General features: G+C 58.9%; 121 protein-coding genes (2 of these 121 only partly in view). 81 read left to right on the forward strand and 40 right to left on the reverse strand.

The genetic code is table 11. From position 1 onward, the window contains the following. The 4 genes from LJX92_RS06045 to LJX92_RS06060 form a co-directional block, all read left to right on the forward strand. Window positions 1-789, forward strand: partial view of a flavohemoglobin expression-modulating QEGLA motif protein gene (locus tag LJX92_RS06045; protein WP_005785511.1) — the 3' portion only. The gene continues 489 nt to the left of window position 1, outside the view; 789 of the gene's 1,278 nt are visible here — the last part of the coding sequence; its start codon lies beyond the left edge, outside the window; it ends in the stop codon at window positions 787-789. 108 nt (window positions 790-897) lie between these two features. Next, complete coding sequence (locus tag LJX92_RS06050; protein WP_032877483.1) at window positions 898-1,803, forward strand: alpha/beta hydrolase; 906 nt, start codon at window positions 898-900, stop codon at window positions 1,801-1,803. Beyond that, window positions 1,800-2,126, forward strand: a complete 327-nt coding sequence (locus LJX92_RS06055) for a hypothetical protein (protein WP_228309417.1) — start codon at window positions 1,800-1,802, stop codon at window positions 2,124-2,126. Before LJX92_RS06050 ends, LJX92_RS06055 begins: the two co-directional genes overlap by 4 nt. A 170-nt stretch (window positions 2,127-2,296) precedes the next feature. Then, complete coding sequence (locus LJX92_RS06060) at window positions 2,297-2,608, forward strand: hypothetical protein (protein ID WP_228309418.1); 312 nt, start codon at window positions 2,297-2,299, stop codon at window positions 2,606-2,608. A 402-nt stretch (window positions 2,609-3,010) separates the two neighbouring features. Here the strand turns inward: LJX92_RS06060 and LJX92_RS06065 are convergent, their stop codons facing one another. From LJX92_RS06065 to LJX92_RS06075, 3 genes are all read right to left on the reverse strand, one after another. After that, window positions 3,011-3,796, reverse strand: coding sequence for an OmpA family protein (locus LJX92_RS06065; protein ID WP_005785517.1), 786 nt, complete (start codon window positions 3,794-3,796; stop codon window positions 3,011-3,013). A gap of 56 nt (window positions 3,797-3,852) precedes the next feature. Then, window positions 3,853-4,278, reverse strand: coding sequence for a DUF4398 domain-containing protein (locus LJX92_RS06070; RefSeq protein WP_005785519.1), 426 nt, complete (start codon window positions 4,276-4,278; stop codon window positions 3,853-3,855). Between the two features lie 283 nt (window positions 4,279-4,561). Then, on the reverse strand, window positions 4,562-4,906 hold the full coding sequence (locus LJX92_RS06075; RefSeq protein ID WP_005785520.1) for a hypothetical protein: 345 nt from the start codon (window positions 4,904-4,906) through the stop codon (window positions 4,562-4,564). A 196-nt stretch (window positions 4,907-5,102) separates the two neighbouring features. Between LJX92_RS06075 and ppc the strand changes: the two genes are divergently transcribed. The 6 genes from ppc (at window position 5,103) to LJX92_RS06105 (ending at window position 11,557) form a co-directional block, all read left to right on the forward strand. Continuing rightward, a complete protein-coding gene (gene ppc / locus LJX92_RS06080; protein WP_228309419.1) occupies window positions 5,103-7,748 on the forward strand; it encodes a phosphoenolpyruvate carboxylase in 2,646 nt (881 codons plus the stop codon). A 280-nt stretch (window positions 7,749-8,028) separates the two neighbouring features. Continuing rightward, window positions 8,029-8,676 (forward strand): adenylate kinase, encoded by a 648-nt coding sequence (gene adk / locus LJX92_RS06085; RefSeq protein ID WP_005785523.1) that lies wholly within the window; start codon window positions 8,029-8,031, stop codon window positions 8,674-8,676. A gap of 91 nt (window positions 8,677-8,767) precedes the next feature. Continuing rightward, complete coding sequence (gene tsaB, locus LJX92_RS06090) at window positions 8,768-9,454, forward strand: tRNA (adenosine(37)-N6)-threonylcarbamoyltransferase complex dimerization subunit type 1 TsaB (RefSeq protein WP_228309420.1); 687 nt, start codon at window positions 8,768-8,770, stop codon at window positions 9,452-9,454. A gap of 160 nt (window positions 9,455-9,614) precedes the next feature. Continuing rightward, a complete protein-coding gene (locus tag LJX92_RS06095) occupies window positions 9,615-9,917 on the forward strand; it encodes a hypothetical protein (RefSeq protein ID WP_032877477.1) in 303 nt (100 codons plus the stop codon). Next, complete coding sequence (locus LJX92_RS06100; protein ID WP_228309421.1) at window positions 9,917-10,777, forward strand: DUF72 domain-containing protein; 861 nt, start codon at window positions 9,917-9,919, stop codon at window positions 10,775-10,777. The genes LJX92_RS06095 and LJX92_RS06100 overlap by 1 nt, the downstream gene beginning before the upstream one ends. Before the next feature lie 81 nt (window positions 10,778-10,858). Next, window positions 10,859-11,557: an extensin family protein gene (locus LJX92_RS06105; protein WP_032877475.1), complete on the forward strand. Its 699-nt coding sequence runs from the start codon at window positions 10,859-10,861 to the stop codon at window positions 11,555-11,557. 3 nt (window positions 11,558-11,560) lie between these two features. Here the strand turns inward: LJX92_RS06105 and LJX92_RS06110 are convergent, their stop codons facing one another. Continuing rightward, window positions 11,561-12,181, reverse strand: coding sequence for a hypothetical protein (locus tag LJX92_RS06110; protein WP_032877474.1), 621 nt, complete (start codon window positions 12,179-12,181; stop codon window positions 11,561-11,563). A gap of 96 nt (window positions 12,182-12,277) precedes the next feature. Here LJX92_RS06110 and LJX92_RS06115 point away from each other — a divergent pair, with 96 nt between their 5' ends. Next, window positions 12,278-13,060: a class I SAM-dependent methyltransferase gene (locus tag LJX92_RS06115; RefSeq protein WP_032877472.1), complete on the forward strand. Its 783-nt coding sequence runs from the start codon at window positions 12,278-12,280 to the stop codon at window positions 13,058-13,060. A 91-nt stretch (window positions 13,061-13,151) separates the two neighbouring features. On the opposite strand, the gene LJX92_RS06120 is transcribed toward LJX92_RS06115, so the two are convergent. Then, entirely contained in the window at window positions 13,152-13,805 is a 654-nt protein-coding gene (locus LJX92_RS06120) for a TetR/AcrR family transcriptional regulator (RefSeq protein WP_078820459.1), read from the reverse strand. 93 nt (window positions 13,806-13,898) lie between these two features. Here LJX92_RS06120 and LJX92_RS06125 point away from each other — a divergent pair, with 93 nt between their 5' ends. Next, complete coding sequence (locus LJX92_RS06125) at window positions 13,899-14,999, forward strand: efflux RND transporter periplasmic adaptor subunit (RefSeq protein WP_032877470.1); 1,101 nt, start codon at window positions 13,899-13,901, stop codon at window positions 14,997-14,999. Window positions 15,000-15,004: 5 nt separating this feature from the next. Then, window positions 15,005-18,070 (forward strand): efflux RND transporter permease subunit, encoded by a 3,066-nt coding sequence (locus LJX92_RS06130; protein ID WP_103733444.1) that lies wholly within the window; start codon window positions 15,005-15,007, stop codon window positions 18,068-18,070. A 567-nt stretch (window positions 18,071-18,637) separates the two neighbouring features. On the opposite strand, the gene LJX92_RS06135 is transcribed toward LJX92_RS06130, so the two are convergent. Genes LJX92_RS06135 through plsB form a run of 3 tightly spaced genes read right to left on the reverse strand, consistent with a single transcriptional unit; the run spans window position 18,638 to window position 22,326 of the window. Continuing rightward, entirely contained in the window at window positions 18,638-19,327 is a 690-nt protein-coding gene (locus LJX92_RS06135; protein ID WP_228309422.1) for a DUF4197 domain-containing protein, read from the reverse strand. A 26-nt stretch (window positions 19,328-19,353) separates the two neighbouring features. After that, entirely contained in the window at window positions 19,354-19,755 is a 402-nt protein-coding gene (locus LJX92_RS06140) for a YbaY family lipoprotein (RefSeq protein ID WP_216090831.1), read from the reverse strand. 51 nt (window positions 19,756-19,806) lie between these two features. Further along, window positions 19,807-22,326 (reverse strand): glycerol-3-phosphate 1-O-acyltransferase PlsB, encoded by a 2,520-nt coding sequence (plsB, locus tag LJX92_RS06145; protein ID WP_032877465.1) that lies wholly within the window; start codon window positions 22,324-22,326, stop codon window positions 19,807-19,809. Window positions 22,327-22,506: 180 nt separating this feature from the next. Here plsB and LJX92_RS06150 point away from each other — a divergent pair, with 180 nt between their 5' ends. Further along, complete coding sequence (locus tag LJX92_RS06150; RefSeq protein ID WP_003219353.1) at window positions 22,507-22,716, forward strand: cold-shock protein; 210 nt, start codon at window positions 22,507-22,509, stop codon at window positions 22,714-22,716. 71 nt (window positions 22,717-22,787) lie between these two features. On the opposite strand, the gene LJX92_RS06155 is transcribed toward LJX92_RS06150, so the two are convergent. The 4 genes from LJX92_RS06155 to LJX92_RS06170 form a co-directional block, all read right to left on the reverse strand. After that, a complete protein-coding gene (locus LJX92_RS06155) occupies window positions 22,788-23,165 on the reverse strand; it encodes a hypothetical protein (protein ID WP_032877463.1) in 378 nt (125 codons plus the stop codon). Window positions 23,166-23,220: 55 nt separating this feature from the next. Beyond that, window positions 23,221-24,030: a putative RNA methyltransferase gene (locus tag LJX92_RS06160; RefSeq protein ID WP_032877462.1), complete on the reverse strand. Its 810-nt coding sequence runs from the start codon at window positions 24,028-24,030 to the stop codon at window positions 23,221-23,223. Further along, on the reverse strand, window positions 24,030-25,181 hold the full coding sequence (dapE, locus tag LJX92_RS06165) for a succinyl-diaminopimelate desuccinylase (RefSeq protein WP_005785553.1): 1,152 nt from the start codon (window positions 25,179-25,181) through the stop codon (window positions 24,030-24,032). Before dapE ends, LJX92_RS06160 begins: the two co-directional genes overlap by 1 nt. Window positions 25,182-25,435: 254 nt before the next feature. After that, a complete protein-coding gene (locus LJX92_RS06170) occupies window positions 25,436-28,027 on the reverse strand; it encodes a glycosyltransferase (RefSeq protein ID WP_228309423.1) in 2,592 nt (863 codons plus the stop codon). Between the two features lie 217 nt (window positions 28,028-28,244). On the opposite strand from LJX92_RS06170, the gene tcdA reads away from it, so the two are divergent. Continuing rightward, a complete protein-coding gene (tcdA, locus tag LJX92_RS06175; RefSeq protein WP_371920232.1) occupies window positions 28,245-29,054 on the forward strand; it encodes a tRNA cyclic N6-threonylcarbamoyladenosine(37) synthase TcdA in 810 nt (269 codons plus the stop codon). Window positions 29,055-29,457: 403 nt separating this feature from the next. Here the strand turns inward: tcdA and LJX92_RS06180 are convergent, their stop codons facing one another. The 4 genes from LJX92_RS06180 to LJX92_RS06195 form a co-directional block, all read right to left on the reverse strand. Beyond that, window positions 29,458-29,871: a SufE family protein gene (locus LJX92_RS06180; protein WP_228309424.1), complete on the reverse strand. Its 414-nt coding sequence runs from the start codon at window positions 29,869-29,871 to the stop codon at window positions 29,458-29,460. Continuing rightward, window positions 29,868-31,073 carry an aminotransferase class V-fold PLP-dependent enzyme gene (locus tag LJX92_RS06185; protein ID WP_228309425.1) on the reverse strand — a complete coding sequence of 402 codons (1,206 nt, stop codon included), beginning with the start codon at window positions 31,071-31,073 and terminating at the stop codon, window positions 29,868-29,870. Before LJX92_RS06185 ends, LJX92_RS06180 begins: the two co-directional genes overlap by 4 nt. A 68-nt stretch (window positions 31,074-31,141) precedes the next feature. Beyond that, window positions 31,142-32,176: a 2,3,4,5-tetrahydropyridine-2,6-dicarboxylate N-succinyltransferase gene (dapD, locus tag LJX92_RS06190; RefSeq protein ID WP_032877456.1), complete on the reverse strand. Its 1,035-nt coding sequence runs from the start codon at window positions 32,174-32,176 to the stop codon at window positions 31,142-31,144. 31 nt (window positions 32,177-32,207) lie between these two features. After that, window positions 32,208-32,570, reverse strand: coding sequence for an ArsC family reductase (locus tag LJX92_RS06195; protein ID WP_228309426.1), 363 nt, complete (start codon window positions 32,568-32,570; stop codon window positions 32,208-32,210). A 232-nt stretch (window positions 32,571-32,802) separates the two neighbouring features. On the opposite strand from LJX92_RS06195, the gene LJX92_RS06200 reads away from it, so the two are divergent. From LJX92_RS06200 to LJX92_RS06210, 3 genes are read left to right on the forward strand one after another with little or no spacing between them, the layout of a single operon-like run. Further along, window positions 32,803-33,954: a hypothetical protein gene (locus LJX92_RS06200; RefSeq protein WP_228309427.1), complete on the forward strand. Its 1,152-nt coding sequence runs from the start codon at window positions 32,803-32,805 to the stop codon at window positions 33,952-33,954. Next, a complete protein-coding gene (locus LJX92_RS06205) occupies window positions 33,951-34,310 on the forward strand; it encodes a hypothetical protein (RefSeq protein WP_228309428.1) in 360 nt (119 codons plus the stop codon). Before LJX92_RS06200 ends, LJX92_RS06205 begins: the two co-directional genes overlap by 4 nt. After that, window positions 34,298-34,915 carry a hypothetical protein gene (locus tag LJX92_RS06210; RefSeq protein ID WP_228309429.1) on the forward strand — a complete coding sequence of 206 codons (618 nt, stop codon included), beginning with the start codon at window positions 34,298-34,300 and terminating at the stop codon, window positions 34,913-34,915. Before LJX92_RS06205 ends, LJX92_RS06210 begins: the two co-directional genes overlap by 13 nt. 22 nt (window positions 34,916-34,937) lie before the next feature. Here LJX92_RS06210 and LJX92_RS06215 read toward each other — a convergent pair whose 3' ends face one another. The 9 genes from LJX92_RS06215 to LJX92_RS06255 form a co-directional block, all read right to left on the reverse strand. Next, on the reverse strand, window positions 34,938-36,041 hold the full coding sequence (locus LJX92_RS06215; protein WP_228309430.1) for a phage integrase Arm DNA-binding domain-containing protein: 1,104 nt from the start codon (window positions 36,039-36,041) through the stop codon (window positions 34,938-34,940). Next, window positions 36,022-36,264 (reverse strand): excisionase, encoded by a 243-nt coding sequence (locus LJX92_RS06220; RefSeq protein ID WP_032877453.1) that lies wholly within the window; start codon window positions 36,262-36,264, stop codon window positions 36,022-36,024. The genes LJX92_RS06215 and LJX92_RS06220 overlap by 20 nt, the downstream gene beginning before the upstream one ends. Beyond that, entirely contained in the window at window positions 36,261-36,488 is a 228-nt protein-coding gene (locus LJX92_RS06225; RefSeq protein ID WP_228309431.1) for a hypothetical protein, read from the reverse strand. The genes LJX92_RS06220 and LJX92_RS06225 overlap by 4 nt, the downstream gene beginning before the upstream one ends. Before the next feature lie 41 nt (window positions 36,489-36,529). After that, window positions 36,530-36,961: a hypothetical protein gene (locus tag LJX92_RS06230; protein ID WP_228309432.1), complete on the reverse strand. Its 432-nt coding sequence runs from the start codon at window positions 36,959-36,961 to the stop codon at window positions 36,530-36,532. A 49-nt stretch (window positions 36,962-37,010) separates the two neighbouring features. Next, window positions 37,011-37,433: a hypothetical protein gene (locus LJX92_RS06235; RefSeq protein ID WP_228309433.1), complete on the reverse strand. Its 423-nt coding sequence runs from the start codon at window positions 37,431-37,433 to the stop codon at window positions 37,011-37,013. A gap of 49 nt (window positions 37,434-37,482) precedes the next feature. Then, the gene (locus LJX92_RS06240) at window positions 37,483-37,671 is read right to left on the reverse strand and encodes a hypothetical protein (protein ID WP_103734517.1); all 189 of its coding nucleotides are present in this window, start codon (window positions 37,669-37,671) and stop codon (window positions 37,483-37,485) included. 50 nt (window positions 37,672-37,721) lie between these two features. After that, the gene (locus tag LJX92_RS06245; protein WP_228309434.1) at window positions 37,722-38,078 is read right to left on the reverse strand and encodes a DUF4406 domain-containing protein; all 357 of its coding nucleotides are present in this window, start codon (window positions 38,076-38,078) and stop codon (window positions 37,722-37,724) included. Further along, entirely contained in the window at window positions 38,075-38,350 is a 276-nt protein-coding gene (locus tag LJX92_RS06250; protein ID WP_050549412.1) for a hypothetical protein, read from the reverse strand. Before LJX92_RS06250 ends, LJX92_RS06245 begins: the two co-directional genes overlap by 4 nt. Before the next feature lie 253 nt (window positions 38,351-38,603). Further along, complete coding sequence (locus tag LJX92_RS06255; RefSeq protein ID WP_228309435.1) at window positions 38,604-40,580, reverse strand: DNA cytosine methyltransferase; 1,977 nt, start codon at window positions 40,578-40,580, stop codon at window positions 38,604-38,606. A 57-nt stretch (window positions 40,581-40,637) separates the two neighbouring features. On the opposite strand from LJX92_RS06255, the gene LJX92_RS06260 reads away from it, so the two are divergent. Beyond that, window positions 40,638-40,934: a hypothetical protein gene (locus LJX92_RS06260; RefSeq protein WP_228309436.1), complete on the forward strand. Its 297-nt coding sequence runs from the start codon at window positions 40,638-40,640 to the stop codon at window positions 40,932-40,934. 49 nt (window positions 40,935-40,983) lie between these two features. Here LJX92_RS06260 and LJX92_RS06265 read toward each other — a convergent pair whose 3' ends face one another. The 8 genes from LJX92_RS06265 to LJX92_RS06300 form a co-directional block, all read right to left on the reverse strand. Beyond that, entirely contained in the window at window positions 40,984-41,799 is an 816-nt protein-coding gene (locus LJX92_RS06265) for a YfdQ family protein (RefSeq protein WP_228309437.1), read from the reverse strand. 44 nt (window positions 41,800-41,843) lie between these two features. Further along, entirely contained in the window at window positions 41,844-42,191 is a 348-nt protein-coding gene (locus tag LJX92_RS06270; RefSeq protein WP_169901831.1) for a hypothetical protein, read from the reverse strand. A gap of 91 nt (window positions 42,192-42,282) precedes the next feature. After that, complete coding sequence (locus LJX92_RS06275) at window positions 42,283-42,597, reverse strand: hypothetical protein (protein ID WP_047711389.1); 315 nt, start codon at window positions 42,595-42,597, stop codon at window positions 42,283-42,285. After that, window positions 42,594-42,956 carry a hypothetical protein gene (locus tag LJX92_RS06280; RefSeq protein ID WP_228309438.1) on the reverse strand — a complete coding sequence of 121 codons (363 nt, stop codon included), beginning with the start codon at window positions 42,954-42,956 and terminating at the stop codon, window positions 42,594-42,596. The genes LJX92_RS06275 and LJX92_RS06280 overlap by 4 nt, the downstream gene beginning before the upstream one ends. Window positions 42,957-43,124: 168 nt before the next feature. Then, complete coding sequence (locus LJX92_RS06285; RefSeq protein ID WP_228309439.1) at window positions 43,125-43,268, reverse strand: hypothetical protein; 144 nt, start codon at window positions 43,266-43,268, stop codon at window positions 43,125-43,127. Between the two features lie 297 nt (window positions 43,269-43,565). After that, window positions 43,566-43,745: a hypothetical protein gene (locus LJX92_RS06290; protein ID WP_200657519.1), complete on the reverse strand. Its 180-nt coding sequence runs from the start codon at window positions 43,743-43,745 to the stop codon at window positions 43,566-43,568. 2 nt (window positions 43,746-43,747) lie between these two features. Continuing rightward, entirely contained in the window at window positions 43,748-44,182 is a 435-nt protein-coding gene (locus LJX92_RS06295; protein WP_153871642.1) for a tellurite resistance TerB family protein, read from the reverse strand. A gap of 69 nt (window positions 44,183-44,251) precedes the next feature. Continuing rightward, window positions 44,252-44,635 carry a LuxR C-terminal-related transcriptional regulator gene (locus LJX92_RS06300; RefSeq protein ID WP_200657518.1) on the reverse strand — a complete coding sequence of 128 codons (384 nt, stop codon included), beginning with the start codon at window positions 44,633-44,635 and terminating at the stop codon, window positions 44,252-44,254. 426 nt (window positions 44,636-45,061) lie between these two features. Between LJX92_RS06300 and LJX92_RS06305 the strand changes: the two genes are divergently transcribed. Further along, a complete protein-coding gene (locus LJX92_RS06305) occupies window positions 45,062-45,379 on the forward strand; it encodes a DUF1654 domain-containing protein (protein ID WP_228309440.1) in 318 nt (105 codons plus the stop codon). Between the two features lie 37 nt (window positions 45,380-45,416). On the opposite strand, the gene LJX92_RS06310 is transcribed toward LJX92_RS06305, so the two are convergent. Continuing rightward, a complete protein-coding gene (locus LJX92_RS06310) occupies window positions 45,417-46,244 on the reverse strand; it encodes a S24 family peptidase (protein ID WP_228309441.1) in 828 nt (275 codons plus the stop codon). A 90-nt stretch (window positions 46,245-46,334) separates the two neighbouring features. Here LJX92_RS06310 and LJX92_RS06315 point away from each other — a divergent pair, with 90 nt between their 5' ends. From LJX92_RS06315 to LJX92_RS06505, 39 genes are all read left to right on the forward strand, one after another. Beyond that, window positions 46,335-46,541, forward strand: coding sequence for a hypothetical protein (locus LJX92_RS06315; RefSeq protein ID WP_032903584.1), 207 nt, complete (start codon window positions 46,335-46,337; stop codon window positions 46,539-46,541). 150 nt (window positions 46,542-46,691) lie between these two features. Beyond that, window positions 46,692-47,435, forward strand: coding sequence for a phage antirepressor KilAC domain-containing protein (locus LJX92_RS06320; protein ID WP_228309442.1), 744 nt, complete (start codon window positions 46,692-46,694; stop codon window positions 47,433-47,435). An 11-nt stretch (window positions 47,436-47,446) separates the two neighbouring features. Beyond that, window positions 47,447-48,223, forward strand: a complete 777-nt coding sequence (locus LJX92_RS06325; protein ID WP_228309896.1) for a helix-turn-helix domain-containing protein — start codon at window positions 47,447-47,449, stop codon at window positions 48,221-48,223. Further along, complete coding sequence (locus LJX92_RS06330) at window positions 48,223-48,984, forward strand: replication protein P (protein WP_228309443.1); 762 nt, start codon at window positions 48,223-48,225, stop codon at window positions 48,982-48,984. Before LJX92_RS06325 ends, LJX92_RS06330 begins: the two co-directional genes overlap by 1 nt. Further along, window positions 48,956-49,252, forward strand: coding sequence for a DUF1364 domain-containing protein (locus LJX92_RS06335; protein WP_228309444.1), 297 nt, complete (start codon window positions 48,956-48,958; stop codon window positions 49,250-49,252). The genes LJX92_RS06330 and LJX92_RS06335 overlap by 29 nt, the downstream gene beginning before the upstream one ends. Continuing rightward, a complete protein-coding gene (locus LJX92_RS06340; protein WP_228309445.1) occupies window positions 49,249-49,665 on the forward strand; it encodes a VRR-NUC domain-containing protein in 417 nt (138 codons plus the stop codon). The genes LJX92_RS06335 and LJX92_RS06340 overlap by 4 nt, the downstream gene beginning before the upstream one ends. Then, entirely contained in the window at window positions 49,662-50,945 is a 1,284-nt protein-coding gene (locus tag LJX92_RS06345) for a tyrosine-type recombinase/integrase (protein ID WP_228309446.1), read from the forward strand. Before LJX92_RS06340 ends, LJX92_RS06345 begins: the two co-directional genes overlap by 4 nt. A 13-nt stretch (window positions 50,946-50,958) precedes the next feature. Next, window positions 50,959-51,246: a hypothetical protein gene (locus tag LJX92_RS06350; RefSeq protein ID WP_228309447.1), complete on the forward strand. Its 288-nt coding sequence runs from the start codon at window positions 50,959-50,961 to the stop codon at window positions 51,244-51,246. Further along, window positions 51,243-51,560, forward strand: coding sequence for a hypothetical protein (locus LJX92_RS06355; RefSeq protein ID WP_228309448.1), 318 nt, complete (start codon window positions 51,243-51,245; stop codon window positions 51,558-51,560). Before LJX92_RS06350 ends, LJX92_RS06355 begins: the two co-directional genes overlap by 4 nt. A 3-nt stretch (window positions 51,561-51,563) precedes the next feature. Continuing rightward, a complete protein-coding gene (locus tag LJX92_RS06360) occupies window positions 51,564-52,127 on the forward strand; it encodes a hypothetical protein (protein WP_228309449.1) in 564 nt (187 codons plus the stop codon). Window positions 52,128-52,245: 118 nt separating this feature from the next. Next, on the forward strand, window positions 52,246-52,617 hold the full coding sequence (locus LJX92_RS06365; protein WP_068966468.1) for a chemotaxis protein: 372 nt from the start codon (window positions 52,246-52,248) through the stop codon (window positions 52,615-52,617). Continuing rightward, the gene (locus tag LJX92_RS06370) at window positions 52,617-52,934 is read left to right on the forward strand and encodes a hypothetical protein (protein WP_228309450.1); all 318 of its coding nucleotides are present in this window, start codon (window positions 52,617-52,619) and stop codon (window positions 52,932-52,934) included. The genes LJX92_RS06365 and LJX92_RS06370 overlap by 1 nt, the downstream gene beginning before the upstream one ends. A 60-nt stretch (window positions 52,935-52,994) precedes the next feature. Beyond that, window positions 52,995-53,351 carry a hypothetical protein gene (locus tag LJX92_RS06375; RefSeq protein WP_228309451.1) on the forward strand — a complete coding sequence of 119 codons (357 nt, stop codon included), beginning with the start codon at window positions 52,995-52,997 and terminating at the stop codon, window positions 53,349-53,351. Next, window positions 53,342-53,716: an HNH endonuclease signature motif containing protein gene (locus tag LJX92_RS06380; RefSeq protein WP_228309452.1), complete on the forward strand. Its 375-nt coding sequence runs from the start codon at window positions 53,342-53,344 to the stop codon at window positions 53,714-53,716. The genes LJX92_RS06375 and LJX92_RS06380 overlap by 10 nt, the downstream gene beginning before the upstream one ends. A gap of 159 nt (window positions 53,717-53,875) precedes the next feature. Beyond that, window positions 53,876-54,361: a phage terminase small subunit P27 family gene (locus LJX92_RS06385; protein WP_032903595.1), complete on the forward strand. Its 486-nt coding sequence runs from the start codon at window positions 53,876-53,878 to the stop codon at window positions 54,359-54,361. Further along, window positions 54,361-56,085: a terminase large subunit gene (locus tag LJX92_RS06390; RefSeq protein WP_228309453.1), complete on the forward strand. Its 1,725-nt coding sequence runs from the start codon at window positions 54,361-54,363 to the stop codon at window positions 56,083-56,085. Before LJX92_RS06385 ends, LJX92_RS06390 begins: the two co-directional genes overlap by 1 nt. After that, window positions 56,085-57,383 (forward strand): phage portal protein, encoded by a 1,299-nt coding sequence (locus LJX92_RS06395; RefSeq protein WP_200600213.1) that lies wholly within the window; start codon window positions 56,085-56,087, stop codon window positions 57,381-57,383. Before LJX92_RS06390 ends, LJX92_RS06395 begins: the two co-directional genes overlap by 1 nt. A 3-nt stretch (window positions 57,384-57,386) precedes the next feature. Continuing rightward, a complete protein-coding gene (locus LJX92_RS06400; RefSeq protein WP_228309454.1) occupies window positions 57,387-58,259 on the forward strand; it encodes a head maturation protease, ClpP-related in 873 nt (290 codons plus the stop codon). 12 nt (window positions 58,260-58,271) lie between these two features. After that, window positions 58,272-59,480, forward strand: a complete 1,209-nt coding sequence (locus LJX92_RS06405) for a phage major capsid protein (RefSeq protein ID WP_200600211.1) — start codon at window positions 58,272-58,274, stop codon at window positions 59,478-59,480. Between the two features lie 41 nt (window positions 59,481-59,521). Further along, window positions 59,522-59,779 carry a hypothetical protein gene (locus LJX92_RS06410; protein ID WP_228309455.1) on the forward strand — a complete coding sequence of 86 codons (258 nt, stop codon included), beginning with the start codon at window positions 59,522-59,524 and terminating at the stop codon, window positions 59,777-59,779. A gap of 2 nt (window positions 59,780-59,781) precedes the next feature. Continuing rightward, entirely contained in the window at window positions 59,782-60,258 is a 477-nt protein-coding gene (locus LJX92_RS06415; protein WP_198834352.1) for a head-tail connector protein, read from the forward strand. Then, entirely contained in the window at window positions 60,258-60,593 is a 336-nt protein-coding gene (locus LJX92_RS06420) for a phage head closure protein (protein ID WP_228309456.1), read from the forward strand. The genes LJX92_RS06415 and LJX92_RS06420 overlap by 1 nt, the downstream gene beginning before the upstream one ends. Then, window positions 60,586-61,077, forward strand: coding sequence for an HK97-gp10 family putative phage morphogenesis protein (locus tag LJX92_RS06425; protein ID WP_228309457.1), 492 nt, complete (start codon window positions 60,586-60,588; stop codon window positions 61,075-61,077). The genes LJX92_RS06420 and LJX92_RS06425 overlap by 8 nt, the downstream gene beginning before the upstream one ends. After that, the gene (gene gp17, locus LJX92_RS06430) at window positions 61,074-61,442 is read left to right on the forward strand and encodes a tail completion protein gp17 (RefSeq protein ID WP_228309458.1); all 369 of its coding nucleotides are present in this window, start codon (window positions 61,074-61,076) and stop codon (window positions 61,440-61,442) included. Before LJX92_RS06425 ends, gp17 begins: the two co-directional genes overlap by 4 nt. Window positions 61,443-61,500: 58 nt before the next feature. Next, window positions 61,501-61,992, forward strand: coding sequence for a phage tail tube protein (locus tag LJX92_RS06435; protein ID WP_034127816.1), 492 nt, complete (start codon window positions 61,501-61,503; stop codon window positions 61,990-61,992). Window positions 61,993-62,001: 9 nt separating this feature from the next. Further along, the gene (locus LJX92_RS06440) at window positions 62,002-62,349 is read left to right on the forward strand and encodes a phage tail assembly chaperone family protein, TAC (protein WP_228309459.1); all 348 of its coding nucleotides are present in this window, start codon (window positions 62,002-62,004) and stop codon (window positions 62,347-62,349) included. Between the two features lie 29 nt (window positions 62,350-62,378). Beyond that, on the forward strand, window positions 62,379-62,633 hold the full coding sequence (locus LJX92_RS06445; RefSeq protein ID WP_160049417.1) for a hypothetical protein: 255 nt from the start codon (window positions 62,379-62,381) through the stop codon (window positions 62,631-62,633). A 25-nt stretch (window positions 62,634-62,658) separates the two neighbouring features. Continuing rightward, entirely contained in the window at window positions 62,659-65,367 is a 2,709-nt protein-coding gene (locus LJX92_RS06450) for a phage tail tape measure protein (RefSeq protein WP_228309460.1), read from the forward strand. 6 nt (window positions 65,368-65,373) lie between these two features. Continuing rightward, window positions 65,374-65,712: a phage tail protein gene (locus tag LJX92_RS06455; RefSeq protein WP_069556774.1), complete on the forward strand. Its 339-nt coding sequence runs from the start codon at window positions 65,374-65,376 to the stop codon at window positions 65,710-65,712. A gap of 9 nt (window positions 65,713-65,721) precedes the next feature. Next, complete coding sequence (locus tag LJX92_RS06460; protein ID WP_228309461.1) at window positions 65,722-66,474, forward strand: phage minor tail protein L; 753 nt, start codon at window positions 65,722-65,724, stop codon at window positions 66,472-66,474. 2 nt (window positions 66,475-66,476) lie between these two features. Beyond that, a complete protein-coding gene (locus LJX92_RS06465) occupies window positions 66,477-67,232 on the forward strand; it encodes a C40 family peptidase (protein ID WP_228309462.1) in 756 nt (251 codons plus the stop codon). A 32-nt stretch (window positions 67,233-67,264) separates the two neighbouring features. Further along, window positions 67,265-67,600 carry a lipoprotein gene (locus LJX92_RS06470; RefSeq protein WP_228309463.1) on the forward strand — a complete coding sequence of 112 codons (336 nt, stop codon included), beginning with the start codon at window positions 67,265-67,267 and terminating at the stop codon, window positions 67,598-67,600. Window positions 67,601-67,656: 56 nt separating this feature from the next. Beyond that, window positions 67,657-68,268 (forward strand): tail assembly protein, encoded by a 612-nt coding sequence (locus tag LJX92_RS06475; RefSeq protein WP_130174725.1) that lies wholly within the window; start codon window positions 67,657-67,659, stop codon window positions 68,266-68,268. 59 nt (window positions 68,269-68,327) lie between these two features. Then, entirely contained in the window at window positions 68,328-72,161 is a 3,834-nt protein-coding gene (locus LJX92_RS06480) for a phage tail protein (RefSeq protein ID WP_228309464.1), read from the forward strand. Window positions 72,162-72,492: 331 nt separating this feature from the next. Further along, complete coding sequence (locus tag LJX92_RS06485) at window positions 72,493-73,140, forward strand: hypothetical protein (protein ID WP_198798648.1); 648 nt, start codon at window positions 72,493-72,495, stop codon at window positions 73,138-73,140. Window positions 73,141-73,168: 28 nt separating this feature from the next. Continuing rightward, window positions 73,169-74,176, forward strand: a complete 1,008-nt coding sequence (locus LJX92_RS06490; RefSeq protein ID WP_228309465.1) for a hypothetical protein — start codon at window positions 73,169-73,171, stop codon at window positions 74,174-74,176. A gap of 43 nt (window positions 74,177-74,219) precedes the next feature. After that, window positions 74,220-74,645: a structural protein gene (locus LJX92_RS06495; protein ID WP_228309466.1), complete on the forward strand. Its 426-nt coding sequence runs from the start codon at window positions 74,220-74,222 to the stop codon at window positions 74,643-74,645. Continuing rightward, a complete protein-coding gene (locus tag LJX92_RS06500; protein WP_228309467.1) occupies window positions 74,642-75,157 on the forward strand; it encodes a lysis system i-spanin subunit Rz in 516 nt (171 codons plus the stop codon). Before LJX92_RS06495 ends, LJX92_RS06500 begins: the two co-directional genes overlap by 4 nt. A 67-nt stretch (window positions 75,158-75,224) precedes the next feature. After that, a complete protein-coding gene (locus tag LJX92_RS06505) occupies window positions 75,225-75,992 on the forward strand; it encodes a DNA adenine methylase (protein WP_228309468.1) in 768 nt (255 codons plus the stop codon). A 19-nt stretch (window positions 75,993-76,011) separates the two neighbouring features. Here LJX92_RS06505 and LJX92_RS06510 read toward each other — a convergent pair whose 3' ends face one another. Both LJX92_RS06510 and LJX92_RS06515 read right to left on the reverse strand, forming a co-directional pair. Further along, complete coding sequence (locus LJX92_RS06510; RefSeq protein WP_228309469.1) at window positions 76,012-76,248, reverse strand: hypothetical protein; 237 nt, start codon at window positions 76,246-76,248, stop codon at window positions 76,012-76,014. A 197-nt stretch (window positions 76,249-76,445) separates the two neighbouring features. Next, entirely contained in the window at window positions 76,446-76,802 is a 357-nt protein-coding gene (locus tag LJX92_RS06515; protein ID WP_228309470.1) for a hypothetical protein, read from the reverse strand. 499 nt (window positions 76,803-77,301) lie between these two features. Here LJX92_RS06515 and LJX92_RS06520 point away from each other — a divergent pair, with 499 nt between their 5' ends. Then, window positions 77,302-78,945, forward strand: a complete 1,644-nt coding sequence (locus LJX92_RS06520; RefSeq protein WP_032877381.1) for a Na+/H+ antiporter — start codon at window positions 77,302-77,304, stop codon at window positions 78,943-78,945. Here the strand turns inward: LJX92_RS06520 and LJX92_RS06525 are convergent. From LJX92_RS06525 to map, 4 genes are all read right to left on the reverse strand, one after another. Further along, window positions 78,938-79,681, reverse strand: coding sequence for a M12 family metallopeptidase (locus tag LJX92_RS06525; RefSeq protein WP_164699506.1), 744 nt, complete (start codon window positions 79,679-79,681; stop codon window positions 78,938-78,940). The genes LJX92_RS06520 and LJX92_RS06525 overlap by 8 nt on opposite strands. A gap of 125 nt (window positions 79,682-79,806) precedes the next feature. Next, window positions 79,807-81,006 carry a succinyldiaminopimelate transaminase gene (gene dapC, locus LJX92_RS06530; protein WP_103733451.1) on the reverse strand — a complete coding sequence of 400 codons (1,200 nt, stop codon included), beginning with the start codon at window positions 81,004-81,006 and terminating at the stop codon, window positions 79,807-79,809. A gap of 143 nt (window positions 81,007-81,149) precedes the next feature. Further along, on the reverse strand, window positions 81,150-83,852 hold the full coding sequence (locus tag LJX92_RS06535) for a [protein-PII] uridylyltransferase (RefSeq protein ID WP_032877378.1): 2,703 nt from the start codon (window positions 83,850-83,852) through the stop codon (window positions 81,150-81,152). A gap of 66 nt (window positions 83,853-83,918) precedes the next feature. Further along, window positions 83,919-84,701: a type I methionyl aminopeptidase gene (gene map / locus LJX92_RS06540; RefSeq protein ID WP_032877377.1), complete on the reverse strand. Its 783-nt coding sequence runs from the start codon at window positions 84,699-84,701 to the stop codon at window positions 83,919-83,921. Between the two features lie 387 nt (window positions 84,702-85,088). Between map and rpsB the strand changes: the two genes are divergently transcribed. The 21 genes from rpsB to eno all read left to right on the forward strand — a co-directional run. Then, window positions 85,089-85,826: a 30S ribosomal protein S2 gene (gene rpsB / locus LJX92_RS06545; RefSeq protein WP_003189158.1), complete on the forward strand. Its 738-nt coding sequence runs from the start codon at window positions 85,089-85,091 to the stop codon at window positions 85,824-85,826. Window positions 85,827-86,017: 191 nt separating this feature from the next. Then, window positions 86,018-86,881: a translation elongation factor Ts gene (tsf, locus tag LJX92_RS06550; RefSeq protein WP_005785711.1), complete on the forward strand. Its 864-nt coding sequence runs from the start codon at window positions 86,018-86,020 to the stop codon at window positions 86,879-86,881. 210 nt (window positions 86,882-87,091) lie between these two features. Then, window positions 87,092-87,835 carry a UMP kinase gene (gene pyrH, locus LJX92_RS06555; RefSeq protein ID WP_003189161.1) on the forward strand — a complete coding sequence of 248 codons (744 nt, stop codon included), beginning with the start codon at window positions 87,092-87,094 and terminating at the stop codon, window positions 87,833-87,835. Then, the gene (gene frr / locus LJX92_RS06560) at window positions 87,832-88,389 is read left to right on the forward strand and encodes a ribosome recycling factor (RefSeq protein ID WP_032877376.1); all 558 of its coding nucleotides are present in this window, start codon (window positions 87,832-87,834) and stop codon (window positions 88,387-88,389) included. Before pyrH ends, frr begins: the two co-directional genes overlap by 4 nt. Before the next feature lie 17 nt (window positions 88,390-88,406). Further along, on the forward strand, window positions 88,407-89,162 hold the full coding sequence (gene uppS / locus LJX92_RS06565; RefSeq protein WP_032877375.1) for a polyprenyl diphosphate synthase: 756 nt from the start codon (window positions 88,407-88,409) through the stop codon (window positions 89,160-89,162). Further along, entirely contained in the window at window positions 89,163-89,969 is an 807-nt protein-coding gene (locus tag LJX92_RS06570) for a phosphatidate cytidylyltransferase (protein ID WP_032877374.1), read from the forward strand. Next, on the forward strand, window positions 89,966-91,156 hold the full coding sequence (gene ispC, locus LJX92_RS06575; RefSeq protein WP_228309897.1) for a 1-deoxy-D-xylulose-5-phosphate reductoisomerase: 1,191 nt from the start codon (window positions 89,966-89,968) through the stop codon (window positions 91,154-91,156). Before LJX92_RS06570 ends, ispC begins: the two co-directional genes overlap by 4 nt. 51 nt (window positions 91,157-91,207) lie before the next feature. Continuing rightward, window positions 91,208-92,560 carry a sigma E protease regulator RseP gene (rseP, locus tag LJX92_RS06580; protein ID WP_103733453.1) on the forward strand — a complete coding sequence of 451 codons (1,353 nt, stop codon included), beginning with the start codon at window positions 91,208-91,210 and terminating at the stop codon, window positions 92,558-92,560. Window positions 92,561-92,634: 74 nt separating this feature from the next. Beyond that, window positions 92,635-95,022 (forward strand): outer membrane protein assembly factor BamA, encoded by a 2,388-nt coding sequence (gene bamA / locus LJX92_RS06585; RefSeq protein WP_032877372.1) that lies wholly within the window; start codon window positions 92,635-92,637, stop codon window positions 95,020-95,022. 45 nt (window positions 95,023-95,067) lie between these two features. Then, the gene (locus LJX92_RS06590) at window positions 95,068-95,571 is read left to right on the forward strand and encodes an OmpH family outer membrane protein (RefSeq protein ID WP_003172279.1); all 504 of its coding nucleotides are present in this window, start codon (window positions 95,068-95,070) and stop codon (window positions 95,569-95,571) included. Window positions 95,572-95,574: 3 nt separating this feature from the next. Further along, complete coding sequence (gene lpxD, locus LJX92_RS06595; RefSeq protein ID WP_005785724.1) at window positions 95,575-96,630, forward strand: UDP-3-O-(3-hydroxymyristoyl)glucosamine N-acyltransferase; 1,056 nt, start codon at window positions 95,575-95,577, stop codon at window positions 96,628-96,630. A 111-nt stretch (window positions 96,631-96,741) separates the two neighbouring features. Next, a complete protein-coding gene (gene fabZ, locus LJX92_RS06600) occupies window positions 96,742-97,182 on the forward strand; it encodes a 3-hydroxyacyl-ACP dehydratase FabZ (RefSeq protein WP_005785726.1) in 441 nt (146 codons plus the stop codon). Beyond that, window positions 97,179-97,955 (forward strand): acyl-ACP--UDP-N-acetylglucosamine O-acyltransferase, encoded by a 777-nt coding sequence (gene lpxA / locus LJX92_RS06605; RefSeq protein WP_228309471.1) that lies wholly within the window; start codon window positions 97,179-97,181, stop codon window positions 97,953-97,955. Before fabZ ends, lpxA begins: the two co-directional genes overlap by 4 nt. A 2-nt stretch (window positions 97,956-97,957) precedes the next feature. Beyond that, window positions 97,958-99,097, forward strand: coding sequence for a lipid-A-disaccharide synthase (gene lpxB / locus LJX92_RS06610; RefSeq protein WP_228309472.1), 1,140 nt, complete (start codon window positions 97,958-97,960; stop codon window positions 99,095-99,097). Continuing rightward, window positions 99,094-99,726 carry a ribonuclease HII gene (rnhB, locus tag LJX92_RS06615; protein WP_032877370.1) on the forward strand — a complete coding sequence of 211 codons (633 nt, stop codon included), beginning with the start codon at window positions 99,094-99,096 and terminating at the stop codon, window positions 99,724-99,726. The genes lpxB and rnhB overlap by 4 nt, the downstream gene beginning before the upstream one ends. A gap of 76 nt (window positions 99,727-99,802) precedes the next feature. Further along, window positions 99,803-103,324, forward strand: a complete 3,522-nt coding sequence (gene dnaE / locus LJX92_RS06620; RefSeq protein ID WP_032877369.1) for a DNA polymerase III subunit alpha — start codon at window positions 99,803-99,805, stop codon at window positions 103,322-103,324. Window positions 103,325-103,452: 128 nt separating this feature from the next. After that, on the forward strand, window positions 103,453-104,400 hold the full coding sequence (locus LJX92_RS06625) for an acetyl-CoA carboxylase carboxyltransferase subunit alpha (protein ID WP_003189182.1): 948 nt from the start codon (window positions 103,453-103,455) through the stop codon (window positions 104,398-104,400). A gap of 163 nt (window positions 104,401-104,563) precedes the next feature. Continuing rightward, complete coding sequence (gene tilS / locus LJX92_RS06630; RefSeq protein WP_103733454.1) at window positions 104,564-105,883, forward strand: tRNA lysidine(34) synthetase TilS; 1,320 nt, start codon at window positions 104,564-104,566, stop codon at window positions 105,881-105,883. 273 nt (window positions 105,884-106,156) lie between these two features. Beyond that, window positions 106,157-107,788, forward strand: a complete 1,632-nt coding sequence (locus LJX92_RS06635) for a CTP synthase (protein ID WP_005785740.1) — start codon at window positions 106,157-106,159, stop codon at window positions 107,786-107,788. Between the two features lie 5 nt (window positions 107,789-107,793). Further along, entirely contained in the window at window positions 107,794-108,639 is an 846-nt protein-coding gene (gene kdsA, locus LJX92_RS06640; RefSeq protein ID WP_003189190.1) for a 3-deoxy-8-phosphooctulonate synthase, read from the forward strand. Between the two features lie 157 nt (window positions 108,640-108,796). Beyond that, window positions 108,797-109,820: the 5' portion of a phosphopyruvate hydratase gene (gene eno / locus LJX92_RS06645; RefSeq protein WP_032877366.1), read on the forward strand. The gene runs 266 nt beyond the window's last position; the window shows 1,024 of its 1,290 coding nt (coding positions 1-1,024); its start codon is at window positions 108,797-108,799; its stop codon lies off the right edge, out of view.

Here is a 109,820-nt window from a genome sequence, read left to right on the forward strand (position 1 = left end):
GCCAAGGATGCGGTGAGCCTGCTGCAAACGCGTCTGAACAAAGTGTTTGGCGAGGCAGAAGAGACCATCCGCGTGTTCGAGTCCGACGGTATCGTCGCGGATGCGGCGGCGGGCGCCGACTATATCAAGATCCGCGCCGACGCGATGTTCAACGACCGCGACGTGCGCGCCCTGGAAGTGCATGAAGGGCTGGTGCATGTGGGCACCACGCTCAATGGCCAGAACCAGCCAATCTGCACGTTCCTGTCCAAGGGTCCGCCGTCGTCCACCGTGACCCAGGAGGGCCTGGCGATCCTGATGGAAATCATCACGTTTGCCTCCTATCCCAGCCGCTTGCGTAAATTGACCAACCGTACCCGCGCCATCCATATGGTGGAGGAGGGCGCCGACTTCCTGCAGGTGTTCGAGTTCTTCCGTGAGCAAGGCTTTGAAATGGCCGAAAGCTATGGCAACGCCAGCCGGGTGTTCCGTGGTTCAGTGCCGACCGGTCTGCCGTTTACCAAGGATTTGTCCTACCTCAAGGGCTTTATCATGGTCTACAACTACATCCAGCTCGCCGTGCGCAAAGGCAAGTTGGAACAAGTGCCGCTGCTGTTCTGTGGCAAGACCACCCTGGAAGACATGCGTACCCTGCGCCAACTGGTAGACGAGGGGCTGGTGGTACCGCCCAAGTACCTGCCGGAGCAGTTTCGCGATATGAACGCGCTGGCGGCGTGGATGTGTTTTTCCAACTTCCTCAACCACTTGAGCCTGGATCGGATCGAGGCGGATTACTCCAATATCCTTTAGGTATTTCATTGAAGCAACCGGGTCACCGTGTGGGAGGGGGCTTGCCCCCTCCCACCATTGGATCTTCACAAGACTTCAGGTTTCAACTCACCTACGAGGTTTCAACGGATGAGAATCCTCGGCATTTTATGCCTGCTACTCACATTGAACGGCTGCAGCTCCTTGCTGTTCTATCCCGAGCCTGGCCTGCCCTTCACGCCGGAAAAAGCCCGCCTGCAATACCGCGACGTCACTATCACCACTGCTGACGGCCTCAAGCTCCACGCCTGGTGGTTGCCGGCTAAACCCGGCGTACCTCTGAAGGGAACGGTGCTGCACCTGCACGGCAACGGCGGTAATCTCGCCTGGCACCTGGGCGGCAGTTGGTGGTTGCCGGAGCAAGGCTATCAAGTGCTGTTGCTCGATTATCGCGGCTATGGGCTTTCGCAAGGCAAACCGTCCTTGCCGGCGATCTATCAGGATATAGACGCAGCATTCAGCTGGCTCGACAAAGCTCCTGAAACCCAGGGGCAACCATTGATTGTGCTCGGCCAAAGCCTGGGCGGCGCGCTGGCGGTGCATTACCTGGCGGCCCATCCGGCGCGTCAACCCCAGCTCAAGGCGCTGATACTGGATGGCGTACCCGCCAGTTATCGTGACGTAGGACAATTCGCCCTGAGCACGTCCTGGTTAACCTGGCCGTTGCAGGTGCCCCTGTCGTGGCTGGTGCCCGACGCCGACAGTGCAATCAATGCCATGCCCCAACTGACCGGTGTGCCAAAACTGTTGTTCCACAGCCTGGATGATCCCATCGTGCCAGTGGCCAATGGCATCCGCCTGTATCAAGTGGCCCCTGCGCCAAGGGTGTTGCAACTGACCCGTGGCGGCCATGTGCAGACGTTTGCCGACAAGACCTGGCAAACCGTCATGCTGCGTTACCTGGACGACCCGCAGCACTTCAACGGCCTGCGCCGGCTGGGCGAGATTCCGAATTATCCAATTCCTAAAGTTGATTCATCAGAGAGCCCGCAATGAGTGAAGAACGCAACATGATCCCGCTGATCCTCACCGGCATCGGCACTATCATCGGTACCGTTGGGTGCTTGTGGTATTACGGCTACCTGCACTTCGCCAAGCCGCAAGACGCGTTGCTGCTCAGCGACTTCACCATGCTCAAAACCGTGCCGGGGGAGGATTACAAAATTTCCCTGACCCCTGCCGCGCAGGTGGCGCAGTGCGTTGACGGCGTGTTGGTGATGTTTGATACCGAGCAAAAAGGCTTGAGCGGCGTGCTGGTGAACAACAAGAAGCAGGCCGTGCGTTGCATGGGGCAGGAAACTCCGCAACTGGAGCAGTGAGTCCTAACACCGCCGTTGTATGAAAACGTCCTTCAAGTCTCCTGATTAGTCAGGCGAGGTCTGTCCGAATCTATATAGCCTGGAACCATCTGTACTCGCTTGCCACAGATCGTGGACTGATCAGCTTGTCTGATCAGTGCATTGTATTAACTAATCTGGAGTACGAGTTTATGGACGGTATCGGCGGTTCACTTTCAGTTGGCGCGGGCTATTCAGTTGGCTCCGAGGCACCCTCGCAGGGCCTGGATCAGCTAATTCAGGACATCCGGGATAAAATTCAAGCCAAGCGCGGCGAAGGTTTGCAGGGTTCGGGCGGGGCCCAGGGGGCTGGAGGCGGGGAGAGCCTTGAAGAACTGCTCGAAAAGCTGAAGAAGTTGTTGGAAGAAAGAGCCGCCCTGGAGGCAAAAGACCCAGGTGGCACATCTGGCCAAGGCCAGATTCAGATGGGCGGCGGCGACAGCCCGGGCTCTATCGCGTTTTAATCCCCTGCCTTTGAAAGCCTGCCAGTGATTTGGGGGGGGCATGAGTGTGGCCGGCCCACGGCGTGCCGGTGCCACCACAGTATCTCCTCAAGAAGTCGCCTGGAACTGAATTGCGTAAACCGCCACAAACGGTGGTGTGAGTTCTTTACAGCGGGGCTGGGACGGTGGTGATAAATATTGATGCGATACGCAATATGCTGGCGATGGTCAGGGCGCATCAGGCGTTAGAACGACAAGATGCGCTGGAGCAGGCGCGTAACAAGTCGGCAGGCAGTTCGGCGCAGGGTTGCAAAGACCCCGGCATGATAAAACCGCCTGATGAAGACACAGATCGCCCAATCAATTTTTCCTAGCCAAAAAAAACCCACCGCGAGGTGGGTTTTTTTATCCGGCAACAATCAATCAGTTAGCAACGGAAGACCGTGGCTTGACTGGCTGGTTGTCGTTGGAGATGGTCACTTCAACGCGACGGTTCATGGCACGGCCCGAAACGCTGCCGTTGTCGGCAACTGGATATTCCTTGCCGTAGCCCTGGGTCACGATGCGCGAAATATCCACGCCTTGTTGAGCCAGTGCACGTTGCACGGAAGCTGCGCGACGCTCCGACAGGCTCTGGTTGTACGAGTCGGAACCCGTGCTGTCGGTGTAGCCTTCAACGATCACTTTACGATCCGGGTTATCGCGCAGGAACTGCGCCAGCTTGGTGATGTTCACCAGGCCGCTGGATTTCAGGTCGGACTTGTTGGTGGCGAACAGTACGTCACCGAAAGTCACCAGGGTGCCGCGATCGGTTTGCTTGGCGTTCAAGCTGTTTTGCAGTTGCTTGATTTGCGCGTCGCGGGCGTCCAGCAGGGCGCGGGCACGTTCGTCGCCGGCATTTTTCAGCTTGGCTTCGGATTCGCGCAGGACGATGGTGTCCTTGGCAACTTCAACACGCTGGTTGGTCAGGTAAGCGAGTTGGTCGACTTTCTTCTCGTCTTCGTTGTCGCGGTATGCCTTGTCAGCCTTGTCCAGCCATTCGCTGGCGTCTTTGGTTTCCAGGGCTGCCAGTTTGGTGGCTTGCGGGTTGGTTTGCAGGGCCGAGAAGTTAGTCCGTGCATTTTCCAGGTTCGCGTTCGGCGGGGTGGAGCAGGCCGCCAAGGCAACGCTCATCGCTAGCAGGGCAGGGATCATCAATTGTTTACGCATAGTCGTGTCGTCCTTTCAATTCGATATCAGGTGCGATGCAATCAAGGGGCAGTGGCTTACTTCTGCATGATTGCAGCTGGGCGCATGCCTTCCTTACGCAGTTCTTCAACAGCCTTCTGGGAATCCTTCACAGCCTGTTGAGCCTTGGCAGCCTGGGCTTTACGCTCGGCGACGCGGGCGTCCCATTCGGCTTGTTCAGCCAGCTGACGAGCTTTCTCGTAGTTCTTGTCGTGCATCGCGATTTCAGCTTCTTTGAGCTTGTCCTGAGCCGACTTCATTTCCACGGCTGCAAACTCGGTACCGCCAGCGCTCACGGCGCTGTTAACGGCCGATTGGGTCACGGCGTACTGCTCGGTTGGAGGGTTGCCGGCGCAGCCTGCCAGAACGAAGCTGGTGCCGATTGCCAGCGCGGCCAATTTGAGCCCGCGCAGGTGGTTAAACGAGGATTTGGCGGTGCTGGTGTTCATCGTCTTCAACTCCATTGGATAACTCCTGAAAAACATCAAAATCCATCGTGGCGTATCGGTTGCGGGCCCGGCGGTAAAGCTCATGAGGCCAGTTCAAACGACCGTTCCACAAGTGATGGCTACTGGCTGTGACCTGAGGCTTTTTTCAAAAGTTCAGCGGATATGGCGAATTGCCTGAAAAAATATCTGACTGAGTGGTCAGTGTTCAAAAGATGGAACTTTCGCAGCGCGAAACGGTACTCCGAGCCTGTAAAAAGCCCGGAATACCTGGGTTGGATTGACGTCAATAAAATGTTGTTCAGTGTTTCTGTTCGTCAGCGCTGGCGGACAAATCATGTAAATAGCGGCGGGACAACGTCAGAAACCTGGGTGTGAGCCCCACGTCTTCATACAGCGGGTCCCCCTCTTCATCGGTGGCAATCACTTGGTCGCCCTTGATATAGGGAAAGCTTTCTTCCAGCTCTTCAAGGGCGGCGCCGATCAGCTCGCCGAGCAGTTCTTCGACGTGGCGCTTGGGGTACATCTCGGCAATGGCGGCCAGCCTTGCGGCAGATTCCACATCCAGATGAATCGCGTACTCAGTCTTGGTCAGGCGACCCTTGGCGGTTTCTTCCCAATGCTGGGCCAGTTCTCGAATTTTCATGGCTACCTCAATAAGCCTGCGTTGGCAGGCGGTGATGAGTGACCAGCCGCCTGCGTGAATAACGCGACGGCTCATGCTTGAGACTAGCTTTAAGCCACAAGGTTTAAAGTCGTTTGCGTTCGGCCTTGTCAGAAACCGACGCCGACGGCACTCTGGAACACCTGCGCGTCCCGGATTTCTGGCTGGAGATTGGCTGATGAGTGATATCGATGCACGCTTGCGTGAGGATGTTCACCTGCTGGGTGAACTGTTGGGCAACACCATTCGAGAGCAGTACGGCGATGACTTTCTCGACAAGATCGAGCAAATCCGCAAAGGCGCCAAGGCTGACCGCCGCGGCGCCGTCTCGGACAAGGCGGCCGGCGACGAACTGAGTGCCAGCTTGAATCAGTTGCAAGAGGACGAGTTGCTGCCTGTTGCCCGGGCCTTTAACCAGTTCCTCAACCTGGCCAACATTGCCGAACAATATCAACTGATTCATCGGCGCGATGAATCGCAACCAGCGCCTTTTGAGTCCCGGGTGTTGCCGGAGTTGCTGGCGCGCCTGAAAAGCGAAGGGCACAGCCATGAATCCCTGGCCCGGCAGTTGGCACGGTTGGAGATCGAACTGGTGCTCACCGCCCACCCCACCGAAGTGGCTCGCCGTACCCTGATCCAGAAATACGATGCCATCGCCGCGCAACTGGCCCTCCAGGACCACCGTGACCTTACCAACGCCGAACGCGAGCAGATCCGCGAACGCTTGCAACGGCTGATCGCCGAAGCCTGGCACACCGAAGAAATTCGCCGCATCCGGCCCACCCCGGTGGACGAAGCCAAGTGGGGCTTTGCGGTGATCGAACATTCGCTGTGGCACGCCATTCCCAATTACCTGCGCAAGGCTGACCAGGCCCTGCACGCTGCTACCGGCTTGCGCCTGCCCCTGGAGGCTGCGCCGATTCGCTTTGCCTCGTGGATGGGCGGCGACCGTGACGGCAACCCCAATGTCACCGCGCCGGTTACCCGCGAGGTGCTGCTGTTGGCGCGCTGGATGGCAGCGGACTTGTACTTGCGCGACATCGATCAGCTGGCCTCCGAGCTGTCGATGCAACAGGCCAGCCCGGCGTTGCAAGCCAAGGTCGGCGACAGCGTCGAACCCTATCGCGCCTTGCTCAAGCAACTGCGCGAACGCCTGCGCGCCACGCGCCAGTGGGCCCACGCTTCGTTGACGGCCAGCACCCCGGCGCCTGCCGAAGTGTTGCAGAACAACCGCGACCTGCTGGACCCGCTGGAGTTGTGCTACCAGTCCCTGCATGAATGCGGTATGGGCGTGATCGCCGATGGGCCGCTGCTCGACTGCTTGCGCCGTGCGGTGACCTTCGGGCTGTTCCTGGTGCGCCTGGATGTGCGTCAGGACTCCAGCCGTCACTCGGCGGCCATGACTGAAATCACTGACTACCTGGGCCTTGGGCGTTATGAGGATTGGGACGAAGACGCACGCATCAGCTTCCTGACCCAGGAACTGGCCAGTCGTCGGCCGTTGCTGCCGGGGTATTTCAAAGCGTCGGCAGACACCGCCGAGGTGCTCAATACCTGCAAGGAAATCGCCGCCGCACCGGCTGCCTCATTGGGCTCGTATGTTATCTCCATGGCGGGTGCCGCCTCGGATGTGCTGGCGGTGCAGTTGCTGTTGAAAGAGTCGGGCGTACAACGACCGATGCGTGTGGTGCCGTTGTTCGAAACGCTGGCTGACCTGGATAACGCCGGGCCGGTGATGGAGCGGCTGCTGCAACTGCCGGGTTACCGCGCGCGCTTGCAGGGCCCGCAGGAAGTGATGATCGGCTACTCCGACTCGGCCAAGGACGCAGGCACTACCGCCGCCGCCTGGGCGCAATACCGGGCGCAGGAGCGTCTGGTCGATATCTGCCGCGAACAGCAGGTGGAACTGCTGTTGTTCCATGGTCGTGGTGGCACCGTTGGTCGTGGCGGCGGCCCGGCCCACGCGGCGATCCTGTCGCAGCCGCCGGGCTCGGTGGCAGGGCGTTTCCGCACCACGGAACAAGGCGAGATGATCCGCTTCAAATTCGGCCTACCGGATATCGCCGAGCAGAACCTCAACCTCTACCTGGCCGCCGTGCTGGAAGCGACACTGCTGCCGCCGCCACCACCGGAGCCTGCCTGGCGTCACTTGATGGACGAATTGGCGGCAGACGGTGTCAGTGCTTACCGCGCCGTGGTGCGGGAAAATCCGCAGTTCGTCGAGTATTTTCGCCAGTCGACGCCGGAGCAGGAGTTGGGCCGTTTGCCCCTGGGCAGTCGCCCGGCCAAGCGTCGCGCAGGCGGGATTGAAAGCTTGCGCGCGATCCCGTGGATCTTCGGCTGGACCCAGACGCGCCTGATGCTGCCTGCCTGGCTCGGCTGGGAGGCGGCATTGAGCAAGGCGCTGGAGCGGGGGGAAGGTGAGTTGCTGGCGCAGATGCGTGAACAGTGGCCGTTTTTCCGCACGCGCATCGACATGCTGGAAATGGTGCTGGCCAAGGCCGATGCCGATATCGCCCGTCTTTATGATGAGCGCCTGGTGCAGCCAGACCTGCTGCCATTGGGTGCGCATTTACGCGACCTATTGTCGCAGGCCTGTAATGTGGTGCTTGGCTTGACCGGCCAGTCGCAGTTGCTGGCCCATAGCCCTGACACCTTGGAGTTCATCCGCCTGCGCAACACCTACCTCGACCCGTTGCACCTGTTGCAGGCCGAGTTGCTGGCGCGGTCCCGTCGGCAAGAGGCGGCGCAAGACAGCCCTCTGGAACAGGCGCTGCTGGTGTCCGTGGCCGGTATTGCCGCCGGTTTGCGCAACACCGGTTGAGGTTTCTTGCGTGTTCTCAACGGCTTGCGGATCAACCACGACGACCGCCCTGAAAAGGGCGGTCGTTGTTTGAGGAGGCGGGTTGCGCTCAGGCACACCCTGTCGCTGACGTATGCCGGGTGCGGGTTTCTCCTACTTTTGGCGGCTTGTATGGTGAGGGCCCGCTGTGTATCTTGATCAGCCTTTGGCCGTTTGATCGGCCTGGACCCATATTTTTACGAGATTGGCCCCACGCGGCGAATCCGAGCGTCATCTCTATAAAAAATTGAGGAGCACATCGATGCGCGTCATTCTGCTGGGAGCTCCCGGGGCCGGTAAAGGTACTCAGGCAAAGTTCATCACTGAAAAATTCGGCATTCCACAAATCTCCACCGGCGACATGCTGCGTGCTGCTGTCAAAGCCGGCACCGAGCTGGGCCTGATCGCCAAGAGCGTGATGGACAGCGGCGGCCTGGTCTCCGATGATCTGATCATCAACCTGGTCAAGGAACGCATCAGCCAGGAAGATTGCAAGAACGGCTTCCTGTTCGACGGTTTCCCTCGCACCATTCCCCAGGCTGAAGCCTTGGTGAAGGCGGGTGTTGAGTTGGATGCGGTGGTTGAAATCGCCGTAGAAGACGAAGAAATCGTCCAGCGTATTGCCGGTCGCCGCGTTCACGAAGGCTCGGGCCGCGTTTACCACATCGTCTACAACCCGCCAAAAGTGGCAGGCAAGGACGATGTCACCGGTGAAGACCTGGTGCAGCGTAAAGACGACACCGAAGAAACCGTGCGTCATCGCCTGTCGGTCTATCACTCCCAGACCAAGCCACTGGTGGACTTCTACCAGAAGTTGTCCGCTGCCCAAGGCAAGCCGAAGTACAGCCATATCCCTGGCGTGGGTTCGGTAGAAGCCATTACCGCCAAGGTGATGCAAGCACTGAGCTGATCCCGCCATCAGCTTTGCGTACAACGGCCCGCTTGCGGGCCGTTGTTGTTTATACTGGCGCACTTTTTTCCCGATTTGGACACCCACACCGATGAGCACCCTGCTGGCCCTGGACACCGCGACTGAAGCTTGCTCCGTTGCCTTGCTGCACGATGGCAAGGTAACGAGCCACTACGAGGTGATCCCGCGCCTGCACGCGCAGAAGTTGCTGCCGATGATCAAGCAGTTGCTCGAAGACGCCGGTATCACCCTGGCTGCCGTGGATGCCATCGCCTTTGGTCGCGGCCCCGGTGCCTTTACTGGTGTGCGTATTGCCATTGGCGTGGTGCAGGGCCTGGCGTTTGCGTTGGAGCGTCCGGTGTTACCGGTGTCCAACCTTGCCGTGCTGGCCCAGCGCGCACTGCGCGAACACGGCGCCATGCAAGTGGCTGCGGCGATTGATGCGCGGATGGATGAAGTCTATTGGGGCTGCTACCGCGAAACTGCCGGTGAAATGCGTCTGGTGGGCGTGGAGGCAGTGCAGCCGCCAGAAGCGGCAGGGTTGCCGGCTGATGCCAGCGGTGAGTGGTTCGGTGCCGGCACCGGCTGGGGTTATGGCGAACGCATCGACGTGCATTTGGTAGGGCAGGACGCTGCGATGTTGCCCCATGCCGAAGATCTGCTGGCGTTGGCACGTTTTGCATTCGAACGCGGTGAGGCGGTCCCGGCGGATCAAGCGGCACCGGTTTACCTGCGCGATAAAGTGGCGCAGACAAAGGCCGAGCGCGGAATTATTTGACGCCAAAAATGTGGGCATTCGGTGGCAAATTTCGCCAATCGTCAGAATTTGCCGCGGTTTTTAAACCTTTTACAAATTATGTGTTCTAGTTATCACCAGAGCATTTGCGCACTACGGAAAGTGCCGCTAAATTGCCATCATTGATACCGAGTCTGCATGTATGCGTATAGACGGCTTCTCCTCACAGTCCTACCCTCTCAAGCGTAAGCCACGCAAGGCGAACGTGACGGTAGACGAGTCCGTGGAGGATTCGCCGGACTTTATTGAAGTCCACGCTGATTCGCCCTCCAGCGCCAAGGGGGCCGGGAGCGCACGTATCAGCGGCGTTCCTGCCCGCCAGCAAGACATGGTCTTCCCCCGCTCCATGAGCAAAAGCGTTGCCACCGCCCTGGCCAGTTACCTGACCACCGCCGGCTTTGTCGAATGGGATATGGAAGTGCTGGGTCTCGACATTCATATCTGATGGGTTTGCCTTATTACATTGGTTGCCCGTCCTGGAGTGAAAACGCCTGGCGCGAGTACCTGTACCCGGTGGAGGCGCGTTCCAGCGATTACCTCGGGCTCTATTCTCAAGTCTTCAATGCGGTTGAAGGCAATACCACGTTTTATGCTCGACCTTCGGCCGCTACCGTGCAGCGCTGGGCCGAGATCATGCCGGCTGATTTTCGCTTCACCGCCAAATTCCCAGGGGATATCAGCCATGCGGGTGACTTGCGTGAGCAATTGCCCGCGGCAGAGAGTTTTGTCAGTTTGATGAGCCCTTTGGGTGAGCGCGTTTCACCGCTGTGGCTGCAGCTCTCAAAAGCGTTTACCCCGCAGCGCCTGGCCGAACTGGCCGGTTTCCTCGATGGCATTGATCGTCCATTGGCCGTGGAGGTCCGGCACGAGCAGTTCTTCGCCAAGGGAGACGCTGAGCGTATGCTCAACCGCCTGTTGCGCGATCGTGGCGTCGAGCGCATCTGCCTCGACCCTCGCGCCCTGTTCAGTTGTACGTCAACCTCGGCGGCAGTGCTGCACGCCCAATCCAAAAAGCCCAAGGTGCCACCGCGCCCGGCGGCGCTGACCCAGTTTCCCCAGGTGCGCTTCATCGGGCATCCGGAGCTGCAGGCCAATGACCCGTTCCTGATCCCGTGGGTGGAAAAGATCGCCAGTTGGATCGAAGAGGGACGCACGCCGTACATATTCCTGCACACCTCGGACAACCGCCTCGCGGCACAACTGGCGTTGCGCTTTCATGCACAGCTGATGGCGCGCCTGCCCGGCCTGCCGCCGCTGCCCACCCTGCATCGAGAGCCCGTTGCGCAGCAACTGGGGTTACTCTAGGGGGCGTTCTCAATTAGTTTCCCCGGCGGGGAAACTAATTGAGAACGCCCCCTAGACATCCGATTTTTCAAGGATTGAGCCGTGGGTTCGATAAAAGTGCTGGGCCTGCTGTTGCTGCTGGCGGGCGCTTTCGCGCTGGGCGTCTGGCGTGGCTGGGTGCCGATGCCGGCTGAGTGGAACCCCTGGGCACCCCTGGATGTGCGCGCCAGTCCCAACCTGCTCACGCGCTACAAGCTCAGCCGTTTGCAGGATGATCCGGCGCTGTGTGACCAAGTCTTGAAAACCTCCGGCCTGCGGGTCAGCCGTCAGGCGGATACCGCTGCCGATGCGGCGTGCCCGTTGCGCAATGTCCTGCGTGTGCAGGGCGCTGAGGTGGCTCTGAGCAGCAGCTTTCTGGCCAGTTGCCCCCTGGCTGTGGCGTTCGCGTTGTTCGAGCGTCACAGCCTGCAACCGGCGGCCCAGGCAGTGTTCGGCCAGGCGGTGAGTCGGGTCGAGCATTTGGGCAGCTTTGCCTGCCGTAATGTTTACAACCGTGCCGACGGGCGCCTGAGCCAACATGCCTCGGCCAATGCCTTGGATATCTCCGGTTTTCGTCTGGCGGACGGGCGCAGCATCAGCGTGTTGAAGGATTGGCCGGGGGAGGGCGACAGTGCGCGTTTCCTGCGCTTGGTGCGCGATGGTGCCTGTGATGATTTCAACGTGGTGCTGAGCCCGGATTACAACGCTGCTCACCGCAACCATTTTCACCTGGATATGGGGCGATGGTGGGTGTGTCGCTGAGGCTTAAGCGGCCAGGCGCAGGTTGTGGGTCACCAGTGGGCGCGCCCAGTAGTAGTCGAAATCCAGCGCCTTCTGTTGCGCCATCAATTCTTCTTCGGGGTATGGCTCGGCAGCCGGTGGCAACAGGTCCAGTTCGAACTCGGCAATCGGCAAGTGCAGTGTGCGTGGCTCGGGGGCCGGGCCGGGCTCTGGTAGTGGTTGGCCGGCGTTCAGCACAATCGGGCGGACCCAACCGCTGTCGAAGTCCTGCTGGCGCTGCTGGGCGACGAGTTCTTCTTCCGGGAAGGGTATCGGCGCCGGTGGCAGCAACTCGGTTTCGAATTCGGCAATCGGCAGGAACAGCGGCTCAGGCGGGGCGATCTCGGTGTCTTTCACGTCACACTCACGCTGGGTGAGGATCTGCGAGAGCATGTCGGCGCCTTCGCCGGGTTCGACCGAAGGGTCGGCAGGTGCAGGCGCCTTGGCGGCCAGTGCCTGCGGCGTTTCACCGAGCTGTTCGGCCAGCGCCCGGGCGAAGAAGTCCTGCCACACATGACTCACCCCGGCCAGCGCTTGAGTATTGCGCAGGCCGTAGTGGTTGTGGGTCGGCAGTACACCGATGGTTAGGGGAAGAATGTCTGACATTTTTCTCGGTCGACGCTCAGCTCTGGCAAAATACCTGACTGCTGTTTTTATCGGCCGCTGTTTGCCGATCCTTAATATTTTTGAGCGTAGCGATTGATGAACGAACAACCAGCGGCCAGCCGCATCCAAGTCGAGGCGTTGGCCGACAGTTTCCAGGCCTGCGCCGAGCAGTGGGCTTCGCTGCTGGGCTTGCCTTTACAGGTGGCGGATGCGGATTTTTCCCTGCAAGTGGGCGAGCAGGGCCTGCAATTGCAGCAGCTTGGGCCCGATGCGCCGGGGCCGGTGCGGGTCGACTTTGTCGAAGGCGGCGCGGCACATCGGCGTTTATATGGCGGTGGCAGTGGGCAAATGATCGCCAAGGCCGTGGGCATCGCCCAAGGCGTACGGCCCAAGGTGCTGGACGCCACGGCCGGGTTGGGCAAGGACGCGTTCGTATTGGCCAGCCTGGGGTGCGAGATGAGCCTGATCGAACGCCAGCCGTTGATCGGTGCCTTGCTCGAAGACGGCCTGGCACGCGCTGCGCAGGATTTTGAAGTGGCACCGATTGTGGCGCGCATGAAGCTGCTCAAGGGCAACTCCATCGATGTGATGCTCAATTGGGAGGGCGAGCCGCCCCAGGTGATCTACCTGGACCCGATGTTTCCACACCGTGAGAAAACCGCCCTGGTGAAGAAGGAAATGCGCCTGTTTCGACCGTTGGTGGGCGATGATCCGGATGCACCGGCCTTGCTCGCTGCCGCCCTGGCTTTGGCCAGCCACCGTGTGGTGGTCAAGCGCCCGCGCAAGGCGCCGTGCATTGACGGGCCCAAGCCGAGTCATGCGTTGGATGGCAAGTCCAGCCGCTACGATATTTATCCCAAGAAAGCGCTCAAGCCATAAGCTGCAAGCAACAGCACTCATATTCGTGATGCTGCGAGATCCAAATGTGGGAGGGGGCTTGCTCCCGATGGTTACGGTCGGTTGCTGCACCCTACGCTGTTGTCGAGACCGGGCTGCGATAGGCCCGCATAAACAACTTCACCACGTCCTGCACATGTTCTTCTGCCTCTTCTGCGCTCAGTTGCCCGCCGCAGCCGTACAACAGGCGAAAGTTCGCGGTGCCCTTGAGCAGGCAAAAGAAGTGCTCCGCCGCTTTGAAGGGGTTGTCGATGTGTAAGGCACCGCTCTGGTCGATCTTGCCGAGCAGGCGCTCCATGCCTTGCAACATGCGCATGGGGCCGGCTTCGAAGAAGATCCGCGAGAGCTTCACGTCCTGATTGCCGGTGGTCATCATCAGGCGATGCAGGTTCACCGACTCCTCGCTGTTGATCAGCCGATGAAAGCCCCGTGCGATGTTCAGCAATACCGTCTCTACGGGCATGCCTGTGGGGAGCTCGAAATACATCACCGGCAATTGCTCTTCACATTTGGCCACTACCGCCGCGGTGAACAACGTCTCTTTATCGGTGAAGTGGCTGTAGACGGTGAGTTTCGAGACGCCCGCCGCAAGCGCGACGGCATCCATGCTGGTGTTCGCGTAGCCATTGCCCAGGAACAGGGATTTCGCGGCTTCGAGGATTGCCTGGCGTTTTGCCATGTCCTTGGGACGCCCGGGGCTGGCGGTGTTCACAGGATTGTCGGACATTTTTACCTTTAATACTGGACTGGCGAGTTTGGTATTAATAACATACCGGCCAGTATAATTATTCCAAGCTCCATTTGCGAAAGGTCCTTCAGCATGCGCAGCGCGTTCCTGCCCCTTGCTTTGCCTGTCAGCCTGGTCTTTTTATTGGCCGCCTGCGGCCATGAAGAAGCGACCCAGGCCACCGTCCGCCCCGCCATGGTGGTGCAGCCGCAGCCCTCGGCACAGGCAATGGACAGCTACCCCGGTGAAGTTCGTGCCCGTTATGAGCCGGACCTGGCCTTTCGCATCGGCGGCAAAGTCAGCAAGCGGCTGGTGGAAGAGGGCGAGCGGGTCAAGGCCAACCAGCCACTGGCTGAACTTGACCCCCAGGATGTGCGCCTGCAACTGGAAGCCAGTCGTGCCCAAGTGGCCGGCGCTGAGGCCAATCTGAACCTGGTGCGCGCTGAGCGCGATCGCTACAAGACCCTGATGGACCGTCAGATGGTCAGCCGCTCGCAGTACGACAACGCCGAAAACCTCTACCGAGCAGGTGAAGCGCGCCTGAAGCAGATCAAGGCCGAGTTCGACGTGTCGAGCAACCAGGCCGGATATGCCGTGCTGCGCGCGCCCCAGGACGGCGTGGTCGCCAAGCGTGCTGTCGAAGTCGGCCAAGTGGTCTCGGCGGGGCAGACCGTGTTCACCCTGGCCACCGATGGTGAGCGCGAAGTGCTGATCAGCCTGCCCGAGCAAGGCTTCGGCCGCTTCAAGGTCGGCCAGCCGGTGTCGGTAGAGTTGTGGAGCCAGCCCGAACAGCGCTTCGCCGGACGCATCCGTGAACTGTCACCCGCAGCCGACCCGAAATCCCGCACCTTCGCCGCCCGTGTAGCCTTCACCGGCGGTAAAGTCCCTGCCGAACTGGGCCAGAGCGCGCGCGTATTCATACAAACCGACGGCGTCATTGCGCTCTCGGTACCGCTGTCTGCCCTCAGCGCAGAGAACGGCGCGTCCTTCGTCTGGCGGGTAAAGCCGGACAACACCCTTGAGCGTACGACGGTGCGCATTGGTGCGTTCGGTGAAAAAAACGTGCCGGTGCTCGAAGGCTTGGCTCCCACCGACTGGGTGGTCGCCGCAGGCGTGCATGTGCTGCATGAGGGCCAGCAAGTGCGCCCTGTGGATCGCTCCAACCGTGTCGTGAATCTGGCGGCCAAGGAGTAATCCCGATGGGTTTCAATCTTTCCGAATGGGCGCTGCGTAATCGCCAGATCGTACTGTTTTTGATGATCCTGCTGGCCGTGGTCGGCACCTTGTCCTACACCAAGCTGGGGCAAAGCGAGGACCCGCCCTTTACCTTCAAGGCCATGGTGATCAAGACCAACTGGCCCGGCGCCACGGCCCAGGAGGTGTCGCGCCAAGTTACCGAACGCATCGAGAAAAAATTGATGGAGACCGGTGAGTACGAGCGCATTGTGTCTTTCTCGCGCCCTGGCGAATCCCAGGTCACTTTCATCGCCCGCGACTCGATGCGTTCGGCGCAAATTCCTGAGTTGTGGTACCAGGTGCGCAAGAAAATCAGCGACATCCGCCAAACCTTGCCACCGGATATCCAGGGGCCATTTTTCAACGACGAGTTCGGCACCACCTTCGGCAATATCTACGCCCTGACCGGCGATGGTTTTGACTATGCGGTGCTCAAGGACTACGCCGACCGCATCCAGATTCAGCTGCAACGGGTGCCGGACGTGGGCAAGGTCGAGTTGCTTGGCCTGCAGGACGAGAAGATCTGGATCGAACTGTCCAACCTCAAGCTTGCCACCCTGGGTTTGCCGTTGGCCGCAGTACAGCAGGCGTTGCAGGAACAAAATGCCGTATCGACCGCCGGCTTTTTTGAAACCCCGAGCGAGCGTGTGCAGTTGCGCGTGTCGGGCAACTTCAAAACCGTGGAGCAGATTCGCGACTTCCCGATTCGAGTGGGCGATCGCACCTTTCGTATCGGAGACGTGGCCGATATCCATCGGGGCTTCAACGACCCACCGGCACCGCGCATGCGTTATATGGGCGCGGACGCCATCGGCCTGGCCGTGGCCATGCGCGACGGTGGGGATATTCTGGTACTGGGCAAAGCTCTTGAGAGTGAATTCGCACGCCTGCAAAAGAACCTTCCTGCGGGCATGGAGCTGCGCAAGGTGTCGGACCAACCGGCAGCGGTGAAGACCAGCGTCGGCGAATTCGTCCAGGTGCTCGCCGAGGCATTGGCCATTGTATTGCTGGTGAGTTTTTTCTCCCTCGGTGTGCGCACCGGCATGGTGGTCGCCCTGGCGATCCCGCTGGTACTGGCGATGACATTTGCCAGCATGTATTACCTGGGCATCGGCCTGCACAAGATTTCCCTTGGCGCTCTGGTGCTGGCCCTGGGTTTGCTGGTGGATGACGCGATCATCGCTGTGGAAATGATGGCGATCAAAATGGAGCAGGGCTACGACCGGCTCAAGGCTGCGAGCTTCGCCTGGACCAGCACAGCATTCCCCATGCTCACCGGTACCTTAATCACGGCGGCGGGCTTTTTGCCGATTGCCACTGCGCAGTCGAGCACCGGTGAATACACTCGCTCGATCTTCCAAGTGGTGACCATTGCCTTATTGGCCTCCTGGGTGGCTGCCGTGGTCTTTGTACCGTATCTCGGGGAAAAGCTGCTGCCGGACCTGGCGAAAATTCACGCGGCCAAGCACGGCACCGACGGCCCGGATCCCTACGGCACGCCTTTCTACCAGCGTGTAAGACGTTTGGTGGAGTGGTGTATACGTCGGCGCAAGACGGTCATCGTGTTGACCCTGCTGTTGTTTATCGGCTCGGTCGCGTTGTTCCGCTTTGTACCGCAGCAGTTCTTCCCTGCTTCCGGGCGCCTGGAACTGATGGTCGACCTGAAACTGGCCGAAGGCGCCTCCCTGAGCAACACCGCCGAGCAGGTCAAGCGTCTGGAGGTATTGCTCAAGGCGCACGCGGGTATCGAAAACTATGTGGCCTACGTGGGCACCGGCTCGCCGCGGTTCTACCTGCCGCTGGACCAGCAACTGCCGGCCGCCAGCTTCGCGCAGTTCGTGGTGTTGGCCAACACCATCGAGGAGCGTGAAAGCCTGCGCACCTGGCTGATTGAAACGCTCAACGAGCAGTTCCCCGAGCTGCGCTCGCGGGTCACTCGCCTGGAGAATGGCCCGCCCGTGGGCTATCCGGTGCAGTTTCGCGTGACCGGCGAACACATCGAAGAGGTCCGCGCCCTGGCCCGCAAAGTGGCGGCCAAGGTGCGCGAAAACACCCACGTGGTTAACGTGCATCTGGACTGGGAAGAGCCGAGCAAAATTGTGTATCTGAATATCGACCAGGACCGGGCGCGCGCCCTTGGCGTGAGTACTGCCAACCTGTCGAAATTCCTGCAGAGTTCCCTGACCGGTTCCAGCGTCAGCCAATACCGGGAGGACAACGAATTGATCGAGATCCTCCTGCGCGGTACCGTCCACGAACGCACCGAGTTGTCGCTGCTGCCGAGCCTTGCCGTACCCACTGACAATGGTAAAAGCGTGGCGCTGTCGCAGATCGCCACCCTCGAATACGGTTTCGAAGAAGGCATCATCTGGCACCGCAACCGCCTGCCGACCGTGACCGTGCGTGCCGATATCTACGGCAAGGAACAACCGGCGACCTTGGTGCAGCAGATCCTGCCGACGCTCACAGGTGTGCGTGCCGAACTGCCGGACGGTTACCTGTTGGAAGTGGGTGGCACCGTCGAAGACTCTGCTCGCGGGCAAAACTCGGTGAAGGCCGGCGTGCCGCTGTTCATCGTGGTGGTGCTGACTTTGCTGATGCTGCAATTGCGCAGTTTCTCACGCACGGCGATGGTTTTTCTGACTGCCCCCCTCGGCCTGATCGGTGTGACCTTGTTCCTGCTGGTATTCCGCCAACCCTTTGGCTTCGTCGCCATGCTCGGCACGATCGCGTTGTCGGGAATGATCATGCGTAACTCGGTCATTCTGGTGGACCAGATCGAGCAGGACATCAAGGCCGGACTGGCGCCGTGGCAGGCGATTATCGAAGCGACCGTGCGACGCTTTCGTCCGATTGTGCTGACGGCCCTGGCGGCGGTGCTGGCGATGATCCCACTGTCGCGCAGCGTGTTTTTCGGGCCCATGGCTGTGGCGATCATGGGCGGGTTGATTGTGGCGACGGCGTTGACGCTGTTGTTTTTGCCGGCGTTGTACGCGGCGTGGTTCAGAGTCAGGAAGGAGGTAGCGTAGCGAGGTGTTTGCTGTTTCCCGTACATGTGTTTTTCCGGGTTTCTCTGCCAGGCCGGTGCCTGGCCATCCCCTGATTCCCACCGGGCAGTATTTACATACCGATGCAAACACGCAGTCGCTCAGATGGAACGCTTGCCCTTGTAACTCCACTCAGGCAATGCCTGACGGACAGGCAGAGGACTTGGCACTGCCATGTGGCGGCCAGGCCTTTTCATTGAGTTCATGGAGTTTTACATGTCGTTCTTTAATGCGATTGCGGCTTTCAAAGGGGCTTTTCTCGAGGCCTTGCTGGGTAATCATGCGCCGCGAAATGATTTCGCGGTTACCCAACCGTATAGACCTCATCATGGCAGTTCAGGTCATTACCACCGCCCGCATTTTAGCTATGCCCAACCCACCAGGTATCACAACCCGTCATACCTGCATCAACAACCGGTCAACGGGTATCAATCACCCAGCAGACCTTTGTATCCGCTGTTTCGTTAAACCCGTGACAGGCTTGACCTGAAACAACTGCGCCAAGGCCCGTTACCAGCGGCCTTGGCGCAGTAGGGTCGTAGTGCGGGGTTACAGCGCTCCAAACACCTTCTTTGCCAAACTGGTGGCAGCCGCCGCCGGATTCTTGCGAATCGTCTCTTCCTGCTGCGCAATCATCTTGAACAAACCATCCACCGCTTGCTCGGTCACGTAGTTTTCGACGTTGGCGCTCTTGGCATCCACGGCGCCGAAGGCCGCGGCCTTGCCGGCCAGGGCGTTGTACTGCTGAGCCACGCCGACCTTGTCGGTAGCGGCCTTGACGATGGGCAGGAACTTGGCGCGGATTTCCTCTCGGCTGCTTTTGTTCAGGTATTGGGTGGCAGAGTCCTGACCACCGCTGAGAATGCCCTTGGCGTCGGTCACGCTCATGTTTTTCACCGCATTGACCAGAATCGGCTGGGCCTGGGTCACGGCGGTTTCAGCCGCTGCGTTCATGCTGGTTTCCAGCTGTGTGACCTGGTCACCCATGCCGAACATTTTCAGCTTGTCGGCGACTTTGCCGAGCTTGCCTGGCAGGCCGATTTTTACTTCCGGGTTGTTGCTGAAACCACCGGGCTTGCCCAGTTGTTTGACGGCAATCTGCGCACCTTGGGTCAAGGCATCCTTCAGGCCGCCGCTGGCGTCGCCCTGGGACAGGCTGCCAAGGTCGAGGGCCATGGCGTTGGCACCGAACAGCAAGCCGGCACACAGGGCGGTGAGGCGAAGAGATTTGCGGAGCATGGGCGCTTCCTTATGACGTGAATTGATCAGTGTGCGACCGCATCAACCCGCAGACGCAGCGGCTGTGGATCCTGGCCATTGAGTTGCACGGCGTGCCGCTCTGTAGTGATGAACAGTAGCTTGCCCTCCAGTTCGATGCGAGCGCTGACCGAGTAAGTATGGCCTGGCTTGACCTGGGCCGGGTCATAGCTCAGGTGAAACGGCAGAGGCACCTGGCCTTTGACCGGGCCTTTCTGTTCGGCGAGGGTCACGGCCGGGGCGTCCATGAGGGACACATCTTGCAGGCTGACGCTCAAGGTGGCAGCAGGCGGCAGGGCAATACGTTGCAGATAGAACACTTCGCCGTCGAGGCTGGCTTTTGGGGTTGGGGTCATTGATTGGCAGGCTCCGAGCAGGGCGGTCAGGCCCAGGAGAATGATCTTTTTCATGGTGCAGCTCCTTTTCAACGGCGCCGGAATCCGCCCGGCGCCTCAGTCAATCTAACGGCTTTGTTCAGGTGTGACCGCTTCTGCTTGCGCCAGCGCTTCGGCTGCGCCATCTACGCGGTGCAAGGCCACCTGGCGGATCGACAGGCGAATATCGGCCGGCAGCACGCGTTTGGCGGCGCCTTCAGCCAGTTCGCCGAGCAGGTCGTGATAGCCCAGCTTGCCGGCTTCATCGCGACGCAGCACATCTTGCTCCAGCAACGTCTGAATAAAATGTCGGAAAAGACTCTTGTCGAAGAATTCCGGGGCGTTGAGACCGTGCAGGATTGATAGGCGCTGGGCCATGATCGTGCACAGGTCTTCCAGTTCTTCGGCGCTGATGCTGTTCTGGCCGCTGTTGAGCAGCAGCGATATCGCCATGTAGAACCGTTGCAGGGTCTGGGCGATGCTCTTGGACAACAGCGTCAACAGCACAAATTGTCGCGAACTCGGCGCCGGGCGCAGGTACACAGCGTTTTCGAAGCGCAGCAGGCCTTGTTCGACAAACGCGTCCAGCCACTGGTCGACCACGGTGTCCAACTCTTCCAGCGACCAGCGGATAAACAGCTCCGATTGCAGGTACGGGTAGAGCGCACGGGTGTAGCGCAGGATCTGTTCGCGGCTCATCCGCGAGCTGCTCTGGAAGAAGCTCGCCAGCAACGCCGGCAGGGCGAAGATATGCAGCACGTTGTTGCGGTAGTAGGTCATCAGGACGGCGTTCTGTTCGTCCAGGTAGACAATCTTGCCCAAGGCGTCGCTTTGTTCCGACAGCAGCTTCATGTCCTTGACGTGCTTGATCAGCGCCAGGCCATCGCCCTCCGGCAAGGTCGTGTGGGGCGAGTAGGGAACGCGACGCAGCAGCGCCAGGTACAGGTCGAGCTGGCGCGCCATGGCTTGTTCATCCAGGGCCAGGCGTGTGGTCGACAGCAGGGCCAGGGCCACCAGGTTCACCGGGTTGATCGCCGCGGCTTCGTTCAAGTGCCGCGCCACCTGCTCGCCAAGGCGGTTGGTGGTTTCGTTGAGCCACGCCGGCTTGTAGTTCGGGCCCAGTTCCTGGGCGCGCCAGTCCGGTTGCTCGGCGTCGAGAAATTCGGCCAGCTTGATCGGCTCACCGAAGTTGACCGCGACTTGGCCGAAGCGCTGCTTGAGGGCGCCGACCACTTTGAAAATATCGAAGATCGACTCTTTCTTCTTGCTCGCGCCACGCAATTCGCCGAGGTAGGTGCGGCCTTCGAGCACGCGTTCATAGCCGATATACACCGGCACGAACACGATCGGCATACGCGAGGAGCGCAGGAAGCTGCGCAGGGTAATCGCCAGCATCCCGGTTTTCGGTTGCAGCATACGCCCCGTGCGCGAGCGGCCGCCTTCGACGAAGTACTCCACCGGGAACCCCTTGGTGAACAGGGTGTGCAGGTATTCATTGAACACCGAGGTGTACAGCGGGTTGCCCTTGAAGGTGCGGCGCATGAAGAACGCACCGCCACGGCGCAGCAGGCTGCCGATCACTGGCATGTTGAGGTTGATACCGGCCGCGATGTGCGGCGGGGTCAGGCCGTTCTTGAACAGCAGGTACGACAGCAGCAGGTAGTCGATGTGGCTGCGGTGGCAAGGCACATAGATCACCTCGTAGCCTTGGGCCACCTTCTGCACGCCTTCGATGTTATTGACCTTGATACCGTCGTAGATCTTGTTCCAGAACCAGCTCAGCACCACTTCCAGAAAACGGATCGCGGTGTAGGTGTAGTCCGAGGCAATCTCGTTGCCGTAGCGCAGCGCCAGGGCCTTGGCTTTTTCCGCAGAGATTTTTTCTCGTTCGGCTTCATCAAAAATGGCCTGGCGCACCAGCGGCATATTCACCAGCCCCTTCACCAGGTTACGGCGGTGAGACAGGTCGGGACCGATCACTGCCGTCTTCAGGTTACGAAAGTGCACGCGCAGGATGCGCTGGGCCATGCGCACGGTGCGTTCGTGACCTTTATTGTGCTCGATCAATTCACGCAGGTTGATTGGCGCGGAGAATTGCACGCGGGTCTTGCGCCCCAGGATCAGGATGCTCAGCAACCGGCGCAGACGCCCGGTCACCGCCCAACTGTCGGCAAACAGCAGTTTCCACGGGCTGGACTCGCTTGCAGGAGACTGGCCCCAGAACACGCTGACGGGAATGATTTGTGCATTCTCTTCAGCGTGCTCGGTGAGGGTATTGACCAGGCGTGTCAGGGTGGGCGGTGCACCGCGCTTGTCCTGGCGGCCGAGCCAATCCGGATCCGGCGTGAGATAGAAGAACGCCGCGGGCTCCATCAATGGGCCTACCGACACTGGCAGCACCGGGCGCGGCAAGCCGGCCTTGGTGCACTCGGCATCGACCACCGCCAACTCGGTGAGGGAGGGTGATTGCAGGACGTAGAAAACCGGCCGGCTGCGGTCCAGGTTAAGGGTGAGGGACGACTGGTTGATCGTCTCCGAGCGAACCCAGAGGTACAACAGTCGGCGCAAGGTGCCAAACACCAGACGGCGGAACGGGGAGCGGGTCATAGGCGAACTGCTTCAAGTGGAAAAAACCGAGCAGATGCTCGGGCAGGTAGTGTGCCGTATTCACCGAAAATCGGCAAAAAAGCAGCGATGTAAACTTGAGTTGATGGTTTTTGAGCCTGTCTTATACTCGGCAGTTCAATACGTGCGACTCAACAATAAAAAACCAGTGGGAGTGAACAGATGGCAACGCGCGAAACCGGCAATGTGAAGTGGTTCAACGATGCAAAGGGCTACGGCTTTATCCAGCGTGAAGACGGCAAGGACGTGTTTGTGCACTACCGCGCCATTCGCGGTGAAGGCCACCGCTCGTTGGCCGAAGGCCAGCAGGTGGAATACGCCGTGGTGACGGGGGAGAAGGGCTTGCAGGCAGAGGATGTGGTCGGTTTGTAAGTTCAGCACTGAACCAATGTGGGAGGGAGCAAGCCCCCTCCCACACTTTTGATTGGGTTTACAGATCAGGATCAGGTGGTCTTCCAGGTGATCTGCTCTTCACCGTCTACGCTGATGCGAATCCAGGTATCGGCACTTTCCTCGCCTTCTTCCTCAACCCACGTCCCCGGTGCGCAGCGCACTTCAACATTCAATGCGGCAAACGCGGCGCGGGCGCAGGCGATGTCGTCGTCCCACGGGGTCTGGTCGCTTTCCAGGTACAGGCTGTTCCATTTGCCTACAGCCTTGGGTAGCCAGGTAACTGGCACGCTGCCGGCCTTGCACTTGTAGGTCTGGCCTCTCTGGACCCAGTCGGAGCAAGGGCCCAGGGCGGCGCCCAGCCAGGCGGCGATGGCCTTGTGATCGACGTCGGCGTCTTTCAGGTAAATCTCGATATCGGGTTGGCGCATGGATGTTCCTCGTTGCGGGATTCGAAAATCCATTCGCGGATATTTGTAAAGTCAGCTATTGAAGCACGAAATAATCGTAGCGCATCGACACCGTGACCTGCAGCGGCTCGGCCGCCTCGATCACTTCGGCGCGGCGCTCGGCACTGGCCCGCCAGCCATGAGGCGTCATGGCCAGCAGGTTGGCGCGGTCTGCAGGCTCGGCCAGGCTCAGGGTGAACTCAAGGGTTTCACTGTGCGCCAGGCTCATGCCCTCCGGCACCAGGGCCAGGTGTTTATCATCGGTGTACTCGCGCACTTCGTCGTACAGGCGCTCGCGCAGTTCCATCAAGTGGCCGCTGGTCGGGCCGACCTTCATCAAGCCGCCGCCGGGGCTGAGCAGGCGCTTGGCTTCTTGCCAGTCCAACGGGCTGAACACGCTCGCGAGGAACTGGCAGCTGGCATCGGCCAAGGGTACTCGGGCCATGCTGGCGATCAACCAGGTCAGCGCCGGGTTGCGTTTGCACGCGCGCTTGACCGCTTCCTTGGATATATCCAGGGCATAGCCATCGGCGTCGGGCAGCGCCTCGGCGATTTGCGCGGTGTAGTAACCCTCGCCACAGCCGATGTCGACCCAGCGCTGCGGTGCGCGCTCGGCGGCCAGCTCGGCCAGGCGCTTGGCCACCGGGGCGTAGTGCCCGGCGTTGAGGAAGTCACGGCGTGCCTCGACCATGGCCAGGTTGTCGCCCGGGTCGCGGCTGTTCTTGTGCTGCACCGGCAACAGGTTCAGGTAGCCCTGGCGCGCACGGTCGAAACGGTGCCCGACCGGGCACGCCACGCCATTGTCCACCGCGTTGAGCGGTGCGCTGCAAATGGGGCAGGCAAGCATCAGGCGAGCAACTTGATCAGGGTCTGGTAATAGATTTCGGTCAGCACATCGAGGTCGCTGGCCAGGATGCGTTCGTTGACCTGGTGGATGGTCGCGTTGACCGGGCCCAGCTCGACCACCTGGGTGCCCAGCGTGGCGATAAAGCGCCCATCGGAAGTACCGCCGCTGGTGGACGCCTTGGTCTCACGCCCGGTGATCGCCTTGATACTGGCAGATACTGCATCCAGCAGCGCACCCGGCTCGGTGAGGAACGGCAGGCCCGACAGCGCCCAATCCACATGCCAGTCCAGGCCATGTTTATCCAGGATGGCCGCGACCCGCTGTTGCAGGCCCTCGACGGTGGATTCGGTCGAGAAGCGGAAGTTGAACACCGCCGTCAGGTCGCCGGGGATCACGTTGGTGGCGCCGGTGCCGGAATTGAGGTTGGAAATCTGGAAGCTGGTCGGCGGGAAGAAGGCGTTGCCGTCATCCCAATGCTCGGCAGCCAACTCGGCCAGAGCCGCTGCAGCCAGGTGGATCGGGTTCTTCGCCAGGTGCGGGTAAGCCACGTGGCCCTGTACGCCGCGTACGGTCAAGGTGGCACCGAGGGAGCCACGACGGCCGTTCTTGACCACATCGCCCACCAGGGTGGTGCTCGACGGTTCGCCGACGATGCACCAGTCCAGGCGTTCCTTGCGTGCAGCCAGGCGTTCGATTACGGCCTTGGTGCCGTGATGCGCCGGGCCTTCTTCGTCGCTGGTGATCAGGAAGGCGACCGAGCCCTTGTGGTCCGGGTAGTCGGTGACAAAGCGTTCCGCCGCCACCAGCATCGCCGCCAGGCTGCCTTTCATGTCTGCCGCGCCACGGCCGCAAAGCATGCCGTTTTCATCGATCAAGGCGTCGAATGGGTCGTTCTGCCAGGCCTGCACCGGGCCGGTCGGCACCACGTCGGTATGGCCGGCGAAGCACAGCACCGGGCCTTCGTGCTTGCCGTGGGTGGCCCAGAAATTGTCTACGTCTTCGATACGCATCGGTTCAAGCGCAAAACCGGCGTCGCCCAGGCGCTGCATCATCAGCTTCTGGCAATCGGCATCGATCGGCGTGACCGAGGGGCGACGGATCAGGTCGATGGCCAGTTGAAGGGTCGGCGAAAGGTCGGCATGGGCCGTCATGGGGAAACTCCGGAAAGCGTGTGATGGGCGCAGGACGAATGTGGAAATATCGAGCCTGGAGCGACGCAATTCCAATGTGGGAGCTGGCTTGCCTGCGATAGCATCACTGCGGTGTGCCTGTCAGACCGCGGCGTCTGCATCGCAGGCAAGCCAGCCCCCACATAGAATTGGGCCAGGCCAAGTCTCACAAAAGGGCCGTTATCTTATAGCAAAACGGCGGCCAGAGGCCGCCGTTTAGTGCATTGCGCAAGTTTTTACACAGCCGTGGCGGGCTCAGCCTTCGGCGCCGGTTTCGGCAGCGACGACAAGAACGCCATGATCAGCGCAGCCACGTAGGGCAGCGACTGCACCAGCAACATCACGACCCAGAAGCGAATGTCATTGCTTGGCAGGCCCTGCACCAGGTAGATCCCCAGCGCGGCGCCCCACAGCAGCAGCATGATGAACATTTCTTCGCGGGCTTCAGAGATCGCTACCCAGAAGCCATGGTTGTCCGCGTTTTTCGGCGTGCGAAAGAACGGAATGCTGGTGGTGAAGAAGCCATACAACACCGCCTTGGCGATGGTATGGGACAACGCCAACCCGGCCAGGGCCGCGCAGAACGCATCTTTCAAGTTCACCCCTACGGCACGACGGTAGAGGAAGATGATCTTGCCGACCTTGAACACGAACAACGCCAACGGCGGGATTGCGAAAATCAGCAACGGCGGGTCGACCCGTGTCGGCACGATGATCATCGCCGCCGACCACAACAGCGCGCCGACGGTAAAGAAGATGTTCATGCCATCCGCTACCCACGGCAACCAGCCCGCGAGGAAGTGGTAGCGCTGGCCGCGAGTCAATTCGGTGTCTTTGCCACGTATCAGGCTGGCGGTGTGACGCTTGATAATCTGGATCGCGCCGTAGGCCCAGCGGAAACGCTGTTTCTTGAAGTCGATAAAGGTATCCGGCATCAGGCCCTTGCCGTAGCTGTCGTGGTAGTACGCTGCCGACAAGCCTTTCTCGAACACGCGCAGGCCCAGTTCGGCGTCTTCACAGATGCACCAGTCGGCCCAGCCCAGTTCCTCAAGCACCGAGCGACGGGTCATGGTCATGGTGCCGTGCTGGATGATCGCGTCACGGTCGTTGCGGGTAACCATGCCGATATGGAAGAAGCCTTTGTATTCGGCGTAGCAGAGCTTCTTGAAGGTGCTTTCGTTCTGGTCGCGGTAATCCTGGGGCGACTGCACCACCGCGATTTTCGGATCGGCGAAGTGCGGCACCATGTGCTTGAGCCAGTTGGGTGACACGCAGTAGTCCGAGTCGATCACCGCGATCACTTCGGCATCCTTGGCGGTGTGCGGGATCAGATAATTCAACGCGCCCCCCTTGAAACCAGCCAGGGGTGCGACGTGGAAAAACTTGAAGCGCGGGCCCAGGGTTTCGCAGTAGTCGCGCACCGGTTCCCATACCGCCTGGTCCTTGGTGTTGTTGTCGATGATCAGGACTTCGTAGTCCGGATAGTCGAGGGCAGCCAGGGCGTCGAGGGTCTGTTTGACCATCTCTGGTGGCTCGTTGTAGCACGGCACGTGGATCGACACTTTCGGACGGTAGTCCGAATCGCCTTCTACCGGCAGGAATTCACGCCGGCGCTTGTGGGTCCATACCGCTTCCGCCAGTTCGTGGGCTTCGGTCAGCAACACGATAAATACGCCGAGAGCACCGAGGGCCAGCAACACGCCGACTATCAGGCTGAACCAGGTGCTGTATTGCTGGCTGTAGTCGTAGCCGATCCATACCAGTACCGACCCGCACAGAAACGCAATAAAGGTCAGGAAGGTCCGGCCCCGCTGGCGCAGCGCCGAGCCGTCGATCATCAACAGGGTCAGGGACAGCAGTGCAAGCACCACCGAGCCGATGGCCAGCACCCGCCATTGCGGGATAGCAACGACCGGGCCTTCAAAATTGAATTTCTGCTGGCGCGCGGCGTTGAACACGCCCCAGTAAGCACCTGCCGAGCCTTCGTCACTGACTTTCCACGGCTGATCGAAGGCCTCGATCACGAAGTAGTTGTAACCCTGGCGGTTAAGCTTGTTTACCAGCGTGCGCAGGTAAATGGCCTGGTCAGCCGGCGACGATTCATTACCACCGCGCATACGGCCGTTACTCGGCCAGCCAACTTCCGACAGCAGCAGCGGCTTTTTCGGGAAGGCTTTCTTCAGATCCTTGGCACGGTCGAGTACGTACTGGCCGGCCTTGTCCATCGGGATGTACTCCCAGAACGGCAGGATGTGCGCGGCGATCAGGTCGACGTGCTTGGCCAGTTGCGGGTTCTTTTCCCAGATGTGCCATTGCTCGGAAGTGGTCACCGGCACTTTCACGGCAGCGCGCACGCGGTCCAGCAACACAATCAGCGCTTCAGGGGTGATTTCGTCACGGAACAAGGCTTCGTTGCCGACCACCACGCGCACGACACTGCGCGAGTTATTGGCGATCTCGATGGCACGCTGGATTTCACGCTCGTTGCGTTCAAGGTCCGGGCTGATCCAGATCCCCAGGGTCACGCGCAGTCCGAACTCTTCGGCCAGCTTGGGGATTTCGCCCAGGGAGCCATCGACCGAGTAGGTACGGATGTTGTCTGTCAGCTTGCTCATGATCGCAAGGTCCTGACGCATCTGCTCTTCAGTCGGAAACTGATTCTTCTGCGGGTACTGGCCTTGCTGGAACGGCGAGTAGGAAAACCCGGAGATCTGTTCAGGCCAGTTGGGAGCGGTGACCGGGCGGTTGATCAGCGCCCAGAAACCGGTGAACAGCGCGGCGATGGCCAGCACGATCACCAGGTTGAGTCCAAATTTACGCGATGCCATGGTTATGTCAGGTTCCAAAAGGTGCGGAACGAAAAGAGGTGTCGGCCTACGCCGAACGGCGCGCATCCTACACCGGCCTTTCCCTGAGCGTATAGCAGACAGAGAAAAGCCGGACGTTAGTCTGCGAAAGTCCACCTAAGTTCTTTACTTGTAGCTGGAAGCTTCGAACTTGTCGCGCTGTAGTCCATAATGCGCGCCGGTTTTTGGGGTAATGATCATGAGTACAGAAGATCCGCGGTTTGCAGGCGTCGCCCGCTTGTACGGCATCGAAGGGCTGGAACGCTTGAAAGCGGCCCACGTGGCGATTGTCGGCGTCGGCGGCGTGGGCTCCTGGGCGGCGGAAGCGATCGCCCGTTGCGGGGTGGGCGAGATTTCGCTGTTTGACCTGGACGATGTCTGCGTGAGTAACAGCAACCGCCAGTTGCACGCCCTGGACAGCACCGTGGGCAAGCCCAAGGTCGAAGTGATGGCCGAGCGCCTGCGAGGCATCAACCCGGATTGCACCGTGCATGCCGTGGCGGATTTCGTCACCCGCGACACCATGGCCGAGTACATCACCCCGAACATCGACTGCGTGATCGACTGCATCGACGCCGTCAACGCCAAGGCGGCGCTGATTGCCTGGTGCAAGCGCCGCAAGATCCAGATCATCACCACCGGCGGCGCTGGCGGGCAGATTGACCCGACGCTGATCCAGGTGTGCGACCTGAACCGCACCTTCAATGACCCGCTGGCCTCGAAGGTGCGCTCCACACTGCGGCGGGACTACGGTTTCTCGCGCACAGTGACTCGCCATTACAGTGTGCCCTGCGTGTTTTCCACCGAGCAGCTGCGCTACCCCAAGCCGGATGGCAGCATCTGTTTGCAGAAGAGTTTTGTTGGCGACGGCGTAAAGTTGGACTGCGCGGGCGGGTTTGGCGCGGTGATGATGGTGACGGCTACCTTCGGGATGGTGGCGGCGACCAAGGCGGTGGACAAGATTGTGGCTGGGGTGCGCAGACCTTCGGAGCGGGTCAAGCCCCTCTGAGTCTCAGACCGTTCAAAATGTGGGAGGGGGCTTGCTCCCGATGGCGGCCTCAGGGCCGACCAGGATGTTGGATTAGACCGAGTACATATCCGTTATTTAGGTAACGGCCGCTATTGGTTCCGCTTTTACAGCGGGTCACTTTTGGAAAAGAGCCCGGAATGCCGGCCCAGCCAAAAGTAACCAAAAGGGCTCTTGCCCCACCACTCGGCACCTCGCTTAGGCTCGGTGTGCCCGCAATCCGCCATGGATTTGGGCCAGCGTGGTTTAACGGGGCGCCTAAGATCGAGATCAAGAGCGGCTCGCTTCGCATCGTGGTTACCGTCGGTTGCTATCAAGTTGGAGTGTCAGATTGATAGATCTGGTGGCTGATACGCCGCCATCGGGAGCAAGCCCCCTCCCACATTCAGTTTTGTGTATTGCTTAGTTCGCGCATACGTTGCAGGACTGCATTCAAGCCGTTGGTGCGTGATGGTGACAGCTGCCGGGACAGGCCCAGTTGGGCAAACCAACCCGGCAAATCCACCGCTTGCAGTTCATCAGCCGACAACCCATTGACCCGCGCCAGCAACAGCGCCACCAACCCGCGAATCATTCGCGCCTCGCTGCTGGCAGCAAACTGCCAATGGCCGTCCTGCAAATGCCCCACCAACCACACCAGGCTTTCACAGCCTTGCACCAGGTTGGCGTCGACCTTTTCATCATCCGCCAACGCGGGCAGTCGCTCGCCCCATTGCATCAGCATCCGCGCGCGCTGCTCCCAACCGCCGACAGCCTGGAATGCCTGCAGCGCAGCCATCGCGTCCACTGGCAAGCTCATCGCAACATATCCAGCGCCTGGTCCAACGCTTCAAAGAAGCGCTCCAGGTCATCGGAGTCGTTGTACAGCGCCAGGGACACTCGAATGGCGCCGGATAAGTGCATGGCCTTGAGCAGTGGCATTGCACAGTGATGCCCGGCGCGCACGGCGATGCCTTGCTCGGTCAACAGGTGAGCCAGGTCGGCGTTATGCACACCGTCCACCACAAAGCTCACCAGCGCTGCTTGCGGTGATCCCAGTACGCGCACGCCATTGCGTGCTTTCAGCCCGCGCAGCAAATAGTCGTGCAGTGCCGCTTCATGGGCGGTCACGGCGTGCTGATCCAGTGAGCTCAGGTAATCCAGGGTGGCACCCAGGCCGATCACGCCGGCAATGGGCGGCGTACCGGCTTCGAACCCCAGTGGGGCAGGGCGGAAGCTGGCGCCTTGATAATCTGCCTGCTGCACCATCTCGCCGCCAAACTGCCAGTGGCGCAGGTGATGCAGGGCAGCGTTGCGACCGAACAGCACGCCGACGCCGTCCGGGCCGTAGAGCTTGTGGCTGGAAAATACGTAGAAATCGCAGCCCAGGGCCTGTACGTCGTGGCGACCATGCACGATGCCTTGGGCGCCATCCACAACAGTCAGGGCACCGTTTGCCTGGGCCAGCGTCAGTAGCGCTTCCAGCGGCTGCCAGGTGCCCAGCACGTTGGACAACTGGCTCACCGCCAGCAGGCGCGTGCGCGGGCCGATCAATGATGCGGCGGCTTGCAGGTCGATCACGCCGTCATCGTCCAGGGGCAATACCACCAGCGTCAGCGCACGCCGTTTGGCCAATTGCTGCCAGGGCAACAGGTTGGCGTGGTGTTCCAGGGCACTGATGGCTATCTCATCGCCCGCATTGAATAGGTGCTCAAGGCCATAGGCCAAGAGGTTCAGCGCAGAGGTTGCGCCGTGGGTGAATACGACCTGCCCGCTGTCGCCTGCATTCAACCACTGCGCGACCTTGCTGCGACTGTCCTCAAAGGCTTGGGTCGCATGGGCCCCCGGCAAATGCTGGGCGCGGTGCACATTGGCTGCGCCATTGGCGTAGTAATGGCTGATGGCATCCAGCAGGGCCTGGGGTTTTTGGGCGGTGGCGGCGCTGTCCAGATAGGTCTGGTCTTGCCTTTGCAGGGTGGCGATCGCCGGGAAATCGGCGCGCCAGGGGGAGGGCACAAGCATGGTGATCAAGACTCGTATAAGCGGGCCGCACCCGAAGGTGCGGCCCGCTAGTGGCATCGAGTGGCTGCTTAGTTGTGAGCGTGCAGCGCTTCGTTCAGTTCGATGGCCGATTTGTGGGTTTTGCACTCCACGGCACCGGTCTCGGAATTGCGGCGGAACAGCAGGTCCGGTTGACCGGCCAACTCGCGCGCCTTGACCACCTTGACCAACTGGTTCTGCTCGTCAAGCAGCGCAACCTTGGTGCCGGCGGTGATGTACAGGCCCGACTCCACGGTGTTGCGGTCGCCCAACGGGATACCGGTGCCGGCGTTGGCGCCAATCAGGCAGCCTTCGCCCACCTTGATCACGATATTGCCGCCGCCCGACAGGGTGCCCATGGTAGAGCAGCCGCCGCCCAGGTCCGAACCCTTGCCGACGAACACGCCTGCCGATACACGGCCTTCGATCATGCCTGGGCCTTCGGTGCCGGCGTTGAAGTTGACGAAGCCTTCGTGCATCACGGTAGTGCCTTCGCCCACGTAGGCGCCCAGGCGGATACGCGCAGCGTCAGCGATGCGCACGCCGGCCGGTACCACGTAGTCGGTCATTTTCGGGAACTTGTCCACCGAGAACACTTCCAGCAGCTCGCCACGCAGACGCGCTTCGAGCTGGCGCTCGGCAAGTTCGGCGATGTCGATGGCGCCCTGGCTGGTCCAGGCCACGTTCGGCAACTGCGGGAACACGCCTGCCAGGTTCAGGCCGTGAGGCTTGACCAGGCGATGGGACAGCAAGTGCAGCTTGAGGTAGGCCTCTGGCGTGGAGGTCAGCGCGGCGTCTTCGGCCAGCAGTGTGGCAACCAGTGGGGTGTGGCTTTCAGCCAGGCGATTCAGCAACGCGGCTTGGGTGGCGTCGACGTTCTTGAGTGCATCTGCCAGTTGCAGCGCTTGGCTGATGGTGAACGTGATCGCCTGGTTGCCCTCGGTGTAACCCAGGATCGGCGCAATGGCGGCAACGATCTCGGCCGACGGGTTGAGCAACGGTTGTGCGTAAAACACTTCCAGCCAAGCGCCTTGGCGGTTCTGAGTGCCGACGCCGAAGCCCAGGCTGAACAGGGAATTGGACATGCTGTTACCTCTACAAAAATGGAAGGCTGGCCTACTTGAGGGCCGCCGAATAACTATCTGGCTTGAAGCCAATCAGGGTTCTGTCACCGAGATCAAGCACCGGGCGCTTGATCATCGAGGGTTGTGCGAGCATCAATTCAATGGCTTTCGACTGATCGAGATCGGCTTTGCGTTCGTCTTCGAGTTTGCGAAAGGTGGTGCCCGCACGGTTCAAAACCACCTGCCAACCGTGCTCGTTGCACCATTGGGTCAAGTGTTCACGGTCGATACCGGCCGTTTTGTAGTCATGGAACTCGTAGCTCAGCGCGTGCTCATCGAGCCAGGTGCGCGCCTTTTTCATGGTGTCGCAGGCTTTGATGCCGTAAAGATGTAAGTGCTTGATTTCATTGGGCATAAAATCCTCCCCAAAACTTCCCCAATATCGCCCAAAAATTCAGCCATTGATTATGCCACGTCATTCCAGTGAGCGCTTCGGTCACCATCGATGATTGACGGGCGATCAAGACGATATCGTGACGCATACAGGCCGAGCATTTTGCTTTCATTTCGCGTCACTCAATGGTAGAAAAGCGCGATTTGACGCTCACAATTTGTTAGCGCCGCCTGCCTAAAGGGATTTTCTGCCAATGGTTTTCGATGCCAATGCGTTCACTTCTTTTGTTTCGAATATAGACAAAAGAATTCCGCTCCCTGATTTTGCCTCGCGGTTGAGAGAGCTTGATCTCCCTGTCTCTAATTCTTGGTCGAAAACCGTAGCGGCACTGATCGAAATGGCGGAAGATCCCAAGATTACGGGCGATACAATTGATTCTTTGAATAATGTTGTTTCGTGGCTGTCGGAGTATTTCAGGTATTCGGCAAAGGCTGTGTTTGTTTATGATCTTCCCGTATCTAGTTTCGGTGGGCTTGAAAATTTGGCTGCCGAATTTCGCAAAAATTTAAAACATACTGGCGTGCTTAGAGATCATCCTTATAAGTTTCCAGCCCTAATGGATAGGGTTGAACTTGAAGGCTTTAATGGTCGCACTATCTTGCGGAAGGTTTTTCGCCAGTCTGGGAGTCTTTCATTTGTATTCTCGTCGGTGCGCGAATTCCAGATTAAAGAGACTATCGCCATATCAAGAGCTGACGCTCAGGCAGTTGGTAAACTGGATGGTTACTCAAAAGTGGTCGGGTTCAGATCTGCGCTTCACGAGCAGATAGACGTGGTAAGGTTTAGATGGTCAGGCACAGCTGCCGCGTTCCAACCTACTATAGAAATGATTTTGGATGTGACCAAACCAGGCGGAAGTATGCTGAATTCGAATGAGATTCTCATTCGGTCTAGAGAATACCGCTCTATTATTACTGGTAGTTTGCTCAGATATAATCGAGCATTTGTAATGCCTGCTGAATTAAATTTCTTTCCGGTAATACAAAAGATATATAACTCTAGGGAGGGCAACGTCTGTGAGCTCGGATTTGTAACGATGATAGGGAATTCGATGAAAACGGAGAAAATGAAAAGGAATTCTGCCGACCTGCGTACTGAAACCTGGCATGCGGGAGCTATGGTTGCTATAGCATCTGCACCAACACCTGATACAATTGATATTTACAAACTCAATGTCAGCTGGAGAATTGCTATGAGTGACGATGAGCCCGTTCTATCTATTCCAGGTAGTTACAGAGCTTTGAGCACTTCAAGCATAGACCATGCCATTGTATTGGGCTGTACAGGCCGTTCGTCGTTCGATTTTACCTATGGTCGATTAATGACATTTGCAAGGATGCCATGAGAATTAATCCAGATAGCCGAGAGGCGGTCGTTTTAATTAACGACGCCAAGAGAATACTTTTTGATTACAGGCAGAGAACCCTAACGTTCGCTGCTTTGGAAAGGTTGTTCTCTCCGATTGAAGTTAAAGACCTGGCTCTTCGGGTTGAGCTCCTTTGTAATAAGTCAGTAGGTGTGCTTGAAAAAGAATTCTACTATGAGGATGAGGCTGGACGTCCACTTTTGATTCCATCAGAGTACGTTAAACATTATTTTTTAACGGGGTCTCTTTCCCATCCTGAAACTAGAATGGAAATTGATGATGTTTCTGAAGATCAGATAATAATAGAATTTTTGGTGCGCCAATGGATAGGTTAGATATAAAGTCTGTATCAAAAAAAACAGATCTTATGCCAGTTCTTCGTTCTGCGCTCAGCGATTACATTGAATGTTATGGTGATTTTGTAAGCGTAGTTGAGACAAGGCTCGGGCAAATATCAAAGGAAATGGTGCGTAGTTGTAACTATTTTCAGGAAAAGTCCGAAGACGAAATTACCTTTCATATTATTTCGCACTTCAAGGGCTGGGGTTTTTGGGCTCAACATGACTCTATGATAGGGGGGCATGTAGATATAAGTATTGAGTACGATGATTATCTATGGATGGCTGAAGCTAAAATCCATAGTAGCTATTTGACTCTGCAACGTGGTTGGGAGCAGCTGAACTCAAGATACTCCACGGGGATGAAGGATGAGGATCGCGGTGCATTTCTGATTTATAACTTCAATAAAAATGCACTGAGCGTTACTAAGGAGTGGCGGTTGAGGCTTCAGGAGTTTTATCCAGATTTAACATTCGCTCCTTACAACGAGCAAGATTTAGACTTTAGAACGAATGGAAAGCATGTTAAGTCTGGAAGGGATTTTTTTGTGACTCATTTTAATATCCCTCTTCATTTTGATCCGAAAGATAGAGAAATGTAGGATCACTCGGCGCTGTGAAATCTCAGGCCACGTCGATCCACTCTGCGCCTCGACTGTCGCGGTACAGATCCGTCATTGAGGCGGAACGGTGGCCTAGCAGTTTCTGGGCGTCGCGGCCTTCTACTTCGTGAAGTCGTGCGGCAAGTGATCGCTGCTCGTGAAAGGACGGTGGCTGGCGCCCAAAACTTATACCCAACTTCGCCGCGGCCTTGTCGCGCGCTTCGGCAAATGCAGAGCTCAGCGTGTCCAGCACCAATGGCTGGCCAGCCTTTGCGCGGCCCGAAGCTTGTGCATGGTGCACCAGGTGTTGTGACAGAACGCGGTCGCGGCATTGCTTAATTACGGAGGACAGATCCAGGCCGACCGACTCGAGGCAAAGCGCGGTGCTGATCCGCAGCCTGGCCCCGGTCTTGGACTGAACGACATGAAGGAAGCCGTCGTGCACGTCCTTGAAAAGCATCGATGCTATATCGTCCCGGCGCTGGCCAGTCAGCACCGCCAGCTCCATTGCCCTGCGAAGCCAAGGTTTCGTGGCTTCCTCGTAGATCGCCAGCCACAGTTCCAGCGTCAGCCGTTCGCGCTTGATGCTCACCCGCGCAGCCTTGGTCACCTCGACCGGGTTGGCGTCTGCCCACCCTCGCGCCTGAGCCTCGGCGAACACGTCTCGCAACAGCGAGCGCATCGCCCTGGCCATCTGCGCCTTGCCCCCTTTGGCCATCCCCGTCAGGTAATCGGCCACATCCATGGTCGTTATGTCCTTAATCCCCTTCGATCCGAACACAGCTGCCAGCCGGTTTATCCGCATCCCCACATTTTTGTTGCTGCTGGCGGACAGCTTTCGTTCAGCGAAAAGCTCTCGGTACTCTTCCAGCCATTCCGAGAACAATTTGCCAGGCGCTGGCGCCGGCGTGCTGATGCGCTGTGCAAGCGTTGGCTTGATGGCGTCTGCATGGTTGGCGGCGACGGCCTCAAGGATCGCCGCCTCCTTGTCCCTGCCCAGGCCGAATACGCGACCACTGATTGGGTCGCGGTAGGTGTAATAAGTGACGCCGTTGCGGGCGTCGGTCTTGCGGTAGAGATTGGGCGGAAGATCCTTTGATCCGGTGTTACGCGGCCTGGGCGCCATTGCGTGCTCTCTCTATTCTGCTGACCAGGCTCCCGCCGACGATCCGTGCGGGCTGTTGATCAGGTTCTTGGTAGTGGGCGTCGGACTCTACATAATAGTTGCGCCCGTGTTTGACCGGTACCGGCGCGATTCGGCCCTCTCGGGCCCATTTGCGCAGGGTGTTGGGGCTTGGAGGCGTCTTGAACTCGGCCGCCGCCCATTCATCCAGGGTGACTTTGCTCATGGGTTACTCCCGCTGCCCGCCGTGGGCCGCGCTGTCTTGATGATTTGAATTGCCAGGCCGAAGCTGATCAGCAGCCAGGCGCATGTGCCGGCGAAGGCGTAGAGCAGTGCCTCGGTGGTGCCGGTGTCCAGCAGGTCGAGCCCGAGCCAGCCGAACCAGCCGATGGTTCCTGCCAGGTACAGCAAAGCGCCCAGCAGTATCAGGGTGAGTTTCATAGCGAACATGGGGTGTCCTTGCCGCGCTGGGCGGCAGAAGGTGGGCTGGGTTATTCGTCGTCGTAGTCAGGATCTTCATCATCGCCATGGCTGACGCTGATGGGCAGTTTGCCAAGGCGATCCATTGCCAGGACGAGCCCGATGCGCAAGCCCTTGGCCATATCTTTTGTCAGGGTGATGTCGACTGGATCATCGGTGCCCAGGGAAAGGGTCGTGCCTTCTTTGGATTTGTCCGTAATGATCTGCAGTTGATCGGTCTGCCGTTTGTGCCAGGCAAGCAGCGCTTCGATCATTTCGCCGACATCCTGCGGGGCGCCCACTGAGCCCTCCAGCGCGCCTTTGACGAGTTTCTCCAGCTCCGATTTTTCATCTTCGGCGCGCTCGAGCTGGTCGTCGGCTGCAAACGGCCCGCCCACCATCGACCAACTGCTGGCGAATACCTGGGCTTGTTCCATGATGGCTTTGACAGTTTTCTCAGACATGGGAATACCTCGCCCGCCGCTCACCGGCAGGCATGTAGGGGGATTGGGGTTAGGCTTTTGCGGTGTGGAAGCCGCGAATGGTTAAGGTTTCGTCAACCTCCTTCACGACTTTGTACTGAAGGCTCAAAGACCACTGGGTGGCCAGGTTAAAATAGTCCCAGTACCGAACAACCCACCCGACCATCTCTTTGTGCCGTGGGCCAGCGGTTGTTCCGTAAATTCCACAGGCGCCCAGGTAGGCCACGAACTCATCAATGTTTGTGTACGGGAGAATGTCGTGGTCTTCGATATCAAGCATTCGATCGAACAGTTCTGCCATCGCGATCAGGTTTTCCCGGAAGTATTGGCAGGTTATGAAGTGCTTTTTGTAGAGAGCCCAAACCTTGAGCGTGATGCCGCCGGCCTGGAATGCGGGGTAGGCTTCATCGTCTAGTTTCAGGTTGTCTGGATCAAAAGCGATCTTGATGATCATGGCCTCGGCCCCTTGTAGATGAAGACGTAGTCGAACCAGAGGGTGGCGATCATGGCGTCACCTTGATATCGACATCGTCGTGAATCCATTCGATATCGAGTAGGTCATCGTCGTCGATCTGCATTTCCCGATGGTCATTGCTTGTCAGCAGCTCCTCCACTTCATCGTCATCGACGTTCTCAATGACCTTTCGGAAGTTCACGACTGCCTTGCCGGTGAGCACGACTGTTCTTTTCATGGGCGACTTCGTCCTTGCCGCTATAGCGGCTGACTTTGAAGGGGGAGGGGTTACAGAGAGGGGTTGAGGCGGGTTACTTCGTCGATGAACTGTCGAGCAGCAGCCTCAATCGTTACCAGATCATGGGCATCCACAACGGTCATGCCGAGCTTCTCGGCGATCAGGACTTCCAGCTTTGCGCCCTTTGAATTCTCCCAGCCGGGCAGGGTGGCCACGGTGTCGCAGTCCATCAGGGCGGCAATGTCGCGGCGCATACAGTCGGTCCAGGTGCCGCCGTCAGGGTTGATCTCTGCGGGGTTGGTGACTGTGTGGCCGCTGGCGCGAAGGCTGGCAGTCATGCTGTGGAAGGTGGGGAAGTTCAGCCCGGGCAAGCCGCTCATGGGGCCGCTGAGGTAGATGCGCTTCATGCGACCTCCTTGTCATGACCTGGGCAGCCGCCACCGGAAAAATCGAATCCTTCACACGGCGGACCGAAAGGAAGCACCTCTTTGCCTTGGGCCAGCGCTTCGAGCAGATGATCCTTCGCCTCGTCGGCGGTGCACTCACGCCCATCCACGCGGAACATGCCCTTGAGCTGGCGCTTGCTGAAGTCGCGGATTGCGCCGCGCACGCTCAGGTGAATGTGAAAGGTACGGCCGTGCGGTCCGAAGGGATCAGACGGTTTGTTTTCTGTAGGCATGGGGAGTCCTTGCCGGGCCATGCCCGGGTGGTGGAGTAGGGGGGATAAGGTGTCGTGTAAGGATCAAAAGTTATCCACAGGGGTGTGCGCTGAGCAACTTCTTAATACCCTTTAAGATGTGGCTTCAGATATCTGGAGCGCTACCGCATGAAACAACTCATCGCTGACCTGATGTACCAAGTGCTGATTGATCTGCTGAGCCAGATGCTGATGCGTCTCGCCGAGTGGATGGCGGTCGTGCCGTGGCTGTGAGTTATGCGGCGCGCGCCTGGCGCTCTTCGGTGCGCCATGGGTCATTGGCCCGCGCCAGGGCAGCCATCGGCGGCGGGCTAACGCTGTTGCCGCACATATGCACCTGCTGGGTGATGGTGAAGGGCTTTCCGTCGGCGCCGTGGGTGATGATGTAGTCGGCTGGGAATCCTTGGGCCTTGTACAACTCAGCCGGCTTGAGCATCCGCAGGCAGATGTCAACGATCACGTAGGGCGTGCCCTGCACCATCACAGTGACCAGGGCGAGCCGGTCCTTGGTAGTGATGGTGGGTGCCGGCGCATCGCAAGCGCTAACGTTCTCGGTGCCGTAGTAGCTGATCAGGAAGGCTGCAACGCGCAGCGCACCAGCTTCATGCTCAGGCGACAGGGTGAGCGATACCAGGGAGCTCTTGCCGCCACCGCCGGCGGTAATGGTCGGTGCCGGATCTTCCAGGCCCTGGCCAATACTGCCGCCGAATGCCCGCTCCATGAATGCGCTGATCAGGCCGTGGTGCTGGCCCCCGGCGCTGACGGTGTGCAGTGGGTCGTTAACGTCCCGTGCATCGCAGTTGCCGCGCAAGTGCACCAGGTTCACCGTTGCCAACTGCTGCTGGCTGCCGGTGTTGGTCACCGTAGTCATTGGATCGCGAATATCTTTGGCGTGCACGGTGTTGAAACCGCCGTTGGCCTGGATCATCACCGCCGCGCTGACGGACTGGCCGCCGCCGCTCGCAGTGACGGTGCCCACCGGGCCGCAGATATCGTTTACCCCGTGGGAGCGGCGTTTGTTTGCGCCTGAGCCTTCGCCGTGGCCGGCCTGGACGATGCAGGCTGATGTAACCGCGCGGTGACTGCGGGTCATGAGCGTACCGATTGGCTGATCTGCAGATACCGGGTGACCGGCGTATACAGGCCCACCAGCACCGACCACTACCGGACTGACCACCGAGAAGGCGCCGCCTTTTGGGTAGGATGTGATCGTGCGCAATGGCTCGCCAGAGGACTGCACCGACTCACCCGACCAGTTCGCAATCGGCACGATGAAGGGCGCCGGGTTGTCGATGACAAACTTCTTCATGCCCTTGGCGACGCGGCGAAGCGTGGCCTCGGCCAAGTCTTTTTTGCGCCCGAAGATGCTTTTGCCCAGGTCACTGAAGTCGATGCAGTCAGCGGCTGTTTTCCACTTTTGCTGGCCTTTGGCCGGGTTCTTTGCGTGAGTTGGCTCAGGCCACACAATCGGCTGGCCGTCGCACCGAGCGATCATAAACAGGCGCTCCCGGCTGGTCGGCGCGCCGAAGTCGCACGCCCTGATCACCTTCCACTCTACGACGTAGCCCATGCCTTCCAGCAGGGCCACAAAGCGGCGCCAGGTACGGCCATGTTGCTTTGGGTCAGGTACAAGGAACTGATTAGATACCGGCACTTGTTCGCCCGGCGCTGCCACGCGGTTGATGGTCTTTCCCTTCTTGGTCGGGTGCGGTACCTGGTCCAGCGTCACCACGCGGCCTGTGGCCTTGTCGCGCTTGGCGATCAACCGGCCCCATTGCAGGATCTGCTTCACGTTCTCCAGGCTGATCACCCGGGGCCGCTTCATGCCTGCCCACTTGAGGCCGATCCACGAAAGGTTGCGGATCTCGCGCTTGCGCGGCTGGCCGCCGGCCGCCTGGCTGTGGTGCGTGCAGTCCGGCGACATGTGGAACCAGCCCACGGCCTTGCCGCCGCATTCAGTGTCCGGATCACCCTCGAACACGTCGGTGGTGAAGTGCCGGGCGCCCGGGTGATTCACGGTGTGCATGCTGATCGCCTGAGGGCTGTGGTTCTTCGCCACGTTCACCGCGCGGCCCAGGCCCATTTCCAGGCCGGTACCCGCACCGCCGCCGCCACAGAAGAAGTCGACAACGATCTCATCGTCCTGAGGGTTGAAGCCGAGTCCGTATTGGGTTTTGAAATCGAAGGGGTGTTTCTTCTGTTGTGCGGACATAGGGGATCCTCGCCGGCTGGCGTGATTCGTTAATATGGGGTATTACGGGTGACCGGCATGGAGCCGGATCAAGGAGAGAAAATTATGATTCAGCGGTCAACCGCGTTTGAGCAATGGGCGCCACGGCAGGGTGATAAGCTCATTGAGTACGGCCATGAGAACGGCTGTTTTTCAGAGATCCGCTTGCGTAGAACTCACAACGGCCTGATAGGCCTCATGTTCATTGGCGTCTATCGCGAAGACGGGAAGTTGATCACCGAGCAAATTCACGATATTTCCGACGAGACTGATGAGCAGGCTTCGGAGGTGGCGATGGCTGAAGCCCGTCGCTGGGCACTGAATACGCGACGTTGAGCTGTATCTATGCAGAAAGTAGAAAGGCCGGTCTCCCGGCCTTTGTTTTTTATTTTGGATCGAACGCCCCAAGCGACAAGACGGCGGCCTCGCCGATTTTTTCCTGCAGCACGGATTTAAACTCCTGCGCGATGTCTTCGCGTTGGACCTCTTCGCCAACCCAGCGAAGTTTAAGCACGGGCACTGCGCCACTGGTGATGACAGACAGGCGCAGCGTGATGACTTGCTCGGTCAGACCTTCGAACGGGATTGTGCTGAACTGTAGGGACACCGGCAGGGTTTCCTTGCTGCGCGCCTCGATTTGATCCATGGCGCTGCGGCTGGCGCTGGTCTCGCCCACGGTGGTTTCCGATTCGCTCGACGCCTTGATGGTGATCGTGCGCACGGCGGCAATGGCCTTGGCCACCGGGATAGCGTTGCCTGCCTCGTCTACTGGGGTGAGGTACTGGTGCCAATCTTCGATCCAGTCGCTGAGGTCTTTCTGGCTGATGCCGCGCCCGCCGATATGCTGGGCGGCAGTGTAGCCGGCGGTTGGCTTCAGCTTGAGGACGGCGCGGTCATCGGCGTGGCCGGGTTCGCCAGTGCTGCCCAGGTTGAACAGCAGGACACAGCTCATTGCGTCTTGGTCGATGAAGCCGCGCGCGCCTGGTTCTGCGCGTTCCACCACGTAGGTGCTGAAGTCTGCCAGCGAATGGGTGCTGTAGGTTCCACGGAAGCGGCTACGGCCGGCCTGGAATTTCTCCAAGTCAATGACCCGCGAGCTTTCCGGCAGCACCACGGTAGGAACCAGTGTTTCCAGCTTCTTGCCGTTGGCTTCCAGCGCCGTATCGGTGATCAGCTGAATTGCATCTTTGGTAAGTGACATCGCTTAATTCCTTGGATTGCGGAGGGGTGGTGTGGCGGGGAGAGTCAAGTGCGCTTTGGGATCGGCGCGTCTTCGCGAGTGAAGAGCTGGTCGTGCTTTTCAGCAAAGAGGGTCACGCGCCCGCCGGTGCCGACGTGCATTGGCGTTTCAAGGCTGGTGTTCTCGTTCATCTCCCCGTACTTGGTGGGAATTTTGTAGGCGAGTTTATGTTTGATCTTCACTTGGCTTGATTGGCCGATCTGGCTGATGTCCAGGGTGATGACCAGCTTCCCTGCTTTGCCGTGGTCAACAACCCCCGCAGCTACTTCGGAAAGGGCGTGGCCGATTTGGCTGGCGAATGCGCCGCCGTTGAGTTCTTCCAGAAACTCGGCTGTATCGGTTGCTGTGGGCATGGCTGTTTCTCCGGGATGGCCAAGAGGCCGCTGGGTGGTAGGCTGAATTGCGATTGGCGAAGGCGTTGTCGCACCTGGTTGTTGATCCGCCTCATGGGGTGTCGGCGAACTTGAAGCCGTTCTCCTGGGCGATCAGCGTCACGCGCTTGATGTGCATACCCAGGTTCTTCGCTGCCACGCTGGCCACGACGCCCTTTGCTGCTTCGGCGCGTACGGAAGGTGCGAGCTTGTCGCGTTCTTTGCGCAGGCGTTCGTGGTGTGCCGTGGTGCCGTTGAAAGGACCATCGACGCCAACACCGTTCGGGATGACCTGAGCTGTCTTGCCTGAACCGAAGAAGGCGTCCAGCTGCTGGTTCAGCTCGTCGATGATCGAGCGCCGCGGGTCGGGCATTGGTTCGCCGATCATGGCTGCGCACCGTAATAGGCGAACAACACCAGCAGCGCCGAGAAGCCGGCCGTCCAGCGCGCCATTCGCCATCCGAAGCGCTTCGACGTGGCCGTGACTGCGCTGAAAAAGTCAGCGTTGCGCTCGAGCTGATCGGCGTACTGGCAAGCACCGTCGTGGCCGGTACGTGCACCGCGGGAAACGCCTGTGGAGCGCTCCACCACATCGAACAGGTTCTTGCCGAGCGGCACCACGTTGAAGCGCGGCACCTTCACTGGCTGTTCGCGACCGATCTTCATGTACATCTCCGAAGTGGAAAGCGAAACACGTTCCCGCAGGGCCTGCAGAACGGCTTGGCTTTGTTGGATGGCTGGGTTCATGCCGACTCCTTGGTTGTGGTTGCGTTTATTCGTCAGCACCCTGACCGCCTGGTATGTGCCGGTGGGCCCAGGGGAGGGTGCTGACGGATAAAGGCGCGCGCAAAAGAAAGGCCCGTTGGACGTTCGGGCCATTCTCGGATGCAGTAGTTTGAGTTTTGGGCGGGACCGTTAGCGCCAGAACGCCGCGACCCCGGTGGTACATCGCCAGGCCTCGCGGTGGTGGCGCACTTGATCGCCTGGCACGCTTGAAAGCACTCGAGGTTCTGGCCTCTCGAAACTCAGCGTGGCACCGATCAGGATTAGTAGGAGCATGGTGTTCTCCAGTGGGTGTTTGATGCAGGTGGCCGCATAGCGGTATTGGTCGTCCGCATCCCGCTGCCCACTCAGTGAATGGGCAGAAGTGATGCCTACCGCTTCGCGCTCAAAAGCCTGGTCACTAGCCAGCCAATTAGGCAAAGCGCGCCGATGACCAGTAACACCGCAAAAGCACCCCAGAAGGGCATGGTCACGTACCACCACGACCAATCGATGTAACCCGTGAGTTTGAGTCCAACGAATAGGATGCCCAGCAGGCCGAGAAGACCTACGCCGCCGCTGGTGCTGGATGAGCTACTTTTTGTTGTCACAGTTTTTCTCCTTGCCAGCCATCAGAACTATCAGCAGAAGTGCAACCAGGATCAGGTCGCCAACCATTGAGAGGATGCGGCTTGCCGAGTCGACGAAGACGACGCCGCCGGCTAGCCCGTAGGCTGCCAGCGAGCGCACTTTATTGCTGAGTCTGCCCAGCATGGTTACAGGTGGTCTTTCAGGTTCAGGCCGAGCAGCTTGGCGCTGCGCTCCAGGGCAGTCAGCTCGGCGGGTTCGATCTCGCCGTCGGCCTCGGCCACCGTCAACATGACGTTGAGGACGGTCAGCGCTTCGGCTGGGGAGTGGGCCAGGTCGCCCAGTTCTTTCTCAGCGTTCTGGCGCAGGATGCGAGCCCCCGACTTGAAGTCGGTCTTGGCGCGGTCGATCGTGTTGGAGAGCTCGGCGCCGAAGCCCTGGAGCGCCGGGTTATTGCTGAGGATGGTTTCAATCTTCGACAGTTCGCTCTCTTCCAGCTCGCCGTCGGCGGCCGCAACGTAGATCGAGCCGTACACCACCGCCTCCATCAGGTCGCGGTTAGCCAGCTTGGCGACTGCTGCGCGGGCCTGGCCGGATTTCTTGCCGAACAATTTGCCTAACATGGTGATTCCTCTGGGTTGGGTTACATCCCGCTGCACCCTGTCGCCAAGGTGCACAAGTGATGCTTTGGTTTATGCGGTGAGGCTTGGCCGTTCCGCCTGACGAAGCACTCGAACCTGGGCGGTTCGGCGCTCGGGTGCCCGGCGATCACGCCGCATGGCGTCATCACCGATCATTGCGTGAATGGCGATCAAGGCCGCCAAGGTGAAGCACATCGGCGAGATGATCTGACGTCGCATAGCCTCGGCCACAGCGGCTGTCTGCCGGGTAACGCCGAGCTTGAACATGGCGCAGGAGAGACGCTTGGCCACGGTGCACGCGGCTACGTCGAACTGGCGTGCAATCTCTTTTGCTGTCTTGCCCTGGGCAGTGCCGAGCAGGTACTGAACTTCCTTTGGCGCCAGGCCGCGTCCGAGATGACCCTTCCATGCGCCGCTGACGATTGTTGCTTCCATCAATGTGACTCCCGGTTGGTTTCCGAAAGCGCCCGATACAGGCGCTGACGTGAAATCTTCTGGTGTCGCTTGCCGGCTTCCCGCTACTGGCGTCAGTCGCCGGCTCATTCAAGCTGTTCCTCCAGCCGCGGTTTATCCCGCTGGATAACTGTTTTGGCGCTTTACGCTGCACACCCGGGTCAGTTGCCAACCCTCTGAACCGTTGAGGCCGGTTCATCGCTGCCTTCCATCTGGCCGGTTGTTATCCGGCGATGGAGTTAATTTAGAAAACTAAACAGAATTCGTCAACAGTTATTTTAGATATCTTAACTATCGTGACGATGAGGTACGCTCGAACGGTTTGCACGTCAAGACTTACGCGACTAGAGAAGTTCGGATAGTCTGCTCTCAGTCCTGTATGGATATACAGCAATTAAGGAGCAGCCCATGGCGAGCCCGCAGAAGAAAATTCAACAGCAAGCGCCCATGTCAGGAGTTGAGCGCCTGACGCTCAGAGTTTCCAGCATGATCAACAACCCCATCGCTCAGGAACGAAAGTGGGCAACCATCCATAGGCTTGATAGCGATGGAGAGCGTGAGTGGGAGGAGGTTATGGGCGTGCTGGCCGACGTAGACGGTATTGAGATGACTTTCAACGACGAAGATGAGTCGGTCACTTTGAGCTGGGAAGCTGCGGCTGACGAAGACCCTCGGGTCCAGAATCACGATGAGTTAGATTCGGTTGAAGAGCCTGCGCCTTTCTGAGCAGCATAAAAAAGCCCGCTAGGTGGCGGGCTTTTGGTCATGCCTTTCGGGCATTCCAGATCAAGAGCACCTTAGCGTGGATTGTTACGTCGTCAATTCGAGCCGTTTGGTTTTCATAGTGTTTGTTGTCGGATATCAGCCGATAGCACTCTTCATCCAGGCGCATTACACGTTTGATGTACAGTTCTCCATGCCAAGTGAGAACGTATATCCCCTCACCGATGAAATCCTTTACGCCCTTGTCGACTATCACCAAGTCTTTGTCGTTGATGGTTCCTTCCATGCTTTGGCCCCATCCGTTAATCATGCCTAGCGATGACGCGGAGGTGTAAGTGACCCCTTTCTCGCGCAGAATTTCCTCTCGCACCACCAGGTTTCGTACGACCTCGGTGTAGTCGGGTGGTACCTGGCCGTGCCCCATAGCGGCTCGGATATCGTATTGAGGAATGACAATTTCTTCATTGGTTGGTCGAAGGCTAGCTAGATGACTAGGGACGTAACTCCCGCCGTGCTCGACTGGGCTATCTGCTTGCTCCGCTGCCGCGAGCATCGTCTCCCGAGCTTTTTCTGAAAGATTCTTTCCAGCCCTCGACGCGAGCATTTTAGCCATCAACTCAACCGTGGACATGCCGGCCTTGGTGTCATCGGTAAATGCCTGATCCGGTGTACCGACGCCGTCGGACAACCAGTCAGGCGAGCAATCCAAAGCCTTTGCCAGCGCCAAAAGGTTTTTGCCCTTCGCGCCATTCGTCCCGCTCACCCAGAAACTGACCGTCGCCTTCGATACGCCAGTCAGTTTGCTGATGTCGGTGGCGCTGAGATTGAGCGCCTTCATGCGTGAGGTCACGCGGTCTTTAAAGTCCATATTTAGGATTCTAAACATTTCACTGTTTAGATAACTTGCCTTGTGTTGTTAAGAACTCTAAACTCGCCAGAGACAACGGAGACGCACCCCATGACCTTTGACGAAGCCCTGAAATATTTCCGCACCGGTCGCGCCATCGGTGACGCGCTCCGCGTTAGCGGTAGCCGCGTCTCCCAGTGCCGCGCAGCAGGTGGATTTTCGTACCCGATGCAGTGCGTTCTTGAAAAGGAGTCCGACGGTGCACTGGTTGCCAAGCGAGACGATGACCCAGCCCAGCCAATGAAACAGTCCGCTTAAGCGTTCGATGTGGCCATTTTCCGCTGAAGCGGATAGGGCGAATAGAGATTCTGGATCAGCTGTTAATTCATACAGTGACCAAATCGCAGACATAAAAAAACCGCCTGGCAGGGCGGTCCTTTCAACAGCAATAAAACTTGTGGGGCCATTATGAACACCAATACCGCTCCAGGCAATACCCCCCATGTCGCGACACTTTTTCGGCATGAACAAAAAGTGTCTCGACACACGATGTCTTCGCGCGAAATCGCCGAGCTGACCGGCAGCACGCACGACAACGTGCTTAAAACCGTCCGGGCCTTGGTTGCAAAGGGTGTCGTTTCTTCAAACGACACCCCCTATATCCACCCGCAGAACGGTCAGGTCTATCGGGAGTTCCTGCTTTCCCAGCGCGACACTCTGGTGGTGGTCTCCGGCTACAACGTCGAACTGCGCGCGCGGATCATTGATCGCTGGCAGGAGCTGGAGGCGAGGGCGGATCAGTTCCAAATTCCGGAGACCTACGCAGAGGCACTTCAGGCGGCCGCCGACCAAGCCAAGGAAAACCAATCTCTTCGACTGGTTATTCTGGATCAGGCACCGAAGGTCGCTGCCATCAAGCGCCTGGCATCGGCCTGCGGCGCGATCTGCATTAGCGATGCCGCCAAACAACTTCAGGTTCCTCCGTCCCGGCTGTTCCTGTGGCTGGAGAAGAACCGGTGGATCTTCCACCGTGGTGGTTCCAAACGTTGGACCGCCTACCAGCCGCGCATCACCTCCGGCTATCTGGTCCACAAGGTCACGGCGCTGAAGAGCGACCCCGAGACCGGCGAGGATCGTGCAGCCTTCCAACCTCTTGTGACACCCAAAGGCCTGGCCTATTTGGCTGAAAAGAATATCGGAGCTTCGCTGTGAGCGTTCAAGCAATGTCATGGGCGCTCTCTTTGCCCGTTCAAACCCTCAAAGACTCCAGCGCTCGGCATGTGCTGCTGTGCCTGGCCAACTATGCCGGCTCCAACGGTGCCGGCGCCTTTCCATCTGCTTCCACCCTGGCCCAAGACACAGGACTATCCGAGCGTACCGTACGTTACAAGCTGGACGATCTGGAGAAGTCCGGGCTGATCCAGAAGGGCAATCAGGCTATCGCGGCTGTGCATATCGATCGTCATGACCGCCGCCCAGTCGTTTACGACCTTCAGATATCGCGGGGTGCAAATCCTGCACCCCGTACAAAACGGGGTGCAGATGACGCAACGGGGTGCAACCCACAACAGAACGGGGTGCAGCCTGGAACAGAACGGGGTGCAGCAGCTGCACCCAATACATCACTTAACCATCAAGTAACCGAAGAGCAGCTGCAGCAGCGCGAGATCGATTCCGCTGTAGCCGACCAAGACCGGGCAGCCCTCGAATCGCAAGACGACCGCCAACGCTTCGCCATGTTCGCTACCTGGGCTCCGAAAGAGAAAGCGCTGTCGGATCAGATTGCAATCGCCGGGCTGCCTGCCGATGCGGTTCCCGATGCGGCGATCCGGGCGTTCATGGGGTTCTTCGTCGCCAAGCCAGCAACCATCGACACCTCCGCCGGCTGGTGCTACCGGCTGGTTCAGTGGGTCAAGCGCGAACGCGTGAAAGCTTCGGGGCAGGGCAAGGCTCCTGACTTCGATGACACCAGCTGGGCGAACGATCTGGGGGATATGTGATGGAAATCAAGAAGCCACGCAGCACCGAACAGCTGCTCAGCACTATGGGCAATCTTCCGCCGGTAACGCTGGTTCAGCCGAAGCAGTTGCCGCCGGGTACCGCCGACGTCGTGAACGCGCTGTTCAAAGAATTGCAGGCGATTTTCCCGGCCTGGAAACAGGCTTGGCCTGATGCTGAATCGCTGAATGCCGCCAAGCGCAGCTGGATCAAGGCGTTCATCGTTGCAGGGATCACGACTCTTGAGCAGATCAGGTACGGCCTGCAGAACTGCCGGCAGATCGGCGGAGACTTCGCGCCAAGCGTCGGCAAGTTCATCAAGTGGTGCCAGCCGACACCCGAGATGCTGGGCATTCCTTCCCACGACAAGGCGTTCCGTGAGGCGCTCGAAAACTCCCACCCAAGCCGTTTTGGTGCGCGCACCTGGTCTCACCCGGCGGTCCGTCACGCTGCTTTGCAGTGCGAACTGCATAACCTCGGCGAATTGATCCCGGAGAAGGCCAGCAAGGTGTTTGACCGGGCTTACGACATAACAATTCGCCGCTTGGTGCAGGGGCTTCCGCTTGAAGAAATCGCCGTGGGCATTGGTTATGACGGCAACAAGTCGGCCGCCGAGCTGGCTTCGGAGCTCACCGAGCGAGTTGCATCTGCTCAGGTCGCGCGAATGGGGATCACAACTGATGGCCCGGCCGCTCGCCAGGAGTTGCTGGCAAGATTTGGTATCGGGAGGCGCGATGAGCAAGCTCACCAACGCCGCGCGTGATCGCGATTGCCAGGTCCGTTTCCCGGGCTGCTCCTGCGAGCCCTCCACCACGGTCCTGGCGCACTACCGCCTGAGCGGTACATGCGGTATGGGCATGAAGCCGAACGACTTCCAGGCCGCCTGGGCCTGCGGCTACTGCCACGACATCGCCGACGGCCGCCTGCGCGCACCGGTGCAGTTGAGCCGTGATGAGGTCCGCCTCTACTTGGCCGAGGGCGTCATGCGTACCCAGGACATCCTGATCCGTGAAGGGAAGGTGAAACTTTGAAGCCGTTCATCGCGAAGCCAGTGCGCGCCAAGTCCATCGACCGGGAGGGCCTGGAACAGGCCGCCCTGATCAAGGAAATAAGCCTGCGCTACCCGGTAGCCGCGAAGCTGATCTACCACGTCCCGAACGGTGGGCACCGCCACAAGCTGGTGGCGGTCAAGCTGAAAGAGCAGGGCGTGAAGGCTGGCGTTCCAGACCTGGTGCTGCCGATGGCCCGCGGCGGTTATTTCGGCCTGTACATCGAATTCAAGGCCACGGCACCGCACGACGCCGCTGTTTCCCCGGCCCAGGACGCTTACCTTCAGGCGCTGACGGATCAGGGTTACCTGGCCATCGTCTGTCGCGGGCACTTCGACGCCATTGAGGCAATCAGGGCCTACCTCCTTCAACCTCAAACCAGGGCTGCCGCATGACTCAACCCAAGACATTAACCGTGACTCTCTCTGATGCCGAGATTCGCCGCCATGCGGCCAGCGAGGTGCGCGACCTTCGGGACGCCCGCCAACCTGCGTTCAGGTTTCGCTACAAGAAGGACCGCACCAAAGGGTCTTGGTACCTGGTCGTGGGTAGCGCGTGGAAAAAGATCGCGAATTTCCCCGACCTGAACACTAAACAAATGCTAGCGGCCCTGCCGGCGGTGCGTGCTCGCTTGATCACCGAGCCTGAGGCAGGCACGGCGATAGGCACGTGGGCGACGGTCGGTCAGCTGCTTGAATGGTTCGACGATCGCATGGGCCGTGACCGTAACCTGTCCTCCAAGCGCAAAACCACTGCGCGATCGGTAATGAGCAAGCATCTTCGCCCGCGCCTTGGCGACCTCCTGCTGTCCGGCGTGAACAAGTCCGAGATCGACCAGCGATTGATGTGGCCCCTGCAGGCTGAGCTTTCTCTTGAATACTTGCGCCTGATCTTTCGGCTGCTGGTGTTGGCGTTTCGCCAGGCGGCGCGTCTCGGGCTGATCCAGACGAACCCAATGAATGCGATCCGGTTCAGCGATTTCTCCAAAACAAAAATCAAGCCCAAGGCGGCGCGTCTGCGTGACGTCCAGGTGGAGGAGGTACTGACCGGTCTGGCGATCAAGTTCAACTCGGCTCCGGCTGACGCAATGTTGGCGTTGATGATGCTGTGCCATGGCTCACGCGCCGGAGAGACGCGGATGGCTGAATGGTCGGACTTCAGTTTCGAAGAGCGCCAGTGGCATATCCCGGCGGAGCACACCAAGACCAGGTGCCAGTTGACCCTTCCTCTTACCCCTCAGGTATGTGCGTTGCTGAAGCGATATCACGCGGCTCAGGCGGAGACTGGTTACCAGGGCAAGTACCTATTCCCTTCCCGTGGTGGCAAGCCACTGACCGACAGCCAGGCATGTGCCGTGTTTACCCGATTGGCAGGAGGCGAGTGGACAAGCCATGACCTGCGCAAGGTTGCCAGAACAGGCTGGGTGGATCTGGGTGTGGACTTCCTTATTGGTGAGCTGCTGCTGAACCACGCGATGGGTCACAACGTGCAGGCATACATCCACACGTGGGTAGAGGCAGGCAAGCGAGAGGCGCTGGAGAAGTGGCACGAATGGTTAGACGGGCGCGGGTTTGGTGCGATCCACACCATTGCAGAGCCATTATACGAAGTTTCCCATATTCCGGCAGAGGCTACGGTTTGCGTGGTCTCCAGCCAAATCAACGACAAACCATAGGCGAGGTTTAAAAATGGCGAATCAGGTACGTTTTACCCCGCTTCCAGAGCTGGTCAGGCTGGCCAAGGTCGCGAAAGAGGGCGGTTGCGATGTCACTGAAATCATTGGCGACAGGTGTTCGATGTACTCTGCTCAAGGCGCGCTGATCGACTTTTATGAGGCTGCCACGCCCATTGCGTTTCTGGCCTTAGTGACAATGAGTCGCGGACATATGGAGGAGACACATCGAGCCCATGCCCGCTGTGCCCAACTTGAGGCAGAACTCTCTGATCTTCGGTCTCGGATGCTGGAGGCCAAATGAAGAAGTCCCACGGCCCAGCATTCCGCGCCGCCCAACTCGACCTGGCAAAGTGCCCGGCATGCCGTGGCAAGGCAGTGATCACCGGCGTATTCCATGAGTTGGCCTGCGTGCAGTGCAACGCCTCGGGCTGGGTCACCGCTGAAACCGGCGAGGCACTGCCGCTGGAGGTGCTGGTAACGCAGCTGAGCATTCGGCTCCAGGCCGCCGAGCACCAGATCGCGCAACTCAACTGCTTCAAGCCTTCCGGTGCTGAAGCGCAATACAACGAGAACAACCGCCGTGGCCCTGGTGCCACCAACTTCACAGGGGATTGAGCCATGGCTATGTATAAGGACGTGATGGGCACCCTGGTGCGGGTGCTGGCAGCAGACAACATCGACAACAGCACCAAGCAATCATGGCAGAAGCTGATTGACGCCGATCTGCGCCAGGGCGGCACGGGTAGCACGCTGTCGGTCCGGGACAAGTTCGATTACGACTGCTGCCTATATGCGTTGCTGCACCGTCAACTCGAACCGGCCCAGTGGGATGTTCTGGTTGCCAAGTACTCAACACACAAGGCCAACAAGGTCGGAGCCATCGGCAGGCTGGTGGCTCGTATGGTGTCACCGGCGCCTCGACTGTTCATCTATAAGGCTTTGACGGCATGGGCCATCCCGAAGCTCAAGGGCGTGCAGGTTGGCAAGCGCTCCACCGACATGATCGTGTTGCCCGCCGAGTTCTACGACATGAATACTTGGGATCTGGCCGGCTCGCCGGAGCGCACGCGCCGCAACTGGCGAGGCGGAATCCACAAGCGTTTGGAGAAGCTCGAAGAGCAGGCTGTGATCCATGCGACCGAGATATTCGACAGAGAGCAAATCTTTGTTGATGCCGCTTGACCTGTTGGCCGACTGGCCGTAAATTAACCCCATCATGTCGATCTTGCGCGTTATGAGAGACGACCAAAAATTCTGAGCCCCGCCACTGTGCGGGGCTTTTTCGTTTCTGGAGTATCGGATGGATCCTACTGACCTCGGCCCGGGCACAGCTACCTGGCTGGGCGGTAGTGCCACTGTCGTGCTTGGTGGCTTGCTCTGGCTTCGCAAGTTCTTGTCGAAGGATGCAACCGATCGCGCGATGGACAACGCCGATATCGGCACCCTGCGTCGGCTCAATGAGCTACTCAACCAAGAACGCGCCGCCCGCAAAGAAGCCGAGTCCCGTGCTGATCAATTCGCGAAAGAGCGGAACGATCTGGCCGCAGCCGTTGGCAGGATGGAAGGCAAGATCGAAGCCCTGACCAGTCAGGTCGGGCAACTCACCGAGCGCGTCACCCTGCAGAGTGAAGAGATCACCCGCCTGCGCACCAAGCTCGGAGGTATCGCGTAATGGACAGATGCGCATTGGAGTTCATCGCACGGCGTTGGTGGAGGCGGACTGAGGTCTGGGCTATTGCCTTGCTGCTGGTAGGTGGTGGTGCTGTCCTTGGCTACCAGGCTGCTTACTGGGCACTCGCCGATAAGCAGAGCAATCAGATCACTGATATCCGAAAGGCCTACGACACGGCAATGGAAGAGCGTGACAGGCGTCTGGAAGAGCTGACCCGTAAGACTGGCACCGCTGCCGACAAGGCCACAAAGGCTGCAACCACTGCCGCCCAGGCAGCAGACAAGGCAGATGAAGCGCTCAATCGGGTAGGTCAGTGATGGCTTGCAGTGGATGCGCCGCCAGGCGCGAATGGTTCAACAAGATGACGAGGCTGGCACATGAGCGAGCAGTTAAATTATTCAGATCAAATCCAGAAGATGAATCCGAGCGCGGGCGAGCTTCTGATAGTGACGGCCCCGTCTCGGCTGACCTTGGAGCAACGCCAGAAGATGGCGGACAACCTGGCCCCATTGGCTGACCGCCTGGGTGTGCAGTTGCTTGTACTCGATGGCGGCTTCACTGCCCAGCTTCAGCCTAGTGCCAGCGAGCTACTGAGCGAGCAGAAGAAGCAGACAGCGATCCTTGAGCGGATGGAGAGACAGCAAGGCCTGTTGATCCAGGCCCTGGCCGAGGATCAGGGTGAAGATCATGACGCGCCGCCTTCCACCTACATGGATGGAACCCCGTGCCGCTGAGACCGCAGAAGCCTTGCAATGCCCAGGGCTGCAACACCCTGACCCGTAACGCTCGGTACTGTGATGATCACGCTCACCTACTCAAGAGCTCGACCTGGGCCAAGCCCCGAGAGAGCAGCACCAAGCGCCACTACAACTATAAGTGGCAGCAGGCCCGGGCTGGTTGGCTGGCCAAGCATCCGCTGTGCAGATGCTGCGAGCAGGCAGGCAAGGTGGTCGCGGCGACGGATGTTGATCACATCATCCCGCATAAAGGTGACATGACCCTGTTCTGGGATCGGGGCAACTGGCAAAGCCTCTGCGGCCCGTGCCACTCCAGCAAAACGGCCTCCGAGGATGGTGGTTTCGGCAATTCTCGGCGCTGAAAACAGAAAATCGACCAAAAATCAGTGAAAAACGATCAAATGAGAATGATTCTCGCCGAAAGGGAGGGGGAGGGTCAAAAGTCTGGGCCTTTTCGCTTCTAGACCGCGCCCTCAATCGTTTTTTTACACCCGCGAAATTAAAAATTCAGGAGTTGCGCGATGGGAGGCACCGCCACGGTCGCCGGCCGTGGTCGCAAACCCAAACCAACGGCCAAAAAAGCGCTCGCCGGAAACCCTGGCAAGCGCGCGCTGAACACAGCCGAGCCGCAGTTTTCCAAGATCACCCAGATCGATCCGCCCGAGTGGTTCACCCCTCGGGCCGCCACCATGTGGAACATGATTGTCCCAGAGCTGCTGCGCGAGAACGTGGTGGCTATCACGGACCTGCACAACGTCGAGGCCTTCTGTAGCGCCTACGACAACTGGCGGCTGGCCCAAGAGTCCATCCAGCAGCATGGCATCGTCGTTACCGGCGCGACCGGCGGGCCGATGAAGAACCCCGCACTTACCGCCGCCAATGAAACGATGCGCCAGATGGTTACGTTCGGTTCGATGCTGGGCTTGGACCCGGCCAGCCGCACACGGCTGATCGGCGGCAACAAGGAGAAAGAAACCAACGAATTTGCCAACCTGCTGAGAACCTGATGACCAAATCTGCCCACCCCAATGTCGACAAGGCGACGGCGTGGGGTCGGTCATTGCTCCGCGGTAAGGTCCCGGCGTGCCGTTATATCCACCAGGCAGTGCAGCGACACTTCGACGACTTGGCCGCCAGCCGTAAGCGCGGGTTCCGTTACAAGTTCGACCCAGCCAAGGCAGAAAAGAAACTCAAGCTGATGCAGCTGCTCCCGCACACCAAGGGTGAGTGGGCATTCAAGCGTCAATTGATTACCCTGGAGCCTTGGCAGCTTTTTGGCCTGGCCGTGACATTCGGCTGGGTCAAGAAGAAGGGCGGCCACCGTCGATTTCGTGAAAGCTACTGGGAAGTGCCCCGGAAGAACGGAAAATCGGTTGTCGCCGGCGGCGTAGGTATCAGCATGTTCGTTGCTGATGGTGAGTTCGGCGCCGAGGTGTACGCCGGCGCGACGACTGAGAAACAGGCCTGGGAGGTTTTCCGGCCGGCGAAGCTCATGGTCAGCAAGTCACCGATGCTTATTCAGGCCGCCGGCATCGAGGTGAATGCCTCGAACATGAACATCCCGTCCGACTTCAGCCGCTTCGAGCCACTGATCGGTAACCCGGGCGATGGTGCATCGCCAAGCTGCGCCATCGTCGATGAGTACCACGAGCATCCAACGTCGGCCCAGTACGACACCATGCTCACAGGGATGGGCGCCCGACGTCAGCCGCTGATGTTCATCATCACCACCGCCGGCGCCGACATTGAAGGCCCGTGCTACGACAAGCGCCGCCAGGTCGTCGAGATGCTGGCCGGCACTGTTCCGGACGAAGAGTTGTTCGGCTGGATCTGGACGCTGGACGAAGGGGACGACTGGACCGACCCGAAGATGCTGGCCAAGGCCAACCCGAACCGCGGAGTCTCGGTGTTTCAGGAGTACCTGGAGAGTCAGCAGGCCCGCGCCATTCGTTCAGCCCGCTTTGCCAACACCTTCAAAACGAAGCACCTAAACCTCTGGGTGAGTGCCAAGTCTGGCTTCTACAACATGGAAAGCTGGAAGGCTTGCGAAGATACGTCGCTGACCCTGGAGCAGTTTGAGGGGCAGGAGTGGATTGCCGGTTTCGACTTGGCGCGCAAGCTCGATATGAACTCGAGGGCCAGGTTGTTCTGGCGCGTCATTGATGGGAAGAACCACTACTACAGCATTGCGCCGAAGTTCTGGGTTCCCTATGACACAGCCTTCAACACGGACAACAAACGTATGGCTGAGCGCTTCCAGGCCTGGATTCACTCCAAGCATCTGGATGTGACCGACGGTGCGGAGGTCGACTACCGCGAGATCCTCGAGGACACCAAGGAGGCGAACCACCAAGCCCCGGTGCGCGAGTGTCCGATTGATCCTCATGGCGCTACAGGCCTAAGTCATGACCTTGATGATCAGGGCTTTGAGCCGATCACAATCACGCAGAACTACACCAACATGTCGGACCCGATGAAAGAGCTGGAAGCCGCGATAGAAGCGGGCAGGTTCCATCACGACGGTAATCCGATCATGACCTGGTGCGTCGGCAACGTAATCGGCAAGAACCTGCCGGGCAACGATGACGTCGTGCGGCCCATTAAGCAGGGCGATGACAACAAGATCGACGGCGCCGTTGCGCTGATCATGGCCATAGGTCGGGTTCTGGCCAATGCGGGCGAGCCTGATCCGAGTGGCTTCTACGAAAATCCAATTATGGTAGGCATTTAATGGCGCGCGAAAAGAAGCCTGGACGGGTCAGGTCGGCCCTGCAAAGCTGGCTTGGCGTGCCAGTCGGCCTAAATGACAAGGCATTTTGGCAGGAGTGGTTTGGTACGTCTGCCAGTGGTCAAGTCGTTACCGTGGACAAAGCGCTTCAGCTTTCGGCAGTTTGGTCGTGTGTCCGATTGCTATCCGAAACCGTGTCGACATTGCCTCTCAGGCTTTACGAGCGCGGTGCAGATGGTGGCCGTGTAGCTGCAACAAACCACCCGCTTTACGAAATCCTCACCAAGCGCCCTAACGCAGAAATGACCCCGGGGCGATTCATGCTGATGATCGTGGCAAGCATCTGCTTGCGGGGGAATGCCTTTGTCGAGAAGAAGCGTGTAGGTAGTCGTGTGATTGCGCTAAACCCTCTGCTCCCGCAGCTCATGACCGTCAAGCGCTTGGATAGCGGTCGCCTGGAATACAAATACACGCAGGACGGAAGGCCCAGGGTTATCGCCGAAGATGACCTGATGCACATCCGCGGCTTCGGCTTGGATGGTGTTTGCGGCATGCTGCCGGTATCCACGGGCAAAGAGATCATGGGTGCTGCGATTTCAGCCGAAGAGGCAGCTGCCAAGGTTTTCGCCCAGGGCATGCAGGCGTCAGGGATATTGAGCAGCGACACAGCGCTCAAGCCTGAGCAGCGCGAGCAACTGAGAGCCAGTCTTCAGGCATTTATGGGCTCGAAGAACGCCGGCAAAATCATGGTTGCTGAGGCCGGTCTTAAGTATCAGGGCATCACCATGAACCCTGAAGCGGCTCAGATGCTTGAGTCGCGAGCGTATGGCATCGAAGAAGTCTGCCGCTGGTTCCGAGTGCCACCCTTCATGGTCGGGCACATGGACAAGCAGAGCAGCTGGGCGTCGAGCGTTGAAGGGCAAAACCTGCAGTTCCTTACCAACTGCCTCAGGCCGCTGCTGGAAAATATTGAACAGGAGATTGGCCGCTGCCTTTTGGAGCGCGACGACCGTTACTTCGCAGAGTTCGCTGTTGAGGGGCTGCTGCGCGCCGACAGTCAAGGCCGGGCGAGCTACTACAATATTTGCCTTCAAAACGGTTGGATGAGCCGTAATGAGGTCCGCCGCTTGGAGAACCTCCCACCGATACCCGGCGGTGATGTGTACACCGTGCAATCGAACCTGCTGCCCATAGAGCAGCTCGGCCAAGGCAGTGATAGCGGCGAAAAGGTTCGCGCTGCCCTGTCTGCGTGGCTTCAACCGAATGAAATAAGCCGATCCCCCGGCAGCTCTGGAGAATAACCCATGACAATTCGTAGCCTTCCGGCAGCGCCGGCGGGGCGCCCTTGCGCGGGTGTTTCATTCGACCTGATGCCTCAGGCAATGGAGCGCTGGAATTCAACTATCCAGGCTGCTGACGCGGACGCCAAGAACACCATATCCATGCTCGACGCGATCGGCTTCGATCCATGGTCGGGGGAGGGTGTTACCGCCAAGCGTATTTCAGCCGCCCTACGCAGCATGGATGGCGCTGATGTCACCGTGAACATGAACTCGCCAGGTGGGGACATGTTCGAGGGGTTGGCGATCTACAACATCCTCCGAGAGTACAAGGGTCACGTGACGGTGAAGGTTCTCGGCCTGGCAGCCTCGGCAGCATCAATTATCGCCATGGCCGCTGATGACCTTCAGGTAGCGCGGTCTGGTTTTCTGATGATCCACAACGGCTGGACTATCGCCGCCGGCAACCGCCATCAGTTCCGTGAAGTCGCGGATATGATGGAGCCCTTCGATGCTGCCATGGGCGATATTTACTCCGTCCGCACCGGCCGTGATCTGAAGGCGATGCAGAAGCTGATGGACGCGGAAACTTGGATCGGAGGCTCTGCTGCTGTTGAGCAAGGCTTCGCTGATTCGCTTCTAGAGTCCGACTCCATCAAAGAAGGCACCAAGGCACAAGTTGGCCTGATCGCCGCCCGAAAGCTGGATCTGATCCTCGCCAAGCAGGGCATGCCCCGTAGCGAGCGACGGTCACTCATTCAAGAAATCCAGTCCGGCACGCCTTGCGCTGCCGAGCCCGGTACGCAAGACGCTGCCGACAACCTGGCCAATCTGGCCGAACCAATCGCCGAACTGGAACGAGCACTCGCTCGGTTCTCGGCAGCCGCTACCAATTAAGGAAACGACACCATGTCCGACCAATCCCAGTTGCTTGCCAAAATGAGCGCCGAGCTCGAAAAGGCTTCCAGCGATTTCAGCGCGAAAGCAGAAGCCGCGCTCGGCGAAGCAAAAAAGGCAGGCACTTTGTCTGCTGAAACCAAAGCTGCCGTCGATGAGATGGCTCTGAAATTCAACACCCTGACCGAAGCCGAGAAGCAGCTGAAAGCTCAACTCGGCGAGCTGGAACAGGAGTTCGCCCGCATTCCCACCCAGGCCGCCGCTTCTCAGCGCGAGACTCTGGGCGGCACCGTCATCAAGAGCGAGGCCCTGGCTGAGTTCGCCAAAAGTATCCAAGGCAACCGCCGCGTCAGCGTTCCGGTAAATGCTGCGCTGCTCAGCACTGGTGTCGCTGAAGGCGTAGTAGAGCCCCAACGCCTGCCTGGCATCGACGTTATGCCGAAGCAGCGCCTGTTCATTCGTGACTTGATCGCACCTGGCCGCACTACCTCGCCGGCAATTTTCTGGGTGCAGCAAACCGGCTTCACCAACGCGGCCCGGGTGGTTGCTGAAAACACCGCCAAGCCGTACAGCGATATCCAGTTCAACACCAAGATCACGCCGGTTACCACTATCGCGCACATGTTCAAGGCTTCGAAGCAGATCCTGGATGACTTCGCCCAGCTGCAATCGACCATCGACGCAGAAATGCGCTACGGCCTGAAGTACGCCGAAGAGTCGGAGATCTTGTTCGGCGACGGCACTGGTGTGCACCTGCACGGCATCGTGCCGCAAGCAGAAGCTTATTCGGCAGCATTCGAGCCTGACGCTATGACCCAGATCGACCAGCTGCGCCTGGCTATGCTGCAGTCGCAACTGGCCCGCTTGCCGGCCAGCGGACATGTGCTCCACTTCACCGATTGGGCGAAGATCGAGCTGACCAAGGACACCCTCGGTCGCTACATCATCGGCAACCCGCTGAGCCTCGCAGGTCCCACTTTGTGGGGCCTGCCAGTTGTTGCAACCGAACTGGCGGCATTCCTGGGCAAGTTCCTGACCGGTGCATTCCAGACTGGCGCACAGATCTTTGATCGCGAGGACGCTAATGTTGTGATCTCCACCGAGAACGCCGACGACTTCGAGAAGAACATGATCTCGATCCGTTGCGAAGAGCGTCTTGCGCTGGCGGTCAAGCGTCCGGAAGCGTTCATCTACGGCACCTTTGCCACTCCAACCCCTTGATGTAGCGGGGCCGCCCGATTGGCGGCCCTTCGGAGGCCGACATGAAATTGAAGACCCTCAAACCGCTGTACCTCGGCGGTAAAACTCTGGTCGAAGGCACCTCGTTTTTAACCGGCGAACAACACGGGCGGCAGTTGCTTCAGAAAGGTTATGCCGAACCAGATGACGGCAAGGATGCTGCGGTTGTGGATTTGACTGACTCTGAAGCCGAACCAACGCCCATGACCTCAACCAGTGTGGTTGCGGATCCCAAGCCTGGTACCAAGGCGAAGACCACCGAAAAGAAAAAGGCTGACTGAGCATGAGCGTGATCGACATCGAACTGGCCATGAAGCACCTGCTCGCGGAACCTGAGGACCAGGACCTGGTGCAGTCGCAATTGGACGGCGCCGAAGAGGCTGCTCAGCAGTTCCTTCAGCGCCGGTTCTTTGCCGATCAGGCCGCTGTGGACCTTGCGAAGTCCACCACTCTTCAGCGAACCCAAGCGGCGCGCGCCATTTACCGCGCTGCGCTGGTTGTAGCCGATGACCCTGAAAACTCAGAAGACCGGTGCAGGCTGCGTGAACGTGCTCGCCAGGCCCTGGCGGATGCCTTCGAAGCAATCGACATGGACGAGTACGGGATTGTCATCAACAAGGGCATTGAGGCGGCTTGCCTGCTCAAGCTCGGCCACCTATTTGCGAACAGGGAGGAGGTGGTGACGGGCACTATTGCTACTGAGCTTCCGCTGACCAGCAAGGCGTTGCTGATGCCTTACCGCATCCGGATGGGTGTGTAATGCGCGCCGGCAAGTTGCGGCATCGAATTACCATCCAGCGGCCCAGCTTTGTGCAAGATCCGGTCACAGGCGAAATGGTGAAGACATGGGTCGACGCCTGGGTGAGCGTTCCTTCGGATGTTGACCCAGTTTCTGTAACGCAGTTTGTAGCCGCTTCGGCGCCGCAGAACAAAGTCACCGCCCGGGTGGTGATTCGCTACCGCACCGGCGTGGACGGCACAATGCGCATACTTCATAGAGGCAAGATCTACGATATTCAGGGCGTGCTGCCGGATACTGATAGCGGGCTTGACTATCTGACGATGCCCTGCAGCGAGGGTGTGAACGATGGCTGACGGAGTGGAGTTCGATATCAAGGGGCTGGATTCGCTTCTGGGAAAGCTCGCGGCCGTCACGTATGACCTAAAGCGCAAAGGCGGACGGTCTGCTCTTCGGCGCGCGGCCCAGCTAGTTGCTGATAAGGCCAAGGAGGGCGCCGAGAAGTTGGACGATTCGGCGACCGGAAGGTCCATCGCCAAAAACATCGCTCTACGCTGGAATGGCCGTCTCTTTAAGCAGACCGGAAACCTCGGCTTTCGCGTCGGGGTAATGAAGGGCGCGGTGCTGGCCAAGCGAGGTGAGCGGCCGGATCTTTCAGCAGATGGCCCCACACCCCATTGGCGGCTACTGGAATTCGGAACGGAAAAGATGCAGGCCACGCCGTTCATGCGGAGCGCGCTCGCTGACAACATCAACGCCGCTACCGAAACCTTCGTCAGCGAGTACGAAAAAGCCATCGACCGCGCCCTAAAGCGTGCATCCAAAAAGGCATCGCAATGAAGTATCCGCCAATCTTTCAAGTTGCTGCTGCTGACCCTGGCGTCACGGCGCTGCTGGGCACCAACCCGACGCGGCTCTATTTGTTCGGAATGGCGCCTGACACGCCTGCGGGAACGTATTGCGTATGGCAGGTGGTCAACGGCTCGCCGGAAAGCTTCTTGGCTGGGCGTCCTGATGCAGAGGCCTACGGCCTTCAGGTGGATGTTTACGGAGCCACCGCCGCCGCAGCTCGGTCCGCTGGGCACGCCATTGAATATGCGGTCGAACTGAGCGCAACTATTACCAGCTACAACGGTGAAACCAAGGACGCGGAGACAGGCCTGTATCGATACAGCTTCGACGTGGACTGGATTGTCCGCCGATAACCAAGCCCCAAACCCAAGCCCGCCATGTGCGGGTATTTTTTGTCCGCAGGAGTCACCTATGTCCATTCTCACCCAGGGCACGCAGGTCTTTGCCCTCGTTCCACCGCTGTCCGGCACCGGCCCCTATACCGTCATGGAGGTGGAGTGTGCCACCAGCTTTGACCCAGGCGGTGCGCCGGCTGACCAGATTGAAGATACGTGCCTGAGCGCCAAGGAGCGCAGCTACAAGAAGGGCTTGCGCACCCCTGGCCAGGCTTCCTTGGGCTTGAATGCTGATCCCAACAACGCCAGCCATATTCGCCTGCACCAGCTTTCCGAGGCTGACGGCGATACCAGTATCAAGTGGGCGGTGGGCTGGTCTGATGGTACGGCGCTGCCAACGCTTGAAACTGACGGCGATGATTTCGAACTGCCGGCAACGCGGACCTGGTTCGTGTTTGAAGGTTATGTGTCGGACTTCCCGTTCTCGTTCGCTGCAAACACCGTAGTGACCACCACTGCAACCATTCAGCGTTCGGGCGGTTCCGCCTGGATCAAGAAAACCACATAAGGGCGAAACATGAACCTGACTGAACTGAAAGCAGCCGGCGGTCTCGTCGGCGGCGCCATGGTAAAAAAAGCGGTTGTCTGGAAACACGAGGACAACAAGGGCAAACCCGTCACTGACAAGTTCTCAATTTTCGTAATGCCGCAGTCATTCGGCATGATCGAAAAGCTCTTCTCTGCCAGCGATTCAGAGCAGAGCCGCAACGCTAAGTACATCTCAACTTGCGTAACGCTGGGCGAAAACGGCGAAGAGGCCATTTCTTACGAAGATGCTTACCGCCTAAACCCAAGCCTGGGCTGGGCAATTCTTGCTGCAGTGCATGAGGTCAACAACACCGGGGCTGATCGCTCAAAAAACTAACGGCCGCCGATGAGTTCTGGCATGAGCTGGTGCTGAACGGAGTCGGCGGCAGAACAGTGGCGGAAGCAAAGACCAGCATCAGCTACGCCGAGGCCATGGCCTGGGCTGCGTACAGAAACAAACATGGTTCCTTCAATTTGGCGGCTCGATCCGAGCAGATGAGTGCGGTCATTGCGCTGCAGGTCAATCGGCTGGGTGGCGGCACCGCAGAGTTGATTGACTTCATGCCTCACCAAGAAAAAGCAGGGGTATCGCTCGAGACGGCCATGGCCGAATGGGCATGACTTGCGCATCCACAGGAAATAGCCCATGGCTACTCGTTCACTCGGCACGCTGACGCTGGACCTGATTGCGCGCATCGGTGGTTTCGAGCAAGGCATGGACAAGGCCGGCCGCATCACCGAAAAACGCATGAAGGAAATGGAGGCCCGCGCCGAGGCCGCCGGCAAGAAGATCGGCGGCGCACTGGCAACCGTGGTGACTGCCACCTTGGGTGTAGGTACCGCCTCGCTGGTGATGCTGAAGAACACGGCGGCGGCGACCACTGAGACGGATCGGTGGGCCAAATCCCTGGGCATCGGTACCACTGTGCTGCAGCAGTGGCAATATGCTGCCGAGCGCGCCGGGCTCAGCGGCGACAAGATGGCCGATATCTTCAAGGATATCGGTGACAAGATCGGGGACGCCGTGATCACCGGTGGCGGCGAGGCCATTGAAGGACTCAACAAGCTCGGTTTATCTGCCGAAGAGCTGGCCCGCATGTCCCCGGACAAGCAGCTGCTCGCCATTGCTGACGGCCTGGGTAAGGTCGCAACGCAGTCCGAGAAAATCAACATTCTCGAAAGCCTCGGCAACGATCTTTCGCGAATGCTGCCCCTGCTCGATAAAGGGGGTGAGAGTCTGCGTAAGTACCTGGCCCAGGCCAAGGACTTCGGGATCGCAATGGATCCTGCTCAGATCGCTAACCTGGTGCGCGCAAACGAGATCATCCAAGACCTGCAGTTCCAGGTCGAAGGATTGCGCAATGAGTTTGTATCCGGGCTCGCGAACGTCGATATGGGGCCGCTGCAAAACTCGCTCGACGGGTTGCGCGATATCGTCAAGGACCCAGCCTTTCAGCAGGGCATGGCAGACTTAGCTGCGCTGGTGGTGAAACTAACCGGTGCGGCGGCGAGCGGTTTGGCGCAGCTGCCGAATGACTTGCGCGCAATGGCCAATGACCTGAAGCAGGTCACGTCCTTTTTCTCAACTGACCGGAAAACACGACATCTGGCTGGCGTCTCAGATGAGGAGGCTACCAACCGCTCGCTGGACGCATATAACAAATCGCAAGGAGCGCTCAACAAATTCGCCACCAATCCAACGCTTTTCGTTGGCGACCTGTTCGGGCAGGACCTTGGCGCTGCCAAGAAAGCATCGGATGAACGCCTGGCGAGTTACAAGGCTTATAGCGATCTACGTGGATGGGGCGACCAAAAGCTGGTCGAGGGCAACAAGCAGGTTGAGCAGCAAGAGCAAAAAGTTGCCGAGGCGTTCAAGGGAGCCACGGCGGCATCGCTGAAGCTGCTCGACTCATACGATCGCTTGAACAAGTTGCAGCAGGATCGTGCAGCGCTTGTCGCGGCAATGGCTAAGGATCCCGATAATGCAGACCGCTACAGGCGAGCGATCGAGGCGATCGATAAGCAGGTAGCTCAACTCAACGGCACCACCAAAGCCGCCACGGAGGCCCAGAGCAAACTCAAGGCCCAGCTTAAAGAGGCCGCCACGGCTTTTGATCAACTCCGTCAGACCTATGATCCGGTAAACGCCGCGGCGCACGAATTCAGCAAGCAGACCGGGCAGATCGCGCTGCTGGAGAAAAACGGAAAAATCTCCAAAGAGCAGTACGGTAAAGCCACCGCATGGTTGGCGAGCCAGTTCAACGAGGCGGTTAACGCCGCCACCGGTCTTTCCCAGGCGATGCAGTTCCAGGCTGACCTGGAGCGGCAGTTGAATAATCAGCGCGAGCAGTATGCTGCACAGGCTGCGGCCGTCGGCATGGGCAGCAAGGAGTCCGATCGCTATCTCGAGCGCCTGGAGCTTGAACGTCAGACCAACGATAAAGTTCTTTCCCTTCGGACCGAGCTTGCAACAGCTACAACTGACACTCAGCGCAAAGCCCTTCAGGACCAGATTGACCTGACAAATGCGTACCTGCCGAAGCAAGTGGCTGCGATGCAGGAGGGATGGGCGCAGATGGACTCTGCGCAAAGCGACTGGTCAAACGGCGCGAAGAGCGCCTGGCAGGACTATTTGGATAGCGCCAAAGACGTCGCCGGCCAGACGAAAAGCATGTTCAGCAACGCTTTCAGCTCCATGGAAGATTCGCTGGTGAACTTTGCCATCACCGGTAAGGCGTCGTTTGCTGACTTCACCAAATCCATTCTGGCCGATATGGCGCGTATCGCGACCCGCCAGGCAAGTTCCGCGTTGCTGGGCAGCTTGGTCGGTGCGGCGGCCAGTTATTTTGGCGGCAGTGCTGCCGGCGGTAATGGGCTTGCGGCCGGGTCTGCTGGTGCTACGTCATCCAACCTGGGGGCGTCTGCTGGTGGCTACTCCGGCAGTTACTTTCCGCAAGCCAAGGGTGGAGCGTGGTCGGGCGGAGTGCAGATGTTCGCCGATGGTGGCGCATTCACAAACTCTATCGTCAGCAAGCCAACAGCGTTTGGGATGGCTGGAGGCATGGGATTGATGGGGGAAGCTGGGCCAGAGGCAATCATGCCGCTGACCAGGACAGCGAGCGGTGCTCTTGGTGTTAGGGCTGTTGGTGGGGGCTCTGGCGCTATGGGCGCTCCTGCCCAGATAAACGTGACTGTGACTGTTGCAAGTGATGGTACTACCAGCTCTACAGCGGATGACCCGGCATATCAGCAGTTCGGTAAGGATCTCGGTGATTTTGTTGACCAGCGTTACCGCCAGCTGATTCGCAAGGATCTGGGGCAGGGCGGCAGCATTAAAAGAGCAATCAGTGGGTAATAAACTATGGCGCTTGAAAGGTTCACCTGGTGCCCGAGGACTGACCCGCAGGGCCAGGCAAAATTCCGGGTCCGCACCAAAGGCTTTGGTGATGGATACGCGCAATCGGTAAGCGATGGCATCAACAACAAATCGCAGTCCTGGCCGCTCACGTTTCTCGGTGATGGCGTTCGCACGAAGCAGATAATGGACTTCATCGATGCCCATAAGGGTGCCAGAGGGTTTTTGTGGACGCCGCCGCTTGGCGAACTGGGGCTGTACAAGTGTGATGGATATCAGCTCACACCCCACGGCGCGGAAAACTACACGCTCACCGCTACCTTCGAACAAAACTTCCAACCCTAAAGGTTATATATGGCACTGATCGCGGACATCCAAAAACTGGAGCCCGGCGGCGAGATTCGCCTGTTCGAAATTGACGGGACTGAGTATGGCGCCGATTATCTGCGCTTTCACGGTCACGCCATACCGCACACGCCGGATGAGCTTCTGGCTTATGAGGGGGTGGAAGAGGAACTCCCAGCCAAGTCGATCTGGTGGCAGGGTGCGGAGTACGCCGCCTGGCCTGTACAGGTTGAGGGTATCGGCTCAAACAGCGATGGATCGGCTACCAGGCCAACGTTCGCCGCCGGCAACATCAATGGGCGTGTCACTGCGCTGTGCCTGGCCTTCGAGGACATGCTCAAGTTCAAGCTGACCGTTCGCGAGACGCTGGCCCAGTACCTGGATCCGGTGAACTTTCCAGAAGGTAACCCAACTGCCGACCCTACCCAGGAGGCGCTGGAGATCTGGTACATCGACCAGAAAACCAGCGAAGACGGCGAGGCGGTGGTCTGGGAGTTGTCCTCACCGGGCGAGATCGATAACCACGGGCTGCCTGGTCGACAGATGACGACCTTCTGCCACTGGGCTATGACCAACGGTTATCGCGGGCCGGACTGCGGCTATACCGGCCCAGCGATGTTTGACGACGAGGACAACCCAACGACAGATCCCGCCCGGGATCAATGCAAGGGTTGCCTATCGTCCTGCAAGCTGCGCTTCGGCGAGAACAACGAACTTTCATTTGGTGGATTCGCCGCCGTTTCCCTGATTGCCCGGAGCTGACCATGCGCAAGCACATCGTTGCGGCTATCAAAGAGCACGCAGCCTCCGAGCATCCGAAAGAGTGCTGCGGCATATTGCTTGCCGTCGGGCGCGCGCAGAAGTACTTCCCGTGCCGGAACATCGCCACGGAGCCGAACGAAGAGTTCAGGCTTGATCCAGAGGACTACGCCGCTGCGGAAGACCTGGGCGAGGTGATCGGCATCGTCCACTCCCACCCGGACGCCACCAGCCGGCCGTCACCGCACGACCTGGCCATGTGCGAGGCCACGGCGCTGCCCTGGCACATTCTGTCATGGCCCGAAGGCGACCTCAGGACGATCACGCCGAACGGCAGCACGCCGCTGCTCAAGCGACCGTTTGTTCATGGTGTGTGGGACTGTTGGGCTGTATGCGAAGAGTGGTACCAGCGCGAGTGGGGGCTTGAGTTCGAAGCCTTCCAGCGCGCCGATGGCTGGTGGGAGAGGGCGGAAAACCCCAGTCTTTACGAACAGCATTACGAGGCTGCCGGCTTCGTGCGCGTAGACAGTCCTCAGCGCGGTGACATGATCGTTATGCAGGTTGGCCGTACGGTGCATCCGAACCACGCAGGCATATACCTGGGCACCGACCCGGCGCTGCCTGGTGAGGATTCCGGTACCTTCGGCCCTGGGCCATTCATGCTGCACCACCTTTACGGTAGGCCGTCCGAGATCATTGTCTACGGCGGGCCCTGGCATGACCGTGCACGCCTGATTCTTCGCCACCGTGACGCTCGGTGATACAGTCGGTATTTTCAGGACGGGGATCGATCATGCGGATTTTGATAGCGGCAGTAGCGGTGGCGATGCTGGCAGGGTGTTCGACGTCTGGGATGCAGCAGGGAGCTCCAGCATTTTCTGCGAGCTCCCAGAAGACGCCGCAGCAATATTCTCGTTGCCTCGGGCCAAAGTGGCAGGAGATTAATCCGTCAACCAGCTCTATTGAGACAGAAACTGGTTACAAAATTTCCGCTTCGACGGCCTTCACGGGGGTAGTTGCGCTTGCGGTTATTGATCAATCGAAAGGTGGCTCCATGGTAAAAATCTTTCTACCTGTGGACTGGGCAGGGACCAGCGGCTGGAAGGATGCCGCCAAGACCTGCATCTAACTAAGTCAGAAAATAACCGCCCACGAGGCGGTTTTTTATTGCCTGGAGAAAAAACAATGTCTGCACTTACTACTGCTTGCTCGCCGATCGAAACTATCCGACTCGGTGGAATGCTGCGTCAGTTCGGAAAACAATACAGGCTTTCTGTCCGGAGCCCAGCAGAGGCGATAAAGGCACTCTGTGTGCAAATCCCTGGCTTTGAGAGGTTTCTATCGAATGCCAAATCTAGAGGCTTGGAGTTCGCCGTATTTCGAGGAAAGAAAAACATTGGTGAGGACGAGCTCTGCTTTCACGGTAGAGGGGAAATCAGAATCGTACCCGTCATCACAGGTTCAAAGCGTGCCGGCCTGCTACAGACAATCGTTGGCGCCGTCATGGTTGTAGCAGGGGTTATCGTTAGCGGTATGTCATTTGGTCTTGCCTCTCCCATAGGCGCCGCCTTGATCGCTGGTGGCATTGGCATGGTCGCGGGCGGCGTAATCCAAATGCTCAGCCCCCAGGCCGGTGGGCTCAAGACCAGCGCCGCACCGGAGAATACTCCCGGCTACGCATTCGGCAGCGCGAAGAACACCACGGCGTCGGGTAACCCGGTACCGCTTTGCTACGGCAAGCGCCGGGTGGGCGGGGCAATCATCAGCGCCGCGATCTACGCTGAAGACCAGATGTAACCGACATTCGCAGCAACGCAGCCGCCCACGAGGCGGTTTTTTATTGCTTGGAGAAAAAGATGGGCGACGACAGCAAGATCGACATCCACGGCGCAAAGGGCGGCGAAGAGAAGCCAAAAACGCCGACAGAAGCCCCAGACAGTCTGCGCTCGGTTGCCGTCGCCAAAATGCTGATCGCCGTGGGCGAGGGTGAATTCGAAGGGACGCCAACGGCCAGGGATATCTACCTCGATAACACTCCGCTGCAAGACCCCCAGGGGAACATGAATTTCCCGAACGTGAAGTGGGAGTGGCGCACCGGGGCCGTGGACCAGACCTATATCCAGGGGATCCCATCGGTCGAGAACGAGACCACCATCAGCACTGAGCTGCGCAGCGGCACCCCATGGGTTAGGGCGATCAACAACACCCAGCTTTCCGCTGTGCGCGTGCGGTTTGCCTGGCCGGCGCTTCAGTCCGTGGACGCCGGGGGCAACATCAACGGGTACCGGATTGAATACAAGGTTGAGCTGGCCACTGATGGGGGCGCCTATCAGCCGGTGCTGAGCGAGGCTGTCGATGGCAAGACCACCAGCGTTTACGAGCGTACCCGCCGTATCGATTTACCCAAAGCCACGACTGGCTGGTTGATGCGCATCACCCGCATCACACCAAACCAGAACAACAACAAAATCTCGGACACCATGCAGATCGCCGGATTTACCGAGGTGATCGACGCGAAGATCCGCTACCCAAACACGGCGCTGCTCTACATCGAGTTTTCCGCCGAGCAGTTCCGTAGCATCCCGGCCGTGACGGTCGAGACCAAGCTGAAAAAAATGCAGGTGCCGAGCAACTACGACCCTGTGTCGCGCTCGTACAGTGGCGTTTGGGACGGCACCTTCAAGCAGGCCTGGACCGACAACCCTGTCTGGATGACCTACGACATCACCACCGCCGATCGTTTCGGCCTGGGCCGTCGCATCAAGCCGTGGATGGTGGACAAGTGGGAACTGTACCGAATCTCTCAATACTGCGACCAACTGGTGCCGGACGGGAAGGGTGGACAGGAACCTCGCTTCATCTGCAACTTGAACCTGCAAAGCAAAGCCGATGCCTGGTCACTGCTGCGCGATATCTCGGCGATCTACCGCGGCATGACCTACTGGGCCCAGGGCCAGGTATTCACCCTGTCGGACATGCCGCGCGCCACCGACTTCGACTTCGCCTACACCCGGGCGAACGTGATCGATGGCAAGTTCACTTACTCCAGCGCATCGGAACGTACCCGTTACAGTCGTGCGCTGGTCAGCTACGACAACCCGATGAACAACTACGACACCGATGTCACAGCTGTGACCGATGCCAAGCTGCAGCGGCGCTACGGCGACAACCCGTTGGAGATCAGCGCAATTGGTTGCACTCGCGAATCGGAGGCCCAGCGCCGCGGTAAGTGGGCGCTGCTGACCAACTCCAAGGATCGGGCCGTAACCTTTAAGGTTGGTTTGGATGGTCGTATCCCGCTGCCTGGCTACGTGATCCCGATTGCTGACGAACTGCTGGCCGGCCGTGCAATTGGCGGGCGTATATCGGCGGTAAACGGCAAGGTCATCAAGCTGGACCGCGACACCAAGGCTAAGCCCGGCGACCGACTGATCCTCAACCTGCCTGACGGCAAGTGCGAGGGGCGTACCGTGGAAGTGTTCAGCGGTCGGCAGGTCACGGTCACCGTGGCCTACTCAGTGACGCCTGAGCCGGAACTTGTGTGGGCACTGGATGCTGATGACTTGGCCGTCCCGCTTTACAGGGTGGTCAGCGTTGCGCGGCCAGAGCCTGGCGTGTTCGAAATCTCGGCCGTGCAGTACGACCCGAGCAAGTTCGCGCACATCGATACCGGTGCGCGCCTTGAAGAACGCCCGATCAGCGTAATCCCGATCACCGTTGTACCGCCGCCGGCCAGCGTCACGCTCACGTCGAGTTACGCGGTAGATCAGGGCATTGCGATCAGCACCATGAACATCTCGTGGCCCGCTGTTGCTGGCGCCGTCGCCTATGACGTGGAGTGGCGCAAGGACAGCGGAAACTGGATTAAGGTGCAGCGTACTGGCTCGACGAGCGTGGACGTCACCGGCATTTACTCAGGTGCTTACCTGGCCCGTGTGCGCTCGGTAAGCGCCTTCGAAATTTCGTCGATCTGGAAAAGCTCTATCCTGACCAACCTAGAAGGGAAGGTAGGCCTGCCGCCGGCGGTGTCGTCCCTCACCACTAAAGGCGAATTGTTCGGGATCAGCGTCAAGTGGAGCTTCCCTGCTGGCGCCGAGGATACCCAGCGGACCGAGCTGTGGTATGGACCAGCGAATAACCTGGAGGCTGCGACGAAGCTGGCCGACCTTGCATATCCGCAGGCCGACTACCGTATGCAGTCGCTTCTGTCAGGGGCAACGCTCTTCTTCTGGGCGCGCCTGGTGGATCGCACCGGGAACATCGGCCCGTTCTATCCGACCGTAAACGGAGTGATGGGCCAGTCTGTTTCGGATGCTTGGCCGCTCCTTGAGCAGGTCAAGGGCCAGATTGATGAATCATCGCTGGCTCCAGCCCTCAATGGACGCATCAATCTGATCGACGGCGATGGGCCTGGGTCCGTGAACGCTCGAAATGAGCAGCTTAGAAAGGATCTCGAGGCGCAAATCAAGCCATATGTTGATGCGCTGTTGTGGGACGCAGCAAAGGCTTACTCCAAGGGTGACATCGTTCGCCAGGGAAACAAGTTGTACCAAGCCCTGGCGGCCAATAGTGGTTCTCAGCCGCCCAGCGCAAACTGGAAAGACGTCGGCGACATCCTCACTGATGCGAACGCTTTGGCAATACGGGTTGATAACCTTGACCAGAAAATCACGGTAGTCGATGGAAAGGTGATTGCCACTCAGGACCAGCTTAACCAGCTCCAGACAAAGGTAAATGACCCGCTAACTGGCCTGGCGGCTACGGCAAATAACGTTACCCAAGTGAATCAGCGAGTAGACAACGTCGACAACAAGCTGACCGCGCAGACGCAGCGAATTGACGGTGTGTACGCTGAAATCAATGCACCTATGGCTGGTTCTGAGAATGACCTGGCTGGCGGAACACAGGGCTATGCTGGCGTTTGGTCTATCCAGTCTGCCATTACCGATGGTGACTACGCCCAGGGCAAGCTCACTCAAACTGTCGAAGCTCAGGTAATCAAAAACTACGCCACATATGAGGAGACAACGACCGCGCTCGTCAATCAGCAGACTGCTACGACCAACCAGGTAACGGCTCTTCGCTCCGATTTTGACGGGAACAAAGCCACCGTACAGACGCAGATTAAGACGGTATCCGATCAGGCGTCAGCCACCGCAAGCCAGACCACTCAGCTGCAAACAACCGTTAACGGCCACACGCAGCAGTTCCAGCAACAAGCGAGCATCAACCAGGACGTAAACGGAAAGATCACCGGCACCTACTCGTTCCGATTCAAGTTCGATGTGAATGGGTCGCCTTACTCTACCGGCGTAGGACTTGGCATTGAGACTGGGGCGAACGGTCAGGTTACTTCGCGCTTCGTCATCCAAGCCGACCAGTTTGCAATCTACAACGGTGCGGTAGGGGCGGCAGGGTCAAGCGTGCCATTCGCGGTGAACGGGACAGAAACCTACATCAAGTCGGCATTCATCCAGGATGGGACGATCACCAACGCGAAGATTGGGGCATACATCAGTTCGACGAATTACATCGCCGGACAGCAGGGTTGGATCCTGAACAAAGATGGAACCTTCGAAATCAACGGCGTCGTCCCGGGTCAGGGACGGTCGATCATGACAAATCGATCGCTGCGATTCTGGGACGCTAACGGTGTCAAGCGAGTGCAGCTAGGAGACCAAACAGAATGAGCTCAGGTCTAAGAATGTGGTCCTCTAACGGAACACTAGAGTTTGATACAAGCCTATCTACATATCGCATTGTTCTATCAGTGCTTGTGTCTTATTCGCCAGGATCATCAGGACCAAGAACCAGAACATTTGCCGCGCCTAATTGCAATGTAAATAATGCAATTTGTTTCTTGCTGCCAATTAACAACGATACCTCACAGGTGTCGTCTAACAATCAGCTTGAATGTGAAATGGGAACGAACGAGGTGTATGTCAGGAATTTCCTTGCCGCTAGGCCAAGCGATTCTGTTTCTACTGCAACCATGCGTCTCATCGTCGCAAGGTGGGCCTGATGAGTTACGGGTTGCAAGTGGTAAATGATTCTGGCGCTATATCCCTCGACTCTGAATATGCAAGGTTGTGCGTTTTTCATAAAGGCACCTATAACTCGGGGGCGTCTGTTGTCTTTCAGAACGTAGTCGACACGCAGGAGCCACCGCTTGTTTTTATCAGGCCGCCGAATAATGGCTCACTGATTCAGCTGGGCGTTCTTCTTGAAGGTTCAGCGGGGGCATGGACGGGCGCTACCGTGACATCGGGACAAGTTCACTCTGGAAGCCTATTCGTAGCGGCCTTTTCATCTAAGCCCCTCGCTACATATGGGTTGAGGATGTGGGGCGCTGATGGCAAGCAGATATTTGACTCTGCTACACAGGCGGCTGTGTTTACGAGAGCCCTTCAGAATTGGACCTATACACATACAACCTATAGCACTCAGGGACTACCGACAAATTGGTACTCTGTTCCAATGAGTTATCAGCTTGGAGATTATTTAATGGTGAACAACGGCAGGATGCCAATGATGGCGGGAAATAATGAGTCCAGAGCAACAGGTCTGCGATATGATTTTCCGGCCGGGCTTATCAGATTTAGCGTCACTACCGTGACAAATCCAACATACTTTTCGCTCGCTGCGGTATTTGGGAAGCTGGCTGTTTAATTGTCTTTTAAAATAGGGGTTTAATTTAATGGCAAGACAAAGCATTAATCTCGGCACGGCGCCGACAGGTCAAGGCGGCGATACGTTTCGTACTGCCAGCCAGAAGAATAACGACAACTCGAACGAGCTTTACACTGCCCTTGGAGCTCCGGCTAACGGACAGCTGCCTGCGGCGCTTCCCGTTGCAAAAGGCGGCACGGGTGGGACTACGCAGCTTACTGCGCGGCAAGGCTTAGGGCTAGGCGCTGCCTCAACTAAAAGCTTTGGGCTGCAAGACGGAGAGCTTATCCCTGCTGGTACCTATAGTGGGTTTTATTCGAACAATGCGCCGACGACCTATCAAGCTGATAGGCCTGGCGAACCCGGCCAAGGTGGTGCTTTTTCCAGGCTTGGCGCGCCGGGCTCATCTTCAGGCTTGTCGTACAGCACGGTTATCCGTATTCCCTATGCTCAGGACTTCGAGGCGCAGTTGCTCATCCCCGTTGCTCAAGGTACCGGTAACTTACATTTTCGAACCACGGAATCTAACAGTGGCGGCGCATTCGGCCCCACATACAAGCTTTATCACACAGGCAACACCACCCGCGGTTCCGGCGGTGCGCTTTCTGCGGCATCGCCAATCCTGAGAATCGCGAGTGTGTCCGCCAGCGAGCGCCGCGACCTCCAAGAGGAATCGTTTCTCCCCGCCGGCGAATGGGGTGTGGCCAACGATGAAGCACGCGGCGTTATTGTTGAGCGCCTCGGCGTTGGCGAGTATCGGGTGACGGGAAGCCTTGGCCTGGCACTGGAGGGCTGGCGGACCCACGACCCAAGCTCCCCCGACGGCGGTCGGATGCTTGGTATCACCGACAGTCATCAGGAAGAGGACGGCACTGTCATCATTCGCCTATTCAAACAGCGCTGGACGCTCACCGACGACGGGGAGATGGTCCCGGGCTGGGGCGCACCTATGGATGTCCCGCTGAATAGCTGGATCGATGTGCGGCTTGAAATGCCCAAGGCCGATACGCCGCCTATCAGATCGACCGAAGAATAGCAGCCCGCCAATTGAGCGGGCTTTTTTACGCCTGGAGAAAAGCATGTCGACTACCGAAACCCGCGGGGTACGCAACAAAAACCCCGGAAACATTGATTACAACCCGGCCAACCAGTGGCAGGGCCAGTTGAAGCCAGACCCTGCGTTAGAGAAGCGCTTCGCCAGGTTCGATACGCCCGAGAATGGTATTCGCGCCCTGGGCAAGCTGCTGCTGACTTATCAGCGCAAACATGGCCTGAAAACTGTGAAGGCGATCATCAGCCGGTGGGCGCCGTCGGTAGAGAACGATACTGCGGCGTACGTGCGTGCGGTTGAAGCGAATACCGGTACTCGGCCTGGTGCGGAAATTGACCTGGCCCAAACAAAGGTCATGACGGGCTTCGTCAAGGCGATCATCCATCACGAGAACGCAGGCTATGCCTACCCTGATGCGGTGTTGGCCGAAGGCGTGCGGCGGGCGCTGGCATGACGCCGGTACAGAGGCTGGCCGGCCTGTTGGTGCTGATCCTGCTGCTTATGGCGGGTTCTGCTGGCGTCGCGTGGCAGGTGCAAGACTGGCGCATGGGCAAGAAGCTCGCCCAGCAGGCCGTCCTGCACGGGGATGACCTTGCCGCGATCAGTAATGCCGCAAACGCCCAAGCCCGCGCCGAGCAGGGCAAGCGCATGGCCCTGGAGCAGCAGATCGCCGGCCAGGACCAAAAACATTCCAAGGAGTTATCCGATGCCCAACGCAACCAGGCTCGCCTGCGTGACCAGCTTGCTACTGCTGATGTCCGGCTGTCAGTCCTCCTTGCCGAGGATTCAGCCAGTGGCTGCGACGTGCCTACCCCCCCCGGCACCGCCGGCGTGGTTCATGCAACCCGTCGAGTCCAACTTGACCCAGCGCATTCTCAAAGAATTATCCGCATCACCGATGACGGGGATAACGCCATAATCGCGCTGCGTGCTTGTCAAGCGTATGTCAGGGCCGTTGCACCCTGACCTACATTCCCGGTCGCAAAAATTAACATGACCCCAATAAACACCCACTTTGCAAAGGATTGCAAAAATGACAAACCCAATCGTTCCTTGGATGGGCGGCAAGCGCCGTCTTTCGAAGCGCCTGCTCGCGTTTTTTCCAGATCACGAGTGCTACGTCGAGGTGTTCGCCGGCGGCGCTGCGCTGTACTTCAAGCGAGAGGAACCTGCAAAAGTCGAGGTTTTAAACGATCTCAACGGCGACCTGGTGAACATGTATCGCGTCGTCCAGCACCACCTAGAGGAGTTCGTGCGCCAGTTCAAGTGGGCGCTCAGCTCCCGGCAGATATTCGAGTGGCAAAAGATGACGGCTCCCGAGACGCTGACAGATATTCAGAGAGCCGCGCGGTTCTTCTATCTCCAGCATCACGCTTTTGGCGCAAAAGCCACAGGGCAGACGTTTGGCACCGCAACCACCGGCCGGCCTATCAACCTGCTTCGGATCGAGGAAAGTCTATCGCAAGCCTGGCAGCGCCTTGCCGGAACCTACGTTGAGAACCTGCCCTGGCTGAAGTGCGCCGAAAAATACGACCGGCCTCACACCTTTCACTATATGGATCCGCCTTACTGGCAGACAGCTGGGTACGGCGGGGAATTTGGTTTCGAGGAGTACGAGCGGATGGCCAACTTCATGCGGACTTGCCAGGGCAAGGTCATGGTAAGCATCAACGATCACCCAGATATCCGGCGGGTGTTCGATGGTTTCCGCTTGGAAACGATGGATATTCGTTACAGCACCGCCAATCCCCGGAAAGGGAAGGCTGCGGTGACTGGCGAACTGGCGATCATGAACTGGTAAACCCTGGTGGAAGGAGCGCTCACCGCGCAGGATGTGAATCCGTAGCGTCATCGAAAATCAGGAATAACGCCTCTATCGTGGCCGGCGTCAGAGCGCGTGCTGCTTCAAGCCCTTCTACGAACCCGGCAGCACGCTCTCCCGCTAGCGTACGAGACGCATTGTCGGCCGCCTTGGCGATGCGTTCGAGGTGAGACGTTGTCCGGCTCTGAATCAACGGCGGGAGGTTCATCTCTACAAGTTTCTGAGTGTCGTTCATGATCTTTATGCCTGTCTAAAACTGCCTCAACCTAGCACGCATTCATTGAGTGTAAAGGGCGCTAAATGAAAGTAGAGTTTTGGACAGTAATGTACTGAAACCCGCGTATGGCGGGCTCTAGACCAATTCCAGCCCATACTGCTGCATTATTGACGCGTGTCGGCAAAACCAGAAAACGCCGGAATGAAAGGCTTAGCTCAGGGCTGTGGCCCCCTAAGCACTTTCAGCTCCATTAACAGACGCTGGTTCTCCCTGAATAGGTGGTCGCGCTGACCGGTAACCAGATCGATGGGTCGAAAGCTCACATTGTCAGGCGCGTCATCGTCCATGGCTGAGATGCGCTCAAGTGCTTGCCTGAGCGCAGCCTCCGCTGATGCCTTGCCGGTAGCGAGCAGGTCATTCATCTGGACCAGGCCCGCGATATTTGCTCGCGCTCGACGCAACATGCGCTCGGTCTCGGCCAGTTCATCCACGAGCAGTGAGCACTGGTGCTGGTACATTTCCAGTGGGGTGGGGCAACCGAGCCAATCTTCGGTGTCCATGTCAACGGCCATAGCGGAATCTCAAGTGCTGTATGTGCGTACAGTAATCGAGGTATGGCAGGTTTGGGGAGTGGTGTTCGTCGGCAGGACGCCGGGGCGGGACTTCGCGTTGGAGTTTCTTCCCCAAAACGCAACCGTTTGGACCAATGTTTATTGGGTTTAGAAGAGTCGCAAAAGTTGGTGTTTTTGGAGGGCCTTTTTAGGGTCAAGGCCTTGATATTAAAGGCCTTGAACGTTTCTTATGCTGCATCCCAGGCTTTGATGCCGAAAAGGTGCAGGGTTTTGCTTGAAGCGGTCAAGGAATTGCCCCCCTTTGGACCAATGAAAAATGAAAGATCACGGATTATGCCACGACCAGCCGGTTTCGGCGCCGCTCGTCAGCATCCTGCGACTTTTGTGCAAAAGCCGGTGCGCGGCTTAGGCGAGTAACATAGCGGGGTAATATGGCACTTCAACGGCCAGTTGTTGCCTGATGTGTCGTTGCAAGTCGATTGTCCGGGAAACCCGCGTTATGCAAACCGCCTACACCGTTCTTATCCTGCTGATGCTGGTCAGCTTTTCGCGTCTGGTCGGGCGCATCATCCCACTGCCGTTGCCCTTGCTACAGATTGCCGCCGGTGCCTTGCTGGCCTGGCCCACATTGGGGCTGCATGTGGCGTTGGACCCGGAGCTGTTCCTGTTTCTGTTTCTGCCGCCGCTGTTGTTTTCCGATGGCTGGCGCATGCCCAAGCGCGAATTGTGGCGCCTGCGTGGCCCGATTCTGACATTGGCGGTGGGCCTGGTGCTGTTTACCGTGGTCGGCGCCGGCTACTTCATTCATTGGTTGCTGCCCTCGATCCCCTTGCCGGTGGCCTTTGCCCTTGCGGCGGTTTTATCCCCGACGGATGCCGTGGCGGTGTCGGCCATTTCTCAGAATCGCTTGCCTAAACCGCTGATGCACATGCTTCAAGGCGAGGCGCTGATGAATGACGCGTCAGGCCTGGTGACCTTCAAGTTTGCCCTGGCGGCGGCGTTGACCGGGGTGTTTTCCCTGGCGGATGCCAGCCTGACCTTTGTATTGGTCGCCGTGGGCGGCTTGGCGGTCGGGGTGGCGTTGAGCTGGCTGGTCGGCCGTCTGCGCGCGTGGATGATTGCACGGGGCTGGGATGACCCCGCGACCCATGTGGTGTTCATGCTGTTGTTGCCCTTTGCTGCCTACGTGTTGGCTGAGCGTCTGGGCGCTTCGGGCATTTTGTCGGCGGTGGCGGCGGGCATGATGCAGAGCTGGCTCGACCTGCTGCCGCGCCAGACCAGTACGCGGTTGCTCAACCGCAGCGTCTGGTCGCTGCTGGAGTTTGCCTTCAATGGCCTGATTTTCCTGCTGCTCGGCCTGCAACTGCCGGACATCATCAAGGCTGTGGTCAGCCACGAAACCACCCTGTGGCCCACCCTGTTGTACCGCTGCCTGGACGTGGTGGCGATCTTTCTGGTGCTGGTGGTGCTGCGGTTTATCTGGGTGCAGAGCATCTGGCGGCTGTCGGGGTTGCTGCGCAGGCTGCGTGGCAAAAGCGCGCTGACCCTGGTGCCGACGGCCCGCTCCTGCTGGTTGCTGACCGTCGGCGGTGTCCGCGGTGCGGTGACGTTGGCGGGTGTCATGTCGGTGCCCTTGCTGCTGGCGCCGGGCCAGGATTTCCCTGAGCGTGACCTGCTGATCTTTATCGCCGCCGGGGTCATCCTGCTATCGCTGGTCGCCGCTTGCATTGCCCTGCCGTTGCTGTTGCGTGGCGTGGAGAAAAGTCCGGATGAGAAGCGCCACAACGAAGTGCGCGAGGCCTGGAAAAAGACCGCCGTGGCGGCGATCCATGCGTTGGAGGTCGAAGAACCCGTCGAAGCCGAAACGCCGGATGCCGCTCAGGCTGCATTGGCCACCGAGCTCAAGGCGCGGCTGATGGCGGAGTATCGTCATCAGTTGGACGTATTCAATGACTCGGCCGAGGCTCAGGCACTGGCGCTGCAAATGGATCAACTGGAGCGCAGGCTGAGGCTCAAGGCGCTACGTGCGCAGCGCCTGGAGCTCTACCGTTTGAGTCGCCAGCATCAGATTGGCGACGATGTACTGCGCGAGGTATTGGCGGATCTGGATATGAGTGAAGCGAACTTGGGAAGTGTTAAGTAGGGCTGGAACTGATCATTGCCCGGATGCTTGAATTGAGCAGTTTGCCCAAGAGAGTTTTATCTTCTGGATAAAGCGACTGCATGAACTTTTTATCGTCTTCAGACAGTTTGAAGTTGCGCGGGATGGGGGGACCACTGTTGAGTCTTGAAGCAGGAAAGCCATAGTGCATGATGGATTTGTCATCATAGTTTGCAGAGGCTGTTACCTGGGGGCGTGAAAAAGTCCTGATGATATTGTTATCGGCCTCATAGCTGAATTGCCTACGCGACTCGTACTCGTCATAGATATTCTGTCTATTCAGGTCCAGTGTGCGATCCGGATGCTGGTGCTCATGCTTCAAACCCAGGGCGTGGCCGAATTCGTGTTGAACCGTCGCGGCAATGCTGTCCGGTGAATCTTTGAAGCCAATACTCATGGTCGGTTTGGAGAGGGGGACGTTTTTTGCATCGGTTCCCACGCTTGACCATCCGGCGTGACTGTTATTGTCTGCAGTAATGCGTATGTCACCGTTAGGGCTGTCAATAAATTTCAAGTAGAGGTTAGTGTGCGGCGCCCATTTATTGATGTTGTGCTGTACCAGATCCTTTTGTTCCTGTGTCATGTTCAGTCGCGAGATGGTCAGCACTGAATGTTGAGGCCATAGTTTGTCCGGCATGGCGACGCCGCGTTTGGCTCTACTGTGAGGTGCGCTCACGGAGTGAGGAGAAACGGGACGGGTTGGGATGGTGGGGGGCATGTCGTTCACCTGAGCGTGTGTACCAGATGAACGTGGGTGGAGCATTTAACAGGCTTTGTTCCCATTGATGGGTTGCAAGATACATCGGTAATGGCCGCTCCCACGGTGTGGGAGCGGCTTGAAACTCAAACGCGGCGCTGTATGAAATCGCGAATCCGCTCAGCCGCTTCGACACATTCGGCCAATGGCGCAACCAATGCCAGGCGCACACGCCCTGCGCCTGGGTTGAAACCGTCGACTTCGCGGGACAGGTAAGAGCCCGGTACTACCGTCACATGTTCTTCCACAAACAGATCGCGGCAGAAGTCCGCGTCGTCACCGTTCACCTTCGGCCACAGATAGAAGCCGCCGTCCGGGCTTTGTACATCCAGCACCGGTTTGAGGATCGCCAGCACCGCATCGAACTTTTCGCGGTACAGGTCACGGTTGGCCAGTACATGGGCCTCGTCCTGCCAGGCAGCGATGCTGGCTAGCTGGGTTTGCACCGGCATCGCGCAACCATGGTAGGTGCGGTACAGCAAAAAGGCCTTGAGGATGTCGGCGTCGCCGGCCACGAAACCTGAGCGCAGGCCCGGCAGATTGGAACGCTTGGACAGGCTGTGGAATACCACGCAACGCTTGAAGTCCTGGCGCCCCAGCTCGACGCAGGCACTGAGCAGGCCCGGCGGCGGGGTTTGTTCGTCGAAGTACAGCTCGCTGTAGCATTCGTCGGCGGCGATCACGAAGTCGTATTCGTCGGCCAGGGCGATGAGTTTTTTCAGTGTGTCGACGGGAATCAGCGCGCCGGTCGGGTTGCCTGGGGAGCACAGGAACAGGATTTGGCAACGTTTCCAGATGTCGGGGGAGACGGCGTCGAAGTCCGGGTTGAAGCCATTGCTATCCAGGCACGGCAGGTAATGCGGCTTGGCCCCGGCCAGGAACGCGGCGCCTTCGTAGATTTGGTAAAACGGGTTGGGGCTAACCACCAGCGCATCGTCGCCACGGTTGACCACGGTCTGGGTGAAGGCGAACAGGGCTTCACGGGTGCCGTTGACCGGCAGGATGTTACGCGCCGGGTCCAACCAACCCTTGGGCACATTGAAGCGGCGTTCGCACCAGGCGCCGATGGCTTCACGCAGGGCAGGGGTGCCCAGCGTGGTGGGGTACACCGCCATCTGGTCGAGGTTGTTGCTCAGCGCCTCGGCGACAAAGGTCGGGGACTTGTGCTTGGGTTCGCCGATGGACAGTGCAATCGGGCGTTTGTCCGGGTTCGGCGTCACGCTGCCGAGCAGGGCGCGCAGTTTCTCGAAAGGGTAGGGCTGCAACTGGTTAAGGGCGTTGTTCATATAAGCCTCTATCACGGTGAGCGCGGCCCCTGTGGGAGCTGGCTTGCCTGCGATGGCATCACTGCGGTCGACCTGACGGACCGAGGTGTCTGCATCGCAGGCAAGCCAGCTCCCACATGACTCGTGTTCACAAAGTTAAGAATTCAAATAGTCAGTCGGGTCAGCTCAACGCCGGGTTCCTGGGTCACGCTCAATTGTTCCACGATCGCATCCTGCAGGCGGCGACACAGCTCAGGGTCGGACAGCGGCTGGTTATCAGCGTCGGTGATGAAGAACACGTCTTCCACCCGTTCGCCGAGGGTCGCAATCTTGGCGTTCTGCAACGACAGGTCGAACTCCAGGAAAATCCCGCCGATGCGCGCCAGCAGGCCCGGGCGATCCGGCGCGCTGAGTTCCAGCACCGTCACCGGTCGCTGCGCGTCGTTGGAAATGGTCACCTGGGGCGCAAAGGCAAAATGCTTGAGCTGGCGTGGTACCCGGCGTTGGATGATGGTTGGGTAATCGTCCGGGTTGCGCAGGGCTTCGGTGAGGCCTTCGCGGATCTTTTTCACCCGCGCCGGGTTATCGCCAATAGAGTCGCCGTCGGTGTCGAGCACGATGTAGGTGTCGAGGGTGAACTGGCTGCTGGAGGTGATGACCCGAGCGTCATGGATGTTCAGGTTGAGCTGGTCCATGGCGGCCACGGTCACGGCGAAAAAGTCGTGCTGGTCCGGCGCGTAGATGAAGATCTGCGTGCCGCCTTCGAATTCGCGCTGGGTGGTTTCCTTGATCAATACCAGCGGGCCACCGTCGGCCGGCTGCTGCAGGATCGCATCGCTGTGCCAGGCCACGTCGCCGGCTGTGTGGCGCAGGAAATAGTCGTCGCCCAGTTGCGACCAGAGCTGTTCGACGTCGTCCGGGTCGTTACCACCGCGTACCAGAATATCCAGGGCCGCACTTTGGGTGCGGCGGATCTGCTCTTCGCGGTCCACCGGGTTCTCCAGGCCGCGGCGCAGGGCGCGCTTGGTCTCGGTGTACAGCTGGCGCAACAGGCTGGCGCGCCAGGAGTTCCACAACGTGGGGTTGGTGGCGTTGATGTCGGAGACGGTCAGCACATAAAGATAGTCGAGACGGGTTTCATCGCCGACGATTCCTGCGAAATCGTGGATTACCTGTGGATCGGACAAATCCTTGCGCTGGGCAGTGGTCGACATCACCAGGTGGTTTTGCACCAGCCAGACGATCAGACGGCTGTCCCACAGGGGTAACTGGTGACGCTGGCAGAAGGCTTCGGCGTCCACTGCACCGATTTCCGAGTGATCGCCATGGCGACCCTTGCCGATGTCGTGATACAGGCCCGCCAGGTAGATCAGCTCAGGCTTGGGCAGCTTGGCCATCAGTTTACTGGCCAGTGGGAATTTCTCTGACACCTGGGTGTACTGCAACTTACGCAGGTGCTTGATCAGGTTCAGGGTGTGGGCATCGACGGTGTAGATGTGGAACAGGTCGTGCTGCATTTGCCCGACGATAAAGCCGAACTCCGGCAGGTAGCGCCCGAGAATGCCGTAGCGGTTCATGCGCCGCAGGTTGCGGTGGATGCCGATGCGGCACTTGAACAGTTCGATAAACAGGCTGGTATTGCGGATGTCGTTGCGAAATTCGTCGTCGATCAGGTGACGGTTTTCCCGCAGCAAACGGATAGTATCGGCGCGCACGCCTTTGATGTCCGGCTGCTGGGCCATCAGCACGAAGATTTCCAGCATGGCGAACGGGGTGCGGCGGAACACGTTGTCGTTACGTGCTTCGATATAACCGTCATGCAGTTGGAAGCGCGCATTGATCGGCTGCGGCGGCGCTTCGTCTTCGGGGGCCAGGATCACCTCCTCGAAGTGCTGGATGATCAGGTCGCTGAGCTGGGCAATGCTCATGACCACCCGGTAGTACTGTTGCATGAAGCTTTCGATGCTGGTCTTCGCGTCTTCGCCCTCAAAGCCCAGCAGGGTGGCGATGGAGCGTTGGTGATCGAACAGCAGGCGGTCCTCGGAGCGCCCGGCGAGCATGTGCAGGGCGTAGCGCACCTTCCACAGGAACTCCTGGGACGAGGCCAGCAGGGTGTTTTCGCTCTCCACCAGGAAGCCTTCGCCAGCCAGGGCGCGCAGGTTCAGCGTGCCGTATTGGCGGCGCGCCACCCACAAAATCGTCTGGATATCCCGCAGCCCGCCCGGGGACCCTTTGACGTTGGGTTCCAGGTTGTATTCGGTGTCGTTGTACTTGTGGTGCCGCGCCTTCTGTTCGGCGCGCTTGGCCAGGAAGAAATCCTTGCTCGGCCACATGTGTGCGGTGCTGGTGACTTCGAGCATGCGCTGGCGCAGGCGCTCGGGGCCGCAGATGGTGCGGCTTTCCATCAGGTTGGTGACCACCGTCAAGTCAGCACGGGCCTCTTCGGCGCATTCATCCACCGAGCGCACGCTCTGGCCGACTTCCAGGCCGATGTCCCACAGCAATGTCAGAAAACGCTCGATGGAATCACGAAAGGTTTCGTGGTCGGCGCTGTCCAGCAGGATCAACAGGTCGATGTCGGAGTAGGGGTGCAGTTCGCCGCGACCGTAGCCGCCGACCGCCACCAGGGCGATATCGGCGTCTGCACTCCAGCTGAACTGTTCCCAGGCTTTCTGCAGGATGTTATCGACGAACCAGGCGCGGTCCTCGATCAGTCGTCTGATGTCCCGACCACTGCGAAAACGCGCGTCGAGCACCTCGCGCGCCTGGCGGATGGCTTTCTTGAAGGCGGCGATGGGGCTCGCCTTCAATGCCAGCTCGGCCTGGAACTGGCCACGGTCGAAGAGTTCGGGATCCACCTGGGGCATCGGTCGGCTTTCCTATCTATCTATTCAGTCAGTCACACGGTTGAAGCTGGAAAACCGAAGCAACCCTCACGCCGAAACGCGAGGAATGGTGTCGTCTGCGCGCAACGTGAAGATCTCGTAGCCGGTTTCGGTGACCAGCAGCGTGTGTTCCCACTGGGCCGAGAGCTTGCGGTCCTTGGTGATAGCGGTCCAGCCGTCGCCCAGCACCTTGGTATCGGCCTTGCCTTGGTTGATCATCGGCTCGATGGTAAAGGTCATGCCTGCCTTGAGTTCCATGCCGGTGCCGGCGCGGCCGTAGTGCAGGATCTGTGGTTCTTCGTGGAACACCGTGCCGATGCCGTGGCCGCAGAATTCGCGCACCACCGAGAAGCCGTTCTTTTCGGCGTGCTTCTGGATCACTTCACCGATGTCACCCAGGCGGCAGCCTGGCTTGACGATTTCGATGGCCTTGTACATGCATTCCTGGGTCACCTGGGACAGGCGCTCGGCCCAGACCGGCACGTTGCCGACGTGGAACATGCGGCTGGTGTCGCCGAAGTAGCGGTCCTTGATCACGGTGACGTCGATGTTCAGGGTGTCGCCGTCCTTCAACGGCTTGTCACCGGGAATGCCGTGGCACACCACATGGTTGACCGAGGTGCAGATCGACTTGGGGAAGCCTTTGTAGTTCAGCGGCGCAGGGATGGCCTTTTGCACATTGACGATATAGTCGTGGCAGATCTGGTTCAGGGTTTCGGTGGTGACGCCCGGCTTTACATGCTCTGCAATCATTTCCAGCACGTCAGCGGCCAGTTTGCCGGCGATGCGCATGCCGGCGATGTCTTCGGCGGTTTTCAAACTAACGGTCATACAGGCTCTCTCTAGCGCGACGCGCTGAAATCAATACGGTTTACGGGCGTGCGACAAAAGGTTGCTGAATTCGCACAAGCCACAAAAAACGCGATTCTAACAGACGCGGGCGGTAAACCATGAGCCCCTGACGATCGCTTCTATCTATAGGGTGGGGGTAAATCCGCTCTATTCAACGGCTTGCGCACAGATCGCTGCGGTCAGGTGTGATTGCGGGTTTCGTTTTCGCCCTTGCTGTGGTATAAAATGCGCCGCTTTCCGGGGATACCCCGAAAAGCTTAAATCCACACACGTGTCGACACGATGACCTGGGTGCCGGAGGCCTTGATGCCGCTGGTTGGTCATTGGGATACGTGGAGGCCAAACCCGACTTATTAAGGAACTATCATGTCCCAAGTCAACATGCGCGATATGCTGAAGGCCGGTGTGCACTTCGGTCACCAGACCCGTTACTGGAACCCGAAAATGGGTAAATACATTTTCGGCGCGCGTAACAAGATTCACATTATCAACCTTGAAAAAACCCTGCCAATGTTCAACGAAGCTCTGACTTTCGTAGAGCGTCTGGCCCAGGGCAAAAACAAGATCCTGTTCGTCGGCACCAAGCGTTCCGCTGGCAAGATCGTTGCTGAAGAAGCAGCACGTTGCGGTTCGCCGTACGTCGATCACCGCTGGTTGGGCGGCATGCTGACCAACTTCAAAACCATCCGTGCTTCCATCAAGCGTCTGCGTGACCTTGAAGTGCAAGCCGAAGACGGTACTTTCGCCAAGCTGACCAAGAAAGAAGCGCTGATGCGCTCCCGTGACCTGGAAAAGCTCGATCGTTCCCTGGGTGGTATCAAGGACATGGGCGGTCTGCCTGACGCACTGTTCGTTATCGACGTTGATCACGAGCGCATCGCGATCACCGAAGCCAACAAGCTGGGCATCCCGGTTATCGGCGTAGTCGATACCAACAGCAGCCCGGAAGGCGTTGACTACATCATCCCAGGCAACGATGACGCAATCCGCGCTATCCAGCTGTACATGGGTTCGATGGCTGACGCTGTAATCCGTGGTCGCAACCACGTTGCTGGCGGTACCGAGCAGTTCGTTGAAGAAGCTCCGGTAGCTGCCGCTGAGTAACTGACGCCCTGGCGTTGACTCAGTAAGCAAAAAGGGGGCTTGGCCCCCTTTTTGCCACCTCGAAAACCATTTGTCGGCAGCGCAGCTACATCATTTGTAACGTGCAGCGGCCTACAACGGAAATTCGGGAAGAATTGATCGCCCGTTTGATCGGGTGGAATGGTTGAAAACCTATCCAAGAGGATTTTGAAATGGCAGAGATTACTGCAGCGTTGGTTAAAGAACTGCGTGAGCGTACCGGCGAAGGCATGATGGATTGCAAAAAGGCCTTGACCAAGGCCGGCGGCGACATCGAAAAAGCCATTGATGACATGCGTGCTTCCGGCGCCATCAAGGCTGCCAAGAAAGCAGGCAACGTCGCTGCTGAAGGCGCTATCGCCCTGAAAGAAGACGGCAAATCCGCCGTTCTGCTGGAAGTCAACTCGCAGACCGACTTCCTGGCTCTGCAGGATGACTTCAAGGCATTCGTTGCTGCCAGCGTCGAAAAAGCCTTCGCTGACAAGCTGACCACTGTTGAGCCTCTGATCGAAGCTCAAGAAGCAGCTCGTCTGGTACTGGTCGGCAAGGTTGGCGAAAACGTCAACATCCGTCGCCTGGTTCGCGTTGAAGGTGATGTTGTTGGTGGTTACCTGCACGGCAACAAAATCGGTGTAGCAGTTGTTCTGAAAGGCGGCGACGTTGAGCTGGCCAAAGACATCGCTATGCACGTTGCTGCGAGCAACCCTGAGTTCCTGCTGCCTTCGGAAGTGTCTGCCGAAGCGATCGAGCGCGAAAAAGCTGTGTTCCTGCAGCTGAACGAAGAAAAAATCAAAGGCAAGCCAGAAAACATTGTTGAAAACATGGTCAAAGGCCGTATCAGCAAGTTCCTGGCCGAAGCAAGCCTGGTTGAGCAGGCGTTCGTCAAGAACCCTGAAATCAAAGTTGGCGAACTGGCCAAGAAAGCCGGTGCTGAAATCGTTTCCTTCACTTACTTCAAAGTAGGCGAAGGCATCGAGAAGCCGGTCGACAACTTCGCTGAAGAAGTTGCTGCCCAGCTGGCTGCCGCCAAGCAATAAGACAGTCCCAAACTGTCGCCGAAAGAGGCTGCCCGCTCACGCGCGCAGCCTCTTTTCAAATGGGAAGGCCAATTTTATTTGGTTTCCTCTCGGAACTGGCTTACAAAGCCGTGTTCCGATGGCGCTGTGACAGCGTCCAGCTAGAGTGAACGCAAGCCGTAAACGGCTCGCCAAGAATTTTTAAAAAATACGCCGCAGGAGAGATTCGCAATGGCTCAGCAGGGCAGTGGTTATCAGGCTCGCTATAAACGCATTCTACTCAAGCTCAGCGGCGAGGCCCTGATGGGCTCGGAAGAGTTCGGGATCGACCCCAAGGTGCTTGACCGCATGGCGCTGGAAGTCGGCCAATTGGTCGGTATCGGTGTGCAGGTCGGCCTGGTGATCGGCGGCGGCAATCTGTTCCGCGGCGCGGCACTGAGTGCGGCCGGTATGGATCGGGTCACTGGCGACCACATGGGCATGCTGGCCACTGTGATGAACGCCCTGGCCATGCGCGACGCCCTGGAGCGTGCCAATATCTCGGCCATCGTGATGTCGGCTATCTCCATGGTTGGCGTGACCGATCACTACGATCGCCGCAAAGCCATGCGCCACCTGAACTCCAAGGAAGTGGTGATCTTTGCCGCTGGCACAGGCAACCCGTTCTTCACCACGGATTCGGCGGCGTGCCTGCGCGCTATCGAAATCGATGCCGACGTGGTGCTCAAAGCCACCAAGGTAGATGGCGTATACACTGCAGACCCATTCAAAGACCCGCATGCCGAGAAGTTCGATCATCTGACCTACGATGAAGTGCTGGATCGCAAGCTGGGTGTGATGGACCTGACTGCTATCTGCCTGTGCCGCGACCACAAAATGCCGCTGCGCGTATTTAACATGAACAAGCCCGGCGCCCTGCTGAATATCGTACACGGCGGCGCGGAAGGGACTCTGATCGAGGAAGGCCAACAATGATCAATGAAATCAAGAAAGACGCCCAGGCGCGTATGCAGAAATCCCTGGAATCCCTGAGCCATGCATTTGGTCAGATCCGTACCGGCAAGGCGCACCCGAGCATCCTGGGCAGCGTGATGGTGCCTTACTACGGTTCCGACACCCCGCTCAGCGGCGTGGCCAACGTGACCGTGAAGGACTCGCGCACCCTGCAAGTCGTGGCCTTCGAGCGCAACATGCTCGCGGCAGTCGACAAGGCGATCCAGAGCGCCGGTCTGAACCTCAACCCGACCAACCTCGGCGAGTTGTTGTTGATCTCCATGCCAGCCCTGACCGAAGAAACCCGCAAGGGCTTCACCAAGCAGGCGCGCAGTGCCGCTGAAGATGCGCGCGTTGCCGTGCGTAACATCCGTCGCGATGCGTTGGGTGACCTGAAGAAGCTGGTCAAGGACAAGGAAATCAGCGAAGACGAAGAGCGTCGTGCCGTTGCTGATATCGACAAGTTGACCAAGGACGCCGAAGCCAAGATCACCCAGGCTACCGAAGAAAAAGAAAAGGACCTGATGGCCGTATAAGGGGTCAGGACGCCTTTATGGAAAAGACCAAGCAGACTGTGCCCTCCGTGGTGCCGCGCCATGTCGCGATCATCATGGATGGGAATAATCGCTGGGCGAAAAAACGCTTTATGCCGGGTGTTGCCGGGCATAAAGCGGGTGTTGACGCGGTAAGGGCGGTGATTGAGGTGTGCGCCGAGGCCAAGGTCGAAGTGTTGACCTTGTTCGCCTTTTCCAGTGAGAACTGGCAGCGGCCCGCCGACGAAGTCAGTGCCTTGATGGACCTGTTTTTCAAGGCGCTGCGTCGTGAGGCCAAGCGCCTCAATGACAACAACATCAGTCTGCGCATCATTGGTGATCGCTCGCGGTTCCACCCGGAACTGCAAGTGGCCATGCGCGAAGCCGAGGCTATCACCGCAGGCAGTAATCGTTTTGTGCTGCAGATCGCAGCCAATTACGGCGGCCAGTGGGATATCGCCCAGGCTGCGCAACGGCTTGCCCGCGAAGTGCAGGCCGGCCATCTGCGCCCCGACGACATCACGCCCGAACTGTTGCAAACCTGCCTGGTGACCGGCGACCTGCCGTTGCCGGACTTGTGTATCCGTACCGGTGGTGAGCATCGCATCAGCAATTTCCTGTTGTGGCAGCTAGCCTATACCGAGTTGTACTTCTCCGACCTGTTCTGGCCGGACTTCAAACACGATGCCATGCGCAATGCGCTGGCCGATTTCGCTTCCCGTCAGCGTCGTTTCGGTAAAACGAGCGAGCAGATCGAAGCTGGAGCCCGGGTTTAAATGCTTAAACAACGAATCATCACGGCGCTGATCCTGCTGCCGATTGCCTTGTGCGGTTTCTTCCTGCTTGAAGGGTCCGGCTTTGCGCTGTTTATCGGTCTGGTCGTGAGCCTGGGTGCCTGGGAATGGGCGCGCCTGGCAGGCTTCGGCAACCAGTTGCCGCGTGTGGCGTACGCCGCAGTGGTCGCGGTGTTGTTGTTCCTGATGTACATCCTGCCGGACATCGCACCCTGGGTATTGGGGGCGGCGGTGCTGTGGTGGGCGTTGGCAACATTCCTGGTGCTGACTTACCCACGCACCAGCGGTCAATGGTCCAGCGTGGCCTGCAAGCTGGTGATCGGATTGCTGATCCTGCTACCGGCCTGGCAAGGGCTGGTGGAAATCAAGCGCTACCCCATCGGTAATGAATTGATCCTGGCCGTGATGGTGCTGGTGTGGGGGGCCGATATCGGCGCCTACTTCTCTGGTCGCGCATTTGGCAAGCGCAAGCTGGCTCCGGCCGTCAGCCCGGGCAAGAGCTGGGAAGGCGTATACGGTGGCCTGGCCTTGACGCTACTGATCACGCTGGTGGTCGGTTTGGTGCGTGACTGGTCGGTGAAAGAGGTTCTGCTGGCCTTGCTGGGCACCGCTATCGTCGTGTTTATCTCGGTGGTGGGTGACCTTACCGAGAGCATGTTCAAGCGCCAGGCCGGGATCAAGGACAGCAGTAACCTGCTGCCGGGTCATGGTGGCGTGCTGGATCGCATCGACAGCCTCACTGCCGCGCTGCCGATCTTCGCGGTGTTGCTGTGGATGATCGCTTCGTGAACGGCCTGCAGCAGGTTACCGTACTGGGCGCGACCGGCTCCGTGGGGCTGAGTACCCTGGATGTCATCGCTCGTCACCCGGATCGTTACCAGGTTTTCGCGCTGACCGGCTTCACGCGTTTGCGCGAATTGCTGGCCTTGTGCGTGCGCCACTCACCGCGCTTTGCCGTAGTGCCTGAGGCCGCGGCGGCCCGTGGGCTGCAGGATGATCTGCGGGCTGCGGGGTTGACCACCCAGGTGCTGGTCGGGGAAGCGGGGTTGTGCCAGGTGGCGGCCGACGCCGATGTGGATACCGTGGTGGCGGCGATTGTCGGCGCGGCGGGGTTGCGTCCTACCCTGGCGGCAGTCGATGCCGGCAAGAAAATTCTGTTGGCCAATAAAGAAGCCCTGGTCATGTCTGGCGCACTCTTCATGCAAGCCGTGCGCAAGAGTGGGGCGGTCCTGCTGCCGCTGGACAGCGAGCACAACGCAATCTTCCAGTGCATGCCCGGGGATTTCGCCCGCGGCTTGAGCCAGGTCGGTGTGCGCCGGATTCTGCTGACGGCGTCCGGTGGCCCCTTCCGGCAGACTCCGCTGGCTGAGCTTGAGCATGTGTCTCCCGATCAGGCCTGCGCTCATCCAAACTGGTCCATGGGGCGCAAGATTTCCGTGGATTCGGCGAGCATGATGAACAAAGGCCTGGAGCTGATCGAGGCGTGCTGGTTGTTCGATGCACGGCCTGATCAGGTCGAGGTGGTGATCCATCCGCAAAGTGTGATCCACTCTTTGGTCGATTACGTGGACGGTTCGGTGTTGGCGCAGCTGGGCAACCCGGATATGCGCACGCCGATCGCCAATGCCTTGGCCTGGCCGGAGCGGATCGATTCCGGCGTAGCGCCCCTGGACCTGTTTGCGATTGCGCGCCTGGACTTCGAAGCCCCGGACGAGCAGCGTTTTCCGTGCCTGCGCCTGGCGCGGCAAGCGGCCGATGCGGGTAACAGCGCGCCGGCCATGCTCAATGCGGCCAATGAAGTGGCCGTGGCGGCGTTTCTCGAACGGCGCATCCGCTTTCCGCAGATCGCGAGTATCATCGAGGACGTCCTGAATCTTGAGCCAGTCGTGGCTGTAAATGACCTGGGAGCGGTATTTGAGGCTGATACCAAGGCCCGAGCCTTGGCCCAGCAATGGCTGGATCGCGACACACGTTAGGGTGGGCGCGTTTGAGCCTTCAGGCATCGGATTGAAATGCGGAGAAATTAGATGAGTGCGCTCTACATGATTGTCGGCACCCTGGTTGCTCTGGGTGTGCTGGTTACCTTCCACGAATTCGGCCACTTCTGGGTGGCGCGTCGTTGCGGCGTCAAGGTATTGCGCTTTTCCGTTGGTTTCGGCATGCCATTGTTGCGCTGGCATGATCGTCGTGGCACCGAGTTCGTGATTGCCGCTATCCCGTTGGGTGGCTACGTCAAGATGCTCGATGAGCGCGAAGGTGAAGTGCCGGCTGATCAATTGGATCAGTCTTTCAATCGCAAGACCGTTCGTCAGCGTATCGCAATTGTTGCAGCGGGCCCGATCGCCAACTTCCTGTTGGCAATGGTGTTCTTCTGGGTTCTGGCCATGATGGGCAGCCAGCAGGTGCGCCCGGTCATCGGTGCAGTCGAGGCGGACAGCATCGCGTCCAGGGCCGGCTTGGTGGCAGGGCAGGAAATTGTTTCCATTGATGGCGAGCCGACCACGGGTTGGGGCGCGGTCAATTTGCAGTTGGTGCGCCGCCTGGGTGAAAGCGGCACCGTCAATGTGGTGGTGCGTGACCAGGATTCCAGTGCCGAAACCCCGCGGGCGTTGGCTCTGGACCACTGGCTCAAGGGCGCCGATGAGCCTGATCCGATCAAATCCCTGGGGATTCGTCCTTGGCGTCCGGCCTTGCCGCCGGTACTGGCTGAGCTGGATCCGAAAGGTCCGGCCCAGGCCGCAGGCCTGAAAACCGGTGATCGCCTGCTGGCCCTCGATGGCCAGGCGCTGGGTGACTGGCAGCAAGTGGTCGACCTGGTACGTGTGCGTCCTGATACCAGAATTGTGCTGAAAGTTGAGCGCGAGGGTGCTCAAATCGACGTTCCCGTGACCTTGTCGGTTCGCGGGGAGGCCAAGGCGGCCGGGGGTTACCTGGGTGCCGGGGTCAAAGGTGTCGAATGGCCGCCATCGATGGTTCGAGAGGTCAGCTTCGGGCCTTTGGCCGCGATTGGCGAGGGTGCGAAACGCACCTGGACCATGAGCGTACTGACCCTCGAATCCCTCAAGAAAATGTTGTTCGGTGAGCTCTCGGTAAAAAACTTGAGTGGACCGATAACCATTGCTAAAGTGGCGGGCGCTTCTGCCCAGTCGGGTGTCGCGGATTTCCTGAATTTCCTGGCTTATCTGAGTATTAGCCTTGGGGTTCTGAATTTGCTGCCCATTCCAGTATTGGATGGGGGGCATCTGCTGTTTTATCTGGTCGAGTGGGTGCGTGGTCGCCCCTTGTCGGATCGGGTGCAGGGTTGGGGGATACAGATCGGTATCAGTTTGGTGGTCGGGGTGATGTTGTTAGCTCTGGTCAACGATCTGGGACGACTGTAACGCTTCGCTGAATTGCGAATCTGCCGCATTTTGCGGCAGTTTGTTTATTGCCAGTTGGAATAAGAAAGGACTTCATGAAACGTCTGCTGCTAACTGCGGTTCTCACCGTATTGATGATCGCCGAAGTTCACGCCGAGTCCTTCACCATCTCCGATATTCGCGTCAACGGCCTCCAGCGGGTTTCCGCGGGTAGCGTCTTTGGTGCCTTGCCGTTGAACGTCGGGGAACAGGCGGATGATCGTCGCCTGGTGGAATCCACTCGTGCGCTGTTCAAAACCGGGTTCTTTCAAGATATCCAACTGGGTCGCGAAGGCAACGTCCTGGTCATCACGGTCGTCGAACGACCTTCCGTTGCGAGTATCGCGATCGAAGGTAACAAGGCCATCTCCACTGAAGACCTGATGAAGGGCCTGAAGCAATCCGGCCTGGCCGAAGGCGAGATCTTCCAGCGCGCGACCCTTGAGGGTGTGCGTAACGAACTGCAACGCCAGTACGTTGCCCAGGGCCGCTACTCCGCGACCGTGGAAACCGAAGTGATCCCGCAGCCTCGTAACCGTGTGGGCCTCAAGGTCAACATCAACGAAGGTACCGTCGCGGCCATTCAGCACATCAACGTGGTGGGCAACACCAAATTCGCTGATGACGACCTGATCGACCTGTTCGAGCTCAAGACCACCAACTGGCTGTCGTTCTTCAAGAACGATGACAAATACGCCCGTGAAAAACTTTCCGGTGACCTTGAACGCCTGCGCTCCTACTACCTGGACCGTGGCTACATCAACATGGACATCGCTTCGACCCAGGTGTCCATCACCCCGGACAAGAAGCACGTCTATATCACCGTGAACGTCAACGAAGGCGAGAAGTACAAGGTTCGTGACGTCAAGCTCAGCGGCGACCTGAAAGTCCCTGAGGACCAGGTCAAGTCCCTGCTGCTGGTGCAGAAGGATCAGGTGTTCTCGCGCAAGCTGATGACCACTACCTCCGAACTGATCACTCGCCGCCTGGGTAACGAAGGCTATACCTTCGCCAACGTCAACGGCGTGCCGACCCCGAATGATGAAGATCACACGGTAGACATCACCTTCGTCGTCGATCCTGGCAAGCGCGCCTACGTAAACCGCATCAACTTCCGTGGCAACACCAAGTCTGCGGACGAAGTGCTGCGTCGTGAAATGCGTCAGATGGAAGGTGGCTGGGCTTCGACCTACCTGATCGACCAGTCCAAGACCCGTCTTGAGCGTCTGGGCTTCTTCAAGGAAGTCAACGTCGAAACCCCGGCCGTACCGGGTGTGGATGACCAGGTTGACGTGAACTACGCCGTTGAAGAGCAAGCTTCGGGCTCGATCACCGCCAGCGTCGGTTTCGCACAGAGCGCCGGCCTGATCCTGGGTGGCTCGATCACCCAGAACAACTTCCTCGGTACCGGTAACAAGGTTTCCATCGGCCTGACCCGAAGCGAATACCAGAGCCGCTATAACTTCGGTTATGTCGACCCCTACTGGACAGCTGACGGTGTGAGCCTGGGCTATAACGCCTTCTACCGCACCACCGACTACAAAGACCTCGACGTCGACGTTGCAAGCTATGCGATCGACAGCCTGGGTGTGGGCGCAAACATCGGTTACCCGATCAGCGAAACCTCGCGCCTGACCTTCGGCATCACCGCGCAACAGGACGAGATCAAGACCGGTGTATATACCGTGGACGAGATCTTCGACTTCACTCGTCGTGAAGGTGACAAGTTCCTGAACTTCAAGGCATCTGCCGGCTGGTCCGAGTCGACCTTGAACAAAGGTGTACTGGCAACCCGTGGTCATTCCCAGAGCCTGACTGCGGAAGTCACCACACCGGGCAGCGACCTGTCGTTCTTCAAACTCGATTACCGCGGCCAGTTGTTCCAGCCGTTGAGCGATAACTACACCATGCGCCTGCACACAGAGCTGGGTTATGGCGACGGTTATGGTTCCACTGATGGCTTGCCGTTCTATGAGAACTACTACGCCGGTGGTTTCAACTCGGTACGTGGCTTCAAGGACAGTACTTTGGGCCCGCGTGGTACGCCAAGCCGTGGTTTTGCTGACACCGGTAACGTCGGAACTCGACGTGACGACGACAACGACCCGCTGCCATTCGGTGGTAACGTGCTGATCCAGGGTGGTGCAGAGATCCTGTTCCCGCTGCCATTCGTCAAGGACCAGCGTTCGCTGCGCACCTCAGTCTTCTGGGACGTGGGTAACGTGTTCGACTCCAAGTGTGAACAAGTCACCAACCCGAACGGTTCGCGGTCCAACACCCAATGCAACGACGTGAGCCTCAGCAACCTGGCGAGCTCCGTGGGTGTGGGTGTGACCTGGGTGACTGCGCTGGGCCCGTTGAGCTTTGCTCTGGCCATGCCGATCAAGAAACCGGATAACGCTGAAACCCAGATTTTCCAATTCTCCCTCGGCCAGACGTTCTAAGCGTCTGACCCAAGATAACGACAACGGATTCTGTAGGAGTACATCGTGCGTAAGTTGACTCAATTGGTCCTGCTGGCCACTGTGCTGGTAACCACCCCGGCCTTCGCCGAAATGAAAATCGCCGTCCTGAACTATCAGATGGCTCTGCTGGAATCCGACGCGGCCAAGAAGTACGCCGTGGATGCCGAGAAGAAATTCGGTCCGCAACTGACCAAGCTCAAAACCTTGGAAAGCAGCGCCAAGGGCATCCAGGATCGTCTGGTAGCCGGTGGCGACAAGATGCAGCAAGGCGAGCGCGAGCGTCTGGAGCTTGAATTCAAGCAAAAGGCCCGTGACTACCAGTTCCAGTCCAAGGAGCTGAACGAAGCCAAGGCTGTTGCCGACCGTGAAATGCTCAAGCAGCTCAAGCCCAAGCTCGACAGCGCCGTGGAAGAAGTCATCAAGAAGGGTGCCTTTGACCTGGTGTTCGAGCGCGGCGCCGTGATTGACGTCAAGCCTCAATACGACATCACCCGTCAGGTGATCGAGCGCATGAACCAGCTGAAGTAAGCCATGACCGCGACTATCAAACTCGGCGAGTTGGCCGAGTTCCTGGGAGCCACCTTGCGTGGCTCCCCGGAGAAAGAAATCACTGGGCTAGCCACCTTGCAGGAGGCTGGCCCAGCTCAGTTGAGCTTCCTCGCAAATCCCCAATACCGTAAATACCTGGTTGATTGCCAGGCCGCAGCCGTGTTGCTGAAGGCCGCTGACGCTGAAGGGTTTATCGGGGATGCGCTGGTGGTGGCCGACCCGTACCTGTCGTACGCCAAGGCGTCACACCTGTTCGATCCCAAGCCGAAAGCGGCCGGTGGCATTCACCCATCTGCGGTAATTGCCGATGATGCCCAGGTTGACCCTGCGGCCAGCATCGGTGCGTTTGCAGTGATCGAGAGCGGGGCGCGTATTGGTGCAGGTGTCACCGTGGGCGCCCACTGCTTTATCGGCGCACGCTGTGAAATCGGTGCCAATGGTTGGCTGGCCCCACGTGTAACCCTCTACCACGATGTGCGTATTGGTCAGCGTGTGGTCATTCAGTCCGGCGCTGTTATCGGCGGCGAAGGCTTTGGCTTTGCCAACGCCAAAGGTGTCTGGCACAAGATTGCCCAGGTCGGCGGCGTATTGATCGGCGACGATGTGGAGATCGGTGTAAACACTGCGGTGGATCGTGGAGCTTTGGCCGATACGGTGATCGGTAACGGCGTGAAGCTCGACAACCAGATCCAGATCGCCCACAACGTACAGATTGGCGATCACACCGCCATGGCTGCGTGCGTGGGTATTTCCGGCAGCACCAAAATCGGCAAGCATTGCATGCTCGCCGGCGGCGTCGGGCTGGTGGGGCATATCGATATTTGCGACAACGTCTTCATCACCGGCATGACCATGGTGACTCACTCGATTACCGAGCCGGGGGCCTATTCTTCCGGTACCGCCATGCAACCTGCGGCTGAATGGCGCAAGAGCGCGGCGCGTTTGAGGAAGATCGACGACATGGCACGACGTATCAAACAGCTGGAAAAGCGTGTTGGGGACGTGACCCCTGGCGGTAATGCTTCATCTGAAGGCTGATACCATTTCCATATCAAGTGTGCACAGCCGCTAGACTGCCTCCTTGATTTGCTAGCGGGGCGTGCGATTAGTTCGCCCGCCCCCAATCTTTATTACAGGCTTCCCCCCGAAATGATGGACATCAACGAGATTCGCGAATACCTGCCTCACCGTTACCCGTTCCTGCTGGTGGACCGCGTAGTGGACCTCAATGTCGAGGAAAAGCGCATTCGTGCCTACAAGAATGTCAGCATCAACGAACCATTCTTCAACGGTCACTTCCCAGCGCATCCCATCATGCCGGGCGTGTTGATCATCGAAGCGATGGCCCAGGCTGCCGGTATCCTTGGTTTCAAAATGCTCGACCTCAAGCCTGCCGACGGCACGCTTTACTATTTCGTGGGCTCCGACAAGCTGCGTTTTCGCAACCCGGTCACCCCGGGTGACCAGTTGATCCTGGAAGCCAGGTTCATCAGCTGCAAGCGCCAGATCTGGAAGTTCGAATGCCAGGCCTCGGTAGATGGCAAGCCGGTATGCTCTGCCGAGATCATCTGTGCGGAACGCAAACTATGAGTTTGATTGACCCTCGCGCAATCATCGATCCGTCGGCCGTACTGGCCGCCGACGTTGAGGTTGGCCCCTGGTCGATCGTCGGCGCAGGTGTGGAAATCGGCGAGGGGACTGTCATCGGGCCACACGTGATCCTTAAAGGTCCGACCCGTATTGGCAAACACAATCGTATCTACCAGTTTTCCTCGGTAGGCGAAGACACCCCGGACATGAAGTACAAGGGTGAAGAAACACGCCTGGTAATCGGTGACCACAACATCATCCGTGAAGGCGTCACCATTCACCGCGGCACCGTACAGGATCGCGCTGAAACCACTTTGGGTGATCACAACCTGGTCATGGCCTATGCGCACATCGGCCATGACAGCGTGATCGGCAACCATTGCATCCTGGTCAACAACACTGCGTTGGCAGGCCATGTGCACGTTGACGACTGGGCGATCCTGTCCGGTTTCACCCTGGTGCATCAGTACTGCCATATCGGCGCCCACAGCTTTTCCGGCATGGGCACCGCCATTGGCAAGGATGTGCCTGCATTCGTGACGGTGTTCGGCAACCCTGCCGAGGCTCGCAGCATGAACTTCGAAGGCATGCGCCGCCGCGGTTTCAGCGAAGAGGCGATCCACGCTCTGCGCCGTGCCTACAAGACGGTTTACCGTCAGGGGCTGACGGTTGAGCAGGCGCTGACCGAACTGACCGAGCCGGCAAGCCTGTTTCCGGAAGTCGCGGTGTTCCGTGACTCGATCCAGGCGTCGACTCGCGGCATCACACGCTGATCATGGCCAATTTGCGTATTGCGCTGGTGGCCGGTGAAGCGTCCGGCGATATTCTGGGTGCTGGCCTGATGCGAGCCCTCAAGGCCCAGCATCCTGCGGTGGAGTTTATCGGCGTGGGTGGGCCGCTGATGCAGGCCGAAGGGCTTGCCTCCTACTTCCCCATGGAGCGGCTGTCGGTCATGGGGTTGGTGGAGGTGTTGGGACGCCTGCGTGAGCTGCTCGCTCGCCGCAAGCTGTTGATCAAGACGCTGATCGATGAAAAGCCTGACGTCTTTATCGGCATCGATGCACCGGATTTCACCCTCAATATCGAACTCAAATTGCGTCAGGCCGGGATCAAGACCGTGCACTACGTCAGCCCATCCGTATGGGCGTGGCGGCAGAAGCGCGTGTTGAAGATCCGCGAAGGCTGCGACCTGATGTTGACCCTGTTGCCGTTCGAAGCCAGGTTCTACGAAGAGAAGGGCGTACCGGTGCGGTTTGTCGGCCATACCCTGGCCGATGCCATTCCGTTGCAAGCCGATCGTGCTGCCGCGCGTGCCGAGCTGGGCTTGCCCGACGGCCCGTTGGTGGCGTTGATGCCGGGCAGTCGTGGCGGTGAGGTAGGGCGCCTGGGGGCGCTGTTTTTTGATGCTGCCGAACGTCTGCAGGCACAAAAGCCGGAGGTTCGCTTCGTGCTGCCGTGTGCCAGCCCGCAACGCCGCGCACAGATCGAGACCCTGCTGGAAGGTCGCAACCTGCCGCTGACCCTGCTTGACGGCCAGTCCCACCTGGCTCTGGCAGCCTGCGATGCGGTGTTGATTGCGTCGGGCACTGCCACCCTTGAAGCCTTGCTGTACAAGCGGCCAATGGTTGTAGCCTATCGCCTGGCGCCGCTGACCTTCTGGATTCTCAAGCGCATGGTCAAGAGCCCTTATATCTCCCTGCCCAACCTGCTGGCCCAGCGCCTGCTGGTGCCAGAGTTGTTGCAGGACGATGCAACGCCTGAAGCGCTTGCGCAGACCCTACTGCCCTTGATTGACGGCGGCGAAGAGCAGACCCGTGGTTTCGACGACATTCATCGCACGTTGCGTCGTGATGCCTCGAACCAGGCGGCCGACGCCGTGCTGACCTTGATCGGCCATAAACAGGAAGCCTTATGACCACGCAAATGGGGCTGGATTTCAGCCTGGTTGCCCAAGCTCACGAACTGGTGGCCGGTGTTGACGAAGTAGGACGCGGCCCGCTGTGTGGCGCAGTGGTCACGGCGGCGGTAATCCTAGATCCGAACCGCCCGATCCTGGGCCTCAATGATTCGAAAAAGCTTACCGAGGCCCGTCGCGAAAAGCTCTATGACGAGATCTGTGAAAAGGCCCTGAGTTGGCATATCGCTCGCGCTGAAGTCGAGGAAATCGACAAACTTAATATCCTCCATGCAACCATGTTAGCCATGCAGCGTGCTGTTGAAGGGCTGCATATCACCCCGAAAATGGCGATGATCGATGGCAACCGTTGCCCGAAGCTTGCGATGCCGTCGGAAGCGGTGGTCAAGGGCGATAGCAAGGTTCCAGCCATTGCCGCCGCCTCGATCCTCGCCAAGGTCAGCCGTGACCGTGAAATGGCTGCGTTCGAACTGATCTACCCCGGCTACGGGATTGGCGGCCATAAAGGCTACCCGACGCCCGTTCATCTGGAAGCTCTGGCTCGGCTGGGCCCGACCCCGATCCATCGCCGCTCGTTTGCCCCGGTACGCCTGGCTTATGAGGCCCGCGAAAGTCTGATCGAGGTTTAGCAGCAAGGCTGATGTTTTTACCAAGGCCCGGTACAATCCGGGCCTTGTTGTTTTCATGTATCAAGACAGGATCACTATGCCGGCTTCATTCGTTCACCTGCGCCTGCACACTGAGTACTCCCTGGTCGACGGCCTGGTACGGATCAAACCACTGGTCAAAACCCTGGTGGGCATGAATATGCCTGCGGTGGCGGTAACCGATCAGAACAACATGTGTTCCCTGGTCAAGTTCTACAAGAACGCCATGGGCGCCGGCATCAAGCCGATCTGTGGCGCCGACCTGTGGCTGTCCAACAAGGACCCGGATAACCCACTGAGCCGCATCAGCCTGCTGGCGATGAACGGCGTGGGTTATCGCAATCTCACCGAGCTGATTTCCCGCGGCTTTATCGACGGCCAGCGCAACGGCTCGATCATCATCGAGCGCGAGTGGGTGGCCGAAGCCAGCGAAGGCCTGATCATGCTCTCGGCGGCTAAAGAGGGCGAGATCGGTATCGCGTTGCTGGGCGGTAATCCCCAGGAAGCCGAGGTGCTGGCACGTGAGTGGATGCAGGTATTCCCGGACCGTTTCTACCTGGAAGTCCAGCGTACCAACCGCCCCAACGATGAAGAACATCTGCATGCTGCCGTAGCCCTGGCCGATAAGCTGGGGGCGCCGCTGGTGGCGACCAACGATGTGCGGTTTATCAAGAAAGAAGATTTCGAGGCCCATGAAACCCGCGTGTGCATCGGCGAAGGCCGGGCCCTGGATGACCCGCGCCGCTCGAAGAATTACAGCGAAGAGCAATACCTCAAAAGCGCCGATGAAATGGCGCAGCTGTTCAGCGATTTGCCCGAGGCCCTGGAAAACTCCGTCGAGATCGCCAAGCGCTGCAACATCGAAGTGAAACTGGGCAAGCACTTTTTGCCCAACTTCCCGATACCCGATGGCATGACCATCGACGAATACTTTCGCAAAGTGTCGTTCGATGGCCTGGAAGAACGCCTCAGCGTCCTGCTGCCCAAGGACACCACTGAAGACTACGAAGCCAAGCGCCAGGTGTATGTCGACCGGTTGAATTTCGAGCTGGATATCATCATCCAGATGGGATTCCCCGGCTACTTCCTGATCGTAATGGACTTTATCCAGTGGGCCAAAAACAACGGCGTACCGGTAGGTCCCGGCCGGGGGTCAGGTGCTGGCTCGCTGGTGGCCTATGTTCAGAAGATTACCGACCTTGACCCGCTGGAATATGACCTGCTGTTCGAACGGTTCCTGAACCCGGAACGTGTGTCTATGCCCGACTTCGACGTCGACTTCTGCATGGATGGTCGTGACCGCGTGATTGAATACGTGGCCGAGAAATACGGCCGCAACGCGGTAAGTCAGATCATCACCTTCGGTTCCATGGCGGCGAAAGCGGTAATTCGCGACGTGGCGCGGGTGCAGGGCAAGTCCTACGGCCTGGCCGACCGCCTGTCGAAGATGATCCCGTTCGAAGTCGGCATGACCCTGGAAAAAGCCTACGAGCAGGAAGAAATCCTGCGCGACTTTATCAAGGTCGATGAAGAAGCCGCCGAAATCTGGGACATGGCGCGCAAGCTCGAAGGCGTGGTGCGTAACGTCGGTAAACACGCCGGTGGTGTGGTCATCGCGCCGACCAAGCTCACCGACTTTTCACCGATCTACTGCGATGAAGAAGGCGACGGCCTGGTCACCCAGTTCGACAAGGATGACGTGGAGGCGGCCGGCCTGGTGAAGTTCGACTTCCTCGGCCTGCGTACCCTGACGATCATCGACTGGGCACTCAAGACCATCAACCGCGACCGCGCCAAGGTCGGCGAAGAACCGCTGGATATCGCGTTTATCCCGCTGGACGACAAACCGACCTACAGCCTGCTGCAAAAGGCCGAAACCACGGCGGTGTTCCAGCTTGAATCCCGGGGCATGAAAGAGCTGATCAAAAAGCTCAAGCCCGACTGCCTGGAAGACTTGATCGCACTGGTGGCGCTGTTCCGTCCGGGCCCGCTGCAATCGGGCATGGTGGATGACTTCATCAACCGCAAGCACGGTCGCGCCGAGCTGGCTTACCCGCACTCCGACTATCAATACGAGGGCCTCAAGCCTGTATTGGCGCCGACGTACGGCATCATCCTGTATCAGGAACAGGTGATGCAGATCGCCCAGGTAATGGCCGGCTACACCCTCGGTGGTGCGGACATGCTGCGTCGCGCAATGGGTAAAAAGAAACCCGAGGAAATGGCCAAGCAGCGCGGCGGTTTCATTGAGGGTTGCGCCACCAACAACATCGACGCCGACCTGGCCGGTAACATCTTCGACCTGGTAGAAAAATTCGCCGGTTATGGTTTCAACAAATCCCACTCCGCCGCCTATGGCCTGGTGTCGTACCAGACCGCCTGGCTGAAAGCCCACTACCCGGCGCCGTTCATGGCTGCGGTACTGTCGGCCGATATGCACAACACCGACAAGGTCGTGACCTTGATCGAGGAAGTGCGCACCATGAAGCTGCGCCTGGATGCGCCGGACGTGAACGCCTCTGAGTTCAAGTTCACGGTGAATGACGAAGGTCGCATCATCTATGGCCTCGGCGCGATCAAGGGCGTGGGCGAAGGCCCGGTGGAGGCCATCACCGAAGCGCGTCAGGATGGGCCATTCAAGGACCTGTTCGACTTCTGCGCGCGTGTTGACCTCAAACGCATCAACAAGCGTACCCTTGATGGCTTGATCCGCAGCGGCGCGCTCGACCGTCTCGGCCCGTATTTCCATGATGAGCCGAAGGCTTACCAGGCCAATATCGACCGTAACCGTGCGGTGCTGCTCACCGCCATGGAAGAGGCGATCAAGGCTGCCGAACAGACTGCCCGCACCCATGACAGCGGCCACGCCGACCTGTTTGGCGGACTGTTCGTCGAAGAGGATGCGGATGTCTACGCCAATCATCGCAAGGCCAAGGAGCTGACCCTCAAGGAACGCCTCAAAGGTGAGAAAGACACCTTGGGCCTGTACCTCACCGGCCACCCGATTGACGAGTACGAAGGCGAAATCCGCCGTTTCGCCCGCCAGCGCATTATCGACCTCAAGCCCGCGCGGGATACCCAGACCGTCGCCGGCATGATCATCGCCCTGCGGGTGATGAAAAATAAAAAGGGCGACAAAATGGGTTTCATCACCCTGGATGACCGCTCGGGCCGGATCGAAGCGTCACTGTTTGCCGACGCGTTCCACTCCGCCCAGTCACTTTTGCAGACCGACGCCATGGTGGTGGTGGAAGGGGAGGTCAGCAATGATGACTTCTCCGGTGGCCTGCGCCTGCGTATCAAACGGGTGATGAGCATGGAAGATGCGCGCACCAACCTGGCCGAAAGCCTGCGCTTGAAGGTCAAGACCGAAGCGCTCAAGGGCGATCAGCTACGCTGGTTGGGTGACCTGCTCAAGCGCCACCGCGGCGCGTGCCCGGTAACCATGGAGTACACCGGCAGCGACGCCAAGGCCATGTTGCAGTTTGGGGAGACGTGGCGGATTGATCCGGCTGATGGCTTGATTCAAGCTTTGCGTGACCAGTTCGGGCGAGACAACGTCTTCCTCCAATACCGTTGACGGTCAGTACCCCTGACCTCGGCTGAACATTTAATCTCGACCTAAACGCGCGCCTCCCTTAAGGTAGGGCGCGAATAGACAACCGGCTGGCCAGGCACTCCTTGGCCGTCGACCCAAGACGGACGCTTATGAACCCGAATTTTCTTGATTTCGAACAGCCGATCGCTGACCTGCAAGCCAAGATCGAAGAGCTGCGCCTGGTCGGCAATGACAATTCGCTGAATATCGGCGACGAAATCGCTCGCCTGCAAGACAAAAGCAGCACGCTCACCGAAGACATCTTCGGCAAGCTGACCAGTTGGCAGATCGCGCGCCTGGCTCGCCACCCGCGCCGTCCGTACACCCTGGACTACATCGAACACATCTTCACCGAGTTCGATGAGCTGCACGGCGACCGCCACTTCTCCGACGACGCGGCCATTGTGGGCGGTATCGCTCGCCTGGACGACCAGCCGGTAATGGTGATCGGCCATCAGAAAGGCCGTGAAGTGCGCGAGAAAGTCCGTCGCAACTTCGGTATGCCGCGTCCGGAAGGCTACCGCAAGGCTTGCCGCCTGATGGAAATGGCCGAGCGCTTCAAGATGCCGATCCTGACCTTCATCGACACTCCGGGCGCATACCCGGGTATCGACGCCGAAGAGCGCAACCAGAGTGAAGCGATTGCCTGGAACCTGCGCGTCATGGCTCGCCTGAAAACCCCGATCATCGCCACCGTGATCGGTGAAGGTGGTTCCGGCGGTGCGCTGGCCATTGGCGTGTGCGACCAGTTGAACATGCTGCAATATTCGACCTACGCGGTGATTTCGCCGGAAGGTTGCGCCTCGATCCTGTGGAAAACCGCAGAGAAGGCGCCGGATGCGGCTGAAGCCATGGGCATCACCGCCGATCGCCTCAAGGGCCTGGGTATCGTCGACAAAGTGATCGCCGAGCCACTGGGCGGTGCCCACCGTGACCCGGCCGCGGCTGCCGCGACCATCCGTGCTGAACTGGGCTCGCAACTGGCGATGCTCAAGAAGCTGGATAACGAAGCGCTGCTGGCCCGTCGTTACGAGCGCCTTATGAGCTACGGTCTCTAAAGTCTACGCCGTAACTCAATGTGGGAGGGGGCTTGCTCCCGATTGCGGTGGATCAGTCACCAGATGCAGTGACTGACACTCAGCAATCGGGAGCAAGCCCCCTCCCACATTTGCTTTGTGTATGCTCGGCTTATGTATTCCAGATTTGCGGCGGGGACATCTGATGAAACCGGCTCTACCCGCCAGACTCCTGAAAACCCTGGCCCCCTGGCGCAATGCTCCGGCCTGGCGCATTGCATTCTCCGGTGGCCTCGACTCCACCGTCCTGCTGCACCTTCTGGCTTCCCTGGCAAACACCGAAACCCTGCCGCCCATCAGCGCTGTGCATGTCCATCATGGGCTGCAAGCGGCCGCTGACGCCTGGCCCAGTCATTGCCAAGCGTTATGTGACAGCCTGGGCATACCTTTGCAGGTCTTGCGTGTGCAGGTGCAACCCGGTGCCAGCCTGGAGCGTGCCGCGCGTAACGCACGTTACCAGGCGTTTACCGAGGTGATCGGGGCAGGGGAGGTGCTGCTCACCGCCCAGCATCGCGACGATCAAGCCGAGACCCTGCTGTTCCGCCTGTTACGCGGAGCCGGAGTGCGTGGGTTGGCGGCAATGCCCGAGCGTCGCCCGTTGGCGACGGGGCACTTGGTGCGGCCATTGCTGGCGGTTTCCCGGGGAGCATTGGAAGCCTACGCCCACGAACACCAATTGAAGTGGATTGAAGACCCTTCGAACGCCGATCCACGGTTCTCGCGCAATTACCTGCGTCACCAGGTCTTTCCAACGCTGACGCAGCGCTGGCCTCAGGCAGTATCAAGCCTGGCGCGCACTGCCGAGCACCTGAGTGAAGCCCAGGGCCTGCTCGATGAGCTGGCGCACATGGACCTGATCGCTGCGGATCAGCCTTCAGCGTTTCCCTGGTTGCCTTTGCCTTCCTTGGTCCTTGCTCCGTTGCGCGATCTTTCCGATGCGCGCCAGCGCAATGCCTTGCGTCATTGGCTGAATCCCCTGACTCGTCTGCCCGACAGTGACCACTGGGCCAGTTGGTACGCCCTGCGCGATGCCAAGGGGGACGCACAGCCGTTATGGCGCCTGGCCGACGGTCAGCTTCATCGTTGCGGCGAACGCATTTGGTGGCTGCCTTCCACGTGGTCGGAATTTTCCGACGTGTCGGTGAGCTGGCCCGATCCGCGAAATCCACTAGAGTTACCCGGGAACGGCCAACTGATGTTTGCCGGCAAGGCTCCCGAGGGACCCTTGTCGATTCGTTATCGCCAGGGTGGCGAAATCGTCGAAGTGCCAGGTCGAGGCCGGCGTGATCTCAAGCGCCTGTTGAATGAAAGTGGTATGCCGGGCTTCGTCCGTGGCAGATTGCCGCTGGTCTATCGGGGCGAGCAATTGCTGGCTGTACCAACGCTTGCGGGGCTGAGGGCCAGTCCGCTGGATGACTGGCAATTACATTGGTTGCCACAGACCTGCGATCAAGGTTTGAGCTGATAGCGCCTTTCCGGTAGACTACGCTCCCTTCTTGATACAACTTCTGTGGATTCGACTGAATCGCAGCAGTTGCCGATTACCAAGCAGTCTTTGCTGGGCGATTCCAAAAAATGTGTAGCGATCAACGTACCGGTGTTTCCTTGCTGGTCTGTCACAACGCGGCGGTTTTTTTGAAAGGTGCACTGTGATTAATGCAGGTGATCGGGGGCTTCGGCCTTCCTTCGCTTTCCCCGGCGGCTCGGACCGCTTTAACGCAGACTTCTAGGGTTTTTCATGACGCGCTACATATTCGTCACGGGCGGTGTTGTTTCTTCATTGGGGAAAGGCATTGCCTCCGCTTCATTGGCGGCCATCCTGGAGGCGCGGGGGCTTAAAGTCACCATGCTCAAGCTGGACCCGTACATCAACGTCGACCCGGGCACCATGAGCCCGTTCCAGCACGGTGAAGTGTTCGTCACTCACGACGGCGCCGAGACCGACCTGGACCTGGGCCACTACGAGCGGTTCATCCGCACGACCATGACCCAGAACAACAACTTCACCACTGGCCGTGTCTACGAGCACGTGCTGCGCAAAGAGCGCCGTGGTGACTACCTGGGTGCAACCATCCAGGTGATCCCGCACATCACCGACGAAATCAAGCGCCGCATCATCAAGGGTGCAGGCGATGCCGACGTGGCGATGGTCGAGATCGGTGGCACCGTGGGCGACATCGAATCCCAACCGTTCCTTGAAGCCATCCGCCAACTGCGTTTCGAAGTCGGCGCCAAGCGCGCGATGCTGATGCACCTGACACTGGTGCCGTACATCGCCACCGCCGGCGAAACCAAAACCAAGCCTACCCAGCACTCGGTCAAGGAGCTGCGTTCCATCGGCCTGCAACCGGACGTACTGGTTTGCCGTTCCGATCACCCGATCGACATTTCCTCGCGCCGCAAGATCGCGCAATTCACCAACGTTGAAGAGCGTGCGGTGATCGCGCTGGAAGACGCCGACACCATCTACAAGATCCCGGGCATCCTGCATTCGCAGGGGCTGGATGATTTTGTGGTCGAGCGTTTCGGCCTGCAGTGCAATGGCGCGGACCTGTCCGAGTGGGAAGCCGTGGTCGACGCCAAGCTCAACCCTGAGCATGAAGTCACCATCGCCATGGTCGGCAAGTACATGGAGCTGCTGGACGCGTACAAGTCGCTGATTGAAGCGATGAGCCACGCCGGCATCAGCAACCGTACCAAGGTCAACCTGCGCTACATCGATTCCGAAGATATCGAGAACCAGGGCACTGCGCTGCTCGAAGGCGTTGACGCGATTCTCGTGCCGGGCGGTTTCGGCCTGCGTGGCGTGGAAGGCAAGATCACCGCGGTGCAATACGCTCGCGAGAACAAGGTGCCCTACCTGGGTATCTGCCTGGGCATGCAAGTGGCCGTTATCGAGTTCGCCCGTAACGTGCTGGGCTGGAAAGACGCCAACTCCACCGAGTTCGATCACAGCAGCGGCCACCCGGTCGTCGGCCTGATCACCGAGTGGGAAGACGCCACCGGCGCCGTTGAAACCCGTACCGAAACGTCCGACCTGGGCGGCACCATGCGCCTTGGTGCGCAGGACTGCTTGCTGGAAGCCGGCTCGCTGGTACACGACTGCTACGGCAAGGACGTAATCGTCGAGCGTCACCGTCACCGCTATGAAGTGAACAACAATCTGCTGCCGCAGATCAAAGAGGCTGGCCTGAAGATTTCCGGTCGCTCCGGTGACGGCAAGCTGGTTGAAGTGGTCGAAGCGCCGGATCATCCGTGGTTCGTGGCCTGCCAGTTCCACCCGGAGTTCACCTCGACGCCGCGCGACGGTCACCCGTTGTTCAGCGGTTTCGTCAAAGCAGCACTGACGCAACATCAGAAGAAGGCGTAACCCTGATGGCCCAGAAGATCATTCGCGTAGGCGATATCGAGATTGCCAACGACAAGCCCATGGTGCTGTTCGGCGGCATGAACGTGCTGGAAAGCCGCGACATGGCGATGCAGGTCTGTGAAGAATACGTGCGGGTTACCCAGAAGCTGGGCATCCCATACGTGTTCAAGGCCAGTTTCGACAAGGCCAACCGTTCTTCCGTGACCTCCTATCGCGGCCCGGGCCTTGAAGAAGGCATGCGGATCTTCCAGGACATCAAGCAAGCCTTCGGCGTGCCGATCATCACCGACGTCCACGAGCCTGAGCAGGCTGCCGTGGTCGCCGAGGTGTGCGACATCATCCAGTTGCCGGCCTTCCTGTCGCGCCAGACCGACCTCGTGGTCGCCATGGCCAAGACCGGCGCTGTGATCAACATCAAGAAAGCCCAGTTCCTCGCCCCTCAGGAGATGAAACACATCCTGAGCAAGTGCGTGGAAGCGGGTAACGACCAGTTGATCCTCTGCGAGCGTGGTTCGAGCTTCGGCTACAACAACCTCGTGGTGGACATGCTCGGTTTCGGCATCATGAAACAGTTCGAATACCCGGTGTTCTTCGACGTGACCCACGCGCTGCAAATGCCCGGTGGTCGTTCGGACTCTGCCGGTGGGCGACGTGCCCAGGTCACCGACCTGGCCAAGGCGGGCATGAGCCAGTCGCTGGCGGGCCTGTTCCTTGAAGCCCACCCGGACCCGGACAACGCCAAATGTGATGGCCCATGCGCCCTGCGCCTGGACAAGCTGGAGCCATTCCTGGCCCAACTCAAGCAGTTGGACGAGCTGGTCAAGAGTTTTCCGACGGTAGAGACCGCGTAACTGCCATTTCTCCGGTAGAATTTCCCACGCTAAATGCTCAGGCCCTTGGGCCTGAGCCTTGTCGTCTGCAAGCCTGCCCCGTTGTTCCACCCTTGCGGTCGGTCAAAAGATTTCCTTCAGCTGCGTCGTTTTCGTCAACTTTGGAGTGTTTACAACAATGGCAAAAATCGTCGACATCAAAGGTCGTGAAGTTCTCGACTCCCGTGGCAACCCCACCGTCGAAGCCGACGTGCTTCTCGATAACGGCATCATCGGCAGCGCCTGCGCGCCGTCCGGTGCTTCCACCGGTTCGCGCGAAGCGCTGGAACTGCGTGATGGCGACAAGAGCCGTTACCTGGGCAAGGGTGTACTCAAGGCTGTAGCCAACATCAACGGTCCGATTCGTGACCTGTTGCTGGGCAAGGACCCGCTGGACCAGAAAGCCCTGGACCACGCGATGATCAAGCTCGACGGCACTGAAAACAAAGGCAGTCTCGGCGCCAATGCAATCCTCGCCGTGTCCCTGGCTGCCGCCAAGGCAGCAGCTCAGGACCAGGACCTGCCGTTGTACGCGCACATCGCCAACCTGAACGGCACCCCGGGCGTCTACTCGATGCCGGTACCGATGATGAACATCATCAACGGTGGCGAGCACGCGGATAACAACGTCGACATCCAGGAATTCATGGTGCAGCCGGTGGGCGCCAAGTCCTTCTCCGAAGGCCTGCGCATGGGCACCGAGATTTTCCATCACCTCAAGGCTGTACTGAAGGCCCGTGGCCTGAGCACCGCTGTGGGTGACGAAGGTGGTTTCGCACCGAACCTGGCCTCCAACGAAGATGCACTGAAAGTGATCTCCGAAGCCGTGGCCAACGCCGGCTACAAACTGGGCACCGACGTGACCCTGGCCCTGGACTGTGCGGCCAGCGAATTCTTTGAGGATGGCAAGTACAACCTGTCCGGCGAAGGCCAGGTGTTCAACTCAGAAGGTTTCGCTGAATACCTGAAGGGCCTGACCCAGCGCTACCCGATCATCTCGATCGAAGACGGCCTGGACGAGTCCGATTGGGATGGCTGGAAAATCCTCACCGACAAGATCGGCGAGAAAATCCAGCTGGTGGGCGACGACTTGTTCGTGACCAACACCAAGATCCTTAAAGAAGGCATCGACAAGAAGATCGCCAACTCGATCCTGATCAAGT

The sequence above is a fragment of the Pseudomonas sp. HN8-3 genome (assembly GCF_020790195.1).
Taxonomy (GTDB): domain Bacteria; phylum Pseudomonadota; class Gammaproteobacteria; order Pseudomonadales; family Pseudomonadaceae; genus Aquipseudomonas; species Aquipseudomonas synxantha_A.

Coding starts and splice junctions, on each gene's coding strand:
- ppc (WP_228309419.1), top strand. CDS start 5,103: ATGAGTGATATCGATGCACGCTTGCGTGAGGATGTTCACCTGCTGGGT.
- LJX92_RS06505 (WP_228309468.1), top strand. CDS start 75,225: ATGACAAACCCAATCGTTCCTTGGATGGGCGGCAAGCGCCGTCTTTCG.
- LJX92_RS06140 (WP_216090831.1), bottom strand. CDS start 19,755: ATGAAAAAGATCATTCTCCTGGGCCTGACCGCCCTGCTCGGAGCCTGC.
- LJX92_RS06375 (WP_228309451.1), top strand. CDS start 52,995: ATGAGCGAGCAGTTAAATTATTCAGATCAAATCCAGAAGATGAATCCG.
- LJX92_RS06525 (WP_164699506.1), bottom strand. CDS start 79,681: ATGCCCCCCACCATCCCAACCCGTCCCGTTTCTCCTCACTCCGTGAGC.
- LJX92_RS06100 (WP_228309421.1), top strand. CDS start 9,917: ATGGGTTTGCCTTATTACATTGGTTGCCCGTCCTGGAGTGAAAACGCC.
- LJX92_RS06335 (WP_228309444.1), top strand. CDS start 48,956: ATGAGCAAGCTCACCAACGCCGCGCGTGATCGCGATTGCCAGGTCCGT.
- LJX92_RS06095 (WP_032877477.1), top strand. CDS start 9,615: ATGCGTATAGACGGCTTCTCCTCACAGTCCTACCCTCTCAAGCGTAAG.
- LJX92_RS06475 (WP_130174725.1), top strand. CDS start 67,657: ATGTCTGCACTTACTACTGCTTGCTCGCCGATCGAAACTATCCGACTC.
- pyrH (WP_003189161.1), top strand. CDS start 87,092: ATGGCTCAGCAGGGCAGTGGTTATCAGGCTCGCTATAAACGCATTCTA.
- tilS (WP_103733454.1), top strand. CDS start 104,564: ATGAAACCGGCTCTACCCGCCAGACTCCTGAAAACCCTGGCCCCCTGG.
- rseP (WP_103733453.1), top strand. CDS start 91,208: ATGAGTGCGCTCTACATGATTGTCGGCACCCTGGTTGCTCTGGGTGTG.
- LJX92_RS06520 (WP_032877381.1), top strand. CDS start 77,302: ATGCAAACCGCCTACACCGTTCTTATCCTGCTGATGCTGGTCAGCTTT.
- LJX92_RS06205 (WP_228309428.1), top strand. CDS start 33,951: ATGAGAATTAATCCAGATAGCCGAGAGGCGGTCGTTTTAATTAACGAC.
- LJX92_RS06060 (WP_228309418.1), top strand. CDS start 2,297: ATGGACGGTATCGGCGGTTCACTTTCAGTTGGCGCGGGCTATTCAGTT.
- LJX92_RS06330 (WP_228309443.1), top strand. CDS start 48,223: ATGGAAATCAAGAAGCCACGCAGCACCGAACAGCTGCTCAGCACTATG.
- LJX92_RS06345 (WP_228309446.1), top strand. CDS start 49,662: ATGACTCAACCCAAGACATTAACCGTGACTCTCTCTGATGCCGAGATT.
- fabZ (WP_005785726.1), top strand. CDS start 96,742: ATGATGGACATCAACGAGATTCGCGAATACCTGCCTCACCGTTACCCG.
- LJX92_RS06200 (WP_228309427.1), top strand. CDS start 32,803: ATGGTTTTCGATGCCAATGCGTTCACTTCTTTTGTTTCGAATATAGAC.
- LJX92_RS06435 (WP_034127816.1), top strand. CDS start 61,501: ATGTCCATTCTCACCCAGGGCACGCAGGTCTTTGCCCTCGTTCCACCG.
- LJX92_RS06230 (WP_228309432.1), bottom strand. CDS start 36,961: ATGTCTGAGAAAACTGTCAAAGCCATCATGGAACAAGCCCAGGTATTC.
- LJX92_RS06255 (WP_228309435.1), bottom strand. CDS start 40,580: ATGTCCGCACAACAGAAGAAACACCCCTTCGATTTCAAAACCCAATAC.
- LJX92_RS06370 (WP_228309450.1), top strand. CDS start 52,617: ATGGACAGATGCGCATTGGAGTTCATCGCACGGCGTTGGTGGAGGCGG.
- lpxB (WP_228309472.1), top strand. CDS start 97,958: ATGGCCAATTTGCGTATTGCGCTGGTGGCCGGTGAAGCGTCCGGCGAT.
- LJX92_RS06395 (WP_200600213.1), top strand. CDS start 56,085: ATGGCGCGCGAAAAGAAGCCTGGACGGGTCAGGTCGGCCCTGCAAAGC.
- LJX92_RS06495 (WP_228309466.1), top strand. CDS start 74,220: ATGTCGACTACCGAAACCCGCGGGGTACGCAACAAAAACCCCGGAAAC.
- LJX92_RS06050 (WP_032877483.1), top strand. CDS start 898: ATGAGAATCCTCGGCATTTTATGCCTGCTACTCACATTGAACGGCTGC.
- LJX92_RS06055 (WP_228309417.1), top strand. CDS start 1,800: ATGAGTGAAGAACGCAACATGATCCCGCTGATCCTCACCGGCATCGGC.
- frr (WP_032877376.1), top strand. CDS start 87,832: ATGATCAATGAAATCAAGAAAGACGCCCAGGCGCGTATGCAGAAATCC.
- LJX92_RS06455 (WP_069556774.1), top strand. CDS start 65,374: ATGGCGCTTGAAAGGTTCACCTGGTGCCCGAGGACTGACCCGCAGGGC.
- LJX92_RS06625 (WP_003189182.1), top strand. CDS start 103,453: ATGAACCCGAATTTTCTTGATTTCGAACAGCCGATCGCTGACCTGCAA.
- LJX92_RS06485 (WP_198798648.1), top strand. CDS start 72,493: ATGAGTTACGGGTTGCAAGTGGTAAATGATTCTGGCGCTATATCCCTC.
- lpxD (WP_005785724.1), top strand. CDS start 95,575: ATGACCGCGACTATCAAACTCGGCGAGTTGGCCGAGTTCCTGGGAGCC.
- LJX92_RS06415 (WP_198834352.1), top strand. CDS start 59,782: ATGAGCGTGATCGACATCGAACTGGCCATGAAGCACCTGCTCGCGGAA.
- LJX92_RS06350 (WP_228309447.1), top strand. CDS start 50,959: ATGGCGAATCAGGTACGTTTTACCCCGCTTCCAGAGCTGGTCAGGCTG.
- LJX92_RS06480 (WP_228309464.1), top strand. CDS start 68,328: ATGGGCGACGACAGCAAGATCGACATCCACGGCGCAAAGGGCGGCGAA.
- bamA (WP_032877372.1), top strand. CDS start 92,635: ATGAAACGTCTGCTGCTAACTGCGGTTCTCACCGTATTGATGATCGCC.
- LJX92_RS06310 (WP_228309441.1), bottom strand. CDS start 46,244: ATGGACTTTAAAGACCGCGTGACCTCACGCATGAAGGCGCTCAATCTC.
- LJX92_RS06180 (WP_228309424.1), bottom strand. CDS start 29,871: ATGAGCTTGCCAGTGGACGCGATGGCTGCGCTGCAGGCATTCCAGGCT.
- LJX92_RS06365 (WP_068966468.1), top strand. CDS start 52,246: ATGGATCCTACTGACCTCGGCCCGGGCACAGCTACCTGGCTGGGCGGT.
- LJX92_RS06075 (WP_005785520.1), bottom strand. CDS start 4,906: ATGAAAATTCGAGAACTGGCCCAGCATTGGGAAGAAACCGCCAAGGGT.
- LJX92_RS06160 (WP_032877462.1), bottom strand. CDS start 24,030: ATGCTTGCCTGCCCCATTTGCAGCGCACCGCTCAACGCGGTGGACAAT.
- LJX92_RS06220 (WP_032877453.1), bottom strand. CDS start 36,264: ATGAGCAAAGTCACCCTGGATGAATGGGCGGCGGCCGAGTTCAAGACG.
- LJX92_RS06235 (WP_228309433.1), bottom strand. CDS start 37,433: ATGATCATCAAGATCGCTTTTGATCCAGACAACCTGAAACTAGACGAT.
- map (WP_032877377.1), bottom strand. CDS start 84,701: ATGACCGTTAGTTTGAAAACCGCCGAAGACATCGCCGGCATGCGCATC.
- LJX92_RS06245 (WP_228309434.1), bottom strand. CDS start 38,078: ATGAAGCGCATCTACCTCAGCGGCCCCATGAGCGGCTTGCCCGGGCTG.
- LJX92_RS06390 (WP_228309453.1), top strand. CDS start 54,361: ATGACCAAATCTGCCCACCCCAATGTCGACAAGGCGACGGCGTGGGGT.
- LJX92_RS06535 (WP_032877378.1), bottom strand. CDS start 83,852: ATGCCCCAGGTGGATCCCGAACTCTTCGACCGTGGCCAGTTCCAGGCC.
- LJX92_RS06400 (WP_228309454.1), top strand. CDS start 57,387: ATGACAATTCGTAGCCTTCCGGCAGCGCCGGCGGGGCGCCCTTGCGCG.
- LJX92_RS06225 (WP_228309431.1), bottom strand. CDS start 36,488: ATGTTCGCTATGAAACTCACCCTGATACTGCTGGGCGCTTTGCTGTAC.
- LJX92_RS06240 (WP_103734517.1), bottom strand. CDS start 37,671: ATGAAAAGAACAGTCGTGCTCACCGGCAAGGCAGTCGTGAACTTCCGA.
- rpsB (WP_003189158.1), top strand. CDS start 85,089: ATGTCCCAAGTCAACATGCGCGATATGCTGAAGGCCGGTGTGCACTTC.
- LJX92_RS06635 (WP_005785740.1), top strand. CDS start 106,157: ATGACGCGCTACATATTCGTCACGGGCGGTGTTGTTTCTTCATTGGGG.
- LJX92_RS06410 (WP_228309455.1), top strand. CDS start 59,522: ATGAAATTGAAGACCCTCAAACCGCTGTACCTCGGCGGTAAAACTCTG.
- LJX92_RS06450 (WP_228309460.1), top strand. CDS start 62,659: ATGGCTACTCGTTCACTCGGCACGCTGACGCTGGACCTGATTGCGCGC.
- LJX92_RS06320 (WP_228309442.1), top strand. CDS start 46,692: ATGAACACCAATACCGCTCCAGGCAATACCCCCCATGTCGCGACACTT.
- dapE (WP_005785553.1), bottom strand. CDS start 25,181: ATGACGGCCCATGCCGACCTTTCGCCGACCCTTCAACTGGCCATCGAC.
- LJX92_RS06185 (WP_228309425.1), bottom strand. CDS start 31,073: ATGCTTGTGCCCTCCCCCTGGCGCGCCGATTTCCCGGCGATCGCCACC.
- LJX92_RS06285 (WP_228309439.1), bottom strand. CDS start 43,268: ATGCTCCTACTAATCCTGATCGGTGCCACGCTGAGTTTCGAGAGGCCA.
- dapC (WP_103733451.1), bottom strand. CDS start 81,006: ATGAACAACGCCCTTAACCAGTTGCAGCCCTACCCTTTCGAGAAACTG.
- LJX92_RS06470 (WP_228309463.1), top strand. CDS start 67,265: ATGCGGATTTTGATAGCGGCAGTAGCGGTGGCGATGCTGGCAGGGTGT.
- dapD (WP_032877456.1), bottom strand. CDS start 32,176: ATGTCCAATTCCCTGTTCAGCCTGGGCTTCGGCGTCGGCACTCAGAAC.
- tcdA (WP_371920232.1), top strand. CDS start 28,245: ATGAGTACAGAAGATCCGCGGTTTGCAGGCGTCGCCCGCTTGTACGGC.
- LJX92_RS06135 (WP_228309422.1), bottom strand. CDS start 19,327: ATGCTCCGCAAATCTCTTCGCCTCACCGCCCTGTGTGCCGGCTTGCTG.
- LJX92_RS06260 (WP_228309436.1), top strand. CDS start 40,638: ATGGAGCCGGATCAAGGAGAGAAAATTATGATTCAGCGGTCAACCGCG.
- LJX92_RS06250 (WP_050549412.1), bottom strand. CDS start 38,350: ATGCCTACAGAAAACAAACCGTCTGATCCCTTCGGACCGCACGGCCGT.
- LJX92_RS06270 (WP_169901831.1), bottom strand. CDS start 42,191: ATGCCCACAGCAACCGATACAGCCGAGTTTCTGGAAGAACTCAACGGC.
- tsaB (WP_228309420.1), top strand. CDS start 8,768: ATGAGCACCCTGCTGGCCCTGGACACCGCGACTGAAGCTTGCTCCGTT.
- LJX92_RS06360 (WP_228309449.1), top strand. CDS start 51,564: ATGGCTATGTATAAGGACGTGATGGGCACCCTGGTGCGGGTGCTGGCA.
- lpxA (WP_228309471.1), top strand. CDS start 97,179: ATGAGTTTGATTGACCCTCGCGCAATCATCGATCCGTCGGCCGTACTG.
- LJX92_RS06315 (WP_032903584.1), top strand. CDS start 46,335: ATGACCTTTGACGAAGCCCTGAAATATTTCCGCACCGGTCGCGCCATC.
- LJX92_RS06325 (WP_228309896.1), top strand. CDS start 47,447: ATGTCATGGGCGCTCTCTTTGCCCGTTCAAACCCTCAAAGACTCCAGC.
- LJX92_RS06500 (WP_228309467.1), top strand. CDS start 74,642: ATGACGCCGGTACAGAGGCTGGCCGGCCTGTTGGTGCTGATCCTGCTG.
- LJX92_RS06460 (WP_228309461.1), top strand. CDS start 65,722: ATGGCACTGATCGCGGACATCCAAAAACTGGAGCCCGGCGGCGAGATT.
- LJX92_RS06570 (WP_032877374.1), top strand. CDS start 89,163: ATGCTTAAACAACGAATCATCACGGCGCTGATCCTGCTGCCGATTGCC.
- LJX92_RS06130 (WP_103733444.1), top strand. CDS start 15,005: ATGGGTTTCAATCTTTCCGAATGGGCGCTGCGTAATCGCCAGATCGTA.
- uppS (WP_032877375.1), top strand. CDS start 88,407: ATGGAAAAGACCAAGCAGACTGTGCCCTCCGTGGTGCCGCGCCATGTC.
- LJX92_RS06120 (WP_078820459.1), bottom strand. CDS start 13,805: ATGTCCGACAATCCTGTGAACACCGCCAGCCCCGGGCGTCCCAAGGAC.
- LJX92_RS06110 (WP_032877474.1), bottom strand. CDS start 12,181: ATGTCAGACATTCTTCCCCTAACCATCGGTGTACTGCCGACCCACAAC.
- LJX92_RS06305 (WP_228309440.1), top strand. CDS start 45,062: ATGGCGAGCCCGCAGAAGAAAATTCAACAGCAAGCGCCCATGTCAGGA.
- LJX92_RS06125 (WP_032877470.1), top strand. CDS start 13,899: ATGCGCAGCGCGTTCCTGCCCCTTGCTTTGCCTGTCAGCCTGGTCTTT.
- dnaE (WP_032877369.1), top strand. CDS start 99,803: ATGCCGGCTTCATTCGTTCACCTGCGCCTGCACACTGAGTACTCCCTG.
- LJX92_RS06275 (WP_047711389.1), bottom strand. CDS start 42,597: ATGATCGGCGAACCAATGCCCGACCCGCGGCGCTCGATCATCGACGAG.
- LJX92_RS06420 (WP_228309456.1), top strand. CDS start 60,258: ATGCGCGCCGGCAAGTTGCGGCATCGAATTACCATCCAGCGGCCCAGC.
- LJX92_RS06065 (WP_005785517.1), bottom strand. CDS start 3,796: ATGCGTAAACAATTGATGATCCCTGCCCTGCTAGCGATGAGCGTTGCC.
- LJX92_RS06150 (WP_003219353.1), top strand. CDS start 22,507: ATGGCAACGCGCGAAACCGGCAATGTGAAGTGGTTCAACGATGCAAAG.
- LJX92_RS06155 (WP_032877463.1), bottom strand. CDS start 23,165: ATGCGCCAACCCGATATCGAGATTTACCTGAAAGACGCCGACGTCGAT.
- LJX92_RS06385 (WP_032903595.1), top strand. CDS start 53,876: ATGGGAGGCACCGCCACGGTCGCCGGCCGTGGTCGCAAACCCAAACCA.
- LJX92_RS06355 (WP_228309448.1), top strand. CDS start 51,243: ATGAAGAAGTCCCACGGCCCAGCATTCCGCGCCGCCCAACTCGACCTG.
- kdsA (WP_003189190.1), top strand. CDS start 107,794: ATGGCCCAGAAGATCATTCGCGTAGGCGATATCGAGATTGCCAACGAC.
- LJX92_RS06300 (WP_200657518.1), bottom strand. CDS start 44,635: ATGGAAGCAACAATCGTCAGCGGCGCATGGAAGGGTCATCTCGGACGC.
- LJX92_RS06295 (WP_153871642.1), bottom strand. CDS start 44,182: ATGTTAGGCAAATTGTTCGGCAAGAAATCCGGCCAGGCCCGCGCAGCA.
- LJX92_RS06490 (WP_228309465.1), top strand. CDS start 73,169: ATGGCAAGACAAAGCATTAATCTCGGCACGGCGCCGACAGGTCAAGGC.
- LJX92_RS06425 (WP_228309457.1), top strand. CDS start 60,586: ATGGCTGACGGAGTGGAGTTCGATATCAAGGGGCTGGATTCGCTTCTG.
- gp17 (WP_228309458.1), top strand. CDS start 61,074: ATGAAGTATCCGCCAATCTTTCAAGTTGCTGCTGCTGACCCTGGCGTC.
- LJX92_RS06265 (WP_228309437.1), bottom strand. CDS start 41,799: ATGTCACTTACCAAAGATGCAATTCAGCTGATCACCGATACGGCGCTG.
- tsf (WP_005785711.1), top strand. CDS start 86,018: ATGGCAGAGATTACTGCAGCGTTGGTTAAAGAACTGCGTGAGCGTACC.
- LJX92_RS06170 (WP_228309423.1), bottom strand. CDS start 28,027: ATGGCATCGCGTAAATTTGGACTCAACCTGGTGATCGTGCTGGCCATC.
- LJX92_RS06280 (WP_228309438.1), bottom strand. CDS start 42,956: ATGAACCCAGCCATCCAACAAAGCCAAGCCGTTCTGCAGGCCCTGCGG.
- LJX92_RS06515 (WP_228309470.1), bottom strand. CDS start 76,802: ATGGCCGTTGACATGGACACCGAAGATTGGCTCGGTTGCCCCACCCCA.
- adk (WP_005785523.1), top strand. CDS start 8,029: ATGCGCGTCATTCTGCTGGGAGCTCCCGGGGCCGGTAAAGGTACTCAG.
- LJX92_RS06210 (WP_228309429.1), top strand. CDS start 34,298: ATGGATAGGTTAGATATAAAGTCTGTATCAAAAAAAACAGATCTTATG.
- LJX92_RS06195 (WP_228309426.1), bottom strand. CDS start 32,570: ATGCCCAATGAAATCAAGCACTTACATCTTTACGGCATCAAAGCCTGC.
- LJX92_RS06405 (WP_200600211.1), top strand. CDS start 58,272: ATGTCCGACCAATCCCAGTTGCTTGCCAAAATGAGCGCCGAGCTCGAA.
- plsB (WP_032877465.1), bottom strand. CDS start 22,326: ATGACCCGCTCCCCGTTCCGCCGTCTGGTGTTTGGCACCTTGCGCCGA.
- LJX92_RS06440 (WP_228309459.1), top strand. CDS start 62,002: ATGAACCTGACTGAACTGAAAGCAGCCGGCGGTCTCGTCGGCGGCGCC.
- LJX92_RS06070 (WP_005785519.1), bottom strand. CDS start 4,278: ATGGAGTTGAAGACGATGAACACCAGCACCGCCAAATCCTCGTTTAAC.
- LJX92_RS06290 (WP_200657519.1), bottom strand. CDS start 43,745: ATGCTGGGCAGACTCAGCAATAAAGTGCGCTCGCTGGCAGCCTACGGG.
- LJX92_RS06465 (WP_228309462.1), top strand. CDS start 66,477: ATGCGCAAGCACATCGTTGCGGCTATCAAAGAGCACGCAGCCTCCGAG.
- rnhB (WP_032877370.1), top strand. CDS start 99,094: ATGACCACGCAAATGGGGCTGGATTTCAGCCTGGTTGCCCAAGCTCAC.
- LJX92_RS06115 (WP_032877472.1), top strand. CDS start 12,278: ATGAACGAACAACCAGCGGCCAGCCGCATCCAAGTCGAGGCGTTGGCC.
- LJX92_RS06215 (WP_228309430.1), bottom strand. CDS start 36,041: ATGGCGCCCAGGCCGCGTAACACCGGATCAAAGGATCTTCCGCCCAAT.
- LJX92_RS06510 (WP_228309469.1), bottom strand. CDS start 76,248: ATGAACGACACTCAGAAACTTGTAGAGATGAACCTCCCGCCGTTGATT.